The organism is Lacibacter cauensis (assembly GCF_007830055.1).
Taxonomy (GTDB): Bacteria; Bacteroidota; Bacteroidia; order Chitinophagales; family Chitinophagaceae; genus Lacibacter; species Lacibacter cauensis.
Genome location: NZ_VLLE01000005.1, coordinates 229,829 through 345,171 on the forward strand (window position 1 = coordinate 229,829; position 115,343 = coordinate 345,171).

82 protein-coding genes, 2 tRNA genes and 1 pseudogene (2 of these 85 running past the window's edge) are annotated in these 115,343 nt (G+C 41.8%); 57 read left to right on the forward strand and 28 right to left on the reverse strand.

Going from position 1 to position 115,343, the window contains the following annotated elements:
* From IQ13_RS14710 to rnhA, 24 genes are all read left to right on the forward strand, one after another.
* Positions 1–34, forward strand: the 3' end of a protein-coding gene (locus tag IQ13_RS14710; protein WP_144887151.1) for a glucoamylase family protein. Its footprint begins 1,637 nt before the window's first position; 34 of the gene's 1,671 nt are visible here — the last part of the coding sequence; its start codon lies beyond the left edge, outside the window; its stop codon occupies positions 32–34.
* Between the two features lie 3 nt (positions 35–37).
* Positions 38–1,486, forward strand: a complete 1,449-nt coding sequence (locus IQ13_RS14715; RefSeq protein WP_144887152.1) for a glucoamylase family protein — start codon at positions 38–40, stop codon at positions 1,484–1,486.
* A 71-nt stretch (positions 1,487–1,557) separates the two neighbouring features.
* Complete coding sequence (locus IQ13_RS14720; protein ID WP_144887153.1) at positions 1,558–2,730, forward strand: Gfo/Idh/MocA family protein; 1,173 nt, start codon at positions 1,558–1,560, stop codon at positions 2,728–2,730.
* A gap of 5 nt (positions 2,731–2,735) precedes the next feature.
* Entirely contained in the window at positions 2,736–3,158 is a 423-nt protein-coding gene (locus IQ13_RS14725) for a DoxX family protein (RefSeq protein WP_144887154.1), read from the forward strand.
* A gap of 53 nt (positions 3,159–3,211) precedes the next feature.
* Positions 3,212–4,939 carry a GMC oxidoreductase gene (locus IQ13_RS14730; RefSeq protein ID WP_144887155.1) on the forward strand — a complete coding sequence of 576 codons (1,728 nt, stop codon included), beginning with the start codon at positions 3,212–3,214 and terminating at the stop codon, positions 4,937–4,939.
* A 1-nt stretch (position 4,940) separates the two neighbouring features.
* A complete protein-coding gene (locus IQ13_RS14735; protein ID WP_144887156.1) occupies positions 4,941–6,704 on the forward strand; it encodes a family 43 glycosylhydrolase in 1,764 nt (587 codons plus the stop codon).
* Complete coding sequence (locus tag IQ13_RS14740; RefSeq protein ID WP_242009563.1) at positions 6,704–7,372, forward strand: GDSL-type esterase/lipase family protein; 669 nt, start codon at positions 6,704–6,706, stop codon at positions 7,370–7,372. Before IQ13_RS14735 ends, IQ13_RS14740 begins: the two co-directional genes overlap by 1 nt.
* Before the next feature lie 6 nt (positions 7,373–7,378).
* Positions 7,379–8,416, forward strand: a complete 1,038-nt coding sequence (locus tag IQ13_RS14745) for an alkaline phosphatase D family protein (RefSeq protein ID WP_144887157.1) — start codon at positions 7,379–7,381, stop codon at positions 8,414–8,416.
* A 22-nt stretch (positions 8,417–8,438) separates the two neighbouring features.
* Positions 8,439–10,727: a beta-glucosidase BglX gene (gene bglX / locus IQ13_RS14750; protein WP_144887158.1), complete on the forward strand. Its 2,289-nt coding sequence runs from the start codon at positions 8,439–8,441 to the stop codon at positions 10,725–10,727.
* A 150-nt stretch (positions 10,728–10,877) separates the two neighbouring features.
* Positions 10,878–14,981, forward strand: a complete 4,104-nt coding sequence (locus IQ13_RS14755; RefSeq protein ID WP_144887159.1) for a hybrid sensor histidine kinase/response regulator transcription factor — start codon at positions 10,878–10,880, stop codon at positions 14,979–14,981.
* A 331-nt stretch (positions 14,982–15,312) separates the two neighbouring features.
* Positions 15,313–18,090, forward strand: coding sequence for a SusC/RagA family TonB-linked outer membrane protein (locus tag IQ13_RS14760; protein WP_158637407.1), 2,778 nt, complete (start codon positions 15,313–15,315; stop codon positions 18,088–18,090).
* An 11-nt stretch (positions 18,091–18,101) separates the two neighbouring features.
* Positions 18,102–19,862: a RagB/SusD family nutrient uptake outer membrane protein gene (locus IQ13_RS14765; RefSeq protein ID WP_144887161.1), complete on the forward strand. Its 1,761-nt coding sequence runs from the start codon at positions 18,102–18,104 to the stop codon at positions 19,860–19,862.
* A 33-nt stretch (positions 19,863–19,895) separates the two neighbouring features.
* Entirely contained in the window at positions 19,896–23,021 is a 3,126-nt protein-coding gene (locus IQ13_RS14770; protein WP_144887162.1) for a SusC/RagA family TonB-linked outer membrane protein, read from the forward strand.
* A 22-nt stretch (positions 23,022–23,043) separates the two neighbouring features.
* Entirely contained in the window at positions 23,044–24,816 is a 1,773-nt protein-coding gene (locus IQ13_RS14775) for a RagB/SusD family nutrient uptake outer membrane protein (protein ID WP_144887163.1), read from the forward strand.
* Between the two features lie 11 nt (positions 24,817–24,827).
* The gene (locus IQ13_RS14780) at positions 24,828–26,150 is read left to right on the forward strand and encodes a BNR repeat-containing protein (RefSeq protein ID WP_144887164.1); all 1,323 of its coding nucleotides are present in this window, start codon (positions 24,828–24,830) and stop codon (positions 26,148–26,150) included.
* A 9-nt stretch (positions 26,151–26,159) separates the two neighbouring features.
* On the forward strand, positions 26,160–27,308 hold the full coding sequence (locus IQ13_RS14785; protein WP_199758279.1) for a glycoside hydrolase family 88/105 protein: 1,149 nt from the start codon (positions 26,160–26,162) through the stop codon (positions 27,306–27,308).
* A gap of 89 nt (positions 27,309–27,397) precedes the next feature.
* Positions 27,398–30,535, forward strand: a complete 3,138-nt coding sequence (gene lacZ, locus IQ13_RS14790; protein ID WP_144887165.1) for a beta-galactosidase, LacZ type — start codon at positions 27,398–27,400, stop codon at positions 30,533–30,535.
* A 113-nt stretch (positions 30,536–30,648) separates the two neighbouring features.
* On the forward strand, positions 30,649–31,506 hold the full coding sequence (locus IQ13_RS14795; RefSeq protein ID WP_144887166.1) for a glycoside hydrolase family 16 protein: 858 nt from the start codon (positions 30,649–30,651) through the stop codon (positions 31,504–31,506).
* A 105-nt stretch (positions 31,507–31,611) separates the two neighbouring features.
* On the forward strand, positions 31,612–33,771 hold the full coding sequence (locus tag IQ13_RS14800) for a glycoside hydrolase family 43 protein (RefSeq protein ID WP_144887167.1): 2,160 nt from the start codon (positions 31,612–31,614) through the stop codon (positions 33,769–33,771).
* Between the two features lie 26 nt (positions 33,772–33,797).
* Positions 33,798–36,152 (forward strand): glycoside hydrolase family 127 protein, encoded by a 2,355-nt coding sequence (locus IQ13_RS14805; RefSeq protein WP_144887168.1) that lies wholly within the window; start codon positions 33,798–33,800, stop codon positions 36,150–36,152.
* A gap of 22 nt (positions 36,153–36,174) precedes the next feature.
* Positions 36,175–38,568, forward strand: a complete 2,394-nt coding sequence (locus IQ13_RS14810; protein WP_144887169.1) for an alpha-L-arabinofuranosidase family protein — start codon at positions 36,175–36,177, stop codon at positions 38,566–38,568.
* Between the two features lie 96 nt (positions 38,569–38,664).
* Positions 38,665–38,738, forward strand: a tRNA-Ala gene (locus IQ13_RS14815).
* A gap of 88 nt (positions 38,739–38,826) precedes the next feature.
* Entirely contained in the window at positions 38,827–40,452 is a 1,626-nt protein-coding gene (locus IQ13_RS14820; RefSeq protein WP_144887170.1) for an acyl-CoA carboxylase subunit beta, read from the forward strand.
* A 51-nt stretch (positions 40,453–40,503) separates the two neighbouring features.
* On the forward strand, positions 40,504–41,001 hold the full coding sequence (gene rnhA, locus IQ13_RS14825) for a ribonuclease HI (protein ID WP_144887171.1): 498 nt from the start codon (positions 40,504–40,506) through the stop codon (positions 40,999–41,001).
* Between the two features lie 83 nt (positions 41,002–41,084).
* On the opposite strand, the gene IQ13_RS14830 is transcribed toward rnhA, so the two are convergent.
* Complete coding sequence (locus IQ13_RS14830; RefSeq protein ID WP_144887172.1) at positions 41,085–41,642, reverse strand: DUF6580 family putative transport protein; 558 nt, start codon at positions 41,640–41,642, stop codon at positions 41,085–41,087.
* A 108-nt stretch (positions 41,643–41,750) separates the two neighbouring features.
* Here IQ13_RS14830 and IQ13_RS14835 point away from each other — a divergent pair, with 108 nt between their 5' ends.
* Entirely contained in the window at positions 41,751–42,104 is a 354-nt protein-coding gene (locus IQ13_RS14835) for a YraN family protein (protein ID WP_144887173.1), read from the forward strand.
* 92 nt (positions 42,105–42,196) lie between these two features.
* On the opposite strand, the gene purB is transcribed toward IQ13_RS14835, so the two are convergent.
* Entirely contained in the window at positions 42,197–43,543 is a 1,347-nt protein-coding gene (purB, locus tag IQ13_RS14840) for an adenylosuccinate lyase (RefSeq protein ID WP_144887174.1), read from the reverse strand.
* 152 nt (positions 43,544–43,695) lie between these two features.
* On the opposite strand from purB, the gene IQ13_RS14845 reads away from it, so the two are divergent.
* The 4 genes from IQ13_RS14845 to IQ13_RS14860 all read left to right on the forward strand — a co-directional run bounded on the left by IQ13_RS14845 (position 43,696) and on the right by IQ13_RS14860 (position 49,417).
* Complete coding sequence (locus IQ13_RS14845; RefSeq protein WP_242009564.1) at positions 43,696–44,436, forward strand: menaquinone biosynthetic enzyme MqnA/MqnD family protein; 741 nt, start codon at positions 43,696–43,698, stop codon at positions 44,434–44,436.
* Positions 44,437–44,451: 15 nt separating this feature from the next.
* The gene (locus IQ13_RS14850) at positions 44,452–47,433 is read left to right on the forward strand and encodes a sensor histidine kinase (RefSeq protein ID WP_144887175.1); all 2,982 of its coding nucleotides are present in this window, start codon (positions 44,452–44,454) and stop codon (positions 47,431–47,433) included.
* A 67-nt stretch (positions 47,434–47,500) separates the two neighbouring features.
* A complete protein-coding gene (locus tag IQ13_RS14855) occupies positions 47,501–48,250 on the forward strand; it encodes a LytR/AlgR family response regulator transcription factor (RefSeq protein ID WP_144887176.1) in 750 nt (249 codons plus the stop codon).
* A 222-nt stretch (positions 48,251–48,472) separates the two neighbouring features.
* Positions 48,473–49,417, forward strand: a complete 945-nt coding sequence (locus IQ13_RS14860) for a glycosyltransferase family 2 protein (RefSeq protein WP_144887177.1) — start codon at positions 48,473–48,475, stop codon at positions 49,415–49,417.
* A gap of 3 nt (positions 49,418–49,420) precedes the next feature.
* Here IQ13_RS14860 and IQ13_RS14865 read toward each other — a convergent pair whose 3' ends face one another.
* Entirely contained in the window at positions 49,421–52,453 is a 3,033-nt protein-coding gene (locus IQ13_RS14865) for a T9SS type B sorting domain-containing protein (RefSeq protein WP_144887178.1), read from the reverse strand.
* 141 nt (positions 52,454–52,594) lie between these two features.
* Between IQ13_RS14865 and IQ13_RS14870 the strand changes: the two genes are divergently transcribed.
* The 5 genes from IQ13_RS14870 to IQ13_RS14890 all read left to right on the forward strand — a co-directional run bounded on the left by IQ13_RS14870 (position 52,595) and on the right by IQ13_RS14890 (position 57,070).
* Positions 52,595–53,371 carry a class I SAM-dependent methyltransferase gene (locus IQ13_RS14870; protein WP_144887179.1) on the forward strand — a complete coding sequence of 259 codons (777 nt, stop codon included), beginning with the start codon at positions 52,595–52,597 and terminating at the stop codon, positions 53,369–53,371.
* A 48-nt stretch (positions 53,372–53,419) separates the two neighbouring features.
* Positions 53,420–54,253, forward strand: coding sequence for a glycosyltransferase (locus IQ13_RS14875; protein WP_144887180.1), 834 nt, complete (start codon positions 53,420–53,422; stop codon positions 54,251–54,253).
* Positions 54,253–55,098, forward strand: a complete 846-nt coding sequence (locus IQ13_RS14880) for a glycosyltransferase family 2 protein (RefSeq protein ID WP_144887181.1) — start codon at positions 54,253–54,255, stop codon at positions 55,096–55,098. The genes IQ13_RS14875 and IQ13_RS14880 overlap by 1 nt, the downstream gene beginning before the upstream one ends.
* A gap of 63 nt (positions 55,099–55,161) precedes the next feature.
* The gene (locus tag IQ13_RS14885) at positions 55,162–55,890 is read left to right on the forward strand and encodes an FkbM family methyltransferase (RefSeq protein ID WP_144887182.1); all 729 of its coding nucleotides are present in this window, start codon (positions 55,162–55,164) and stop codon (positions 55,888–55,890) included.
* Positions 55,891–55,948: 58 nt separating this feature from the next.
* Positions 55,949–57,070, forward strand: a complete 1,122-nt coding sequence (locus tag IQ13_RS14890; protein ID WP_144887183.1) for a glycosyltransferase family 4 protein — start codon at positions 55,949–55,951, stop codon at positions 57,068–57,070.
* Here IQ13_RS14890 and IQ13_RS14895 read toward each other — a convergent pair.
* Both IQ13_RS14895 and IQ13_RS14900 read right to left on the reverse strand, forming a co-directional pair.
* The gene (locus IQ13_RS14895; RefSeq protein ID WP_144887185.1) at positions 57,065–58,168 is read right to left on the reverse strand and encodes a glycosyltransferase family 4 protein; all 1,104 of its coding nucleotides are present in this window, start codon (positions 58,166–58,168) and stop codon (positions 57,065–57,067) included. The two genes, IQ13_RS14890 and IQ13_RS14895, sit on opposite strands and share 6 nt — an antisense overlap.
* Positions 58,165–60,678 (reverse strand): YfhO family protein, encoded by a 2,514-nt coding sequence (locus tag IQ13_RS14900; protein WP_144887187.1) that lies wholly within the window; start codon positions 60,676–60,678, stop codon positions 58,165–58,167. The genes IQ13_RS14895 and IQ13_RS14900 overlap by 4 nt, the downstream gene beginning before the upstream one ends.
* 136 nt (positions 60,679–60,814) lie before the next feature.
* Here IQ13_RS14900 and IQ13_RS14905 point away from each other — a divergent pair, with 136 nt between their 5' ends.
* Both IQ13_RS14905 and IQ13_RS14910 read left to right on the forward strand, forming a co-directional pair.
* A complete protein-coding gene (locus IQ13_RS14905; protein WP_144887189.1) occupies positions 60,815–61,090 on the forward strand; it encodes a hypothetical protein in 276 nt (91 codons plus the stop codon).
* On the forward strand, positions 61,087–61,872 hold the full coding sequence (locus IQ13_RS14910) for a queuosine precursor transporter (RefSeq protein ID WP_144887191.1): 786 nt from the start codon (positions 61,087–61,089) through the stop codon (positions 61,870–61,872). The genes IQ13_RS14905 and IQ13_RS14910 overlap by 4 nt, the downstream gene beginning before the upstream one ends.
* On the opposite strand, the gene IQ13_RS14915 is transcribed toward IQ13_RS14910, so the two are convergent.
* From IQ13_RS14915 to IQ13_RS14935, 5 genes are all read right to left on the reverse strand, one after another.
* Positions 61,869–62,330: an NUDIX domain-containing protein gene (locus IQ13_RS14915; RefSeq protein ID WP_144887192.1), complete on the reverse strand. Its 462-nt coding sequence runs from the start codon at positions 62,328–62,330 to the stop codon at positions 61,869–61,871. The two genes, IQ13_RS14910 and IQ13_RS14915, sit on opposite strands and share 4 nt — an antisense overlap.
* Positions 62,331–62,333: 3 nt before the next feature.
* On the reverse strand, positions 62,334–63,272 hold the full coding sequence (locus IQ13_RS14920) for a magnesium transporter CorA family protein (RefSeq protein ID WP_144887194.1): 939 nt from the start codon (positions 63,270–63,272) through the stop codon (positions 62,334–62,336).
* 26 nt (positions 63,273–63,298) lie between these two features.
* Complete coding sequence (locus tag IQ13_RS14925; protein WP_144887196.1) at positions 63,299–63,871, reverse strand: DinB family protein; 573 nt, start codon at positions 63,869–63,871, stop codon at positions 63,299–63,301.
* Between the two features lie 30 nt (positions 63,872–63,901).
* Positions 63,902–64,681 carry a diaminopimelate epimerase gene (gene dapF / locus IQ13_RS14930; RefSeq protein ID WP_144887198.1) on the reverse strand — a complete coding sequence of 260 codons (780 nt, stop codon included), beginning with the start codon at positions 64,679–64,681 and terminating at the stop codon, positions 63,902–63,904.
* A gap of 153 nt (positions 64,682–64,834) precedes the next feature.
* Positions 64,835–65,710: a nucleoside phosphorylase gene (locus IQ13_RS14935; RefSeq protein ID WP_144887200.1), complete on the reverse strand. Its 876-nt coding sequence runs from the start codon at positions 65,708–65,710 to the stop codon at positions 64,835–64,837.
* A 51-nt stretch (positions 65,711–65,761) separates the two neighbouring features.
* On the opposite strand from IQ13_RS14935, the gene IQ13_RS14940 reads away from it, so the two are divergent.
* Positions 65,762–65,832, forward strand: a tRNA-Cys gene (locus tag IQ13_RS14940).
* Between the two features lie 52 nt (positions 65,833–65,884).
* Entirely contained in the window at positions 65,885–66,280 is a 396-nt protein-coding gene (locus IQ13_RS14945) for a hypothetical protein (RefSeq protein ID WP_144887202.1), read from the forward strand.
* A 70-nt stretch (positions 66,281–66,350) separates the two neighbouring features.
* Here the strand turns inward: IQ13_RS14945 and IQ13_RS14950 are convergent, their stop codons facing one another.
* The 9 genes from IQ13_RS14950 to IQ13_RS14990 all read right to left on the reverse strand — a co-directional run bounded on the left by IQ13_RS14950 (position 66,351) and on the right by IQ13_RS14990 (position 77,077).
* Entirely contained in the window at positions 66,351–67,241 is an 891-nt protein-coding gene (locus IQ13_RS14950) for an ABC transporter six-transmembrane domain-containing protein (protein WP_144887205.1), read from the reverse strand.
* Between the two features lie 131 nt (positions 67,242–67,372).
* Complete coding sequence (locus tag IQ13_RS14955; RefSeq protein ID WP_144887207.1) at positions 67,373–68,806, reverse strand: SET domain-containing protein-lysine N-methyltransferase; 1,434 nt, start codon at positions 68,804–68,806, stop codon at positions 67,373–67,375.
* Positions 68,807–68,820: 14 nt separating this feature from the next.
* Positions 68,821–69,957 (reverse strand): D-alanine--D-alanine ligase family protein, encoded by a 1,137-nt coding sequence (locus IQ13_RS14960; protein WP_144887209.1) that lies wholly within the window; start codon positions 69,955–69,957, stop codon positions 68,821–68,823.
* Between the two features lie 16 nt (positions 69,958–69,973).
* A complete protein-coding gene (locus tag IQ13_RS14965) occupies positions 69,974–70,468 on the reverse strand; it encodes an SET domain-containing protein-lysine N-methyltransferase (protein WP_144887211.1) in 495 nt (164 codons plus the stop codon).
* A 203-nt stretch (positions 70,469–70,671) separates the two neighbouring features.
* Complete coding sequence (trxA, locus tag IQ13_RS14970; RefSeq protein ID WP_129129582.1) at positions 70,672–70,989, reverse strand: thioredoxin; 318 nt, start codon at positions 70,987–70,989, stop codon at positions 70,672–70,674.
* 237 nt (positions 70,990–71,226) lie between these two features.
* Positions 71,227–72,435 carry a sialidase family protein gene (locus IQ13_RS14975; RefSeq protein ID WP_144887213.1) on the reverse strand — a complete coding sequence of 403 codons (1,209 nt, stop codon included), beginning with the start codon at positions 72,433–72,435 and terminating at the stop codon, positions 71,227–71,229.
* 4 nt (positions 72,436–72,439) lie between these two features.
* Positions 72,440–72,949 (reverse strand): TlpA family protein disulfide reductase, encoded by a 510-nt coding sequence (locus IQ13_RS14980; RefSeq protein WP_144887216.1) that lies wholly within the window; start codon positions 72,947–72,949, stop codon positions 72,440–72,442.
* Positions 72,950–73,094: 145 nt separating this feature from the next.
* A complete protein-coding gene (locus tag IQ13_RS14985) occupies positions 73,095–73,856 on the reverse strand; it encodes a response regulator transcription factor (protein WP_144887218.1) in 762 nt (253 codons plus the stop codon).
* 32 nt (positions 73,857–73,888) lie between these two features.
* Positions 73,889–77,077, reverse strand: coding sequence for a ligand-binding sensor domain-containing protein (locus tag IQ13_RS14990; RefSeq protein WP_144887220.1), 3,189 nt, complete (start codon positions 77,075–77,077; stop codon positions 73,889–73,891).
* A 446-nt stretch (positions 77,078–77,523) separates the two neighbouring features.
* Between IQ13_RS14990 and IQ13_RS14995 the strand changes: the two genes are divergently transcribed.
* The 6 genes from IQ13_RS14995 (at position 77,524) to IQ13_RS15020 (ending at position 88,004) form a co-directional block, all read left to right on the forward strand.
* Complete coding sequence (locus IQ13_RS14995; protein WP_144887222.1) at positions 77,524–80,715, forward strand: SusC/RagA family TonB-linked outer membrane protein; 3,192 nt, start codon at positions 77,524–77,526, stop codon at positions 80,713–80,715.
* Positions 80,716–80,738: 23 nt separating this feature from the next.
* Positions 80,739–82,712 (forward strand): RagB/SusD family nutrient uptake outer membrane protein, encoded by a 1,974-nt coding sequence (locus tag IQ13_RS15000; protein WP_144887224.1) that lies wholly within the window; start codon positions 80,739–80,741, stop codon positions 82,710–82,712.
* 30 nt (positions 82,713–82,742) lie between these two features.
* A complete protein-coding gene (locus IQ13_RS15005) occupies positions 82,743–83,945 on the forward strand; it encodes a DUF4959 domain-containing protein (RefSeq protein WP_144887226.1) in 1,203 nt (400 codons plus the stop codon).
* Between the two features lie 23 nt (positions 83,946–83,968).
* A complete protein-coding gene (locus tag IQ13_RS15010; protein ID WP_144887228.1) occupies positions 83,969–85,204 on the forward strand; it encodes a DUF4998 domain-containing protein in 1,236 nt (411 codons plus the stop codon).
* 196 nt (positions 85,205–85,400) lie between these two features.
* The gene (locus tag IQ13_RS15015) at positions 85,401–86,381 is read left to right on the forward strand and encodes a glycoside hydrolase family 43 protein (protein WP_199758280.1); all 981 of its coding nucleotides are present in this window, start codon (positions 85,401–85,403) and stop codon (positions 86,379–86,381) included.
* 66 nt (positions 86,382–86,447) lie between these two features.
* Positions 86,448–88,004 (forward strand): glycoside hydrolase, encoded by a 1,557-nt coding sequence (locus IQ13_RS15020; RefSeq protein ID WP_144887230.1) that lies wholly within the window; start codon positions 86,448–86,450, stop codon positions 88,002–88,004.
* An 8-nt stretch (positions 88,005–88,012) separates the two neighbouring features.
* Here the strand turns inward: IQ13_RS15020 and dnaE are convergent, their stop codons facing one another.
* Positions 88,013–91,645 (reverse strand): DNA polymerase III subunit alpha, encoded by a 3,633-nt coding sequence (dnaE, locus tag IQ13_RS15025; RefSeq protein WP_144887232.1) that lies wholly within the window; start codon positions 91,643–91,645, stop codon positions 88,013–88,015.
* Between the two features lie 204 nt (positions 91,646–91,849).
* Between dnaE and IQ13_RS15030 the strand changes: the two genes are divergently transcribed.
* From IQ13_RS15030 to IQ13_RS15060, 7 genes and pseudogenes are all read left to right on the forward strand, one after another.
* Positions 91,850–92,521: a C40 family peptidase gene (locus tag IQ13_RS15030; protein ID WP_144887234.1), complete on the forward strand. Its 672-nt coding sequence runs from the start codon at positions 91,850–91,852 to the stop codon at positions 92,519–92,521.
* 54 nt (positions 92,522–92,575) lie between these two features.
* Positions 92,576–93,334: an imidazole glycerol phosphate synthase subunit HisF gene (gene hisF, locus IQ13_RS15035; RefSeq protein WP_144887236.1), complete on the forward strand. Its 759-nt coding sequence runs from the start codon at positions 92,576–92,578 to the stop codon at positions 93,332–93,334.
* 39 nt (positions 93,335–93,373) lie between these two features.
* Positions 93,374–93,982, forward strand: a pseudogene (gene hisIE / locus IQ13_RS15040) (bifunctional phosphoribosyl-AMP cyclohydrolase/phosphoribosyl-ATP diphosphatase HisIE); the annotation flags it as partial.
* A 4-nt stretch (positions 93,983–93,986) separates the two neighbouring features.
* Positions 93,987–95,072: a TlpA disulfide reductase family protein gene (locus tag IQ13_RS15045; protein WP_144887242.1), complete on the forward strand. Its 1,086-nt coding sequence runs from the start codon at positions 93,987–93,989 to the stop codon at positions 95,070–95,072.
* Between the two features lie 10 nt (positions 95,073–95,082).
* Positions 95,083–96,213: a TlpA disulfide reductase family protein gene (locus IQ13_RS15050; RefSeq protein WP_158637408.1), complete on the forward strand. Its 1,131-nt coding sequence runs from the start codon at positions 95,083–95,085 to the stop codon at positions 96,211–96,213.
* A 177-nt stretch (positions 96,214–96,390) separates the two neighbouring features.
* Entirely contained in the window at positions 96,391–96,786 is a 396-nt protein-coding gene (locus tag IQ13_RS15055; RefSeq protein ID WP_144887246.1) for a hypothetical protein, read from the forward strand.
* Between the two features lie 34 nt (positions 96,787–96,820).
* The gene (locus IQ13_RS15060) at positions 96,821–97,324 is read left to right on the forward strand and encodes a hypothetical protein (protein WP_199758281.1); all 504 of its coding nucleotides are present in this window, start codon (positions 96,821–96,823) and stop codon (positions 97,322–97,324) included.
* A 129-nt stretch (positions 97,325–97,453) separates the two neighbouring features.
* Here the strand turns inward: IQ13_RS15060 and IQ13_RS15065 are convergent, their stop codons facing one another.
* From IQ13_RS15065 to pfkA, 8 genes are all read right to left on the reverse strand, one after another.
* Positions 97,454–99,130, reverse strand: coding sequence for a beta-N-acetylhexosaminidase (locus IQ13_RS15065; protein WP_144887248.1), 1,677 nt, complete (start codon positions 99,128–99,130; stop codon positions 97,454–97,456).
* 42 nt (positions 99,131–99,172) lie between these two features.
* The gene (locus IQ13_RS15070) at positions 99,173–101,065 is read right to left on the reverse strand and encodes a CocE/NonD family hydrolase (RefSeq protein WP_144887250.1); all 1,893 of its coding nucleotides are present in this window, start codon (positions 101,063–101,065) and stop codon (positions 99,173–99,175) included.
* 106 nt (positions 101,066–101,171) lie between these two features.
* A complete protein-coding gene (locus IQ13_RS15075) occupies positions 101,172–101,747 on the reverse strand; it encodes a 2'-5' RNA ligase family protein (protein ID WP_144887253.1) in 576 nt (191 codons plus the stop codon).
* A 123-nt stretch (positions 101,748–101,870) separates the two neighbouring features.
* The gene (locus IQ13_RS15080) at positions 101,871–103,067 is read right to left on the reverse strand and encodes an NRAMP family divalent metal transporter (protein WP_242009566.1); all 1,197 of its coding nucleotides are present in this window, start codon (positions 103,065–103,067) and stop codon (positions 101,871–101,873) included.
* On the reverse strand, positions 103,045–103,788 hold the full coding sequence (locus IQ13_RS15085) for a 5-oxoprolinase subunit PxpA (RefSeq protein ID WP_144887255.1): 744 nt from the start codon (positions 103,786–103,788) through the stop codon (positions 103,045–103,047). The genes IQ13_RS15080 and IQ13_RS15085 overlap by 23 nt, the downstream gene beginning before the upstream one ends.
* A 54-nt stretch (positions 103,789–103,842) precedes the next feature.
* Positions 103,843–105,591 carry a 5-oxoprolinase subunit PxpB gene (pxpB, locus tag IQ13_RS15090; RefSeq protein WP_144887257.1) on the reverse strand — a complete coding sequence of 583 codons (1,749 nt, stop codon included), beginning with the start codon at positions 105,589–105,591 and terminating at the stop codon, positions 103,843–103,845.
* Positions 105,592–105,667: 76 nt separating this feature from the next.
* Positions 105,668–107,161, reverse strand: coding sequence for a pyruvate kinase (gene pyk, locus IQ13_RS15095; RefSeq protein ID WP_144887259.1), 1,494 nt, complete (start codon positions 107,159–107,161; stop codon positions 105,668–105,670).
* 80 nt (positions 107,162–107,241) lie between these two features.
* Positions 107,242–108,225, reverse strand: coding sequence for a 6-phosphofructokinase (gene pfkA / locus IQ13_RS15100; protein ID WP_144887261.1), 984 nt, complete (start codon positions 108,223–108,225; stop codon positions 107,242–107,244).
* A 351-nt stretch (positions 108,226–108,576) separates the two neighbouring features.
* Between pfkA and IQ13_RS15105 the strand changes: the two genes are divergently transcribed.
* The 6 genes from IQ13_RS15105 to IQ13_RS15130 form a co-directional block, all read left to right on the forward strand.
* On the forward strand, positions 108,577–109,473 hold the full coding sequence (locus tag IQ13_RS15105) for an SDR family oxidoreductase (RefSeq protein ID WP_144887263.1): 897 nt from the start codon (positions 108,577–108,579) through the stop codon (positions 109,471–109,473).
* A 56-nt stretch (positions 109,474–109,529) separates the two neighbouring features.
* Positions 109,530–110,303, forward strand: a complete 774-nt coding sequence (locus IQ13_RS15110) for a CHAD domain-containing protein (RefSeq protein WP_144887265.1) — start codon at positions 109,530–109,532, stop codon at positions 110,301–110,303.
* A 94-nt stretch (positions 110,304–110,397) separates the two neighbouring features.
* Positions 110,398–110,919 carry a hypothetical protein gene (locus tag IQ13_RS15115; protein WP_144887267.1) on the forward strand — a complete coding sequence of 174 codons (522 nt, stop codon included), beginning with the start codon at positions 110,398–110,400 and terminating at the stop codon, positions 110,917–110,919.
* A 290-nt stretch (positions 110,920–111,209) separates the two neighbouring features.
* Positions 111,210–113,630, forward strand: coding sequence for a TonB-dependent receptor (locus tag IQ13_RS15120; RefSeq protein ID WP_144887269.1), 2,421 nt, complete (start codon positions 111,210–111,212; stop codon positions 113,628–113,630).
* Between the two features lie 56 nt (positions 113,631–113,686).
* Positions 113,687–114,580, forward strand: a complete 894-nt coding sequence (locus tag IQ13_RS15125) for a heme/hemin ABC transporter substrate-binding protein (RefSeq protein WP_144887271.1) — start codon at positions 113,687–113,689, stop codon at positions 114,578–114,580.
* On the forward strand, positions 114,564–115,343 hold the 5' portion of the coding sequence (locus IQ13_RS15130; RefSeq protein ID WP_144887273.1) for a FecCD family ABC transporter permease. Its footprint extends 273 nt past the window's final position; only the first 780 of its 1,053 coding nucleotides appear in the window; its start codon is at positions 114,564–114,566; its stop codon lies off the right edge, out of view. Before IQ13_RS15125 ends, IQ13_RS15130 begins: the two co-directional genes overlap by 17 nt.

The following is a 115,343-nucleotide window of genomic DNA, read 5'->3' on the forward strand; positions in this document are numbered from 1 at the left end:
GCGCTTACTTGGCTTCAGCGCACCTTACCTGTAGTGTATGAAACGATTGCCATTATTTATTCTTTGTTTGTGTATTTGTTTTGCTGCATCAGCACAGTCGTCTTTGCGATCACTTACGAAAGGAAAGTATGCCGATGGCCCCGACAGTATTACACCTGTTGGTATCATCAAAGGATTAAGTGATGAACAGTTGCTGGAAACAGTACAGAAACAAACCTTTCGTTTCTTTTGGCATGGTGCACATCCGTACAGCGGATTGGCCTTGGAAAGAAGCAACAGTGTGAAAGCCGAGCATTACTGGGATTACATCAACGAAGCATGGGATGAACCCAATTTCAGTAAAACTGAATTTGGAAAAGATGCAGGTGCAATCGGTGGTACGGGCTTTGGTATTATGAGTACCATTGTTGCAGTGGAGCGTGGATGGATCGGCAGAGATACAGCTGTGCGACGTTTGATACAGATTGCGGATTTTCTGATTAATGCCGATTGTTATCATGGTATCTATCCGCATTTCATGAATGGCCGCACAGGCAAAACAATCAAGTTCGATCGACTGGATGATGGTGCCGATATTGTGGAAACATCTTATTTGCTGATGGGCTTTCTCTGCGCAAGAGAATATTTTACCAAGGACACACCAAGAGAAATTTATTTGCGGAAACGCATTAACCAGATGTGGGGTGCTGCCAACTGGAACTGGCATACCAACGGCGAAAATAAATTGTACTGGCACTGGAGCCCGAACAATGGCTTTGATATGAACTTCCCGGTGTGGGGTTATAATGAATGTCTGATCACCTACATCATGGCAGCATCATCACCTTATAAAGGCATTAAGAAATCGGTGTACGATGGGACATGGGCGGGCAGCACAGGATTTAAAAACGGCAAAGAATATTACGGCTACATTTTGCCGTTAGGTAATTATGATAAAGACAAAGGTGGTCCGTTGTTCTTTGAACAATATACCTTCCAGGGAATTGATCCGAATGGATTAAAAGATTCGTTGGGCAACGATTATTTTCTGCAGGGCAAACATCACACACTTATTAATCGTGCATACTGTATTGAGAATCCCAAACAATTTAAAGGCTATTCTGATAAATGCTGGGGCTTAACAGCGGGCGACAGTTACAAAGGTTATGTAGCACACAGTCCGGAAAATGACCGTGGTGTTATACAGCCGACAGCTGCCATTTCATCAATGCCTTATACACCCAAAGAAAGTATGGAAGCCTTGCGGTATTTCTATTATGAACTGGGTAATAAGATCTGGAGTAACTATGGTTTTGTGGATGGCTTCAGTATTCATCACAACTGGTATGCAAAAAGTCACCTGGCAATTGATCAGGGACCAATTGTAGTGATGCTCGAAAATTACCGCACAGGTTTGTTGTGGAAATTATTTATGAAGATACCGGATGTACAGAACGGATTGAAGAAGCTGGGATTTGCATCGCCGTATATCAAAGGAAATAATTAGAAACGATGCCGGTGAGCCACCCTTGAAGAAAGCGAGTGACTCGCCGCAGCATATTTATTAAAGTGTTTGCCATGAACGATCAATTATCACGTGAACAGTTTTTAAAAACCACTGCAATGGCTGCAGCCGCATTGCTGGTTTCTTCGTTAGAAGGTTGGGCGGCTGCATTACCCGAAAAGAAATTACGTGTAGCAGTTATTGGTTGCGGCAGCGTAAGCAATCGATACATTCCTCAACTCTTATCATCAAAATTAATTGAAGTAGTAAGTCTCTGCGATATAAAGTACGAACGTGCAGTGGCGCAGAATAAGGAATACAAAGTAAATGCAGCAACCTATCGTAGCATCGATGAACAGCTGAAAGGTGTTCCGTTTGATATGCTGGTTACACTCACCGATATGCAGGTACATGGTGAACTGAATAAGAAAGCTTTGCTCGCCGGTAAGCATGTGTGGAGTGAAAAACCAATGGCGAATACATACGCCGAAGGGAAAGCATTGCTCGATTTAGCGAAAAGTAAAAAGTTGCGCATCTGGGGAGCGCCTGCTGTCGTTAACAGTCCGCAGTTTGCATTTATGAGTAAAACAATTCAGGAAGGGAAACTGGGGCGTATTGCCAGTGCGCATGGGCAGTACGGACATACAGGCCCAACCTGGAGTGCGTTCTTTTATGAAAAAGGTGGTGGCAGCATGCCCGATCTGGGTGTGTACAATATGGCAACGCTCACCGGTTTGTTAGGGCCTGCAAAAAGTGTAATGGCGATGACGAGCATTGTAAAACCGGAACGTACGGTTGATGATAAAGGAACAATTAAAGTAGAAGCAGAAGATAATGCGCATGTATTGCTGGAACATGATAAAGGAGTAATCAGTCATGTGATGTGCGGGTTTAATTATTTCGATCCACATGGACATGAAGCCGGTAATCAAACCTTACATTCGATACAGATCTATGGCGATTACGGTAATATGCGTTTGATTGGTTACGATTGGGAAACCAATGGTGTGATGCTCGATACATCGTGGGATAAACCTGCTGTGTTGATGAGTACCGATAAAGGTGGTTACGAATGGCAGGAAGGTGCAAGAGTAACCGGCGAAAGTATTGTAAACGGAACAGAGCCGTTGATTAATGTGGAGCATGCATTGCATGTGTTGGAGATTATTGAGGCGGCACGCAAATCATCTGCAAGCGGAATGAAGGTGAAGTTGAAAAGTTCATTCCCCTGGCCAATTATAAAATAAATGCCATGAAGAAATTCTTTTCAGCAGAACCCTTTGCACCAAACGTTGGTTTAACGTTGGTACGCATGATTGTTGGCTTGTTTCTCATCTATCACGGTTGGGAAGTATTTGATGCAGCGAAGATGAATGAATATCTTACCTGGGATAGTTTTAAACAAGCTGCTAATGGAAAGATGTTGGTGTATGCAGGTAAGTCTGCCGAGTTAATAGCCGGTGTATTGTTTGTGTTGGGTTTGTTTACACGTGTTGCTGCAGTACTTACAATCGGCACTCTTGGTTACATTGCATTCGGATTAGGCAACGGTGTTGTTTGGTATAACGATCAGCATCCGTTTATGTTTGTACTCATTGCATTCCTGTTTTTGTTTACTGGACCGGGAACATTCAGTCTAGATGCAAAATTGTTTAAAGAAAAACGAAGATATTAATTCATTCATCTCCCGATAGCTATCGGGACATTACTCATCACTCATCATTCTCAATGCCCGATACTTCGCAATTACATATCAACATAAACGGTAAAGAGGCAAACAGCTATGATGCTATTGTAATTGGCAGCGGCATCAGTGGCGGCTGGGCAGCAAAAGAGTTGTGCGAAAAAGGATTGAAAACATTGGTGCTCGAAAGAGGAAGAGATGTGCAGCACATCAAAGATTATCCCACTGCAACGCTTTCACGTTGGGAGTTGCCGCATCGTGGACAAATCACACAACAAACCAAAACAAATAATCCGCTTATTACAAAAGCAGCCGGCTACGATGAAAGCACGCAACATTTTTTTGTGCAGGATAAAGATCATCCTTACATACAGGAAAAACCATTCGACTGGATCCGTGGTTACCAGGTTGGTGGTAAATCATTAACATGGGGCAGGGCCTGTGCACGCTGGAGTGAGTATGATTTTACTGCGCCTGAACGCTATGGTTACGGTGAACGTTTCCCCATCGGTTACAACGACATCAAAGACTGGTACAGCCATGTTGAAAAATTTATGGGTGTATGTGGCAACAGAGACGGAATACCTTCTATGCCCGATGGAGAATTTTTAACGGCGTATGAGTTGAATGTGGTAGAGAAGCATTTGCAGAAAGTGATCAAGGAAAAATTCAATCGTCATTATGTGAGCGGACGTTGGGCGCATATCAGCGATCCGCAGCCCATTCATCTGCAGCAAGGCCGTGGACAATGCATGAACCGCAATTTGTGTATGCGTGGTTGTCCGTTGGGAGGTTACTTCAGCTCTAATTCATCTACATTGCCATGGGCAGCAAAGACGGGCAACTTAACCATCCGTCCACATTCAGTTGTGCATTCCATTATTTACGATGAGCAAAAGCAAAAAGCAATTGGTGTACGTGTAATTGATGCACAAACAAAAGAAGCAAAAGAATATTTTGCCAAGATCATTTTTGTAAATGCCTCTGCACTCAATACCAATCTTATTTTATTGAACTCAACATCGCAACGTTTTCCAAATGGTTTAGGAAACGATAGCGGATTGCTGGGTAAATACATTTGCTTCCACAATTACCGTGGAAGTATGAATGGTGAGGTGGAGGGATTTGAAGAATATTATTACAAAGTATCGAAGCCGGTGGAATGTATTGTGGCCAACTTTCGGAATGTGGAAAAACAGGAAACAGACTTTAAAGGCGGGTATGTTATTTACTCCGGTGCGTACAGAGAAAAACTCAATGATGAAAATATAAAACCATTGATCGGTGCTGAATACAAAGAAGCCATCAGCGAACCCGGCAAGTGGGGCGTGTACATGTATATGCAGGGCGAAACGATTGCAAAAGAAAGGAATCATGTGCGTTTGAGTAACGAGGAAAAAGATCAGTGGGGAATACCTTTGCTTATTACATCGGTTGATTATGATGAGAACGATGATAAGATGGTGAATGATTTTTTACAACAGGGCAAAGCAATGCTGGAAGCTGCCGGTGTAAAAAATATTGAAATGAGAGACAGTATGCAGGCGCCCGGTTTGGATATACATGAAATGGGAGGTGTGCGCATGGGTGCCGATCCGAAAACATCGTTGCTGAACGAATGGAATCAACTGCATCATTGTAAAAATGTATTTGTAACCGATGGCGCCTGTATGACGAGTACGGGCAGTCAGAGTCCATCTATTTTATACATGGCGTTTACTGCACGTGCAGTCAACCATGCTGTGGAAGAATTAAAAAAAGGAAATCTTTAGTATGAAGAAACTTGTGATGATAGCTGCAATAATAATTTCTGTGTTGCATACACATGCACAACAGAAAACCTATTGCAATCCGATTAATATCGATTATGGTTACACGCCTATTCCCAACTTCAGCGAGTGGGGCAGGCACCGTGCAACGGCCGATCCGGTGATTGTTACGTACAAGGGCGATTACTATCTCTTTAGTACCAATCAATGGGGCTATTGGTACAGCAGCGATATGTTGAACTGGAAATTTGTTTCACGGAAATTTTTACGTCCGTGGAATAAAGCATACGATGAATTGTGTGCACCTGCAGTTGGCATCATCGGCGATACCATGATTGTCTTCGGTTCAACCTATACCCGCAACTTCAGCATCTGGATGAGTACGAATCCGAAAGAAAATGAATGGAAGCCGTTGGTTGATTCGTTTGATATTGGCGGATGGGATCCTTCTTTCTTCACCGATGATGAAGGTCGCCTGTACATGTACAACGGCAGCAGTAATAAATTCCCCATGTATGGTATTGAACTCAACAGAAAAACATTGCAGCCAATTGGTACAAGAAAAGAAATGTATTTGTTGGAGCCCTGGCGTTTTGGCTGGCAGCGTTTTGGAGAACACATGGATAACACGTTTCTCGATCCGTTTATTGAAGGCAGTCACATGACCAAACACAACGGTAAATATTATTTGCAGTATGGTGCACCGGGCACTGAGTTCAGTGGATATGCGGATGGTTTGTTAGTAGGGAATGGACCATTGGATTATTTCGAAGCACAAAGTGATCCGTTAAGCATAAAGCTTGGAGGATTTGTACGTGGTGCAGGACATGGCGCAACTTTTCAGGATAAGTTTAAGCAGTACTGGCATGTATCAACAACTGTGGTGTCGGTAAAGAATACATTTGAACGGAGGCTCGGTATCTGGCCAACAGGATTTGATAAAGACGGCAACATGTTTTGCAACACAACCTTCGGCGATTATCCGCATTATATTCCTTCTGATAAAATAGATGGATCGGTTTATGGTAAAGATGGTAAGTCGCCTTATTTCACCGGCTGGATGTTGTTGAACTATAACAAACCTGTACAGGTTTCATCTACGCTTGGTAATTATGTTGCTAATCATGCTGTCGATGAATTGATCAAAACATATTGGAGTGCAGCAACAGGCAATAAAGGCGAATGGATACAAACCGATTTGGGAACTGTATCAACTGTTCATGCAGTGCAGATCAATTATGCTGACCAGGATGTGGAGCAGAACCGTTTGGGAAAATGGAACGATCAGTATCATCAATACAAAATGTATTACTCGGTTGATGGAAAGAAATGGACTGTGCTGGTTGATAAGAGTACAAACAAAACAGATATTCCGCACGAATATGTAGAACTGGAAAAGCCGGTGCAGGCACGTTATATAAAAGTGGAGAATATCCATATGCCCACCGGTAAATTTGCAGTCAGCGGTTTACGTGTATTTGGTAATGGAAATGGCGCAAAGCCGGAAGCCGTGAAAGGATTTATTGTATTGCGTACGGAAAAAGATAAACGTAGTGCGTTCATCAAGTGGAAGCCGGTTGACAATGCTTTTGCCTATAATATTTATTATGGCACCCATCCGGATAAATTGTACACCAGTATTATGGTGCATGCCAACAATGAATACTGGATGAAGGCAATGGATGCATTAAAGACCTATTATTACAGCATTGAAGCCGTTAATGAAAATGGTGTAAGCGAACGTTCACCCGTAATGAAAGTAGAATAATGATGAAGAAAGTTTTCGTTAGTATGTTGTTTCTCTTTGTTGTGCTTGTTACCAATGCACAAAGCAAAGAGCCGTTTCCATTCTGGAACGAAGTGCAAAAGTTTAAAGCAGCTGATAGTGCAGCTTTTCCTGCAGCAAACCAGGTATTATTCATCGGCAGCTCATCGTTTACGATGTGGAAAGATGTGCAGACTTATTTTCCCAATCGTAAAATACTCAATCGTGCATTTGGAGGAAGTACATTAGCTGATGTGATCCGTTACCGGTATGATGTAATCTTTCCTTATCAACCCAAACAGATTGTGATCTATTGCGGCGAAAATGATTTTGCATCGAGCGATACCGTAACAGTTGAGCTGGTGATGCAACGTTTTACTACCTTGTTCAATTACATCCGTGCAAAATATAAAAACGTACCTGTTGCTTATGTGTCGATGAAACCAAGCCCGAGTCGTGTTCACTTGCTTGATAAGTATAAAGAAGCAAACCAAAAGATTAAATCGTTTCTGGCAACAAAACCCAACACAAATTTTGTTGATGTGTACAGTGCCATGTTGAACGAAAAAGGCGAACCGATGCCGGATATTTTTTTGAAAGACAATTTGCACATGAATGCAAAAGGGTATGCCATCTGGAAAACAAAACTGGAAAAAGTATTGCTTAAATAACGAAACATGCGTTTAATCACTTGCATCATCTTAACTGCGTTGGCAATGACAGGTTGTAAAGAACAACCGCAAGTAACAAAAATTGCGTTTGGCTCTTGTGGTCATCAAGACGATCCGCAGCCGGTGCTTGCTATTGCTGCAGAACAAAAGCCCGACGCTTTTATTTTTCTCGGCGACAATATTTATGGCGATACAGATAATATGGATACGCTTCGTGCAAAGTACAATCGGTTAGGTGCAAAGCCGGAGTATCAGCAGCTGGCAGCTGCAACGAATATTTTTGCTACCTGGGACGATCATGATTTCGGCAGGAATGATGCAGGCAAACATTATCCATTTAAAAAGGAATCAAAAGAAATCTTTCTTTCCTTCTTCAAAGAACCTGCTGAAAGTGCACGCAGGAAACACGAAGGAATTTATCATGCCGAATATATTCAGCAAGGCGGTAAAACGGTACAATTGATTTTACTCGATGTGCGTACGTTCCGGAATAATCTCCTGTTGTACGACAGCAGCGTTCAACTTCCGAGAGAACATTATTTCTACAAACCCGACTATCAGCCACACATCAGCAGAGATAGTGTCTTACTTGGTGAAGAACAATGGAAGTGGCTGGAAGCCGAATTGAAAAAACCGGCCGATCTGCGTTTGATCTGCAGCGGTTCACAGTTCAGTATTGAATACAATGGTTATGAAGCATGGGTTAATTTTCCGCACGAGCAGCAACGCATGCTCGATCTCATCAAATCAACTAAAGCAAATGCGGTGATGTTCTTAACAGGTGATGTGCATTATGCAGAAATATCAAAACTGCAAACGCCGGGTTTGTATCCCATCTACGATGTAACATCGAGTGGTATTACCTCTACTTGGGATTTTGCTACACTCAATAAAAACAGGATCGAAGGTCCGGTAATGGATAATCACTTCGGGTTGCTTACAATCGAATGGGCGAGTGATCCTGTAATTAAAATGGAAATAATCGATAAACATAAAAATGGTCGTATTGAGTATACGATCAAACGAAGTGAAATCTGTTTTTAACTGCAATTAAAACGACACGAACATGAAACAATTATTGACAACGTTTGCTTTGCTGTTGGTACTATCGCATCAACAGTTGGCAGCGCAGCAGACAAATGAACAAAAGATGAAAGTCTTCATCGATGCATTGATGAAGAAGATGACCTTGGATGAAAAGATCGGGCAATTGAATTTGCCGGGCTCCGGTGATATTGTTACGGGCCAGGCAAGTAATTCTGATATTGGTAAAAAAATCAAAGAAGGAAAAGTAGGCGGATTGTTCAACATCAAATCCGTTGCAAAAATCAAAGCGGTACAAAAAGTAGCAGTGGAAGAGTCACGCTTAAAAATACCGATGCTGTTTGGTATGGATGTAATTCATGGTTATCAAACCGTGTTTCCCATTCCGCTTGGTTTAAGTGCCAGCTGGGATATGCAGTTGATTGAACAGAGTGCACGCATTGCTGCAATTGAAGCGAGTGCCGATGGTATTAACTGGACGTTTTCGCCCATGGTGGATCTTACACGTGATCCACGTTGGGGTCGTGTATCGGAAGGCAATGGAGAAGATCCTTACCTCGGCGGACAAATTGCCAAAGCAATGGTGCGTGGTTACCAGGGAAAAGATTTGTCGCTCAATAATACGATCATGAGTTGTGTAAAACACTTTGCATTGTACGGTGCTGCAGAAGCCGGTCGTGATTACAATACAACCGATATGAGCCGCTACCGCATGTTCAATGAATACCTGTATCCTTACCAGGCAGCAGTTGATGCAGGTGTAGGAAGCGTGATGGCTTCTTTTAATGAAATTGATGGTGTGCCTGCAACTGCTAACAGATGGTTACTGGATAATGTATTGCGCAAGCAATGGGGCTTTAAAGGGTTTTTGGTGACAGACTATACAGGGATCAATGAAATGGTGGATCATGGTATTGGTGATTTGAAAACTGTTTCTGCAAGAGCATTGGGTGCAGGTATTGATATGGATATGGTGGGCGAAGGGTTTTTAACCACACTCAAACAATCGTTGAAAGAAGGAAAGGTGACCATGCAGATGATTGATGCAGCCTGCAGAAGAATACTCGAAGCAAAATATAAACTGGGGTTGTTTGAAGATCCTTATCGTTACTGCAACGAAGAGCGTGCAAAAACAGAAATCTTTACTACGGCTCATCGCAAGATTGCAAGAGAAACCGCAGCACAAAGTTTTGTGTTGTTAAAAAATCAAAACAACATCTTGCCGTTGAAGAAAAGTGGCACCGTTGCGGTGATTGGTCCGTTGGCAAATGATAAACGCAATATGCCAGGCACCTGGAGTGTAGCTGCTGAGTTTGATAAAGCAACAGCTGTATTAACCGGTTTAAATGAAGTAGTGGGTAACAAAGTAAAGTTCCTGTATGCAAAAGGAAGTAATCTCGATTACGATGAAGCATTTGAAGATCGTGCAACGATGTTCGGTAAAGGAATTGGTCGTGATAAACGTTCGCCTGAAGAAATGATCAACGAAGCCGTTGCCATCGCTAATCAGAGTGATGTAGTGTTGGCAGTGCTCGGCGAAAGTGCAGAGATGAGCGGCGAATCTTCGAGCAGAAGTAATATTGAAATTCCACAGTCACAAAAAGATTTGTTGAAAGCATTATTAAAAACAGGCAAACCTGTGGTGTTGGTATTGTTCACCGGTCGTCCGTTGGCATTAACATGGGAGCATCAGAATGTACCAGCTATTTTAAATGTTTGGTTTGGCGGCAGTGAAGCTGGTTATGCTGTAGCTGATGTGTTGTTTGGCGATGTAAATCCTTCCGGTAAATTAACCATGACCTTTCCGCAAAACGTGGGTCAGGTGCCTTTGTTCTATAATCACAAGAACACCGGTCGCCCATTGCCTGATGGACAGTGGTTTCAGAAATTCCGCAGTAACTATTTAGATGTAAGCAATGATCCGTTGTATCCGTTCGGTTATGGATTGAGCTACACAACTTTTTCGTACAGCGATGTAAAGATCAGTAATGCCTCACCCAAAGGGAATCAAAACATCACTGCCAGTGTAACGCTTACCAACACCGGTGCAGTTACAGGAAAGGAAGTGGTGCAATTATACATTCGTGATGTGGTGGGTTCGGTTACACGTCCGGTAAAAGAGTTGAAAGGTTTTCAGAAAGTGGAGTTGAAAGCAGGTGAAAGCAAAACAGTTACATTCAATATTTCTCCCAACGAGCTTAAGTTTTATAACTACGAGCTGAAGCATGATTGGGAAGCGGGTGAGTTCCAGATTATGATTGGCGGTAACTCACGTGATGTGAAAATGGCCAAGGTGAACTGGAGTAAATAACGAACACCGCTAGAATCAAAAACGGGACAGCAACAGCTGCCCCGTTTTTGTTACAGCTTATACAGCTATGAACGTTCGTAAACGGTAAGGTTACTTTATTTACAGCATCATAACTTTACTATTACTTATTTTTGAAGCAATAGTTATTGTGTGAAGCGTAATATTCTTTTCTCTTTTTACTGCGTAGTGTTGAGCATATTTCTGTTAACGGGGATTACAGCAAATGCTGTTCCCCCTGTTAAACGTTTAGGCATTGAAAGCGGGCTTTCCAACAATTCGGTGCGAGTGGTTTACCAGGATAAGCGTGGTTTTATCTGGATGGGAACCTATGACGGACTAAACTATTATGATGGAAAAGAATTCAAAGTATTTCGCAATAAACTTAACGACAGTACTTCTATTCCGCACAACTACATTTATTCACTTCACGAAGATGTTAATCATAATCTCTGGGTAGGAACCGGTCAGGGTGTTGTAAAATATAACAGCACTTATGAAAATTTTTCACCATTGTACGGGTATTTGTTGCGGGCAAAACAACCGGTAAAAGTAACCATCAATGCCACAGGTATTCAGTCTTCAGTAACAGGAACATTATTTTTTGCTACAAATGGATGGGGGTTGCTTGTTAAACAACCCAATGATGAATATGCAAGAGAAGTGCCGTTGCTGTCCGGCAACAGTAAACAAGGCAGTTACAATGCAAGAGTCGTAGCTGTTGATAATACAAGTAAAAAAGTATGGGTATTTGTTGCAGGAAAAGGCTTGTGTTTGTATAACGAACAGCAGGGCAATATTACTTTGGTCAACAGCGAAGTTAAAGTAGCCAATTGTATGTTGCTGAACAAATCTGGTGAGTTATGGATAGGAGGCGAAGCTGGCTTATACTTGTACGATCCGGCTACAAATCGATACAGTAAACATTATACAGAACATGCAGGTGAGTTGAGCGGACAGGAGGTAATGACGCTTTGTTTCGACAAGCAGCAAAATCTCTGGATAGGAACCGAGGGTGGTGCAATCAGTATTCTTGACAATGCTACAGGAGCTTTTGCTTATATCAATTCCGGGCAGGAAAAAGATCAAGTATCCAGCGAAGCTGTTTATTCCATCATTCGTGATACGGAAAACAGGATGTGGATCGGAACCATCAAAGGCGGTTGTAATGTGTTTGATGAGCAGAAGAATAACTTTTTAACAGTAACAAGCGATCCTTACAAAACAAATACACTTTCAAGCAATTTCATTTATTCTTTTTTTGAAGACAAAGATGGAGATATTCTTATTGGTACAGAAGGTGGAGGGGTGAGTGTATGGAATCGCTCACTCAATACATTTAAAAATTACAGGTATCAGTCGGGCAATATATCGTCTATCAGTCACAACATTGTATCCAGTATTTTGCAGGATTATACCGGCGCTCTATGGATGGCGACTTATGGTGGAGGTATCAACCGGTTCAAAAAATCTTCAGGCAGTTTTGAACGGTTTCGCTGTATCAACGACGCAACGGGCGAAGAGAACAGAAACGCCTGGTTACTCTACGAAGACAAAGCAAAAACACTTTGGGCAACTACGTTTATCAATGGGCCACTTTATTTTTTCGACAGATCCTTGAACAAATTTGTGGTCTTCGATCAGCGTGTGAATGATCTTGTATCGCTATTGGAAGACAGCAAAGGACAATTGTGGGGCGGTAATACCATTTCGCTGATCCGCATCGACAGGAAAAATAATCAACACCAATTTTACAATTTAGGCAAACCTGTTCGTGCAATTTTCGAAGACAGTAAAAAGAATTTGTGGATTGGTCTCGAAGGTGGCGGCTTGGTTTTGTTTGATGGGCATAAAGGAAGCATCAAGAAACGTTATTCTTCGGCAGATGGTTTGTGTAACAATGCTGTACTCAATATTGAAGAAGATGCGAAAGGTTTTCTTTGGCTCAGTACGTTCAATGGTCTTTCCAGGTTTGATCAGGCAACAAGTACATTCAAGAATTTTTACGAGAGTGATGGATTACAGAGTAACCAGTTTTCCTACAACGCATCGTACAAGTTACGTTCCGGTGAATTGTTGTTTGGCGGCATCAATGGGTTTAATGTATTTGTTCCTGAAAAAATTACACAACGCACATTTACTCCGCCGCTTTACATCACCAGTATTCTCATTAATAACAAATCGGTTTCAGAAGTAAGTGATTATATCAAAGAAGCAAAAGGCTCCGGCATTTCTGAGCTGCGTGTGCCGTTTAAAGAAGCAGTGCTTTCATTTGAGTTTACAGCATTGGAATATACTTCTCCCGAAAAAATTTCGTACGCTTATTATCTCGATGGTTGGGATAAAAACTGGAACTACACTGGTAATATCCGCAATATCAACTACAATAATATTAAGGAAGGCAGTTATAAACTCCGCATCAGAAGTACGAATGCAAATGGCGATTGGAATACACAAGAAACGGTATTGGCAATTACTATTCTGCCGCCCTGGTACCGAACCATTTTTGCATACCTGCTTTATTTGGTGGCAGCAGGTTCGCTGGTGTATATGTTTTATCGTTACCGGCTCCAACAGACAAGACTAACGTACAAAGTAAAACTTGCAGAGCTGAATGCTGAAAAAGAAAAAGAGATCAACGAAAAACGGCAATCGTTCTTTACCAATATTACACATGAGTTTCGTACACCGCTTACACTCATTATTAATCCTGTAAACGATTTGTTGAAGCAGGAAGAAAAAACAGAAGCAAAAGAAGAGTTGAATGTTGTTTACCGGAATGCACGACGCCTCTTGAGTTTAGTTGATCAGTTGTTGCTGTTCCGTAAAACAGAAAGTGAAACAGGTAAGCTGCGTATATCATCGTTTAACTTTTACGATCTCAGTCATGATGTGTATTTGTATTTTAAACAACAGGCGAAAGTCAGGCATATAGATTACACATTTATTTGCTCCAATCAATCACTTGCGTTTTTTGGCGATAAAACACAGCTTGAAATTGTGTTTTATAATTTATTGTCGAATGCATTTAAGTATACACCCGATCATGGAAAGATCAGCTTTAGCATTACCGATGATGGTACAAGCATCTATACGCAGGTAACAGACAGCGGGCAAGGTGTGCCTGAACATATTGGTGACCGCATCTTCGAAAAATTTTATCAGGTAAAAGAAGAAAATGTTCCGGTAAAACCCGGCTTTGGTATCGGGCTCTATCTTGTAAAACAACTGGTGGAAGAACACAAAGGCAAGATCAGTTATAAAAGTAAGGAAGGAGGGGGCACGAGTTTTATGGTGCAATTGAAAAAGGGGAAAGCACATTTTGGCAATGTTGTTATACAGGAAGCTGCTGCAAAAAATGAGAATCTGCTGTTAACGGAAATTGATGCGGGTATTGAGCCAATTCCTGTTGCTGCTAAACAAACGACCGATGGATTAGAATCGGTCGTAAGTGAAAAGCCATCCATCCTGGTCACAGATGATAATGTGCAGCTGCGCAATTACCTTGTTCAGGTTTTCCGAACCGATTTTATTGTTCACGAAGCCGGCAGTGCTGAAGAAGGGCTGAAGCTGGCTAAAGAACTGCAGCCCGATGTGATCATTAGTGACCTGGTAATGGAAGCAATGACCGGGCTGGATTTTTGTAAAGCGGTGAAGGAATCGCAGGTGCTGGGGCATATTCCTTTTATATTAATAACCGGAACCGACTCGCCTGAATCCAAACTGAAAGGGATCGAATACGGAGCGGACGATTATATTACCAAGCCTTTTGAAAAAGACATGCTGGTGGCAAGGGTGCAAAGCTTGCTGAAAAAGCAGGAGAACCTGCAGAAGTATTTTTATAACGAGATCACCCACCAGCAAAACAGCCTCAATATTTCAGGCGAGTATAAGGAGTTCCTGGAGGCCTGTATTGCGGTGGTGGAACGTAACCTCGACCGGGACGATTTCAATATCCAGGTGCTGGCAACTGAAATGGGGATGAGCCACAGCAAACTGTATAAAAAAATCAAGACTATTTCAGGACAGAGCGCCAACGCCTTTATCCGGTTCATTCGGTTACGAAAGGCGGCCGAGTTGTTCATCAATTCCGATTATAATATTAATGAGACGGCTTTTTATGTGGGCATCAAAGACATCAAATACTTCCGGGAGCAGTTTGCCAAAACCTTCGGTATGAAGCCATCGGAGTACATTGAAAAGTACCGGAAAAACCTTGGCAAGAACTATAAACTCAACGAAAAAGTAAAGAAATAGATGCAGCTGTCAGAGCTATTAAGCAGCTTTTAGTAGATCCTCAAAAAAATCATCCGGCCCCTGAAGAGGGGCTTTTTTGTGCCATTTACCCCCGCTTTTTAGGTCAAAATCCGAATTTACCCCCTTATTGTACTGCATATCCCCCTGTTTGCCCCTCTTGCCATCTGTACTTTTAAAACCGATTTTGACACCAAACTGATTGCTGAGAAATTACTGCCGTATGAGATTATTCAATTGCAAATTCACGGAACCGCAACTGTCCGCCAAAGAACAGGAGCAGTTGACTTTGGGTTCCAATACAGCCAAAACTAAGCCCCTAAACATTCCGATTATGACTAGAACCCCCAAAAGGGCACTGCTGCTTTTTGCCTGTGCGGTAAGCATAGGAACGATTGCTACAGCCCAGAAAAAGAACGAAAAAAAGGACAGCAGCAAGCCGGTTGCTCCCCCGGTTCAGCTCATTTACACAGCTGTGCCGAAACATTTAACGGCTACTTCAACGGAGGCGCTTTACTCAAAAGACGTTTTAAAGTCGCCGGTTACCAGTGTAAAAAGTACGCTTACCGGCCGCATGGCAGGTTTGTACACTTACCAGGCTTCGGGCCAGCCGGGTGCCGATGGTGCGTCGGTTAGTCTTCGTGGCCAGGACCCGTTGGTCATTATTGATGGAGTAGTAGCCAACCTCAGCATTTTTAACCTCGAAGATGTGGAAAGTGTGACCCTGCAAAAAGACGCCCTCAGCACAGCAATGTTGGGTGTGCGTGGCAGTAATGGTGCGTTATTAATTACCACACGCAAAGGCAAACCGCAAACGCAAAGCATTTCATTTACAGCACAAACCAGCTTTCAAAGCTCCTTGGGTTTTCCGAAAGTGTTAGGCGCTTACGATTATGCTACCTTATACAACGAAGCATCGTTGAATGATGGGTTGCCGTTACGTTATACGCAGGCCGATCTGGATGCTTATAAAAACGGTACCGATCCGTTAGGTCATCCGGATGTGAACTGGCGAAATGAGGTATTGAAGAACAGCTCACGTTTCGATCGCTATACATTAAATGCTTCAGGTGGTAATGGTTTTGCACGTTACTATGTTTCGTTGGAACACGTTAACCAAACAGGGTTCTTTGTAACGTCTGACATTAATAAGTACAATACCAATAATCAATTTAAATCGTATGTTATCCGCAGCAATGTTGATATTAATGTAACAAAATCATTAAGCGGTGGTATTTATTTATTGGGTCGTATTCTTAGTGGTGCAGAACCGGGCAGTGGCACGGGAAATATTTTAAGTGCACTGGTAAACACACCCAACAATGCTTATCCTGTGTACAATCCTACAGGAACATTTGGTGGTACCAATCTTTTCCAAAACAATATTCTTGCACAAACTATTGCTTCAGGTTATCGCTTAAACTATAAGCGTGATATGTTGGCGAACTTTTATCTCAAGCAAAAGCTCGATGGCATTACTCCCGGCTTATGGGCACAGGTTAAAACAGCTTTCAATGCTACATTATCTGAAGATAATAACCGCAGTAAATCCTTCGCAGTATTCCAGGCTATTACAACAACAACTCCTGTTACGTATAACCAGTACGGAGTAAACGGTACGCAGGCTAACGGTAACGGTATAGCATACCAGGGACGTAGTAACTACACTGAGATATCTGTTGGTTACGATCGTGCATTTGGTAAACATGGTGTAAACGCACTGGTGCTTGCCAACAGCGATAACACAGTTAATGGCGGCGACTTACCATATACTGTTAGTGGTATTTCGGGCAGAGCTGCGTACAACTTTAATGAGAAGTATGTTGCAGAAGCTGCTTTTGGTTACAATGGCTCTAACCGTTATCCTCCTCAAGGCGATTTCAAACGTGCATTTTTCCCTGCTGCAGGTTTAGCATGGAATGTAGATAAAGAACAATTTTTAGCACAGCAAAAGTTCATCAGCCGTTTAAAAGTATATGGTTCGTTCGGTAAAACAGGTTGGGACGATCCCGGCTACTTTAGTTACTACCAAAGGTTCTTTGATGCAAGCAGTGTTTACTTTGGTACTTCTGCAGGTACACAAACTGCTATTACCGAGCAACCGCTTGCAAATCCCAAGATCGATTTTGAAAAGGCTAATAAATTCAATGCAGGTGTTGATGCGGCTTTCTTAAATAACCGCTTAACTTTTTCGGTAGAATATTTTAATAACAAGTATTTCGATCTGTTGCAGATTCGTGGACGCAGTTCGTCGATCATCGGTAACAGTTATCCCCGTGAAAATATTGGTATAAACCGTTACACCGGTTCGGAATTTAAACTGGGCTGGCAGGAAAAAACAGCGAAAGGTTTTCAATTCTTCGCTTTGTTTAATGCAAGTGTGCTGCGCACCAAAGTAATTTATATGGATGAAGTATTTCGTCCGCATTACTGGATGCAGCGTACCGGTTGGGCTGTTGGCCAAACCTTTGGTTATGTAGCTGAGGGTTTGTTCCAATCGCAGGACGAAATTAACCGCAGTGCAACCACTGTTGGCTACACACCGCAACCCGGCGATATCAAATACAAGGATCTCAACAAAGATGGTGTTATCGATCAATTAGATGAAAAAGCAATCGGTCGTAAATACCAGCCGCTTATTTTCTTTGGTTTGTCTTTGGGTGCAGAGTATAAGGGTTTCGACTTCAGTGCACTTATCCAGGGTGTAACCAATCGTGATGTATATGTAGGTGGTTCAAGTATCTGGGCTTTCCAGAACAATGGTTTCGGACAGGCTTACGAAAACAACCTCAACCGCTGGACACCGGCTACTGCTGCCACAGCAACTTATCCCCGTTTAAACATTGGCTCTAACGGTAACAACCATGCGCAATCTTCCTTCTGGCTGCGTAACGGCGATTATGTACGCTTAAAGCAGATTGAACTGGGGTACAGTGTACCACAAAAATGGTTAGCACGCATCAAGCTCGATAATATCCGGTTGTTTGCAAGAGGATATAATCTCTTCACTATTGCATCGAAAGAATTAGACGATCGTGATCCGGAAGTAATCAGTGCATTCAGTTACCCCATGCAACGATTAATCAATTTTGGCTTAAACATTAAACTGTAAAACGCTGCTATATGAAACGAAGAATAATTTTAAAAGCTGCTCTTTGCAGTCTGCTGCTGGCAATGTTGTTTACCAACAGTTGTAAAAAAGTAGAAACAGTGCCGAAAGATTGGTTCGGTTCTGATCTTGTGTTTGATACATTAGATCGTTTGGGAACTGTGGCTGCGTTTAACTTAAACGATCTTTATAACTATATCCCCAACGGCTTTAACCGCATTGGCGGCGATTTCTTGGATGCTGCAAGCGGCGATGCAATCCCAAGCCGTAACAATACATTGGTGGAGTATTATACCAACCGCCGTGTAAGTGTGGTGAGTAACCCCGATCCGTATTGGGGCAACAGTTATGCAGGCATCCGCAGAACAAATATTTTTATGCAGAACATCAACAAAGTACCCATTGTTGAAACCGATGCTGCAACCATTGCGCAGGCAAAACTTACCCGGCAGTACTGGCGTGCAGAAGCGAGATTTATCCGTTCGTTGATGTATTTCGAATTGCTGAAACGTTATGGTGGCGTACCGCTTATTGGTGATAAAATTTTTACGCTGGACGATAATTTACAGATACCACGCAACACGTTTGCAGAATGTGTAAACTACATTGTAAGCGAGTGTGATATTGTAAAAGACAGTTTGCGTAAAGAAGCGATTGCAGATGGCGACTGGGGACGTATACCGCGTGGTGCTGCTATTGCATTAAAATGTCGTGTGTTGTTGTATGCTGCAAGTCCGCTGTTTAACGGTGGAGGTTTTGAAACCGATCCTGTTAAGCGTGCATTAACCGGTTATCCTTCGTTTGATGCAAGCCGCTGGAATGCTGTGATTGCAGCAGCGGAAGAATTGCGTAACCTGGGTTATTATAAATTGAACGATGCTGGTACGCCTAATTTCTTTGCTGCAACATTTACCACAAAGAAAAATGCAGAGATCATTCTTGCAAAACAAAGTTCAAACAATACAAGTTTGGAAAATACACAGGCTCCTGTAGGTTATGCAGGTGTTGCTGCTAGCCAGGGATTCACCAGTCCTACACAAAATTTTGTAGATGCATTTCCGATGTTGAATGGACTGCAGCCCTTTAATGCAGATGGGTCTATTAATACAGCATCGGGCTATAGCGCAACTAATCCCTACGCAAATCGTGATCCCCGTTTAGATGTTACCGTTTTCCGCAATGGTTATACATGGCTAGGCCGTACAGTAGAAACTTTTGAAGGTGGTCGTGATAAACCTAATACTTCTTCAACTGCAGTGCAAACAAAAACGGGTTATTACCTGCGTAAGTTCCTCGGCAATTTTCCTACAGGTTCAACTTACTCTAATCAAAGTCACAACTTCCCCATTTTCCGTTATGCAGAAACATTGCTGAACTATGCAGAAGCATTAAACGAAGTAGGCAGAGTGGAAGAAGCTGTCATACAAATCGGTTTGATTCGCAAACGTGCAGGTATTACTGCAGGAAGTAATAATCGTTACGGTATAAAGGTGGGTATTACACAAGCCGAAATGCGTGATGTGGTGCGTAATGAACGCCGTATTGAACTGGCGTTTGAAGAGCATCGTTTCTGGGATCTGCGTCGCTGGAAAACAGCTGCAGCGGAGTTAACTGCTCCGGTATACGGTATGCGTATCACGTCATCAGGAAGCACGCTTACTTATCAAAAAGTACAGGTGGGCACACTTCAGTTTGATCAGAAACTATATCACATGCCGATACCTTACGATGAGATGGTGAAGAATCTTGCACTCATTCAAAACGAAGGATGGTAATCACAATCAAACTAACAGCTTAAAATAACGATAATGAAAAAAATAATTTATATACTGTTTATACAACTGCTTGCAATGGCGCAGTTGCAGGCACAGAACAGAGTTGTTACCGGTGTGGTTACAGATTCTGCAGGTCCTGTAGTGGGCGCAAGTGTAGTTGAAAAAGGACTGCTGAGTAATGGTACAGTAACCAATGCCGATGGACTCTTTACAATTACGTTAAAAGGAAAAAGTAATACGCTTGTTGTTACGGGAGTTGGCTACCAGGAACTGCAGGTAAGTGTTGCCGGTCGTTCTGATGTTCGTATTACACTTACACAAGATGCAGGCGGCTTGGAAGATGTGGTAATTGTTGGTTACGCCAAACAAAAGAAAGTAACATCAACAGGTTCGGTAAGTAGCGTAGCTGGTAAAGAATTGCGTGATAATCCTTCGGCGAGTTTGCAAAACACATTGGCTGGTCGTTTACCGGGTTTCTTTTCGGTACAGCCTTCGGGCCGCCCAGGTGCAGATGGTGCACAGTTTTTTGTACGTGGTATCAGCACTTACAATGGTTCTACTGCACCACTGATCATTGTGGATGATATTGAATTCAGTTACGATCAGTTTGCACGTCTTGATCCCAATGAAATTGAATCGCTGAGCATTTTAAAAGATGCATCTACAACGGCGGTATATGGTGTAAAGGGTGCAAATGGTGTGGTGATTATTACAACACGCCGTGGTAAAATTGGTGCGCCAAAAATTTCTGCCCGCATTGAAACAAGTATGCAGCAGCCAACAAAAATTCCCCGTTACCTCGATGCCTACGAATCGGCATTGCTGTATAACCAGGCGCAGATCAACGATAACAAGATCAATCCTGTTACCGGATTTACACCCCGCTTTTCGCAAACCGATCTTGATCATTATAAAAACGGAACCGATCCTTACGGTCATCCGAATGTTGATTGGTACAGTACTTTGTTCAAACAGTTCAGCAAACAATACCGGGCCAATTTTGATATCAGCGGAGGTACGGAACGTGTAAAATACTTTGTATCACTCGGCGGCTTGTTCCAGGATGGTATGGTGAAAAATTTCAGTAAGGCGCAGGATGTAAACAGCAACTACTATCACATGCGTTACAACTACCGCAGCAACCTCGATATTAAAGTAACCAATACAACTGATCTGCGTCTCGATTTGTATGGTAACATCGGCGAGATCAACACCCCAAATGTGGGCAGCCCGTTTGGTTATAACGATGTGTTTTACGAGTACAGCAGTTTTTATTCGTTAGCGCCATTTGCTTACCCGGTGTATAACCCAAATGGTACTTATGGTTATAGTACCTGGCAGGTAAACGGTGGGTACAACAATGCTTCGTACAACACCAACAATATCGTTGGCCGTTTAACGATGTATGGTTACAACCGTAACTACGAAAACAACATGAACCTGATTACTACTGCAACGCAAAAGCTCGACTTTATTACAAAAGGGCTTTCGTTAAAAGGTACGTTGGCGTATGCAAGCAGTTATGGTTATTCAAGAAGTATGACAAGGGATCAGTTTCCTTCTTTTATTCCAACGTATGATGCGGCTACTTCAACTTACAGCTACACACCAAGGGATCCGAACGTTTACCGTGTACGTCGTTTCTTCAGCGGATACAGTGCAGGTTCAACTATCCGTACATTAACAGCACAGGTGTTTCTGAACTACGACCGTACTTTCGGTAAACATCATGTGTATGGTTTGGCATTGGTGAGCCAGGGAACTGATTTGCGTGCAAGTTCAAATGCTATTTACAATTTCATTCCAAATAATTACCGTGGCTTTACCGGACGTGTCGGTTACAACTTCAAAGAAAAATATCTTGTTGAATTTAATACGGCTTACAACGGATCGGATCGTTTTGCAAAAGCAAACCGTTATGGTTTATTCCCTGCAGCATCTGCCGGTTGGAATATTGCTAAAGAAAATTTTGCGAAGAAAGTACTCCGCAACTTTAACAACTTAAAAATTCGTGCATCGTACGGGTTGGTTGGTAACGATAAATTCGGCAGCGGATTTTCGTATTACTATTTACCAACGTGGAGCAACTCCGGCTCTATCAACTTTGGTACTACCAGTAACGGCTTTACCGGTATTCGTGAAGGTGCATTGGGTAACGACCAGGTTACCTGGGAAAAAGAAAAGAAGTTTGATCTTGGTTTAGACTTTGGTTTGTCTGGTAATAAGTTTTCGGGAACAATTGAATATTTCAAAAACCAACGTTACGATATCCTTACAGCAAGAGGAACGGTATCGGCAGTATTTGGGCAAAGTCTTCCGCCGGTAAACCTTGGTATTGTAAATAACGAAGGTTATGAAGTTGAATTGAATTACAACGGCAAGATCGGTCGTGAATTTCAGTATCGTTTAAAAGCAACCTACTCGTTTGCGAAGAACAAGATTGTATTTATGGACGAGCCGAACTATACAAATAAATACCAGGCTTTAACAGGCAACAGCATTGGTGTGCAACGTGTGTACCGCTGGATTGGTTTTTACACAGACAGTGCAGATATTGCCAACAGTGCAAGGCCCGGCCAAACACCTTATCCCGGCGATTTAAAATATGCTGATCTGAATAAGGATGGAAAGATTGATGGTTTCGACCAGGAAGTAACAGGTTATCCAAACATTCCGAATACAACGTTTGGTTTCCAGATTGGGTTCAGCTACAAAGGTTTTTCGGTAAATACATTCTTTCAGGGATCAATGAACTTTAACGTACGTGCTGTGGCAGAAGCAATCCGTCCGTTTGCTTCGAACCTGCAGGACATTCACAGATATGCCTGGACACCCGAGTTAGGAAATAATGCACGTTTCCCACGTCTTTCATTGGTTGCAGGTCCAAGTGATGCGTTGTCTTTCCCTTCAACCTTCTATTTCATTTCAGGAAACTTCCTGCGCTTAAAAACTGCAGAGATCGGTTACACCATTCCGCAGAAATGGATCAAGCGGTTGAAGGTAGATAATATCCGCATTTACTCAAACGGGTACAATCTATTAACCTGGACAAAGCTCAGCAAGTTGTATGAATTCGATCCGGAAATTTCAACCAACACCGATCGTACCATTTATCCTCCGCAACGGAGCGTAAACTTTGGTGTAAACGTTACTTTTTAATTCATTCCGAAATTATTGAGATATGAAGAAGATTATTTTTTTACTCGCTTTACTTACAGGTTTACAGGCCTGCAAAAAGCAAAACTCTTTCCTCGATGGCCAGGCGATTACGTTGGATGAAAACATGGTGTTTTCTGACAGTATCCGCACCATGGCTTTCTTAACCGGCATCTATTCCGATATTGCTTTCAGTTTTAATAAAGGCCGTTGGGATTCGCATGGTAATACCGAGCAAGCCACCGACGATGCAGAGTACACACTTTCAGGTGTTGCACAAATTGCAGTAATCTTATACAACGGTTCTATTTCCCCAACAACTTACGATTCGAGAAGTATTGTGGGCGATTTCTGGAACACACCTTATACCAATATCCGCAGGGTAAACCTGTTACTCTCTAAACTTCCAAGTACTCCGCTTTCTGCAAGTTTGCAGGAGCGTGTAAAAGGAGAGGCGTTGTTTTTACGTGCTTGGTATTACACGCAATTGTTAATTGCTTATGGTGGTGTGCCTGTTGTGGGCGATAAAGTATTTGGTAAGGATGATTTGATTAACCTGCCAAGAGAAACATTTGCAAACACAGTTAAATCTATTGTGGACGATCTTGACAAGGCAGCAGCTTTGTTGCCTGTAACCTACCCGAACGACATTGATTATGGACGGGTAACAAAAGGGGCTTGCCAGGCATTGAAGTCGAGAGCATTGCTTTATGCTGCAAGCCCTTTATTTAATGGCGGATGTATTATTCCCGGTCACCCGGCAGAAGCATTGGTGAGCTATCCTACAGCAAGTGCAAGTTACTGGCAGGCTGCAGCCGATGCGGCGAATGCCGTGATCAGCAGCGGTACGTATTCGTTAATGGTAGATAACACAACAAAGCCAGGCTATGGTTTTTACAATGTGTTTTTGCAGCGTGTAAATCCTGAATACATTTTTGGCTACTACCGTGCACCCAACCGGGATTTTGAAGGTTATTACAATCCACGCACAAGAGGCGGTAGCTCTAACCGTTCGTTGCCAACGCAGGATCTTGTTGACTGTTTCCCTATGAAAAATGGGTTGCAACCATTGAATGCCGATGGCTCAATTAATGCCGCATCGGGCTATAGTGCAACCAATCCTTATTCGAACCGTGACCCCCGTTTTAATTATTCCATTATCTATAACGGATCGAGTTACTTTAATGCAACAGGTGGTCTTTCTCCTGTGTACACATTTGTAAACGGTACGGGAACTATTCCTGCACCTACAGCAACGCAGGATGCATTTGATGTGGGTACAACTACCGGTTACTTCAGCCGTAAAATGTGCGATTCGATGATCAGTGCCAACAGCAGTGCAAACACAAACCGTGCATGGCCGTTGATCCGTTATGCAGAAATTTTGCTGAACTATGCTGAAGCAATTAATGAAGCCGGACAAACTGCATTGGCATATCCCAAGCTTATTGAATTGCGCCAGCGTGCAGGTATTGATCCCGGCGCCAACAACATGTATGGCTTAAAAGAAAATATGACAAAGGAAGAAATGCGGGCTGTGGTACGTAACGAGCGCCGTATTGAACTGGCATTTGAAGATCATCGCTGGCACGATATCCGTCGCTGGAAAATTGCTATGGTAACAAATAACCAGTACAACAAGGTGATGAAGATTACCAAAAATTCGAACAGTACGTATACATATGAGCGGAGAGAATCGATCCGTCGTCATAACTTCCGTCCTGAAATGTACCTGATGCCGATACCAAGTACAGAGATTAATAAGATGCCTGCCTTGGTACAAAACCCAGGCTGGTAAAAAACAGAAAGATGAAGTTTTCAAATTACCTGCTCTTGTTGTTTGCTTTTCAACTGCAAAGCTTTTCTGTAGTTGCACAGGCCACTGTGCAGCATGCAAAGCTGGTGAATGTGGGCGAAGGCTGGGCAGGTAATTCTGTTAATACCGTGGTGTTTCGTAAAAACTCGTTGGTAACACACAACGATGTTCAGTTCATTAGTTACTACGATGCAGATGGGTTTGTGGTGTTGGGTAAACGAAAGTTGAATGAACAAAATTGGCAATTGAAACGCACTGCTTACAAAGGCAATATCAAAGATGCGCACAACAGCATCAGTATTGCAGTTGATGGCAAAGGTTATTTACACATGGCGTGGGATCATCACAATCATCCGTTACGTTATGTAAAAAGTAAAGAGCCCTTATCGTTGGAATTAACCGATAAGATGCCGATGATTGGCAAGGATGAAAGCAAGCTGAGTTATCCTGAGTTTTATCATTTGCCCAATGGCGATCTGTTATTCTTTTATCGTGATGGCGGATCGGGCAATGGTAATTTGGTGATGAACAGATATGACGTTGCTACACAACAATGGAGTCGCATGCAGACAAACTTAATTGATGGCGAAGGTAAACGCAATGCATACTGGCAGGCTTGTGTTGATGCAAGAGGAATCATTCATGTGTCGTGGGTGTGGAGAGAAAGTCCGGATGTAGCCAGCAATCATGATATGAGTTATGCGCTGTCGAAAGATGGTGGACGCAGCTGGCAAAAATCTACAGGCGAAGTGTATCAATTGCCGATACGCATGGCTACAGCAGAAGTTGTTTGTACTATTCTGCAAAGCAGCGAACTCATCAATCAAACATCCATGACAACCGATGCAGATGGTAATGCGGTAATTGCGAGCTACTGGAAAGGAAAGAACAATGTACCGCAGTATAAAATCATCAGCAGAACAACGAAAGGTTGGAACGTAACTGATCTTGGTTTTCGTACAACCAATTTTAGTTTAAGTGGAGCAGGTACCAAACAAATACCTATATCAAGGCCGCAGGTATTATGTACCAGCAGCGGAAAGAAAAAACAGATCATGCTGGTTTTTCGTGATGCGGAAAGAGGCAATAAGGTTTCCATTGCGTGCGGAACAGTACAGCAAAAAACAAACTGGAATATTATCGATCTCACAACAGATGGAGTGGGAGCATGGGAGCCAACGTACGATACCGAGTTGTGGAAAGCAAAGCAACAACTGCATTTGTTTGTACAAAACGTTACACAGGCCGATGCTGAAGGCGTGGTAAATACAAAGCCTCAAATGGTACAGGTGTTGGAATGGCGTTTTAAAAAGTAAATCAACTGAATGTACAAAGCATTTCATAAATGGAACTGGATGGTTGTTGCTTTAGCGTTGCTGATCAGCTCCTGCAGTTCATCAAAGCAAACAGCAAAAACTGTTTCGAAAGAAGCCGTTTTAAACATCATTGATCAAGCCAATACCTATTGGCAAACAACCAATCCCGTACATGGTCGTGCGTTTTGGGATAATGCTGCTTACCATACCGGTAATATGGAAGCGTATGCATTAACAAGGAAAGAATCCTACAAAAATTATTCAGAAGCATGGGCCATCCGAAACGAATGGAAAGGTGCGAAAAGTAATAATAAAGCCGAATGGAAATTTAACTACGGCGAGAAAGATGAGTATGTGTTGTTTGGCGATTGGCAAATTTGTTTTCAAACCTATATCGATTTGTACAACCTGCAACCAAACGAACAAAAAATTGCACGAGCAAAAGAAGTGATGGGTTACCAGGTAAATACAACTGAAAATAAATACTGGTGGTGGGCCGATGGTTTGTACATGGTAATGCCGGTAATGACGAAGATGTATAAACTTACCGGTGATAAAATTTATCTCGACAAACTTTACGAATACTATACCTACGCCAACAGCATTATGTACGATGCAGAAGAAAAGATCTATTACCGTGATGCGAAATATGTTTATCCCAAACATAAAACTGCCAGTGGTAAAAAAGATTTCTGGGCACGTGGCAACGGTTGGGTATTTGCAGGTTTAGCGAAAGTATTGCAGGACTTGCCAAAAGATGATGCGCATTACAAGGAATACGTTGAGAAATTCAAAGGCATGGCTGCGACTTTAAAAAAATACCAGCAGGCAGAAGGCCATTGGACAAGAAGCCTGCTGGATACAGCACAGTCGCCGGGTTACGAAACAAGCGGCACTGCATTTTTTACCTATGCGTATTTATGGGGCATCAACAATGGTTATTTAGAGAAAGCAACGTGTCAAACAACCGCATTAAAAGGCTGGAACTATTTGCAGACAATTGCACTGCAGCCCGATGGTAAAATTGGTTATGTACAACCGATAGGTGAGCGTGCAATTCCAGGGCAGGTAGTGGATAAAAATTCTACAGCAAATTTTGGTGTAGGTGCATTTCTGTTGGCCGCCTGCGAAATGGTTCGCTTCATTGAAACAAAATAAGAAAAAGGCAATTCCATATCAGCAGTTATAAAATAACCGGCTGTTTCTACAGCCGGTTTCTAAAACAAAAAAAGTATTAAATCGAAAATATGTTCAGCAAAGTAGTTCGTCTATGTACCGCAGCATTGCTGCTTGTAAACTATACAGCTTTTTCGCAGGTTAAAAACGATTGGGAAAATCCGCAGTTGATTGATGTAAATAAAGAAGCTCCGCATGCGTCGTTTATGTTATTCGATGCACAGAAAGATGTTATTGCAGATGATTACAGTAAGTCGTCATTTTATCAATCGCTCAACGGCACATGGAAGTTTACTTATGTAGATAAGCAAGCCGACCGCATCAAAGATTTTTACCGTACCGATCTCAATATAGCAGCATGGAAAGATATTGCTGTTCCTTCTAACTGGGAGTTGCAGGGTTTTGGCACACCCATCTATACCAATATTACTTATCCCTATCCGAAAAATCCTCCATTTGTTGGCGATAATAATCCGGTGGGTACTTACCGAAAAGAGTTTACTGTTACAGATAACTGGAGCGATAAAGAAGTGATCCTGCATTTCGGTTCAATTACAGGTTGTGCGTTTGTATATGTGAACGGACAAAAAGTAGGTATGACCAAAGCATCGAAAACTGCTGCAGAATTTAATATCACAAGGTACTTACAGAAAGGAAAAAATCTTCTGGCAGTACAGGTGTTTCGCTGGCATGACGGCAGTTATCTGGAAGACCAGGATTTCTGGCGTTTAAGTGGTATTGAACGGGATGTGTTTTTGTTTGCAATGCCCAAAGCAACGGTATGGGATTTTTTCCTGAAGGCAGATCTTGATACACAATACAAAAACGGTTTGTTTGCAGCAGATGTAAATGTTCGCCAGTTTGCGGGGAACAATCAAAATAATGGAACGCTCACGGTAGAGTTGTTTGATGCAGCAGGTAAGAAAGTGTTTTCACAAAAGAAAGACTATGTGCTGGGTAAAGACAGTGTGCAGAACGTTTCGTTTGCTGGAACAGTTAAGAATGTATTGAAATGGAGTGGCGAAACGCCGAATCTTTATAATTGTGTTATTACCAATGTTACAGGTAAAGGCATTGTAACAGTAACGCATACAGGTTCCAGAGTTGGTTTTCGTAAAGTGGAAATCAAAAACGCACAACTGATGGTGAATGGTGTTGCTATTGAAGTACATGGTGTAAACAGGCACGAGCATGATGATGTTACAGGTCATACAACTTCAAAGGAACTGATGCTGAAAGATATTCAGCTGATGAAACAGTTTAATGTGAATGCTGTTCGTTTGTCGCATTATCCAAATGATCCGCTTTGGTATAAGTTGTGCGATGAGTATGGTTTGTATTTAGTAGACGAAGCAAATATTGAAACACACGGTATGGGTGCAGAATGGCAAGGTGGTTTCGATAAATCAAAACATCCTGCGTATTTACCCGAATGGGCTGCAGCACATTTAGATCGTATGAAGCGTATGGTAGAGCGTGATAAGAACCACGCATCCATCATTATCTGGAGTTTGGGTAATGAGTGTGGTAACGGGCAAGTGTTTCATGACGGTTATAAATGGATCAAGGAAAGAGATAAGAGCCGTCCTGTACAATTTGAGCAGGCAGGCGAAGATTGGAATACAGATATTGTTTGCCCCATGTATCCGAGAGTAAACGACATGAAACGCTATGCGGAAAACAAAACAAAAACCCGCCCATACATCATGTGCGAATATTCGCATGCAATGGGCAACAGCAATGGCAACTTCCAGGAGTATTTTGATATTATTCGCAACAGTCCGCATATGCAGGGAGGTTTTATCTGGGATTGGGTAGACCAAGGTTTTAAACAAACAGATAAAAGCGGCAATGTGTTTTGGGGTTATGGAGGTGATCTCGGCAGTTACAATTGGCTGAACGATGAGAACTTCTGCTCCAATGGTTTAATTGCTGCAAATCGTACACCTCATCCCGGTTTGTACGAAGTGAAAAAAGTTTACCAGGATATTTTGTTTAGTGCAAAAGATATAAAAACCGGCATTGTAACAATCTATAATGGATTCAACTTTACCAATCTCAATCAATATAATTTCAATTGGACCTTACTTAAAAATGGCGAAGTAATACATACCGGTGAGTTTACAACCAATGCAGCACCAAAAACAAAAGTTGATGTGCAGTTGCAGTTGCCGCAGGATAAAATGAAAGACCAAGCAGAGTATTTTGTCAATGTTTTTGCAACAATTGCTAAAGCAAGCGAAACAGTGATGTTGCCGCTTGGTCATGAAATTGCACGTGAGCAGTTTAAGCTCAACGGCGATTATTTTACAAACAGGAAAGCTGTAACCGGCGACTTGCAAATTAAAAAAGATGAAGGAAAATTGTCGTTTACATCGGGTGCAGTTAGTGGTGAAGTTGATTTGAAAACCGGTGTGGTAAAAAATTATCGGATGAAAGATGGTATGCAGTTAAACCGCTTTCCAGAGCCTTATTTCTGGCGTGCGCCAACCGATAATGATTTCGGCAATGGTATGCCGGCCAATCTGGGTATCTGGCGTTCTGCCCATCAAACAAAGAAAATAAAATCAATTGTTGCAGGTGAACAAACAGCCGACGGCATTGCTGTAAAAGTGGAGTATGAGTTAACGGGTATTGCCGTGCCGTACAGCGTGGAATATTTTATACAAAACGATGGCAGCATTAAAGTAACAGCCAGTATGGATATGACCGGCAGAGATTTGCCTGAACTGCCACGCTTTGGTATGCGTACGCAACTGCCGCCTGTTTATGATCAAGTGCAGTATTACGGACGTGGGCCATGGGAAAATTACAGCGATCGTAAAACATCTTCTTTCATTGGGAATTATAGTAGTGATGTGAAAAGTCAATTCACCGCAAACTACATCCGACCGCAGGAGAATGGGTATAAGACAGATGTACGTTGGGTATCGCTTACCAATACAAATGGAAAAGGATTGCAGATTGAAGGTTTGCAGCCGATCTGTTTCAGTGCGTTGCCTTATGCAACTGAGAGTATGGATCCCGGTATGACGAAAAAACAACAGCATCCAAGTGATCTGCGTCCCGACAGAAATGTTTACCTCAATATCGATCTGAATCAACGTGGTGTTGGTGGCGATGACAGCTGGGGAGCTTTGCCACACAATCAATATCGTTTACTCGATAAGAAATACAGCTATAGTTATATCATTCGTTTGTTGAATTAGTTTTAGTACATCTATGCGGAATTTGTGTCCTTTATGTATGCTCTGTGTGTTCAAATTGCAGGGATGCATAAAGGACATGAAGTTAAAAGCAACTTATCAATCTTTTTTCCATCATGAGTATTCGTTATTGCATCTACACTTGTTTTATGCTTTTTGTTGCTGCATGCAACAGGCATAAGCCGGTAAAAACAAAACAAACAACCGTTACGCCAGATGGTTATACATTAGTGTGGGCCGATGAGTTTAATAACAAGGGTAAACCTGATACGACCAACTGGAAATATGAATATGGATTTGTACGTAATGAAGAGTTACAATGGTATCAGCCGGAAAATGCGTTTTGTGAAAATGGTTTGCTGGTGATTGAAGCAAGAAAAGAAAACAAACCGAATCCACGTTACCAGGAAGGTTCAAACGACTGGAGAAGAAAACGGAAAACGATCGATTATACTTCTTCCTGTTTGATTACCGCAGGTAAGCAGCAGTGGTTATATGGTCGTTTCGAACTACGTGCACGAATTGATATACGGAGCGGTTTATGGCCGGCCTGGTGGACACTGGGCGTAAGCAAGCCATGGCCGGGCAATGGGGAAATTGATATTATGGAATACTATCGTGGAAAATTATTGGCCAATATTGCCTGCCTTGGCAGTAACCGCAAAGTGGAGTGGTACAGCAATACATTCAATACCGATTCGTTGGGCGGAAAGAAATGGGCCGATGCATTTCATGTGTGGCGCATGGATTGGACGGAGGATTACATTGCTTTGTTTTGCGATGAGCAGTTGTTGAATAAAGTAAATGTTGATGCATTGGTAAATAAAGACGGCAGTAATTTTAATCCCTTCAGGCAACCACATTACATGCTGCTCAATCTTGCTTTGGGAGGAATGAATGGCGGCGATCCTTCATCAACGCCATTTCCTAACAGGTTTGAAGTAGATTATGTAAGGGTGTATCAGAAAAAATAGAATTTAATAAATCATCTTCCACCTCCGTTTGTTTCATCACGAATTGGGAAAGGAAGATGGTTCGTGATGAAACGAACCATGAAAAAGAAAAAATAGTAAACAACGATGACTGTTAACCATAAGCAAGGATTATTCTTACTCTTTATTGCAGTAAGTTCATTTGTAACCGCACAAACAAAAAAGGCGACTTTCAAAGAAAATTATACAGCCTACCTGTTTGCCTATTTTACAGGCAATGCAAAAGCCGAAGAGCAGATCTGTTTTGCCATCAGCAAAGATGGTTACAACTATCGAGCATTGAACAGTGGTAAACCCGTTGTTCAATCAGCCGCCATCAGCGAAACAGGTGGCGTACGTGATCCGCACATATTGCGTGGTGCCGATGGTAAAACATTTTACATGGTGGTAACCGACATGGTTTCTGCCAATGGCTGGAGTTCGAACCGTGCAATGGTATTACTTAAATCAACTGATCTCATCAACTGGACTTCTTCGGTTGTCAATATTCAAAAGCGATTTGCTGGACAGGATAGTTTACTGCGTGTATGGGCGCCGCAAACCATTTATGATGCGGCTGCAAAAAAATACATGATCTATTTTTCGATGAAGCATGGCAACCAGCCCGATAAAATTTATTACGCTTATGCCAATAAAGATTTTACAGATCTGGAGGCAGAACCGAAACAACTGTTTTACAGTCCGGATAATGCAGCCTGCATTGATGGCGATATTGCAGAGAAGGATGGCAAGTATTATTTGTTCTTTAAAACAGAAGACCGTCACCCGGGAATTAAAATTGCAATATCGGATAAACTTACCGGCGGCTATCAGATGCAAAGCCATGATTATGTGCAGCAAACCAAAAGTCCGGTTGAAGGTGCAGGCACATTTAAATTGAATGATGGCAGTGGTTATATTCTGATGTATGATATGTATACCAGCGGCAAGTATCAGTTCACTAAAACAAAAGATTTAAAAACATTTACAGTCGTTGATGAAGAAGTGTCGATGAATTTTCATCCACGTCATGGAACGGTGATGCCCATTACTGCAGCAGAAGCTGAACGTTTGATGAAAAAATGGGGAGCTGCAGAAGATGTGTTGGGCAATGCAACATCCAAACAGATTAAAAAGATCAACACAAGAATTGATACGCTGAATAAAACAGTTTATCTCTCAGTAAAACCAGGTACAAACCTAAAAGCATTCAATCCTGCTTTTCGTTTATTACCTGCAACAACAGTATTGCCTGTAACGCCGCAGAATTTTACAAGAGCAGCTGTGAAGTATGTCGTAAACATAAAAGGGCAACAACCGCAAACATGGAATGTGATTGCAAAAGAAAATCATAACCCTGTGTTGGAAGGTTACTTTGCCGATCCGGATGTGTTGTATTCAGAAAAAACGAAGAAGTATTACGTCTATCCAACCAGCGATGGATTCAATGGATGGTCGGGTACATACTTCAAAGCATTTTCTTCTGCTGATTTGGTTGACTGGAAAGACGAAGGCGTAATTATTGATTTGCTTAAAGATGTAAGCTGGGCAAAACGCAATGCATGGGCGCCCTGCATTATTGAAAAGAAAGTAAACGGTCAGTACAAATACTTTTATTATTTCACCGCAGCACAAAAGATCGGCGTAGCGGTTGCTGATGATCCTGCAGGTCCGTTTACAGATATGGGCAAAGCATTGATCGATAAAAAACCGGAAGGCGTAAGAGGCGGACAGGAAATTGATCCCGAAGTATTCACTGATCCGCAAACAGGAAAAAGTTATTTGTACTGGGGTAATGGCTACATGGCTGTTGCGGAGTTGAATGAGGATATGATTTCACTGAAGCAGGAAACACTTTCAACCATCAAAGTAGACAGAACCTTCCGTGAAGGAACAACGGTTTTTTTTCGTAATGGTATTTATTATTTTTTATGGAGTGAAGATGATACACGCAGCGAAAATTACCGTGTGCGTTACGGCACATCTAATTCGCCAACCGGTCCGATTACTATTGCTGAAAATAACCTAGTGATCGCCAAAGATCCGGCAGCCGGCATCTACGGCACAGGACATAATTCCGTTTTGCAAATTCCCGGTACAGACGAATGGTATATTGTGTATCACCGTTTCAATTACCCGAAAGGAATTACAATGGGTGATGCAGCTGGCTTTAACCGTGAAGTGTGTATTGATAAAATGGAATTCAACCCCGACGGAAGTATTAAACGTGTGATACCTACACATAAAGGGGTGCAGCCTATTAAGTAATTTCAACGTATAAATACAATTGCGCCATGTTCAGATTACTTGCCGGTACATTTTTTTTGCTTTCGCTTCATGGAAATTGTTTTGCGCAGCAGAACAGTTTGCATACATTTTCGCTGCATGATGTGCGTTTGCTCAACAGTCCGTTTAAACAGGCACAGGAAACAGACAAGAAATATATTCTGTCGATGGATGTGGATCGTTTGCTGGCTCCGTTTTTAAAAGAAGCGGGCATTGAAACCAAAGCGATCAGTTATCCTAACTGGGAGAACAGCGGATTGGATGGACATATCGGCGGGCATTATCTTTCTGCTTTGGCCAACATGTATGCCGCAACAGGCGATGCTGAGATCTTACGTCGTTTGAATTACATGATTGATCAGCTGGAGAAATGCCAGCAAAAAGATGCTGATGGTTATGTAGGCGGCATCCCCGGCGGTAAGAAGATGTGGCAGGATGTGGCTGCAGGGAAAATCAACGCAGGTGGTTTTTCGTTGAATGATAAATGGGTGCCGCTGTATAATATTCACAAGCTGTATGCAGGTTTAATTGATGCATACACGATTGCCGGCAATCAAAAAGCAAAAACAATACTGGTTAAATTATCCGATTGGTTTTATACCATTACTTCAAAGCTGAGCGATGAACAACTGCAAACGATTTTACGTAGTGAGCATGGCGGTATGAACGAAGCCTTTGCCGATGTGGCTGCTGTTACCGGCGATAAAAAATATTTAGAGCTGGCAAAGCGTCTTTCACACAAAATTATTTTAAATCCATTGCTGCAACAGAAAGATGCACTCAATGGTTTGCATGCCAATACACAAATACCAAAGGTGATCGGCTTTGTGCGTATTGCATCACTCGGTGGCGACAGCAGCTGGGCCAACGCAGCAGACTTTTTCTGGAATACAGTAACGAAGCACAGGACAATTTCAATCGGTGGTAACAGTGTGCGGGAACATTTTCATCCGGCCAATGATTTCTCTTCGATGATTGATACAAAGGAAGGTCCTGAAACCTGTAACAGTTACAACATGCTTAAATTATCGAAGCAATTGTTTTTGGCACATCCCTCAGCTGCCTACATGGATTATTACGAACGTACCCTGTACAATCATATTCTTTCGTCGCAACATCCGGATGGTGGCTTTGTTTATTTTACACCCATCCGTCCACGGCATTACCGTGTGTATTCGCAATCGCAGATGGGTATGTGGTGTTGTGTGGGTACAGGCATGGAAAATCATGGCAAGTATGGCGAGTTGATTTATGCACATACTGCAAATGATCTGTATGTCAACTTTTTTATTCCGTCCACACTTAACTGGAAAGAAAAAGGATTGCAGGTTGAACAACAAACCACTTTTCCAAATACTGAAACAACAACATTAAAGATTACGATAAAGAAACCGCAGCAGTTTGCAATTCTGTTCCGCTATCCTTCGTGGGTAAAGGATGGTGCGTTGAAAGCGTATGTAAATAAACAAGCCGTGCAGTTGAAGCGCAATGAAAATTCGTATGCATCTGTTACACGTGTTTGGAAAACAGGCGATGTGCTGACGATGCAATTGCCCATGGAAATTAAAGCAGAGTTTTTGCCCGACAGTTCATCGTGGGTATCGTTTGTTCGTGGACCAATTGTATTGGCTGCTGCAACGGATACAACCGGATTAAAGGGATTGAAAGCGGATGACAGTCGCATGGGGCATGTTGCAAACGGCCCATCTTATCCGATAGATGAAGCGCCCATGATTGTAACAGCTGATAAGAAAAACATGACAGCGCTGCAACCTGTAAAGGGGAAAGCATTTACCTACACCGCCGCTTCATTGGTTTATCCGGCGAAGTATAAAGATCTGCAGTTGGTTCCTTTTTATACGATTCACGACAGTCGATATATGTTATACTGGCGTTATGCTACTCCTGCACAATTGGAAACAGTTAAAGAAGAAATACGCAAGAAGGAAGAAGTACGACTGGCATTAGAAAAGATAACGGTTGACCAGGTAGCACCGGGTGAACAGCAACCGGAATCGGATCATAATTTTAAAGGAGAGCAGACAGAAGCCGGTGTACATAAAGACCGTCACTGGCGTACAGCAAGAAAATGGTTCAGCTATGAGTTGAAAAATACCGATGCTGCTGCACGCACATTGCGTATTACTTATTTCGGGCAGGATCGTAACCGGTTGTTTGATATTTATGTGAATGATGTGTTATTGCAAACAGTTGAGCTGAACGGATCAAAAGGCGATCAGTTTTTTGATGTGGATTATCCATTGCCTGCAGAATTGACAAAAGAAAAATTACTTACGGTAAAATTTGCTGCAAAAGAAAAATCAACAGCCGGTGGTATCTATTATGTACGGTTGCTGAAATAAAAAATCATTTAAAAACAGGCAGATGAAAAAGGGATTACTGGCTTTGTTGTTTGTTGTTTCGGTGATGAGTGCGTTTGCACAGCAGCCCGATTCGGTTTTTGTAAAAGGATATACCACCGGCAAGAATGAGAATAAAAACGGACTGCACATTGCTTATAGTTTTGATGGCAAGAACTGGATCAGCATCGGCAATGAATTTTCTTTCTTAAGAAGTGATTATGGTCGATGGGGTTCAAGTAAGAAAATGTTCGATCCCGTGTTGGTAAAGAATAGCACGACTGAGTGGGCCTGTTACTTTTTTACGGAAGCTGAACATAAGGTAGTTGGCATTGCTTATTCAAATGATCTTGTTTTGTGGAAGCCCCAGGATTATTTTTTATATGAAGAAGTAAAGACAAGATTTCCTGTAATTAATAAAGCTTTAAACAGTGCTGCTGTCGTTCATAAACAACCGTGGAGTTTTATACAGGCATTGATCAATCATACCGACCTGGAAGCGTATCGCAATATGCAATACAGTGTAAATGCACAAAGTTTTGCAGAAAAGAATGCTACGCTGAAACCTGTAAATGTTTCATTGTCCGTTAATATGGGCAATAAGAAAAAGATCAGCGATAAACTGGTGGGTGTTTTTTTTGAAGACCTGAATTATGCTGCCGATGGCGGTTTGTATGCCGAGCTGATACAGAACAGGGATTTTGAATATACTTCGAATGACAGAAGAGAATGGAACAGCACCAGCTATTGGAAAAGCAGCAATGGGAATCTAAAGATTGAAAGTACACAGCCTGTTCATAAAAATAATCCACATTATGCAGTACTGCAAAAAGATGAGCAGTTGCAGAATGAAGGGTTTGATGGCATTGCTGTTGCAGCAGGGGAGAAATACAATCTTTCTTTATTTGTACGTTCAGCAAACAAGGGTAGTTTATCGATTGTGTTAATTGACAGTAATGGAACGAAGGTTTCAAACGAAATAACAATTGCTGCGAATACTTCAAACTGGAAACAGTATCTAGCAGTGTTCACAGCAAATACTACGGTTAAACATGCAAGGCTTTCAATCACTGCAAAAAAACAAGAGACTGCTGTTGATGTTGTTTCGCTCTTTCCGCAAAAAACATTCAGGAACAGAAAGAATGGTTTAAGAGCCGATCTGGCACAAGCTATTGCCGATATCAAGCCACGCTTTATGCGTTTCCCCGGTGGTTGCCTGGCGCATGGAAATGGCATTGATAATATTTATCGCTGGAAAAATTCAATTGGCAAACTCGAAGAACGGAAGCCCGATTTTAATTTATGGGGCTATCACCAAACAATGGGACTTGGCTATTACGAATACTTCCAGTTTTGTGAAGATATCGGTGCTGAGCCTTTGCCCGTGCTTGCAGCAGGTGTTCCCTGTCAGAACTCCAGTCATCATCATCAAACAGGCATTGCAGGACAGCAAGGTGGTATTCCGCTCAATGAAATGGATGCGTATATCCAGGATATTCTCGATTTGATCGAATGGGCCAATGCAGATAAAAATACAACATGGGGCAAACTCCGTGCAGCAGCAGGGCATCCGGCACCGTTCAATTTAAAATACATTGGTATCGGTAACGAAGATCTGATATCGGAAGTGTTTAAAGAACGCTTTGCAATGATTTATAAAGCCATCAAAGCAAAATATCCTGCCATAACAGTTATTGGAACAGTAGGGCCTTTTTACGAAGGAAGCGATTACAGTTTTGGCTGGGACTTCGCATCAAAGCTGGAAGTTCCAATGGTGGATGAGCATTATTATGTGCCGCCGGCATGGTTAATCAACAACCAGGATTTCTATGATAAGTATGATCGCAAGAAATCAAAAGTGTATCTCGGTGAATATGCAGCACATGTAAGAGGACGGCCAAACAATATGGAAACTGCATTGGCAGAGGCCTTGTATTTATGCAGTGTGGAGCGTAATGGTGATGTGGTGGAGATGACATCTTATGCACCATTGCTGGCAAAAGAAGGTCATACGCAATGGAATCCGGATATGATCTACTTCAACAACAGTGAAATAAAACTTACGCCGGGTTATGAAGTACAAAAGATGTTTGGCAACAATGCAGGTGAAGAATATATTGAAAGCAGTGTTACTGTTGATCATGGAAATGCAGATGTTCAAAAGCGGATTGCAACATCGGTTGTAAAAGATGCAAAAACAGGTGATTTGATTATTAAACTCGTTAATCTTTTGCCGGTTGAAACAACTGTTGATGTGAAAGATCTGAATCTTAGTAATTACAACATAGCGAAAACAGTCTTACAGGGAAATCCAGATGAGAAGAATGTAAAACCTGTAACCACAACAGATGTTGTGCTCAACAATAAACTGGTTTTGCCAAAATACTCTTTTACTGTTTTAAGAATAAAAGCGAATTGAGCAAACCTAGAAATGTGGGCAGATAGCGAGCTCTGTTTTTACGATCCATCAATTTTTTTGTTGTAATGGAGTGTACTGTTATCTTTGCCTCCCCTTGGGGAATTAGCTCAGTTGGCTAGAGCGCTTGCATGGCATGCAAGAGGCCACCGGTTCGAATCCGGTATTCTCCACAAGCTTTAAGGTTCGCAGTAATGCGGGCCTTTTTCATTTTCTGCCCTTATCTTGCGCTAACGATTGTAATTATTAAATTTTAGCTGTATGGATATTCAGTTCAACAGGAACGAAGACGCAATGAAACTGTCGCTCACCGAAATGCGGAAACGTCTGCATAAGATTTACGAGGGAGGCGGCAAAAAATCCATCGAAAAACAACGGGAACGTAACAAGCTTACAGCACGGGAACGTATCGACTATCTCAGAGATGCCGATAAGCCCTTTATTGAACTGGGTGCTTTTGCCGGGTATGATATGTATGCAGAGCAAGGCGGTTGTCCGGCAGGTGGTACGGTAGCGGGCATCGGTTATGTGAGCGGCCGCCAGTGCATTATTGTTGCCAACGATCAAACGGTAAAAGCAGGCGCCTGGTTTCCCATCAGCGGTAAAAAAAACCTGCGCATGCAGGAAATAGCAATGGAAAATCGTTTGCCGGTGATTTATTTGGTTGACAGTGCCGGCGTATTTCTTCCCATGCAGGATGAAATTTTTCCCGATAAAGAACATTTCGGCCGCATCTTCCGTAACAATGCACGCATGAGTGCCATGGGCATTACACAAATTGCAGCGGTGATGGGGGCTTGTGTTGCAGGAGGTGCTTATCTGCCCATCATGAGCGATGAAACATTGATGGTTGAAGGAAATGGTTCCATCTTTTTAGCTGGGCCTTATTTGGTAAAAGCAGCGATTGGTGAAGATATTGATGCCGAAACATTGGGCGGAGCCGTTACACATACCGAGTTAAGTGGCATTGCCGATTATAAATTCAAAACCGAACAGGAGTGCCTGGATGAAGTAAAGAAGTTGATGAGCAAACTCGGGGAGAAAAAGAAAGCCGGGTTCGATCGTGTGGCACCTAAACCGCCAAAGAAAAATCCGGAAGAGTTGTATGGTTTATTTCCTGCCGATGGGAAGCCATACGATATGCTGGAGATTATTGAACGCATTGTGGATGACAGCGACTTCGATCAGTTCAAGCAAGACTATGGTAAAACCATCCTCTGCGGTTATGCCCGCATTGATGGTTGGGCGGTGGGCATTGTTGCCAATCAACGTACTATTGTAAAGAATAAGAAAAATGAAATGCAGTTGGGCGGTGTAATTTATAACGACAGTGCCGATAAAGCTGCACGTTTTATTCTCAACTGCAATCAAAAGAAAATACCATTGGTGTTTTTGCAGGATGTAACCGGTTTTATGGTGGGCAGTCGCAGCGAACACAGCGGCATTATTAAAGATGGAGCAAAGATGGTGAATGCGGTGGCCAACAGTGTTGTGCCGAAGATTACGATTGTAGTTGGCAATTCGTATGGAGCAGGTAACTATGCGATGTGTGGTAAAGCTTACGATCCACGGTTTATTTACGCATGGCCTACCGCCAAAATTGCGGTGATGGGTGGAGACCAGGCAGCGAAAACATTATTGCAGATACAGGTGGCGGCAATGAAAGCAAAAGGCAAGGAAGTAAGTGCGGAAGAAGAAAAGAAATTGCTGGATGAAATCAAGGGCCGTTACGATGCACAAACAACGCCTTACTACGCTGCTGCACGTTTATGGGTAGACGAAATTATTGATCCCATCGAAACAAGGAAAGTGATTAGTGAAGGTATTGCTGCTGCTAACAATAATCCTGACATGGACGATTTGAGAGTGGGGGTGTTTCAGGTGTAGTTTTTTGTTTTATTTTGTTCATTGAAAAAGTTTTTTTGTAACATCACACCTATGATATCCGATGAAATAATTATTTACACTGATGGGTCAGCACTGGGTAACCCAGGTCGTGGAGGGTATGGTGCAATTTTGATGTTTGGTGAACATAAAAAAGAAATATCAGGTGGATTTCAGCATACCACAAATAATAGGATGGAGTTGATTTCCGTAATCGAGGCGCTCAAGATTTTGAAAAAAGATGGATTGCAAATAACTGTTTACTCAGATAGCCAGTATCTAGTTAAAGCTGTTGAGCAGGGCTGGTTGAATAAATGGATGAAAACAAATTTTAAAGGAGGAAAGAAGAACTCAGATTTGTGGCGTCAGTATTATTCTCTATCAAAAAAACATAACATTAGATTTGTATGGGTTAAGGGACACGCTGAAAATCCCTATAACAATAGATGTGATGAACTTGCTAACCAAGCAGCTAGATTAAAAGATTTGCCTATTGATGAAGGTTATGTTGGAACTGACGAAGATGGCGCATTAAGCGGAACTCTGTTTTGACGTAAAACAAAAGCCCCGAACATTTCGGGGCTTTTTATATTTTTCAGCTTTACGTTAATCGCATCTCGACTGCGCTCAGGACATTATTGTGCTGTTTTCAATTCTTTTGAACTTAACAATGCATGTGCGCCAAAGAACATGGTGCAGAAAAGTATAGTTGCTGCTACACTTCCTCCATAGAACGGAATACCATCAACATAAGTAGTCATTAAACCAGCAAATGTTTTTGGATGGCCATAACCACCGCCGCCAATCCAGACTAAAAAATTGCTGATTAAAAAATATGCAGTTGGTCCGGCTAGTGCACCTGCAAAAATCTGTAACACTTTCTTTTGGTTAATGAAGAAACCAATAAAAGTTAAACCGGCAAATAAAATATAGTTGGTCAGCTGTCCGCCATAAAAACCTTTTATTGAAGATAAGCCTGCACTGTATAAAACCTGGTACAACGCATCGCTGATGAACATGCTGAGGATGGGTAATGCAAATGCATATTTCTTATCCTTGATAACAGAACCTGCAAATAATGCAATGGCAATTTGTGGCGCAAACCCAAACGGGCGGTTAGGGATAATGCGGTACAAGGCAGCAACAACAACAAGAGCTACTAATGAATAAACGAATGTTTTGTTCAACTTCATAAATCGTGATTGAGCGACAAAAATAGCTAAAAACAACTCCCGACCGTTCATTTTTTCAGCGGCTTTTCCCCGATATGTGGATAAGGGGGAAACGATTATTTTAGCACTATGGCCAAACACATCAAAACCGGCGAAGAAGGAGAGGAACTGGCAACAGCCTGGTTGCAGGCACAGGGTTTTGCTATCCTGCATCGGAACTGGAAGCATTCCTATTTTGAACTGGATGTGGTGGCATCAAAAGACGGCGTACTGCATTTTGTGGAAGTAAAAACAAGAACAACCGATACGTTTGGTCACCCGGAAGAAGGAGTAACCGCTAAAAAATTAGAACGGTTAATGCTTGCAGGAGAAGAGTACCTGCAGCAATATCCCAACTGGAAACGGATTCAATACGACATCCTCAGCATTCGCCTGCACAAGTACAAAGCACCGGAGTATTTTTTCCTGGAAGACGTCTCGTAGGGTAGAAGGCTGAAGGTATAAGGTTTAAGGAAGAGCACACACGTGTTGTTTTCATGTATTCCTTCTGCCTTAAACCCTTTACCTTTTCCCTTTTAGTATTTCGGATTAACGCCTGTATAATTGTAAGGCGTAATAGCAGCCAGTTCTTTCTTCACATCTGCACTTACTTTTAAACCTTTAATAAATGCCTGCATGGTTTTTTGGGTGATGGCTGCATTGCCTCTGGTTAATTCTTTTAATGCTTCGTAAGGATTGGGGTAGTTTTCCCGGCGCAGAATGGTTTGAATGGCCTCTGCCACAACTGCCCAGTTGTTTTCCAGATCCTGTTTAATCTTTTCTTCGTTTAACAGTAATTTATTTAATCCTTTGTTGATTGACTTTAATGAAAGTACTGTATGAGCAAACGGTACGCCGAGGTTACGCAATACCGTTGAATCGGTAAGGTCTCGCTGCAAACGTGAAACAGGAAGTTTTGCTGAGAGATGTTCCCACAGTGCATTGGCAATACCCAGATTACCTTCCGCATTTTCAAAATCGATCGGGTTTACTTTGTGCGGCATGGCACTGCTGCCCACTTCGCCCTTTTTAATTTTTTGTTTGAAGTAGTCCATCGATACATAGGTCCAGATATCCCGGCACAAATCAACCAAAATCGTATTGATGCGTTTGATGCTGTCCATTTGTGCAGCAAGGTTATCGTAATGTTCAATTTGTGTAGTGTATTGCTGGCGTTGCAGGCCCAGCTTTGTATCAACAAACTCATTGCCGAATTTTACCCAATCTTTTTTAGGGAAAGCAATATAATGCGCATTGAAATTACCGGTAGCTCCACCAAATTTTGCAGCAGTAGGTAAAGCCGATAATTGCTGCAGCTGATTTTCCAAACGCTCAACAAATACCATGATCTCCTTACCCAGTTTGGTAGGCGATGCTGCTTGTCCGTGTGTACGTGCCAGCAATGGAATATTTTTCCAGTCTTTGGCAAAACCTTTCAGCTTTAAAATAAGGGTAGAAATGCCGGGCAGTAATTCATTCTCCAGGGCTTCTTTCCACGAAAGTGGAATAGCGGTATTGTTAATGTCTTGCGATGTAAGACCAAAATGGATCCACTCTTTCAGGTGGTCTAACTTCAAAGCTTCCAGCTCACGCTTTAAAAAATATTCTACTGCTTTTACATCGTGGTTGGTAACGCTTTCAAGGTTTTTAATTTCCTGTGCCTGTGCTACAGAAAAATTGGTTACCACATCTTTCAGTGCCTGCTGTTGTTGTGCAGACAGCTTAAAGAATTTCTTTTCGCCCAGGAATAAAAAGTATTCAACTTCTACCAGCACACGGTAACGGATCAACGCAAATTCGGAGAAATAAGCATCGAGTTGCTGTAATTGGTTACGGTAACGTCCGTCGACCGGAGAAATAGCTGTGAGGTTTTGAAGTTCCATGGAATAATTTACAGTTTGTAGTTAATCAGTTGACTAAAGGATTGCTGCATATCGTTGTTGCAGCACAAGCGTGCGACGCAACAGGAGCTCAATAGCAGCAAATAGCCTGCCCACCAAAAAATCCTTTTCTTTGCAGCGCAAAAGTAAATGAATTGAAGAAGATTAAAGTTGGTGCAGTCAGTTATTTAAACACAAAGCCCATGATGTATGGCATGCAGAACGATGCGTTTCTGCAGGAGCATGAGCTGGTACCCGATTACCCTTCGAAAGTGGCTGAAATGCTGAAAACCGGAGCGGTTGATGTGGCACTGGTGCCCGTGGCTTTATTAAAAGAGCTGCCCGAATATTTTATTGTAAGCGATTATTGCATTGGAGCAGAGCATGAAGTGGCATCGGTTTGTTTATTCAGCGAAGTGCCCGTGAACCAACTAACGGCAGTGTATCTCGATTACCAAAGCCGCACATCGGTTGCATTAGCAAAAATATTAATGAAAGAATTTTGGGGCATCAATCCCGAAATCATCAATGCACAGGATGAAAGCTACCGTACAAAAATTGCCGGCACAACCGGTGCAGTGGTTATTGGCGACCGGGCATTGGAGCAACGCCGGTTATCAACTTACATCTACGATTTGGCAAGCGAATGGCAGGCCATGACGCATTTGCCGTTCGTTTTTGCTGTATGGGTGAGCATTAAGCCGATGAGTAATGAATGGATCAGCCGGTTTAATGCAGCCAACGCCGAAGGTTTTTTGCATATTGATGAAATAGCAGAAGCGCAGAAGTATCCGGTATACGACTTAAAAAAATATTATACGCATAACATCAGCTATTTACTTAACGATGAGAAGCGAAAAGGAATGGAGAAGTTCCTGGCTTTTTTGAACGCATAATTTGTATTTTTAATTATGCAGCTATCCGGAAGACATTGTTTTTTACTGCTGGTTTTTTTTACAAGCTTTCTCGTACATACAGGTACTGCACAGCAGTTGCGTTACGCCTTTAAAAATTATACACCCAACGACGGGTTACCCAGTTCTGAAGTACACAAAGTACTGCAGGATGCACAGCATTACATGTGGTTTGCAACCGATCATGGTGTATGCAGGTATAACGGCTATGAATTTAAAACGTTTAACCTGGCCGATAATTCCATCCTTGGGTTGTACGAAGATTATAAAAAACGTATCTGGGCCTGGTCGTTTTCGGGCCGGCTGTTTGTGTTTGAAGATGGAAAGTTTGAGGAATATAAGTGGAGTGCAAAGGTTTCGAATGCCATTCGGCCCGGCGTAATTAATGCGCTGTTTTTGGATAGTACTAATTCGCTTTACATTTCCTCAACGGGTCCTAATGCTTATGTGGTTACTGAAAAAGGAGATATGAAGGATTTAATTTCGATTCAGAATCGAATACAGTACAATTCTTTCTCTACCAACCCGGGTAGTTTTTTTTCATATGTTCGGTTCTATCCACGGAAATTTAATTCCGGGCCACTCCCAAACCTTAATACAAACATAGAAATTAGTGTTGGAAATAAAGAAATTAAGATATCAATTCCTCATCATTATAAACCGGAGCTGTTTCGTGCGAAGCAATTTTCAAATGGAACGATCTTATTTGTGTCTGATGAATTTAGTACATGGATTTATAAAGACGGCAGTTATGATTTTCAAAAAAATCAATATCGAATTTATGATGTTGAAGAAATAGACGATGTGTTCTATTTCGCTACAGAAAAAGGGTTGATGATAAAAGATAAATCGGGGAACAGCATTGGAGAATATTTTAGAGATAAGCATATCACATCTGTTTCTAAGGATTACGAAAATGGTTTGTGGTTCACGAGTCTTTTAGATGGTGTTTTTTATTTGAACAGTGTACATGTAAAACATTTGGCCAGAAATGGCGATATTCTTAACAGGCGAATTAATGCTTTACACACGCTTTCTGATTCAAGTTTGCTAGCCGGAACTTTCGATGGGTATGTTATACGTGCTTTGCCCGATAAATTTATTGAAGAGACAAAAATGCTTACTAAACCTGTGTATTCATTATATGTTCGTGGAACTGAGACTTCGAGTGTGTTTGTGGGAGGACCATTGTATAAAAATGAAAACTGGCTGGAAAAAAAAGCAGGGAGAGGGATTTCTTATATTCAATTATCTGGGTTGTCCAACATAATTGAAATGGATAACGTCCTTTATTTAGGAGCAAATGATAATGTGTCGAGAATTGTATTAAAGGATACAGCCTCTTTCAGAAAAGCGCTAAGCAATAATGCGAGCGATTTGCGAATAAGTAATGAAAAGTTTCGTGCAGCAAAAATTTTCTTTACGCATAAGAAAGAATTTTTAATTGGCAATCTTTTGGGTTTATGGAAATTCGCTAACGGGAAATTGAGTCTTTATGATAGTACTAAAGTGCTTCTGAAATCCAGAATTACAGATATAGCTGAGTATAAGAATCAGGCACTAGTTTTAGGTACAAGGGGTAAAGGTCTTGTTTTGCAAAGCGTTGACACCTTCGTTCAATTAACAGAAGACCAAGGACTGGTAAGTAATAATATCAGGAGAATATTTATTGATGGCAACACAATATGGTTGGCAACAAATAAGGGGATATCCATCCTTAATCTGCTGTCGCTTAAACCATTTAAGTATACGGTTCGAAATGTCAACGTTCAGGATGGCTTGCTTTCTAATGAAGTTAATGACATTGTGAGAAATGGAGGTAAAATTATTGTAGCAACCAATGCCGGAATTTCCTATCTGGATATTGGTTATTTCAATACAAGAAAAAGTAAAAGTCTGCCATTTTATCTAACAGGAATAAAGTTAAATGGATTGGATGTTGATTTAGATGGGTTGAAAAATATGGGATTCAGGAAGCGTAACCTTTCTGTTAATTATGAAGCATTGAAATATACAAGTTCGGGAAAATTAAGTTATCGATATCGGCTGGATGGATACGATTCAACCTGGTTTTATACGAATGATTTGCAACTTCAGTTTAACCCCATGCCTTATGGCAAATATGAGTTGCAAATACAGGCTAAGGATGAGCTGGAAGAATGGACTAATTCATTAAGCATAATTCGCATTCCTGTTATTTGCAGATCACCTTTTTGGGCAACAGCATGGTTTTGGGTAACGGCATTTGCATTCATATTAGCATTACTGATTCTTGCTTTTCGTAAAAGGATACAAGTAATCAGAAAGCGACAAAATGAAGATAAAGAACTGCAAAAACGCATTGCCGAATCGGAGCAACTTGCGCTTAAATCGCAAATGAATCCGCATTTTATTTTCAATAGTCTTAATTCTATTCAACAATATGTGATCGATCGTGATGTGAAAGGTGCAAATAGTTTTATTTCCGGCTTCTCTAAATTAATGCGGCAAACACTCGATTTTTCATCAAAAGACAAAATAACAGTAGCTGAAGAAATTGCATACCTGAAAAATTACCTTGAACTGGAGCGTATGCGGATGGAAAGTAAGTTCGATTTTACAATAACCGTTGATACTATATTGCCAGCCAGTGAACTTTATTTGCCTCCTTTGATGTTGCAGCCATATGTGGAAAATGCTTTACGCCATGGTGTACGCTATTTAAGGGATAAAAGCGGGCATATCCATCTCTCTTTTATTGAGCGTGATGAAATACTGGAATGTATAATCGAGGATAATGGTATTGGAAGAGATAAAGCAGCTAAACTAAAGGCAGTAAACCCAATCGAATATCAATCCAGAGGAATGTCATTAACAGCAGAAAGAGTGGAGCTGTTAAATCGTAGTGCCAGCAGACTAATTACCATTACTGTTAAAGACCTTACGAACGAAGCAGGAGAACCATGTGGTACAAGCGTTTCTGTAAAGTTTCCCGTTTAAAGATACTGTTGCATTCAAATGCTGCTTACTTTTATTGCTACATTGGAATAGTTTAAAACTGTTTTTTATGCTTAAAGTGTTAACCGTTGACGACGAGCCGAAGAATTTACGAATCATAAAGGAGTTGCTGAAGGAGTATTGTCCGCAGGTGGCCCATGTTGGCGAAGCAGACAATATTGACACCGCTTATGACCTCATTAAAGAACTGCAACCTGATCTTGTGTTGTTGGACATTGAAATGCCGCATGGTAATGCTTTTGATTTACTTGATAAAATTATGCCGGTTAATTTCGAGATTGTTTTTGTTACAGCATTCGACTCTTACTCTTTAAAGGCATTTAAATATTCGGCGTTAGACTATTTATTAAAACCGGTTGATATTGCCGAGCTGAAGGCAGTTGTGGCACGTGCAGAATTACGAGCAGGGCAAAAGAACATGAATGAGCAGCTAAAGTTCTTAATGCAGAACATTAAACAACCTGCAGGTGGATTGCAAAAAATTGCAGTGCCAACATTTAAGGATCAGCTCGATTTTATCGACTTTCAGTCAATTTTATATTGCGAGGCAAGTGGAGCCTATACTTATATTTTCACTGTTGACGGGCAGAAACTAATTTCTTCCAAAAGCTTGAAGGAGTATGAAGAAATTTTGCCTGAACATACTTTTTTCCGCTTACATCATTCATACCTTATCAATCTTAATAAAGTAAAAAAATACCACAAAGGAAGGGGAGGAGAGGTAGAAATGGAAAATGGCACTTTTCTTGAGGTTGCTACCCGGCGAAAGGACGATTTTATGAGGCGGATAGGGTATTAAATGACCTCTTTACACAGTTATAAATTTTTGCTGCACGCTTATAAGATTTGTGTTTGACCGATTAAAGTATTGTATTTATTTCGAATCCTGAGGCCGTTGCGAAAGCCGTTATGATTCCATCTATAAGCAAATGAACCCCTGTTGCAGTGAATTAATGGTACTGTCCGAGGGTTCTTTTTTCATGTTTAGCCGTGGTTTGTATATTTGCCGCATAAGGCAATAATGAGTTCCTCTCCTTTAATATCTGTCTGTATACCTGCCTACAAAAATGTAGTTTACCTGGAAAGATTGTTTCAATCAATCCAGTCGCAAACTTTTCAAGACTATGAGATAATTGTAACCGACGACAGCCCCGATGCGGCTGTGGGTAATTTGGTTGAGCAGTATCAAATATCTCTGCCTATTTCTTATTACAGAAATGAAAAGCCTCTTGGTTCGCCTGCAAACTGGAATGCAGCCATTGTACATGCAAAAGGCAGCTGGATAAAAATTATGCACGACGACGATTGGTTTGCAGATGAGCATAGCCTTGCAGTATTTGCCGATGCAACAACACAAACAAAAGCAGCATTTATTTTTAGCGGGTTTGTAAATGTGCAACTTGAATCTGGAGCTGAGCAATCGTTTGTAATCAATAAAAGGCATGAGCAGATGTTAAGGCAAAATCCATTGTACCTGTTTCGTGAAAATTATATCGGTCACCCGAGTACAACACTTATCAAAAATGAATTAAAGCAGTGGTTTGATGAATCTGTTAAATGGGTAGTTGATTTCGAATTTTACATTCGAAATCTTCAGACTCATGATTTTTACGCTATTAAACAGCCATTGATAAAAATTGGTATCGGGTCTGAGCAGATAACAACAGCTTCATTTCGGAAAAGGGAAGTTGAGTTGCCTGAAAATATATACCTGCTCAACAAACTGGGTACGCATTGCCTCAACAATATTTTTGTTTATGATTATTACTGGCGCTTAATGCGCAATCTATATATTAACGATGTTGAAGAGCTGAAGGAATATGTGGCTTTAGAACAAGTGCCTTTTGTTTTAAAAAGTATGATCGGGTGGCAGCACAAACTTGGTATTAAGGCATTAAAAAAATACGGTGCATACTCAAAAATAAGTATGACTATGCATTACATGTTGTTTAGATTCAGAAGCTAGTAACTATCTGATAAGATTAATAAAACCTTTTCTGTTTATTTCTCCGCAGCCGTTTATTGCACGTATCTGGTAAATATAAACACCTGGTGGTTGCTGTAATCCGTTAAATGTTCCATCCCAGCATTTTTGGCTGTTATTTGAAGAAAAAATCTTTTGCCCCCAGCGATTGTAAATTGAAAATTCGGTTAACTCCACAAACCCCCAATGACTAATTCCAAAACAATCATTCACACCATCGCTATTCGGAGTAAATGAGTTTGCAATAAATAACTTTTGTGCAATGTTATCGGAAATAATAACTTTCATAGTGTCAGTTGAATAACAACCAATGTTATCGGTTCCTTTTACAATAAAGTCGGTTGTTAATGAAACAGTTGCCACTGGGTTCGCAATGAATGCATTATCCAAAAAAGAGCCGGGGCTCCAGATATAGTTATTTGCTCCGGTTGCTTTTAATTGAATGGTAGATATGCCACATCGCTCAATATCTTCTCCGGCATTAATTACCGGCAATGCATTAACTGTTATTGCCTCAGAATCAAGACTGCGGCAACCTTTGTCTGTAATATATTCATATTTTATAAAATGCTTACCTGCTCCGGCAAGTGTGGGGTTAAAGAGGTTAGGTGTTATCACTCCTGTGCCCCAATAGAAACCTGCGCCTGCCAAACCATTTGCTTCAGTTGCCTGATTAATAGTAATGGTTGTATCAATTAGACAAGTTGGAGTATAAGGTATAAAAAACGATTTCGGTTTTTTGTTAACGGTAAGAGTAGCAGATGGGTTTGTGAAGCCAGAAATCCGGGTGCAATTGTTGCCGTTGTTTTCTTTTAGCTCTGTAATGAAGTATGTTTTAGTAATGGTATTTGTGGTATTTGGAATAGCAAATTTATCGTTGTTGTTTAAATTGCTGATTGTATAAGTTGTTGTTCCGTCTGTAATTTTTATTGCAAAAGGTGCGGATCCTGCCGTTGCAGTAAATCGAAGAAAAGATGAGTCTCCTTCACATCCTTCTGCATCTGTTATTCCTCCCTGCGGTAGTGCTTTAAAAGTTATGGAAGCATTGTTGTTTATTGTGTTTAAACAGTTTCTGTTGTCTGTTATGCTAACCAAAGTAATGGAAGAGTTGTTGTTAATCGCTTCAGCACAGAGGAAGCCAGTATTATTCGAAAGGTTCGATTGGGTATAATTCTTTCCATTAACATTATAAACAATGCTAAAAGGGCTGCTTGCTGAAGTTGATGTAAATGTAATATTAGGCTTTTGACCCGGGCACACAGTTTCCACTGCTAAATTGCCCGTTGGCAAAGCAGTTGATGTTACAGTGAGAAGGTTTGTTATTACACGACATGAAGGAGAATTGATATTGGATCCATTGGCATAGAGAAGCCTGAACTTGTAAGTTTTATTTATGCCAGCTATCGGCATTGTATAATTAATTTGTATTGCATTGCTGTTAGGAATAGTTGTCCATGTAACAGCGTTGTCGGTACTAACCTGCCATAAATACGACGGAGAATTGTAGCCTGTACTCAGCAAACTCCCGTATAGAGTTACAGCAGATCCTTCACAAACAGAAACAGAATCAATTTGAGCTGAAGCATTTAATGAGCTTTTTATTGTTGGTCCACATGGGCGAAAGCTAATGTCGTCTAAAGCAAGATCGTTTCCAGGTTGTGCATTTCCTCCAACACTGTTATTAATGATTTTTACAACAACTGTTGTTTCGCTAATACCAGTGGTGAAAAATAAACCGAATCTGTTCCAGGTGAAAGTCGCAGTTTCTGCAATGGGGCCGGTATTATAAAGAGCGAGCAAAGTGCCATCTGTTTTTTCAATTCTGAACGTAAGATCAGGATCAACTCCGTTTAGTACAGCCGGGTTTAAACAGTTTGCTACCCATGCAGAAAATTCATAGGTTGTTTCTCCACAAAGATTTGTGATTACTTGTTTGTAAAATTCCTGCCCAGCTGTTTGTTGCGAATTGTAGAAAGCCATATAGCCATTTGTATCTCCACTGGTATGATCAGACAGGCCTGAAAACCATGCACTGTTGTTTGGGATGTTATTGGTTATTGTATACTCTCCATCAATAGGCGTTGGAGTTGCAGGGTTGCCTGTTACCGATACATAGGTATGCGTAGTTGAAGCTCCGCTAACAATGGAAGAAAGAGGCGCTGCCGGGTTGCTGCCGCTTCCAAAGTCAACTTGTACTACTGGTGCACCTAAGCTTCCTGTACAAAACTGAGGCGGTGTTGTTACACAATTAACTAACGGGAAGTTATTACAAGCGGTATTAGTTGCATTAATTGTTGCATTTCCTTTTATAATTCCGTTCCATGCCGGATTACCTTGTTTGTTTAATAAATTATCAAAAACATAATAAGCTAATAATCCTGTTTGAGTAGTTGGAGAGGGCAGTGAAGTGTTAACATAAGTTTGAAGTTGAGTCTGTGTTCTTGCTACATTCCATATGCGCACTTCGTTGATATATCCTGTTAAATTCTCTGGTAATCCTGGAAGAAAAGGAGCAAAATCACCAATAGTTGTAATATGATTATTTTGAATGAGATTACCAGTTGCTGCAACTTGCGTAACAAGAAATCCATTTCTATAGAATTTCAGAGTGGTGCCATCGTATACCATTGCAACATGGTATGTTTTGTTTAGTTCTAAAGCACAGGGAGGCAGCGGGGTAATGAAATATCCGTTGGTTGTGGTTATTTCTGCACTAAGGGGACGTAACAAATAGTTACAGTCTGTAGGGTCTTGATGTTTTGAAACAATATCGCCTGCGTACACATAAGCACCCGAGTATGGGGCCGTACGATTAAAGACAGCTTCAACCGTAAGTTTGTTGCCGGTAATATCCAAATCGCCTATCTGGACAGCATCAAATTGTGCATTTGTTTTGAGCCAGTTATCACAAGCTAATGTTTGTGCTGAAGTAGTTGTTTGCTTTTTGCTATTTGATTGGGCTAGTGAGGAAAGGCTCAAAGCGAATAACAAAAGGATGACTAACGTATTTTTTTTCATAAGTAGAACAGCTCAGGAATGGTATTAAAATCAGCCGATTTACCACTGAATTTGCTACAAAATAAATAAGAAAAGCCTGTAATTGATTTAATTGCGCAACATATTTCAGAATTTCTGACCTTAGCTGCCAAATATTTACAAATGAACGATTTGGAACAGTATTTCCGGCAAAACGACAAGCGGTTGATTATGAAATGGCCTCATTATTTCGAGATTTATGAGCGTTATTTCAGCCGTTACCGGAATAAAGAAATTGTGATATTGGAAATTGGTGTTGCAAACGGTGGTAGTTTACAAATGTGGCGATCGTATTTTGGGCCGAAGGCAAAAATTTATGGCGTAGACATTGATCCAAGGTGCAAGGAACTGGAAGAAGAGAATATTGAAATTTTTATTGGTTCACAATCTGATCGAAAATTCCTTCGTGATCTGAAAAGTAAACTTCCACAGGTTGATATTCTGATTGACGACGGTGGACATTCTATGCAGCAGCAGATTGTTACATTTGAAGAGTTGTTTGATATTGTTAAACCTGACGGTGTTTATCTTTGCGAAGATCTTCATACATCCTACTGGTTAACTTATGGCGGTGGGTATAACCGGAGAGGTACTTACATCGAATATTCCAAAAAGTTTATTGATTGGTTAAATGCCTGGCATTCTGAACAAAATGGGTTGCAAGTGAATGAGTTTACGCAAACAGTCAATGCAATTCACTACTACGACAGCATGATTATTATTGAGAAACGACTACGCAGCAAACCATTCGCTGAAAAGACAGGACATTTATTTTTGGTTGACGAACCAAGGCCGGTTTCTCCATTTAAAAAATTTTGGGGAACTGTTAAATTTACAGGGCTTTCAGTAATTAATAAATGTTTGCGATACTTTAATCTTGCAAGTTTTCATTGGAAGTAAATGTGCGGTAGAGATTGACTGGATCTACTTATTAATCAGAAATAGGATATGAGATTAGCAGCAGCTGTGGTATTGTTTCACCCCGACGAAACTGTTGTTTCCAATATTCAATCATACAATGCATTTGTAGATGTTGTGATAGCTGTAGATAACTCCGTTACTAAAAATAATGAAGTTGTTAAGTCATTACAGGGAATAGAGAATCTTGTGTACTTACCTAACGAAAAGAATCTCGGGATTGCTGCTGCTCTTAACCTAGCAGCAAAGCATAGCTCTGAACAAGGATTTACCTGGTTGTTAACTATGGATCAGGATTCATCGTTTGATAGTAAAGAATTTAAGTTATATAAACAGCAAGTATTAGATATTATCATAAACGAGTCGAAAATTGGATTAATCTGTCCTTCTGAAGTAAAAAAAAGTGAGAGTTTGCAAATAACGGAACCTGCCTTTCGTATTACTTCCGGTACGTGGATTAATCTTCATGTGTGGCAGCAGGTTCATGGTTTTGATGAACAATTGTTTATAGATGAAGTAGATAAAGATTTGTCATGTAAAGTTTTTCTGGCAGGCTTCAGGCTTATTGGTTTCGACAATGTTTTGATGAAGCACAAACTTGGTACAAAAAAAAATACAGGATTTTTGAAATTGTTTTTTGTAAAAGAACGTACAGTGCATAGCCCGTTCCGGCTTTACTATATGGTGCGAAATTACCTTGTTGTACGAAAACGATACGGAAAGTACTTTCCAGATATTTTTAAAAAAAGGGATCATGATTTTATGATTATGCTAAAGAATAATATATTTTTTTGTGGTAATTTTTTTTCTGCAGTTTTCCAGGCTGCAAAAGGTTTTGTTCATTATAAACGCAATAAGTTCTAGTGAGTAACAACTACGATCTGGCAGTAGCATGGCGCATATATCCCGGTGTTTCTAAAACCCCGATTATTTTCCCGAATAGCAAATTTCAGCTGGTGAAAACCTGTCTGCAGTCCTTTCTTTTATCAGCAGAAGGATTGCTTGTTCGGTACTTTTTTATTCTGGACGGATGCCCGCCTTCGTACAACGAACTTATTCAATCAATGTTTCCTGCAGCTGATACAACCATTATTGAAACGCAATCGATCGGTAACTGGGCAACTTTCAACAAACAAATTGAAATACTGTTGCAACAAACAGATGCCGAGGCGGTATATTTTGCAGAAGATGATTATTTATACAGACCCGGGAAGTTTAAGAAAATGCTTGGTATGTTGCACAATGGAACAGATGTTGATTTTTTAAGTTGCTATGTGCACATGGATACCTTTACGCATCCTATTCATCGTCATAAGAAGGAAGAGCGAATGCTTGATGACCAACTTTGGAAAACAGATAGCTCAACTTGTTTAACCTTTCTCACCACCAAACAAACACTGTTTGAGACTCAAAATGTGTTGCTTACTTATGCAAAGGGGAATAATGATTGTGCTGTTTGGCTGGTATTAACCAAAACATTTGTTTTAAATCCTTTCGCCTATGTCCGCTTCTTTTTTATGAGCAAAGAGAGTTTTAATATTCTGAAAATGGCGGTGAAATACAGTTTCCGTCATTTTTTTTCACGCAAGAAATACAAACTCTGGATTCCGTACCCTGCTATCGGAACACATTTAGAAAAGGATCTTGTGAGTCCGGAAGTTGATTGGGTCGAATTGAGTAAATGTATAAATGAAAATTGGGAAAACTAATTTTATAGCAACTAGCCGTTCCTGTTATATTTGTCAATAATCCTAACGTAATACTATTTTGAAATGATGCTTTTCAAACTTATATGGAGAAGATTTTTAAAGGGTTACCAAAACTCCAGACTTCATTATTTAGTAAGCAAATGTTTGCATGCTTTACAGTTTGAGGGTTTCATTATCACATATTCTCAGTTTGGTGAAGATATGATACTGGAAAATTATTTTCGTGGACGGAAAAATGGCTTCTATGTTGACATAGGAGCAAACAGGCCAATACAAGGAAGCAATACTTTTAAGTTATATCTTAATGGCTGGAAAGGGATTAATGTGGATGGTAATAAAAAACTTATTGATCAGTTTAAAAAGGTAAGGAAAAGAGATGTGAGTCTATGTGAGATTGTTTCGAATAATAAAGAACAGGTTAAATTTTTTGTTTCTGATGATGATCGTGTATCAACTGTGTCGAGAGAGTTTAAAGAATGGATCAAAGAACACAGGTCATATGATCATGAAGTAGTAATGCTGCCAATGTCGCTTGAAGAAATACTTGACGAACATCTTCCTGTATCTCAGAAAATTGATTTTCTTTCAATAGACGTTGAAGGACATGATTACGAGGTTTTAATATCAAATAATTTTGAGAAGTATAAACCCGAAGTTATTTGTATAGAAGACCATAGTTTTTCGTTTTCTGATATAACTTCAAGCGCAATTTGTCGCTATTTGATGCAAAAGCAATACGAGTTGCAGGGGTATGCTTATCCTAATCTTTTTTTTAAAAGAAATGGAAATTGAGTTGATTGCTTATTTTTTTAGTTGGTAATATTTTAAAGCGAATTAATTAATCTCTTATTTGAAAATAGCTGTAAATACAAGACTGCTGCGTAAGAACCGGATGGATGGCATCGGTTGGTTTACGTTCAATACATTGCGGTATATTGTTCAGAAGAACCCGCAGATTGAATTTCATTTTCTGTTTGATGCTGCGCCCGATTCTTCTTTTATTTTCGGGCCGAATGTAACAGTTCATTTGCTGTTTCCACCGGCCAAGCATGCCGTATTAAATGTGCTTTGGTTCGAGTGGAGTGCAAAGCGATTGCTCAATCAACTAAAGCCCGATCTGTTTATATCGCCGGATGGAATACTTTCATTGGGTTACAAGGGCAAGCAATTTGCTGTAATACACGATATCAACTTCTTTCACAATCCGGCCGATCTGAAGTTCAGCAACCGCAAATACTACAACTATTTTTTTCCAAAGTTTGCCGACAGAGCTGCTCAAATCGCAACTGTATCGGAATATAGTAAACAAGACATTTGTACCAACTATCACATCAGTCCGCAAAAAATAGATGTGGTGTATTGCGGTATCAATGCATTTTATCAGCCGGTCGATGCAGCAACTATCACCAGTACAAGAAATAAATATAGTAAAGGAGAGCCTTACTTTATTTTTATTGGCACACTAAGCCCACGTAAAAATATTAAGCGGTTGATGGAGGCATTTGATCTGTACAAAAGTGAAACCGGCACAGAAATCAAACTGTTAATTGTTGGTGCGAGCATGTACAAAACAGATGAGCTGTTTGCTACACAGCGGGCATTAAAATACGGTGCTGATATTGTTTTCACAGGACGCTTAGATGATGAAGAATTGAATCGTGTATTAGCATCGGCACTGACTTTGACTTTTGTCCCATTGTTTGAAGGATTTGGTATACCCATAATTGAGGCAATGATATGCAGAGTGCCGGTAATTGCTTCCAACGTAACCTCTGTACCCGAAGTAGCAGGTGACGCAGCGCTGATCGTTGATCCAACCGATACAGATGCTATAAAAAATGCGATGAAACAAATAGCAGCAGATGAATCGTTACGACAACGCTTAATTAGAAAAGGAGAGGAGAGAAGTAAACAGTTTACATGGGAGAAAACAGCTGAGCTGTTGTGGCAAAGCATTCTCAAATGCTTATAAATCTGCAACCCGCCGTGTAATATTTTTCCACGAGTAAATATTGTAGAAAGCATCAGGGGTAACATGTTCCTGCCTGGATGCAGAAACGACTGCTTCAACAAACAACGGCCAGTTATCATCGGGCACAATTACTAACTTATCGCCGCATAACTCTTTCTTCACACCACTTGCACCGGTTGCGGTAGCAACAACAGTTGTGTTCATGCCAAGCGCTTCAATCATTTTTGTTTTTACACCGCCGCCACTTACTACCGGATTAAGCAATACGTCGGCAGCCTTGGTATAGAAATCAATATCATCCACAAAGCCGGCGTAGCTGATGTTTACATTGTTCCATGGTTTCAGTTCGTTCAACGATTCGGGCAATCGTTTGCCTGCAATCAGAATATGATATGCAAGGTTTGAATCAAGAAGAAGCGGGTTTATTTTTTCGATGATCGTTTTGACTGCATCGGAATTGGGTTTATAATCGAGCAGCCCGTTAAAGAAGAGGATTTTTTTTGATGGATCAATATGCTGTTGTGCACAAACCTGTTTTTTACACAAAGCTTTGTTTGTAGGTACAGCCTCGGCTGTAATACCGTAAGGAACAAGTACACATTTTTCTTCATCCACCTGCATTTTGTCAATCATCCACTGCCGGTCTTCATCCGAAATACAGAATACCATGTTTGCAGAGCGGAGTACAGCTGTTTCGTACCACTGCAGTATTCGCCACCAGGGTTTGCCTACTGTGCGGAAGCGTTCATATTCGATGTTGTGTGTATGAACAATCAAACGGGCGCTGGTTGTTTTTTTCAACATCCATCCCAACCATCCGAGATAGGGGTGTTCAATAATGATGGTGTCAATATTTTTTGAAACAATCAGTTTCTTTAAACGGAAAAAAGCCGTTACGTCGAAAAAACGTAAGCGGCTTTTTTGTAAATACGGATAGAAGGAATAATGTTTTGCAAGTTGAGAATCGTTGTTGGCAGTGCCCGCAACATGCAGCTCGCACTGTTCGCCAAGATGCATGTTGAACTGTGCAATCAGTTTTTGACCTCCGGAGAAGTACGGTAGAAAAGGATAAGGAACAATATTTAAAACCTTCCTCATGCAACGGCTTTATTGCTGCTTCTCCATGCCATAAACAAACTGCCAAACACCACAAGATAAACCAGTATCGATGCAATCAGCGTAATCTTGTCGCCAAGAATAAATGCTTTTGGTGCAAACTTGAATTCAATTTTATGTTTACCGGCAGGTAACGCTAATCCACGTAATGCATAGTTTACTTTAATAATCTCTGCTTCTTTGCCATCAATGTATGCATACCAACCTCTTGGATAATACACTTCGCTGAACACAGCAAACTGATTGGTTGCAGAAGATGATTCGTACTGAATATAGTCGTTCTTGTTTTCAATAAAGCGAATGCTTGCAGTTGAATCGGCACCTGGCTGCACACCAACAGCTGTTTTGAATTTCGTTTGTACAACAGCTGTGTCACGAAGGTTGATGCTGTCGAGCGCTTTCATTTCTTCTCTGCCATCAGCAACAAAATGTACATGCTTTACCAACCAGGCCGGTCCGTAAGCCGCAGGATTCATTTGCGCCATTGGAGCACCAGTTTGCGGATTTTGTACAATAAAATATTTCGTGTTCAGCATGTTCAACACCTGCATGTTGTTCTTTACAATCTGGTTTTCAATGAGGTCTTGATAGATCTGCAGTTTAGCAGGGTGGTAGCCACCGATTGAATTATGATAGTAGGAAGTATTTGATTCGTTGGTAAAATCGGTCGTCGTATTCAACACACGATAGTATCCTGCATCCTGCTTAATCTGTTTGTCAGCTTCAGTCATGGTAAAGGCGTTGTCAAAATCGCCTTGCTCAACAAACTTTGTATCGTTGAGGTAGCGTTTGTCAACCAACAGCACATCAAACGAGCCGATTACCAATAATGCAATCAACGCAGGCAATGCTTTCAGCTTATTGGTTGCAAAAGCCCAGATAATACCAATGCCTAATAAAAGTAAAATGGTTGTACGTAAAAGGTCACTACCAAATAATCCTTTTCTGTCGGCTTGGATGGCTGTCAAAAATCCTTTACCAAACGTTTCGGCCTGTTGCTGCATCTCTGCAGTTGGCTGTTTGCCTTGCTGCGCAAATTGCTGCATCATTGCACCGGCCATATTTTGTTTGATGCCGTTATCGTTTGGCGAAACATAATCAAAACTGAAATAAAGGAAAGCGGCAACAGCAATAATCGCTGCAGTTGCAATGGCTGTATTTTTCCATGCTTTCTTGATTGTGTCTGCAGTGTTGTTACCAAACAAGAGATTGTTTATTGCAACAGCGCCTAAAATAACAAAACAGATCTGTGGCATAACCAAACCCATCGATGGTGCACGGAACTTTTTGTACAGCGGCATGTAATCGAACAGGAAGTAGTTGATGGCCTCTGCATGTTTACCCCATGCCAGCACTATACCGAATACACCGGCTGCAAGTAAGCTCCATTTTAACCAACCCTTTTCAAAGAACAGGGCAAACACAAACAGCAACATAAAAATGGCACCGAAGTAAACAGGTCCTGATGTTGGCTGCTGACCACCCCAATAGGAAACACCATTTGCAAACTGCAAAGCCTGGTCTTCAGGGTAACCAACTTCCATCAGTTTATCTGCAAACTGCGATTTCTTGTATTCATCACCACCGTTACTGCCACCATAAATTCCAGGAATCAGCAAGGTGTATGTTTCTGCAATACCTACACTGTACTTAAATGCATAGTCTTTGTCTAAGCCACCGCTGGTTGTATTCTTATCGCCGGTTTGTTTTAATTCACTCACACCACCACGCATACTTTCTTTTGCATAATCCCAGTTGGTGAGGGTGTGAATAGCATTACTGCTGAAAGCGAGTATGCCAAGAAGTAAAGCAAACGAAAGACTTTTAATGGCATGTGCCAGTTCTTTCTTTTTAAAACTGTCAATTAAAAAGCCAATGCTCAGTGCACCTAAAATGAGCAGGGTGTAATAAACAATTTGCAGATGACTGGTACTTATTTGTAAAGTAGCACCTGCAGCCAGGGCTGCTGTTCCAACCCACCATTTCTTTTGAAACAGCAAAAGCAAACCTGCAATTACAAGTGGAGCATAAGCAATAGCCAGCATTTTGGTGTCGTGTCCTGCTCCAATAATAACAGGATCGTAAGTAGAATATGCATAACCCAATGCGCCCAAAACGGCAACCCATGGGTTTAAACGTAATGCCAAACCAAGTATGTAAAAACAAATACACGCAAGAAAAAAGAAGTTGGCCGGTTTTGGTAAGCCAAGCGAAAGCACTTTTTCAACATGACCAAACAGTACGCTGTGTGTTGCTTCCATCGCAATCTGGTAACCGGGCATACCACCAAACATGCTGTTGGTCCAGTTAGGTATATGTCCATACTTTTCTTTTGCTTCAATTGACTGCTGTGCCATTCCCTTCCAACCAATATTGTCGTGCGCATTCAATACCATGCCTTGAAAAGCAGGCTTACAATAAATTAATGCCACAACAACAAAAATCACAACAGCAACAGCGTGTGGTAAAAGTTTCTTGAAATCAAACTTCATATACTGGGGTTTAAACTATGATTTGTAACGATGTGCCAAACGCTATGTTTTGCGTGGAGGCAACTGCTGATAAAATTTTCAGTTTCAGTGAGGCAAAATAATGGTATTTTGGGGTATTGAGCGCATTTTTAACGGTATGAAAGGATTTTTGTTTCTAAGCAAGCTTGTGTTTGTTCTAAACCTGTTGTTTGTACTGTGTGTAGTACTTCGGCTGGTTGCTGTAGAGTGGTCGGGGACCATTGCTTCTATATTAATTATTGGCGGCTGGATGTTGGCGTTCCCGTTAAACGCTGTTGCTGCAGTATGGGGTATTGTGGCCCTGCTACGAAAAGAAATGGAATTTCAACTAAAGAGCATTCCGTTTGTTAATGCTGTACTGCTCATTTTTCAATTATTCTTTTTTCTCTTATGATCAAACAGATACTTTCCAATAAATCAACCCGTTTGTTTTTGGTGCTGTCGGGCTTTTTTATTGCCAATGCAATGATCGCCGAGTTTATTGGTGTGAAAATTTTTTCGCTGGAAGATACAGTAGGGATAGAGCGTTTAAACCTGCCGTTGTTTGGCAGTAATTTCAGTTTTCATCTTACTGCAGGTGTGTTGCTTTGGCCGGTGGTGTTTATTATGACGGATATCATCAACGAGTATTACGGTACAAGAGGGGTGAAGTTTCTTTCGTACTTAACTGTATTGCTGATTACCTATGCTTTTATGATGTTTTCTGGTGCAATTCATTTAAAGCCTTCGGAGTATTTTACCATTGGTAATGGAATAGATAATGCCAACAATGCATTTAAAGGCATCTTTGGTCAAGGTTTATGGATCATTATTGGTTCGATGGTCGCATTTTTAATCGGGCAGATATTGGATGTGCTGGTATTTCATCGTATCAAAAAAGTAACAGGCGAGAAACGTATCTGGCTGCGTGCAACGGGCTCAACATTAATATCGCAATTGGTAGATAGTTTTGTAGTGCTTTTTATTGCTTTTTATATCGGTCGCAGAATACAGGAAGGGCAGGGCGATGCATGGACCTTAAAGCAGATACTGGTTACCGGTACCGGCAATTATATCTATAAGTTTATTGTTGCAGTAGTGCTTACTCCTGTTATTTATTTCATCCACGGTATCATTGAACGATACCTCGGTCATGATCTTGCAAAAGAAATGAAAGACGCTGCTATGAAAGATTAGAAGACATGCTTCTCTTTCAGCATGTCAGCAACAATCTTATCAATCGGCAGTGTTACTGCATCCGCATTAAACTTATCCCAATCAATTAAACGGATCACTTCTGCTTCTCCTTTCGGATCGGCCACCTGGTGCGGTTGAAAGTCGAACGGTACAGTTTTATAAGGAAGGGTTATCGGCTCCAGTGGTTTTACGTAATAATAGATTGAAATAATCTGGTAAGCCAGGTTAAATGCGCTTTGTTGGTAGAAATCGGTGGTGTAAATATGGTCACCAATTTCAGCATCAATCAATAACTCTTCTTTCATTTCACGCTTCAGGCAATCTCTTGTGCCTTCACCTACTTCCAGTCCGCCACCGGGAAATTTGGTAATATAAGCTCCACGGATAAATTCATCGCTCACCAATACCTGCTTTTGCTCGTTAATGATGATGCCGTATACACGTACGTTAACCGTCATAGTTTAAAACAATTTCTTTCTTAAAAAATAAATACCCAACAACAGCGACAGCCCGAGTGAAATAAGAATAGGGAAATAAAATGCAAAGCTCGAGTGCGCCCCCGGAATCGGTACATTCATGCCATAAATACTGGCTACTAAAGTTGGCAATTGCAGCATTACGGTTACAGAAGTTAAGCGCTTCATTACCTGGTTCTGGTTATTGCTGATGATGCTGGCAAACGCATCCATGGTAGAGCTGAGGATGTTGGTATAAATGTTCGCCATCTCCAAAGCCTGGCTGGTATCTACAATTAAATCCTGCAAAAACTCATCTTCTTCTTCGTTGAGTGCAAGGAAATTGGTGCGTTGCAGTTTCATTAACAGCATTTCGTTGCTGCGCAAAGTTGTAACAAAATATACCAGGCTTTTTTGAATACGCATCAGATCCAGCAACTCTTCGTTACGGTTGGCGTCGTATAGTTTTTGTTCGAGTAAGTTGCGGCGATGGTTGATCTCTTTCAGAAATTCCATGTACGCCTGAACCACTTTCTCAAATATTTTCAACACCATCATATTCCGTTTATCGGGATGACGGTTTTGAAACGTGTTCAGAAATTTTTTGATGGCACCATTATCGAACGAATTAACCGTTACAATCTGGTTATGTGTAAGAATAATACAAATAGGAATGGTGATGTAGAATGCATCACTGTCGTTAAAAGAATTGTTTTCGGCCGGTGTCTTCAGTACAATGAGTTTTACATTGTCTTCCAGCTCGTAACGGGAGCGTTCATCAATATCCAGCGAATCGGTTAAGAAGTCGAGCGGAATATCCAGTGCCTCTGCAATTTCTGTAAACTCTTCCTGCTTCAGCGGCGGAACAATATTGATCCACGCACCCGATTCAGGTTTTTCGATGGCAAGTGTTTTGCCGTTCTCGTTTTTAAAAAATTGCAGCATAGCGGCGCAAAGGTAAGCGCCACGGTCTAATCGACCGTTGAAAATTCGATGGCTTCGTTTTTACGGTTACGGATGGTTTTGTAGTGGTGCGTGTTGTGGAACAGGTTAAAATAAAGTAGTTCTCTTATAGTAATAAACCCAAAAAGGGAATTCGGTACCTGGTATTGGTCCATTGTATCATCTTCCCAGTAATATCTTACCTGGTCGAGATACTTATTGGCTATTTGTTCAAAGCGTGCGATTAAGCGCTGCTTTGCGTCTTTATCTTCTACAACTGTTGGTATAAAACGTTTCTCTGTTTCGTAACCGGCATCGAGTTTTTGGTAATATAACTGTACCAGTTCTTCGTAAGAGTAGGAAGGCCGGTTGGGTTTACCAAACTTCCATTTTAAAATAATTTTCGGCGTAAACAAATTAAGCCAGCCTTTATTCATGGTGAGCGATAAATGCTCAAGATTTTCTGCTACCGACCATTGTTCGGATTTGTAGAAGAAAAGATGATCATCCATCGACCTGCATTGCTTAAGAATATCCTCGAGGGTATTCTCAGCATGGCTGATGATTTGAAATTTGTTTAAATGATAGCGTTTTGCAATCATTGGGTGCAGGGTTAGGGTTTAGGATATGGATTAAAGGGTGATCGTACCGGAGAAAACTAATTTGGCAGGTCCACAAAGCCAAATGTTTTCAAAGGACGAATCGGATTTTTTTTCAAACTTCACTTTCAACTCTCCGCCCGGCGTAAGAATTTTTCGTTCCTGGAAACCGATGCTGTCGTTGCTGGCAGCTATTGCCGCCGCTGTTACACCGGTACCACACGAAAGGGTTTCGTTTTCAACACCCCGCTCGTATGTTCTTACGTTTAGCGTATCGTTGTGAAGCTGAACAAAATTAACATTGATCCCTTCTTTTGAAAAAGGGGGTGAATAGCGAATGCGTTTTCCCTCATCAAAAACTGCGGTTTTTGCGATGTCGGTTTCCCACTTGATGTAGTGGGGCGATCCGGTGTTTAAAATCGAATGATCGGCATGTTTTTCAATGCTGTCAACATCTTTCATTTTTAATTCGATCCATCCGTTTTCAAGCACCTTCGCTTCGTGAAACCCGTCTGTAGCAAGGAATGCAGCGGTTTTGTCTATTACACCCATTTGCTTTGCAAAGGCTACCAAACAGCGTCCGCCGTTACCACACATGCTGCCTTCTTTACCATCGGCATTGTAGTAAACCATCTCAAAATCGTAGCCCTCTTTCAGCTGTAAAAGCATTAAACCATCGGCGCCGATGCCAAATCTCCTATCGCATAAAAAGGCTATTTCTACGGTAGAGAGTTGCGTAAAATTACCGTTCCTGTTATCGATGATAACGAAGTCGTTCCCTGTACCCTGGTATTTATAAAATGGAATTGTCATGAAATATAGTTAGTGGAGAGTGGTAAATGGCTGGTGGGGATTACCGCTCTCCGAGTTTTAAGTGATACTTTTCGTACCTGCTAAATTACGACAAAGCTGCATCTCAGCCTGTATGTACTGTGATGCAGCTTTTAGTCTGTAGAATACTGCGGCTTAGATGCCGGCAATGATCTCCAGTGATTTTTTGATGAGATTTTCAACTGCCAATCCGCCATCTTTACTAAACTCTTTTTTTACCCGGTTGGCAACAATGGCACTGATGGAAAGGCATTGGTGCCCCATCATCTTACCCAATCCGTAAATGGCAGAGGTTTCCATTTCGAAATTGGTGATGCGGTGCTGCCCGAACTGAAACTGGGTTAACCTGTCTACAAACGTGGGGTTAGAAAGGCCTAAACGCAATACACGACCCTGCGGCCCATAAAAGCCGGGGCAGGTAATGGTAATGCCGTGCTGATAGCCTTGTACAAAATGTTTTAATAGTTGCGACCCCGCACTGGCGATATAAGGATAAGAAAGACTATCCTGCACCTGTGTATGGGTTACAAATGCATGCACCAGTTGTTTTTCTTCTTCGTTATTATCGTGGCGATAGAAATGCAACAGGTTGTCGATGCCTAAACCATGTGTTGAAACTACAAAGGCATCTACCGGAATATCGGCCTGCAATGCACCTGATGTGCCGAGCCGGATGATGTGCAGGGGAGTAAGCTGTTGTTTAATGGTGCGGCTTTCAAAATCAATATTCACCAATGCGTCGAGCTCGTTCACTACAATATCAATATTATCCGGACCAATACCTGTAGAAACAACCGATATCCGTTTATTGCCGATGTAACCTGTGTGAGTTATAAATTCACGGTGTTGTAACCGGTGTTCAACCTTATCGAAATGTTTGGATACTTCTTTTACACGATCGGGGTCGCCAACAGTAATAACAGTATTGGCCAGCTCATCGGGACGCACATTTAAATGGTAAACAGCCCCTCTGTTGTTAATAATCAATTCGCTTTCTGCAATTCTTTGCATAGTTCTTTGGGAGTATTTGTTCGAATATACTACATTTGCACCTCACAAATTGGTCCTGTGGCCGAGTGGCTAGGCAGAGCTCTGCAAAAGCTCCTACAGCGGTTCGAATCCGCTCGGGACCTCAAAAAAAGAAAAGCGTTGGAAACCTTCCTGCGCTTTTTCTGTTTAAAGCTTATGCGTTATTCAAACTACATTGGTATTGCGGCCGGTTTGCTGATGATTTTTGCAGCAACATTTACATGGATTTACATTCCTTCTATTAATGCTACTGTTTCGGGATTTGGATCGGAAACGGTAAGCAAATTTGGCAAACCCGTGCTCATGAATATCATTATGCTGGTGCTGAATATTGCATTCTTTCTCATTCCCAAGCTGTGGGCGAAGCGTGCCAATCCTTTTGTAGGTGCTATCAATTTTGCGTGGGCGTTGCGCAATCTTTTATTACTCTCTACCTGCCGTAATGGTGAATGTCCGCAAACGACTTCCTGGCTGTATGTTTATTTTGCAGCTTCATTGGTTGTACTTGTTATGACTGTATTGCCCGATATGAAAGTAATTGAGAAAAAGTAGCAGCAGGCACAAGGTCGCAAAATCCAAAAATCAAATTCCAAGGTGCAAGACTTGTTTGCCATAATTTTTATTAAGCTGCGGTAACAGCCATTGGATTTTTTTCTTCTTCTTCCGGTTCTGCTTCTATTCGATGCAGAATGTCTTTCAGTGTAGCTGTTCGTTGAATCATATACGGAACAGTATCAAGTCCATTAACAAACTTCAGAATATAAGTATAGATACCAATAAGATCACCCGCCTGCAGTGTTTTGCCATTCAATGAGGATACCGTAAGCAGCGATGCAGTTATAATCACCATCACCAATAATTCCATTACACCAAAGTTCCATGCTTCCTGGTCGCTGATTTTTATTTGCCACTTGCGCAACTGGTTATAATGTTCGCTGATGCGTAATGGATTTTTTGTAGCAAGAATATTTACTTGTTCTTCCAGCTCATCGTTCTTTAATTGGTTTAAACGGCGCATACGTTTGCCATAAATATAACTGGTGATGCTTACCGGAATCAACATCAGCAAACAAAGCAGCACAACCTGTGTATCGTAAAAAAACAAGAGCACCATTGACCCAACAATGTTGTAGGCAGCTTCAATAATATAATTGAGATCGAACTCAAGGAAATCGATGAACTCACGTGAAAGCGTTGAATGTGCACTCAGCTTCGATAGTTCCTTGTTGCGGTTACGGCTCATCAGTTTTACAACCAATGTTGTGTAAATATCGGAGTAGGTACGGGAGTCGTACCGGTGACGGATGGTACCAACAACGAGCCAAAGCAAATGGGCACCTGCCAGGTAGAACAAACCATTGTACGATCCTTTGATTAGCCCGTTAACCGCTTCGCCCAGAAAATAAGGCCGCAGCAAAAGTCCCAGCATTTCTATGCCGAAAAGCGAATAGGTAAGCGCCAGTTTATATTTATATCTGCTGATAATTGTTTGAATAATCCATTTTCCGGGCATAACGATTCCTTCCTTTTTGATGTGTACGCATGAATAGACTGTGCAGAATCACCGGCGTTTACTGAAGGTTCAACTTCTTTGATGGCCGGCAAATGGATTAGTTGGAAGGGCAAAGTTAGGCCGATGCCTTGTCAGTGTTGCCTGTTAATTTGTTCCTTCTGTGTGACAGAATTGCCTTTGCTGCCGGAAATGATTTTACGGCAGTCGGGGGTATCGCACTGGCATTCAAAGGTTTCGGCGCTTTCGTTGAGGAGTTCGGCATAGTCTAAAGTGAGTTCCTGGCCGGGTAAAATGGGGTGTAAGGCCACCAGGTTCAGTCCGCTGTAGGCAGTGTTCGGTCGGCAGGAGTGGTTTTGTGGCGCCCATTCCGATGGATTATTGTCCCATAACACATACACTTCTGTACTTAATGGAACGGCATAATGCCGGAACAGCAGCTTTTCTTCGGGCAGCCAGTTTTCCTCCACCCAACGTTTGGTCACAATCCGCTGCGGGCGTTCTTCGCCTTTGAAAATAATTTCACCTTCAGCTATATGGGTATTGGCATAAATGCCGAAACCTGCGATGGAGTTGCCCTTCATCACATATTTCTTTTGCCTGCGTTTATGCCGTGCAATACCTTCTTCAATAATATGTTTCAGAAAACCAGCCTGACCAATACCGTCGGCTTTGATGATGTAATCGGCGCTGCCTTCGTATCCATCCGTATAAAAAACAGAGCAGGTAAAATTTACTTCCAGGAAAAACAGTTTACCTGCATCGTTCATACGAAAATCCATGCGTGCATAACCAACGCCGCCAAAGCTGCGGAAAATGCGCTGGGCCGCCTCCGTTAGTTGTTGTTTGATGGATGCATCGGTAACAGGTATATTACTTTCGGGATGTAGTTCTGATGTTTTGAGTGCATAAGTTTTAAACGTTCTTCCTTCCGGGAAAATAAATTCGATGGGTTGAAATACTCTGCACTTTTTTTCATCATTGGCATCGGCAGCAACAAGCACGGTGAACTCTCTGCCGGCAATATATTCTTCAATTAAAAGCTGCGGATATTCAGTGAGCAGTTGTTTTACTTTCTGCTGTAATGCTGCCAAATCATCTACACGTGATGTGTCATCAATACCCAAACTGTCGCCTGCTTTTGCCGGTTTTACAAACAAAGGAAAGTTAAGTTGTTTGATCTGCTCTTCAAGATTGTCAACTGTATCAATCAATGCATAATTGGCTGTGGCAACGCCTTCGGTGTACGCCACATACTTCATCAATTCTTTTGGCGGATCGTACAACAAACTGTTAGGCCCGGTAAACGGCAGATTCAATAATTCCAATGTATAAATCACATCAATGGATGGCACTTCCCATTCGAGATAACCTTCGCATAAATTCACAAAACAATCGAAGCCTTGTTTGCTTAATGCCAGTAATTGTTTGTACGTAGTGAGTTTGTTGAGCAGTACATGTTCAAACTCCACATCGGGCAACAGCGTCGATAAGTTTCTTGCAGGATCGTAATATTGGTAATCAACAGCAGAAGTAGAATAGTCGGGTTGCAATACACAGATCTTCATAACACGTCATGCTGTTAACGTACAGCCACTTTCTTTTTTTGTTTTTGGTGATGACGCTGCATGGCATCCTGCAGTATATGAAGGATCAAACCTGCATACGATTGATTGCTTAAACGTACAATCGCACCGATGGACGTATAATTTTCATCTTCACTTAAGCCGCATTGCGCATTAACTTCCAGTACATACAGTTTGCCGGTTGCTTTATCCATACGGATGTCAATACGGCCATAGCCTGTACCTTCCACCGCACAATATGCTTTCCAGCTCAGGTCCATAATTTTTTTATGCAGTGCAATAGGAGGTAAGTGGTATTGGTAAAAATCTTCATAATCGCCGAGTGGTTTTTCTTTTTCATAGGTCTCCCACAAACGATCGAAGGATAAAAATTTTTCTGTATCGGGAAGGTCTTTATGAAAAATACGTTCAACAGGCGGATACACTTTCCGGCTGCGGGGTGTATGGTATGAACCCGAAAGAAATACGGTGTATTCAGGTCCGTTTATAAACTGCTCTGCCACCAAGCCGCCGAACGAAAAATCCCAGCCACGATAGCCTTCAAACAACTCTTTCACCAATGTTCTTAATTCAGTCTCATTGTGCACTACATTCTTTACACCGAGACCCATACTGCCGCCGCTCACTGCCGGTTTTACAATCATGGGCGTGCCCACATATTCGCAAATGCCATCCAGGTTTTGATCGGGTTTACGTATGGCAGCCCATTTTGCATGCGGAACGCCTGCTTGATCAAACAACTCCTTCATGACAATTTTGGAAGTAGTATAATCGTAAAACGGAGCATCGGCACCTGTATAAATAAGTTGCTTCTCTTTTAAGTAATGAATAACCGAAACGCCCGGTGTGCCATTCACTTCATCGCCATCACACAAATTCAAAACAATGGGTGTTTGAAACGAAGTGGTGGCGGCGATTGTATCAATGATTGATTTGTAATCATCCTGCGTTACCGGCTGCCATTTCCAATTGAGGTTAAGCTCGGTAAAAACCTTTGTGTATTCATCAATACTTTGCGAGAAATCGTAATAGTAATCAATGTTTGCATCGCTGGTTTGCAAGTACGGCGCCAATACCCAAATAAACAGCGGATGCTGTGTAACAGGAAGAGAAGATGATGGGCTTGCGTGCATACGTAAATGTAAAGGTTTAATCGTTTCGTTCGTTCAGTTTACGTTGTATAAAATCGGTTAAACGGTATCGGTTTAAAACATCGGTTGCTAATTCCTTTGCTCCTTTAATAATACCAACACAACCGTGGTCGCCACAGTTACATGCGAATGTTTCAGCCATGAACCATTCGGTACTTGGATAAAAGAATGTAAACTCATCGCCCGGCGCAATTGCACGCAATGCAATTAATTCCATGGTAGTGGTATTAAAGAATGTATTGGGATTGCAGCTGTGATTGATGTATTGCAGAAATTCGGGCAGCAGAATAATGTGTTGTGTTTCGTTAACCTGTACGGTATAACGTGATGGAAGAGGATGAATTTCTTTTGCGCTGAAGGTGCAGATAGTTGCTTCCGGATTAAAACTTTTTGTGGAAACAAGCAGGTGATGATTTACATCGGGCAACTTGTGAATTTCGGCAAAGCCATAATGGCCCGAAAGTACGGTTGCAGAAGACGTGGTAACTGACATGGGTGATTTTGTGTTAATACCTGAAATTAACCATTAGAACGTAGAAGGAGGTAAGGGTTTAATAAATGTTGAAGGAATGTGTATAAGGGTGATGGATGATTTTGAATGTATAAGTCACTGTTAGGGATGTCTGTGAAGTATCACAAAAAAGAAAAGCCCCGTTTCGCAAATGAAACGGGGCTTTTATAGTTGTGTAACAATGATTACATGTGTTGCTCAATCTTCTTAACAAAGTTGCCTTTTGGTTGGGCACCTACAAGTTTGTCAACCACCTGGCCGTTCTTCACAAAAAGAATAGCAGGGATAGAAGTGATACCGTAGTTCATGCTCACCTGTGGGTTTTCGTCTACGTTTACCTTACCTACCTTCACTTTACCATCGTATTCTTTTGATAATTCTTCGATAACCGGACCGATTGCACGGCAAGGTCCGCACCATTCTGCCCAAAAATCGATTACGCTTAATTTATCTGAGCTGAGGACTTCGCTCTGGAAGTTTGCATCTGTAAATTGGAGTGCCATAATGTATATCCTTTTAATTTTTATGTGAAATGAAGGGACAAATTTAAGTCCATTCCGCCGAAACTGATGAACTGTCATTATCCACAACTGTTCACAAATAAAAAATGAATGGATGTTCTACAAAATTGACAGTTAAAACGGCTTTAACTGTTGTTTCAGCAGCTGGCATGCCAGCTTTTTTTACCCACAAAAGCCGAATTGCCGCATAGCTACGACTTGTTAGTGCCGGAAACTGGATCAATTCAACTGCAGTGCTGCCAGCTTAATCGTTTTTGCTTTGCTGTCGGTCCAGGCAAAGATCAGTTGATCACCTGCCTTGGTCATTTGCGGAAAGCTACTCGACCGTGCATCCGACGATTCTGCTACAACAACCGGCTTTTCTTTCGTTCCATCCTTATGCACTTTCATTGCTTTAATGGTTGCGCCTTCCATCCAGCTAACCATTGCCGTTTGCTCATCGAGCAATACCAGGTCAACACGACCAATAGTTTTGCCCTCATCAATGCGGATAGGTTGTTGAAAGGTTGCACCGCCATCAGCAGAAAAAATCACTTTCACTTCGCTTTGCTTGTCTTTCATCGAAAACCAGGCAATGGCTAAGTTGTTGCCAATGGCATCGGCTCTTGGTCCGTTTACCGGACAGCCTGCAATTTTCCATGCATCAGCAAAAATGGTTTTCGGTTGTGTCCATTCACCATTCACTAAACGTACGATCGACATATCCCTGATCTCTTCATCCGAACGATCTCTGTACACCACAACAGGTCCGTTGGTAGTAACAGCAATTGTTGTCTGACAGCAATCACAAATTCTTCCATCGAGTTCCCATTCCTTTGTTTTCTTTCCTGCTTTATCAAGCAGTGCTCCACGCAAGGTCATTTCGCCATGATGTCCTTCGTGCCCGCTATGCTCACCTTCCATAGCTGTTTTTCTTCCATCGAGCCAGGATACCATAAACTGTTCGTTGTAAGGAATGATGGAGACAAAACCGTGTTCTGCTTTCTTGCCATCATCGTGCAATGTTGTTGGTTGGCTCCATGTTTTACCATGATCTGAAGAAGCCGTTACTTTCACATCGTACGTAAATTTTGCCGTATCACTTTTCTCTAAAAAATGAGCAAGCATGTTGCCGTTGGCATCAGAAGAAATAACCGGGTAGTCGGCCCAGTTCACGAACCAGTTGTTGCCGCTGCTGATTGCAATTGGTTTTGACCATTTTTCATTTTGTAAAGAAGAGAAAAGCAGGGTAGATGTTTTTCCTTTCTTCTCCACCCACGATAAATGCACCATGCCTTTTGCATCGGTAAAGAGATAAGGCTCTGCACAGGAATCGCCTGCAGGAGAAGCAAGCATTGTTATGGAAGCAGCCTCTTCGGTTTTTTTCTGTTGACTCTTGCAGGCGAACAATGCTGTGCAGAGTAGTGAAACGATCAATAGTTTTTGCATGCAGTTATTTGCTGTTGGTGATGATGTGTATGTTTTCAGGACTGTCCCATTTGCGATAGCCCATTTCGTTAAACACCCGCTCACCTTTGGTATTAAAGATGAACGTTGTGGGAATGGTCATAATATCTAATGTTTCAAAGTTCTCCACTTTTACATATTGAAACGGGAAAGGCTTCCGCTGCTGAAATGCTCTGATCTCTTCTGCTTCTTCTGCAGATGCAAACAAAAAAACAACCTCGTCTTTATTTACTTTCTTCATGGCATTGGCAATAGAAGGCATTTCTTCGATGCATGGTTTGCACCATGTTGCCCAGAAGTTCAGAAAAATTGTTTTGCCTTTGTACTGCGATAAATCGATGGGCTTGCCATCTAGCGAAGTAAGTTTTATTTTCTCGATATCCGCTGGTGCCTGCGATACGGTTGTGGATTTGTTTTGTTGGTCATTCTTTGTTTTTTCTTTACAACCGATGAATACAGCAAAAAAGAATATCGCCAGTTGGAGGGTTACTTTCATATGCATTGTTGATAATACGCTACAATGTTACTTTTTTTCTTGTAATGCGTGAATTTGCGCAGGCTTATAGTTCAGGCCGCTTTGGCTTTATGATCATCGATTCCAAAGGGAACGATAGCAGAAGTAATTCTACAGGCTTCCGGTTTTAACCTTGTTTATTTTTCTGAAACTCGGTCGGTGTCATACCAAACTGTTTTAAAAAATTACGGCCAAAGTTTGTTTGCGATCCAAAGCCAACCATATCCGACACTTCGTAAATTTTATAATCACCTGTAGACAGCAGTTCGGCCGCTTTTTTTAAACGGGTGATGTTGATGAGTTCGTTTGGCGTAAGATCGGTAACCGATTTAATTTTACGGAACAGGCTTGTGCGGCCCATGTTCAATAATTTTGCAAGTTTGTCTATATCCAGTGCATGATCGTCAATATTCTCCCGGATATGGTGGTTGAGTTTTTCGAGAAACAGTTCGTCGGGTTTGTTATGCGCCACCGATTTCAAATGTACAAACGGTGTATTTACAAAATACTCCCTGATCTTTTTCCGGTTGTTGAGCAGACTGGCAATATGTGCCAGCAGGTATTCTGTTTCAAACGGTTTTTCTATGTATGCGTCGGCACCAATACTCAATCCTTCAATTTTTGACTGCATTGTATTTTTTGCAGTAAGTAAAATAACAGGGATGTGGCTGTATTCGAAATTCGATTTAATTTCTTTACATAATTCAAAGCCATCCATTACCGGCATCATTACATCACTGATTACTAAGTCTACAGGTTCTGCCGTAAGCGTTTTCAAAGCTTGTGCACCGTCAGTTGCTTTTAGTACGTCATACTTTTCCAGCAGTTCATCTGCAATTACTTCCAGCAGTTCTTCGTTGTCTTCCACTAAAAGTATTGTAGGTTTCATTGGTTGAGGTTTATTGACAAATGTATACAATGTTACTGTGCTGAAGTTGTTTCGTTATGCAGGGGTAAGGTTAGGCAGAAGCAGTTCATGTTTTCTGTTGTTGATTCAAGAACAAGCGTGCCTTTATGCAATTGTGTAAGCGATAAGGCTAATGCCAAGCCAATACCTGAACCGGTTTGTGTTTCGGTTTCCCGTATACGATAGAACGGTTCAAATATTTTTTCTTTCAATTCTTCTGGAATAAGATAGCCATCATTTTTAACCAAGATCGTAAATGAGTCGTTGCTCTTAAAAGAAGGAGCTAAGGTTACCTGCACATGCTTACCTGCAAACTTCACTGCATTACCAATAAGGTTGTACAAAATTTTATTAAAGGCATCTATATCAATCATTGCAAAAACAGGTTCCTCCGGAATGTTACTCACAAAGCTGAGCTTGTTTTCTTCTGCAAGGTCTGTAAAGTCGTTGCATGCTTCTTCTGTAAGTTGTGTAATATTCGCCTGTACAAGTGTAAGATGAAACTTGTCGATTTCCGTTTGCCTGAAATCCAGCAACTGATTCGTAAGCTCAATTAAGCGATTGGTGTTGCGGTTCATGATCTTCAGGCTTCGTTCAAGTTCTGGAAGTGCTTCTGTTTTCTTGGTGATTTTTGTCAGCGGTACTTTAATCAGCGTCAGTGGTGTTTTAATTTCATGCGCCACATTGGTAAAGAATTCAATTTTTGCGTCCAGCAATTCTTTGTTTTTTGCCAGCCGCATTTCCAGCATTTCTTTTTCCTGCGCTGCTTCCATTTGCTCCAGTTGACGCCTGTTTTTTTCTTTCATCCGCAAATGATAATAGCGGATGATGAGTCCGGAAATCAACAGTAACAGGAGAGCGTATATTGTAGAAGCTGTTGTGCTTTTCCACCAGGGGGGTAAAATGCGAATAATCAATAACCGTTCATTCGGGCTCCAGATGCCATAACTGTTCATTGCTTTTAAACGAAAATGATATGTGCCTGCGGGCAGCTCTGCAAAATCAACACGCCTGTTTTTTTTCAGGTTCACCCAATTGCCCGAAAGCTCTTTCATCTGATAGGCATATTGAAGCGTTTCTGTAGCTGTGTATTCAAGCGCAGCAAAATCTATACTGAACGTTGATTGATTATGCGTAAGCACAATGGAATCTGTAAATGAAATGGAAGCTTTCAGCGGCGATCCCTTTTTGCCGATCCCTGTTTCCTGGTTGGCAATTTCAAAGTTGGTGATGTAGATAGGTGGAGTGAATATTGTTTGCCTGAATTGTTTCGGATGGAAACTCACCATTCCTTTCATGCTTCCAAAATACATGCGGCCATCTTCATTTTTAAATGCAGAGCTGTAGTTAAACTGATCGCTGATCAATCCGTTTGCAGTGGTAAATACATCGGCTTTTTCTGTATCGGGATTAAACCGAACAAGCCCTTTGGTTGTGCTGATCCATAGTTCATCAGCTTTTGCTTCCAGTATCGAGAACATAAAGTTGCTGGGAAAACCATTCGCTTTGCCATAGCGTGTAAAGTTGTGCGTTGGTTCGTTCCATTTACACAAACCGTCTTCTGTTGTAAACCAGATGTTATTGCGACTGTCTTTAAACACTGCATTTACCCTGTTACTGCTTAGGCTCGTTATATCCTGTTCTTTATAATCGTAGGTTTCGGTTGTTCCCGTAGCAGGATTGTAACAATGAATGCCCCGGCCGAAGGTTGTTGCCCAAAGTCGGCCTTTGGCATCTCTTATAATTCCTGTGTACCAATCCCATTCAGGAAAGCCCGTAAGCCGTTTCAATTGATCCTGTTTACGATCGTAGTAATAAATACCAAGCGTTGTTCCTATTAAAACAGTATCGTGGTGCAGTGCATGAATACAATAAATAAAGTTGCTGGCTAAAATACTGCCGGGACTGTTCTGGTAATGTTTAATAACTTTTCCTGTTTGAATGTTCATCACATCGAGGCCATGTTCAAATGTGCCAATCCAAGCTTCGTTACCGGTTACTTCCAGTCCATGTATATTAAAAAACGATAAGCCGCCGGGTTTACCTGTTGCTTGGTAATGTGTAAATGTGCCGGTAGCAGGATTGTACCGGTTAAGACCCGCATCTTCTGTTCCGATCCAGAGATTACCGGTGTGGTCTTTTTTTATTTCTCTTACCACATTGCCGGTGATTGCATTTTCGTTCCTTGCTGGAAAAAATTTTGTAAAGGCAGTAACTTGTTTCGGATAGTAATTAACGCCGCCAAAATAAGTGCCAACCCAAACGCCGCCTTCTCTATCGGTACATATCGTTTCTACTGCATTGTCAGAAAGCGAGAAGGGGTTGCTATAATTCTTTTCAAGGCGAGCGCTTTTCCCGGTTTCAAGATGATACACCAGTATGCCCGATGCTGTACCAAGCCAAAAAATACCGGGTGAAACCTGCACAATGCGTTTTACATAAAAATCTTTCTCACGTTTTAACGGAACAATAAGATCGGTATGGGTTCCTGTTGATGTATTGATGCGTTTTACCGTTGCGTTGTTGGTACCTGCTAATAAATCGCCAGCTGGTGTAACGGCTAAGGTTTCAATATACCGGAACTTGGCCGGCGATGATTTGGGAAAGAGTGGAATGGTTGTAAACGATCTTTTGCCCGGAATATATTTTTTCAATTCGCCATCGGCAGTGCCTGCCCATACAGAACCATCGCTTGTTGTGCAGATAGCACTTGCAATAAAAAAATCTACATGGTTAAAATAGTCAAGTTGATTTGTTACAGGCGAATAGCTGCAAAGTGCAAAGCCGGAAATAAACCACAGGTTACCTTTTGCATCGCCTGTAAGTTTAAAGATGCTTTGTTCTTTAGTTGAAGGCATCAAACGGAAACCTTCTGTTTTTTCATTGTACTGAAACAGCCCTTTATCGGTGCCTACATATAATATGCCTTGTTTGTCTTCGTAAAGCGATTGTACAAAGTTGTTGCCGATGCTGGTACTGTCAGTTGAATTTTTGCGAAACGTTTTAAAGGAGTATCCATCAAAACGGTTGAGGCCATCTTTTGTTCCAAACCACATAAAGCCTCTTTTATCCTGCAGTGCACAAATAACACTGTTGTGCGAAAGTCCGTTCTCAACCTGGTAACGCCTGAAATAATACGGTTGTGCCGGTAATACGCAGGGCAGTGCTAGCAGTAAAAAGTATATGGCAATTAGTAAACGCAATGATTGATGTGTTACACTTTTACGGTGAAATACGTTTTGCAGGCAGTTCGTTCAAGGCAGCATTTAAAAATGGTACTTTTTGTTGAAATATTGGCACGTTTCTTCGAACTAAGTACATTAATATTTGTCAAATTTACACTTATTATTCTAAACTCCTAAAACGAACTTGCTATGATTTTTTCAACACACTCCGTTGGGCCAACCTGATATTTTCTGCCTGCCTGAATAGTTTGCTTACTGAAGATTTTACAGTAAAATATTTTCAGGATTTCTCTCAAACTGTTTCGCTGTAATTGCTGTGTCCGATACAAACGTTTCGTTTACCAACGATAAACGCATGTATGCTGATGCTGATGGAAGAATTATGTGTGCAGGTCAACAAAAAGTTCTTTAGCCAAAACATACACCGTTCATTTATTTACTAATTAAACAAGTATTGATTGCTTATGAAAGAAATGGTAACCATTAAAGCAGGGATGAAGTCGCTTGCTTTATTCGTGCTGTTGCTATGCATTTCTGTTACATTGCCCGCACAGGATAATGAAATTACTGTACGTGGTGTTGTACGTTCCGATTCTGCGGTATTGCAGAGTGCTACTGTTCAGCTGAAAACAGATGCAAAAAAGGCTACACAAACCGACGACAAAGGAAACTTTGTGCTGCGTGTGCCATCTAAGGGAATCCTGGTTATTTCCATCATTGGTTATGAAACGCAGGAAGTTCCCGTAAATGGTAAAACAACCATTGATGTGCTGATGAAATCAACAAGCGGCAATTTGGGCGATGTTGTGATCATTGGTTTTGGTGGTACCAAAAAGAAAGAGAGCATGGTAAGCTCTATTACTACGGTTAACGTAAAAGAGTTAAAAGGACCAACAGGTAACCTTACCAATGCTATCGCCGGTCGTATACCCGGTGTAATTTCTTTCCAGCGTAGCGGCGAGCCCGGACTTGGTACCGATAACTCCGCCTTTTACATCAGGGGGCTTTCAACATTCGGTACAGGTAAACAGGATCCGTTGATCCTGATTGATGGTGTTGAATCTTCTCCAACTGATCTTGCACGTTTGCAGCCCGATGATATCTCCGATTTCTCGGTATTGAAAGATGCTGCAGCGGCTTCGGTGTACGGGGCACGTGGTGCAAACGGGGTAGTGCTGGTAAACACACGTACAGGTAAAGAAGGTGTTGCAAAGTTTTCGTTCCGTGCAGAGAACCGTGTTTCATCGAACACCAAAAACTTTAAGCTGGCCGATAATATTACTTACATGGAATTGGCGAATGAAGCAGCACTTACACGTTCGCCACTTGCTGTACAGCCCTACACGCAAAATAAAATTGAACATACGAAAGCAGGTGATGATCCTTATCTCTATCCGAACAACAACTGGATCGAGCAGCTGATAAAAAAATATACTGTTAACCAAAGTTATAACCTCAACATCAGTGGTGGTACCAACAGAACACGTTACTATGTTGCAGGTACGTATAATCAGGATAACGGTTTGTTGAAACTTGATCCGATCAACAACTTCAACAGCAATATCAAACTCAAGAACTATTCTATCCGTTCAAATGTAAATCTCAACCTGTCGAACAATACCGAATTGATTATTCGCATGTACGGTCAGTTCGATGATTATAACGGACCGATTGGCGGTGGTTCTGCAACTTTCAACAATGCACTGTGGTCGAACCAGGTAATGTTTCCTGCAGTTTATCCGCAATCGAAATTGCCCTATATCACACATCCGTTGTTTGGTTCTGCCCGTACGGTTGATGCCAATGGGTTAACTTCTACCTTGTATGTTAATCCGTATGCGCAAATGGTGCGTGGTTATTCGGTTTACAAAACATCGAACCTGCAACCACAGGTTGAATTAAAACAGAGCCTGAATTTTATTACACCGGGTTTAAGCTTCCGTACAATGGGTTACCTGAGAAGGTATTCTTATTACTCGGTTGACAGAAGTTATAATCCGTTTTACTATTCAGCTATTGTTGATCCTACCACACAGGATTATAACCTGGTGGTGTTGAACGATGGTAGTGCAACATCTATTGGTACAGTTGGTACAGAATATTTAGGTTACAATGAAGGAAACAAAGTGGTTGACTCCCGTTTCTGGCTGGAAGCTTCGGTTAACTATAACCGCACGTTTAAAGATAAACATGCAGTGGGCAGCACAATCATTGCTGTTGCATCGAACTACGAAACAGGAAATGCAGGAAGTGTAACTGCTTCTTTGCCGCAACGTAACCAAACGCTCTCCGGTCGTTTTACCTATGGTTTTGATAACCGTTACCTGGCCGAGTTCAACTTTGGTTACAACGGTTCGGAGCGTTTTGCCAAGAACAACCGTTTTGGTTTCTTCCCGTCTGCAGGTGTAGCTTACCGTATTTCGAACGAGCAATTTTTTGAGCGTTTGAAAAATGTAATTACCGATCTTAAGTTCCGTGCAACCTATGGTTTGGTGGGTAACGATCAGATCGGTAACATCAACGATCGTTTCTTCTACTTATCTAATGTAAATCTGAACGATGGTGGTTTTGGTGCATCGTTTGGCCGTAACGATGGTGCAGGTACGTACTACCGCAATGGTGTATCTATTTCACGTTATGCAAACGAAGGTATTACCTGGGAAAAATCTCGTTCGATGAACCTTGGTATGGATATGAAATTGTTTGGCGATCTCAATATTACTGTTGATGTGTACAAACAATGGCGTTCACAAATTTTACAGGCAAAATCAACTGTTGAATCTGCTGCAGGCTTTTCTGCCATTCCTTCTTCCAACTATGGAAAAGCAGAAACGCAGGGTATCGATGTTGCCATGAACTATCAACGTTCTATTGCTAAAAATGCATGGATGAACATCAGAGGTACGTTTACGTATGCTACCAGCAAAGTAAAAGTAACAGACGAAATTGTTTATCCTTCAGACATCGCTTATCTGTCGAGAGTAAATCATTCCATCAGCCAAACATGGGGATTGATTGCTGAGCGTTTATTTATCGATCAGAAAGAAGTAGCCAACTCGCCTGTACAGTTTGGCGATAATGGTTTATTGGCTGGCGATATCAAATACAAAGATGTAAATGGCGATGGCCTCATCAACAACGATGATATGGTGCCGCTTGGTTATCCGCAACAGCCGGAAATCATTTATGGCTTTGGTGCATCGTTTGGTATCAAGCGTTTCGACTTCAGTTTCTATTTCCAGGGGGCAGCACGCAGTTCGTTCTTCATCAATCCATGGAATATTCAACCGTTTTATCTGAATGGCGGTTATCAAAACAACCTGTTGCAGGTTATTGCTGATAATCACTGGTCAGAAAACAATCAGAATCCTTATGCTTTCTGGCCACGCCTCAGCACATGGAGGGTGAACTCAAACAATCAAACCTCTACCTGGTGGATGCGTAACGGTTCGTTCTTACGCTTGAAGAGTGTAGATATGGGTTATACAATGCCCGACTGGAAAGCCCTGAAATTAAAAGGTACACGTGTTTATTTCTCAGCAACCAATCTCTTTATCCTTAGTGGTTTTAAACTGTGGGATGTGGAAATGGGAGGCAACGGATTAAACTATCCTATTCAATCTGTTTACAGCATGGGTGTACAACTCAACTTTTAATTTAAAACATTCAATTTTTTAAAATGAAGACAAGCATTAATTATAAAGTTGTAAACAGGGGTTTGCTCTTTGCTGCAATCTTTGCACTTACAACCACACTGCATTCCTGCCGCAAGTACCTGGATGTAGTGCCGGATAATATCTCTACCATCGACAACGCCTTTAAGCTGCGTGTGGAAGCCGAAAAGTTTTTATTTACCTGTTATTCGTATTTGCCTAAGAACGGCGATGGTTGGTACAATGCCGGTATGGCTTCTGCAGATGAAATATGGTTGCCGCAGGATGATCAAACACACTGGCATGCTGCTTTCCGTATTGCACAGGGGCAACAGAATGTAGCCGATCCTTATTTTAACGAGTGGGCTGGCTGGCGCAAAGGTGGTACAGGTAATACCCGTTACGATAACCAGAAAATTTGGAATGCCATCCGCAACTGTAATATCTTTTTAGAGAACATGGCCGATATGACGAAGGTGCCGGATATTAATCCTGCAGAACGTTCACGTTGGATTGGTGAAGTGTTGTTCTTGAAAGCGTTTTATCATTATTACATGTTACGCATGTATGGTCCTATTCCGTTGATTACAAAAAATGTTCCTGTTGAAGCAGATCCTGCAAGCTCTTATGTGAAGCGTGCGCCCGTTGACGAGTGTGTAAGCACCATTACTACATGGCTCGATAGTTCGATTAAGTTATTACCCGAGCGTATTCAAAACGAAAATACAGAGTTGGGCAGAGTAACACAGCCCATTGCATTGGCAGTAAAAGCAAAATTGCTGGTAATGGCTGCGAGTCCGCTGTTTAACGGTAATCCTGATTTTGTAAACTTCAAGGATAAAGATGGTGTGTCTTTGTTTAACCCAACATTTGATCCGGATAAGTGGGTGGAAGCAAGAGATGCTGCCAAAGCAGCGGTTGAAGCGGCAGAAGCAAATGGCTTTACGCTTTATTATTACAAGAACGATATTTATAACCTCAGTACTGCTACCAAAACACAACTCAACATCCGCAATGCGGTAACACAGCGTTGGGGTTCGGAAACAGTGTGGGGTAATTCGCAAATGTATTTCCCGAACGAAGCGTTGTGTATGCCACCTATGACAAGAGGCAGCAATACCAACCGCTTTCAGTTGCAAGGTGTGTGGGCTCCGCCTATTAAAATTGCAAAATTGTTCTACACGTCCAATGGTGTACCTATTGAAGAAGATAAAACGCTCAACTTTGCCAATTACGATCAATTGCGCACTGCAACCGCTGCAGAGAAATATTACATTGAACCCGGTGTTGCAACTGCACGTTTAAACTTCGACAGAGAACCTCGTTTCTATGCCAACTTAGGTTTTGATGGTGGCATCTGGTACATGAAAGATGGTAATGCAACAGGTAGTGATATTGGTACGTACTATGTAAAAGCGAAGAATGTAGAAAGCGCAGGCTTCGGGCATTTTACCAACTGGAGCGAAACAGGCTACTTCGTTAAAAAATTAGTAAGCTGGGAATCTACCACCGCTGGTACAGCTGCTCCTGTATGGCGCTCTTACCCATGGCCCGAAGTGCGTCTTGCTGATTTGTATTTGTTGTATGCAGAAGCAGAGAACGAAGTGAATCCTGCATCCGGTATCGCCATTCAGTATGTAGATAAAGTGCGTGAGCGTGCAGGTTTGAAAGGTGTTGTAGAATCGTGGAGCAATTATTCAAGCAATCCTTCGAAATACAGTTCGCAGGCAGGTTTGCGTTCAATCATTCACCGTGAACGTACGCTTGAGTTAATGTTTGAAGGACAACGTTTCTGGGATTTACGCAGATGGAAAGAAGCACCTGATGAATTGAATAAAGACATTACAGGTTGGAGTGTACAGGGTAAAACAGAAAGCACTTACTATAAAGAGAAATTTATTTTCAGTCAACGTTTTGTTGCACCACGTGATTATTTCTGGCCAATCGGCAATTATGATACACGTCGTAATCCTAACCTGGTAGAAAATCCGGGTTGGTAATCTGATTTAAAAATCCTGAAAAAAAGTACAATGAAACTTATTCAAACGATTATACCATCTTTATTGCTTTCGGCATTTATTGCAGCATCGTGCAATAAAGAATTAGAAACACATTCCCCCATCAGCAACGATCCTACCGTTCCTGCACAAATAACCGATGTAACTGTTTTGAACGGAAGTGGTAAGGCAACCATTTCTTACAAGTTGCCGAACGATCCGCATTTGCTGTATGTAAAAGCGGTGTATACCATTACAACAGGTAAACAGTACGAAACGAAAGCATCGTATTATAACAACTCATTGGTAGTAGAAGGTTTTGCAGATACACTGGAACATGAAGTGAAGTTGTATTCGGTAAGCCGTTCCGAAATACAATCGCAGCCTGTTACGGTAAAAATAAAACCGTTAACAGCACCAATCTGGGAAGTGTTCCGCAGTATTCAGATAACAGATGCGTTTGGCGGTTATAATCTTACAGCAGTTAATGCATCAAAGGCAAACATCTCCATTATTGTTACCAAGCCGAATGTGTTTAAAGAATATGAAATTGATAACAACAAAAGTGTATACACCAATGTAGACAGTGTGCTCTCAAAAGTTCGTGGATTAGATACCGGTCTTTATCGGTTTGGATTTTTAGTAGTAGACAGATGGGGCAATAAAACCGATACCATGTACAAGGTTATCAATCCTATTTTTGAAACACAGCTCGATCCTGCTAAATTTTCAAGCTTGGTATTGCCGGGCGATGCGCCGCAGGTAACCAATGGTGCTGCGTTGCAATATGCGTGGGATGGTAAGTTGGGTTGGCCTTACACAAGTTTCACCAACCAGGTGCCCGGTGGCAGTGGTCCGCACATGATTACGTTCAATACAGGAGCCTTGGCTAAACTCAGCCGTATCTGGATTCGTCCGTATCCGGAAGGGTCACGCTATTATTATCTCACAACCATGAAGCGTTTTGAAATTTATGGTTCAGATAATCCAAACCTCAATGGTGCATTGGATGCATCGTGGAAGCTACTCGGCTCGTACACGGTAAAGAAACCATCGGGCTTGCCTTATGGTACAGATGATGCCAACGATCAGGCAACTGCTGCTGCAGGTTTTAACTGGGAAATTGATTTGGCTGCACCGAAAGTAAAATACATCCGTATCCGTTGCCTCGAAAATTTTGCAGGCGGTACGGCACAAAGTATTAATGAGTTGAAGGTATATGGCGATACACGTTAACCACTTACTAAAAATTAAAACACATGCAAAAACAATATAAAAAGCTTTCTTTCATTGCCCTGCTGATGATGGCATTAGCCGCCTGTTCAAAGTGGGATGAATATAAAAAGTATACGCAAGCAGGAGAGGTGATCTACACAGGGAAAATGGATTCGGTAAAAACATATCCCGGTAAGAACCGTATAAAAATTACTGGCTTACTACCTGCCGATCCGAAAATTGCAAAATGCAAGATCAAATGGAACGACGGAAAGGATTCTGTTCTGTATGATATCACAAAAGGAACAGGCATCGACAGCTTCACTAAAATTGTTGCAATACCTGAAGGTATTTACAACTTTACCATTCAAACGTTCGATGCTGTTGGTAACAGCTCGATGAAGGTAAATGCAGCCGGTACTGCGTACGGATCAAAATATGAAAGTGGATTATCGAACAGGGTTGTAACCCGTGCAGAATTAATGCCTGGTGGTAAAGCCGAGTTGGCTTGGGATAACCTTGATGCAGCTTCGGGCGCATTAGGTACATGGGTGCGTTATACCAAAGTGGGAGATGTGGTTGATTCATTGTTTGTACCATTAACACAAAGCTTAACATCACTCGATAATTTCAAACCTGGTACTCCGGTCGTATTGCGTACACTGTTTTTGCCCAAGCCGAATTGTATTGATACGTTCAGCAGTGCTTCACTGAATGTAGGTGTGAAATACGAAATTACCAGTCAGTATTTATCGAACACAGGACCAGGTTTCCAACGTGCAACATTTGATGGCAGATGGGGAACACTCGCAGCGCCATGGATTACAAATGCAGCAGCTAAAAATAAAGGTGGCCTCTACGGTGGTTATTCTTCTGATGCCGGTGGAGTAATTAACTGGGAAACATGGAATAATACACCTGTTACCAATGGTATTGTGTACCAGACAACATCATCGCCGCTGCCTGCAGGAAAATATATTGTTTCGTTTGATGAGTACTCAGAGATACAGGCTAACTCAACTGTATACTGTGTAGCAGCAGCTGGCGACACTGGTATTCCTGTATTGGCGAATTTGTCTACTGCATTAGGTTATGTAGGAGCGTATAATGGAGCAAATATTGGCGCAACATCACCGAGCGCAACAGATACAAGAAGCTTTTCATTTACACTTACTGCGCCAACAGTCGTGTCTATTGGCTTCCTGGCAAATATTGTCGGCAATGGTAACCCGGGCAGTTATATCCAGATAAAACGAATTCAGTTATTCAGCACCAATTAAACGGTGCGTGTTTTAAAGATGTTGTTTAACAAGTAATAGCGATCTCCTGAATAGTTGTCTTTCAGAATATAAAAGGGAATAGATAAAAATTGAATCCGTCAACTATTGTTAGGGTCATAATCGACAGAAAGGCTCCATTGTTTCCACAAGGGGCCTTCTTTATTCAAAACATAATTTTAATAAACCAAAAGTGAAGTTGAAGAAAGTAGTTTGTTTGGCAGCAATGTTTTTTGTTGCAGCAATAAGTGAAGAATTGTATGCGCAAAAAAATAAACCGCAGTACAGCGATTCTGTTCCGTTCAATCCCATCATCCGTAATAAGTTTACGGCCGATCCTGCAGCACTAGTCTATAACGATACGGTGTATTTGTATACCGGTCATGATGAAGCACCGAAGGGTGAAGCACGTTATGTAATGCAGGAGTGGTTGTGTTATTCTTCAACCGATATGCTCAACTGGAAAGAACATCCATCGCCTTTGAACGTAAAAGCATTTGCGTGGGCAAAAGGCGATGCATGGGCTTCGCAGGTAATTGAACGCAACGGCAAATTTTATTGGTATGCAGCTGTTGAACATAAAACGATCGGAGGCAAAGCAATCGGTGTAGCCGTTGCAGATAAACCAACCGGACCATTTACTGATGCGTTGGGCAAAGCACTTGTTACAAACGATATGACGAAAGCCACATCAATCTGGTGGGATGATATTGATCCGACAGTGTATATTGATGATGACGGGCAGGCTTATTTATTTTGGGGTAATACAAAATGTTATTATGCGAAGCTCAAAGAAAATATGCTTGAGCTGGATGGTCCGATCCAGGTAGTAGAAGGCTTACAGAAATTCACCGAAGCGCCCTGGATTCATAAACGCAACGGCTGGTATTATCTTTCGTACGCTTACCAGTTTCCTGAAAAGATCGCTTATGCAATGAGCCGAAACATCAACGGACCGTGGGAGTACAAAGGCATTTTAAACGAAGTGGCAGCAAACAGCAATACCAATCACCAGTCCATTATTGAGTTTAAAAGCAAGTGGTATTTTATTTACCACAATGGTGTGCTGGCCGATCATGGCGGCTTTCACCGTTCTGTTTGTATCGATCGTTTGTACTACAATAAAGACGGAACGATGAAGCGTGTTGTAATGACGAGTGAAGGGTTGTTAAAAAGGTAGAACAATCAGCATTGCATACAATGTATGGTTACTTTTATTCAGCATTAGTAGTTATAAAATTTTAGATTGAAGAATTTATTATTAGCCGCTTGTTGTTTTTTGCTTTGCTCATTTTTTGCAGACGCACAAACCATCAGCTTCACGATTGATCTGAAACATACAGCACAAACCATCGAGAACATCGGTGCATCGGGTGCATGGTACAGCGAAGGCATCGGTAAGTACTGGCCTGCAGAAAAGAAAGAACGTATGGCTGAGCTGCTGTTCAGCAAAGGATTTGATGCAGCAGGTAATCCGTTGGGTATTGGTCTTTCTGCCTGGCGATTTAATATTGGAGGCGGAACGTTTGAGCAGGGCGACAGCAGCGGTATTCGTAATACATTCCGCAGAGTCGAAAGCTTTCTTTCACCTGATGGTACGTATGATTTTACAAAACAGCAAGGTTATATTTGGTTTACAAAAAAAGCTGTTGCTTACGGCGTGCAGGATCTGATTGCGTTCTCCAATACGCCTCCTGTACAATTCACAAAAAACGGTTTGGGCTTTCGCACACAAAAAGATTTTGTAACCAATTTAAGAGAGGATAAGTATAACGCCTATGCAGGCTTTTTAACAACCGTGCTGAAACATTTTGATGCAGAGGGAATTCATTTCAACTACATCAGCCCGGTGAACGAACCGCAGTGGGACTGGTCGGCTAAGTTTGGACAGATGAACCAGGAGGGATCGCCCTGGCATAATAAAGACATTTACAACATAGCTGTAAAACTCGATAGTGCATTAACAGCGCAACAACTCTCCACGAAAATTCTTGTTACAGAAGCTGCTGATTTATCGTTTTTGTACAGCGGTACCAATCATGCATCCAAACAGCTGCAACAGTTTTATGCCAAGGAAAGCAAATTGTACTTAGGTAACTTGCAGCATCTGCACAAAGTAATCGAGGGACATAGTTACTTTACCGATCATGGTGATGAAAACATCATCAACATAAGAAGAAAGTTAAACGATACTGCAACAAAATACAATGTTCCCTTCTGGCAATCGGAGTACAGTATGCTGGGCGATGGTTATAAAGAAGGATCGAAGGAACGCCGCTCAGCAATGGACTGTGCATTGTTTTTGGCAAAGATGATTCATCATGATTTTACAGTAGCTAATGCTACAGCATGGCATTTCTGGAATGCATGGGAGCCGGGCAGGAGTGATGCTGAGAGTCGTTACAACTTAATTGCTTTGAAGAATATTGCGGATCCGGCTATTGCCGATTATACCGTAACAAAAAATTTATGGGCCTTGGGGCATTACAGCCGTTTTGTACGGCCGGGTATGCAACGCATTGTTGCCGAACGAAACGATGGGTTAAGCCTTGTACAGCAGGCGCAGGATATGATGCTGAGTGCATTTGCAAATAAAAATACAGTAACGGTGGTGGTAATAAACTACAAAACTTCTGCTGCAAAAATTGATCTGTTGATTCCTGCTGTTAAAGAAGCAAAGCAGATCAAACGCTATACTACATCGGCAGAAAAAGGAGAGGAGATGAAGTATGCTTCGCAGCAATCGCTGTCGGGTATTGAACTAAGTCCCAGATCAATCACCACGCTGGTGATTGATCTGTAGACCTTCGTTTATGCAGTAACAACTGTTACATTCATTTCAGGCCGTTCCAGTAAAAAGGCACTCATGTCATCGTTCATGTCAAATCCTTTTTCTAATGTGCGGATGCTGATTCTCCAGTTGTCTTTTGGTTCGTATAAATTAAACTTGAGGTTGATCTTGCCCGGATTCTTCTTGATATTTTTTTCAAAGAAATCAACAATTTCTTCGGTAAGGAAACGTGGTTCAATATCAACAATCAACTGTTTGGTCATGGTGCGTTTTACTGTTTCCAGCAACAGCACCTGGTTGATCTTGAATTCGAAATCATCACTCTTGTTCCATCGTGTTTTAAATACACCCGTAATAAAAACCACAGCGCCCGGTGTAAAGTGATCTTTGAATTTTACAAAGTCTTCGCCAAACAATGCAAACTCGGTGTTGCCGGTATAATCTTCAATCATGGCAATGCCAAACTGCTTTCCTGTTTTGGTTACACGTTGCTGATGGCTGGTTACTAAGCCTGCTAATCGGAATGTCTGGAACGGATTTGCATGCAGCAGAATCGCTTCTTTAAACTCATTAAAGTCGGCAATGCTGGTGATTTTATAATGCTGTAATTCAAATTTAAAATGATCGAGCGGGTGACCACTGATGAAGATACCGGTGATCTCTTTTTCATGATCGAGCTTTTCGGTTAAAGTCCATTCTTCACAGTTTACAATCTTCGGCGTGGGAATTTCCATCATCATACTTTCGCCAAACAACGTGTTGGTATTGCTTTGCACATTGGCCTGGAAACGGTTGCCGAATGCAACAATGCGTTCCAGCGTATTCACCGTATCGCCCGGCATTACATGAAAATATTGTGCACGATGATATTCTTTAAAACAATCAAACGCACCGCCGTACACCAAACACTCCAGCGATTTTTTATTCACCGTACGTTGGTTTACACGCTTGATAAAATCAAACACGTCTTTATAGGGTCCTTTCTTTTCACGTTCTTCAATAATGCTTTCAATCGCCGCTTCGCCTACACCTTTTAATCCACCTAAACCAAAACGAATTTCACCGGCTTTATTTACTGCAAAACCATTTTTCGATTCGTTGATATCAGGCCCCAGTACTTTAATGCCCATGCGTTTACACTCTTCCATAAAGAAGGTGATTTTTTCAATAGCACCGGCGTTGTTTAACACCGCACTCATATATTCTCCCGGGTAGTGTGCTTTTAAATAGGCTGTTTGATACGCCACAAACGCATAACAGGTAGAGTGCGATTTGTTGAAGGCGTATTGTGCAAACGCTTCCCAGTCGGTCCATATTTTTTCAAGTTTGTCTGCAGGATGTCCTTTAGCTGAAGCACCTTCCACAAACTGTTTTTTCATTTTATCCAGTACGGCCTTTTGCTTTTTACCCATTGCCTTCCGCAATACGTCGGCATCACCTTTACTAAAGCCACCAATCTTCTGCGAAAGCAGCATCACCTGTTCTTGGTAAACAGTAATCCCATAGGTATCGGCTAGATATTCTTCCATCTCCGGCAAATCGTAACTGATGGCTTCTTTCCCATGCTTCCGGTCGATAAAGTTGGGGATGTAGGCAATAGGACCGGGGCGGTACAAGGCGTTCATCGCAATGAGATCGCTGAACTGATCGGGTTTCAGTTCACGCAAATATTTCTGCATACCCGGACTTTCAAACTGGAACGTACCAATGGTTGAACCTTGTTGATAGAGATGAAATGTTTTTTCATCGTCCAATGGTATATTATCAATTTCAATTTCTACACCATGATTTTCTTTGATCATCTGCAGCGCATTCTTGATGATGCTGAGGGTTTTTAAACCCAGGAAGTCCATCTTAATTACACCTGCTTCTTCAATAACACTTCCTTCAATTTGTGTTAACCACAACTCCGATTCTTTTGATGTACAAACCGGAATCAGATCGGTAAGATCTCTTGGTGCAATGATAATGCCTGCTGCATGGATACCGGTGTTACGAACAGAACCTTCAAGTATCTCTGCTTCATGTAAAATTTTTGCAGGTAAATCATCGCCATCATACACCTGTCGTATCTTCTTTACTAATTCTAACTCATCAGGACCTAATGCTTCTTTTTCCGTTAAACTTTTTTCGCCGGTCAATGGTGCATGCAATACACGCTTTAACGAAACACCCGGACGTTCAGGCACCAGCTTCGATAATGCTCGGCTTTCTGCCAATGGCAAATCCATTACACGGGCCACATCGGCAATACTACTCTTGGCGGCCATTGTGCCATAGGTGATGATCTGTGCCACCTGCGCCTTACCGTATTTATCCACTACATAGTCAATTACTTTTTGCCGGCCTTCATCATCAAAGTCGGTATCAATATCCGGCATCGATTTACGATCGGGGTTAAGGAAACGCTCAAACAGTAAATTGTATTTAATGGGATCGATGTTGGTAATACCTATACAATAGGCCACCACACTACCAGCTGCTGAACCACGACCGGGCCCAACGAATACACCCATATCTCTGCCCGCTTTAATAAAGTCGCTTACAATTAAGAAGTAACCTGCAAAACCCATTGTTTTAATGGTGAACAATTCAAAGTCGATGCGTTCACGGGTGGTTTCTTCAATTTCGCTGTAACGTTCTTTTGCGCCAATGTAAGTAAGATGTTTTAAAAATTCCCATTGGTTGAGGTTGGCATCGTCGTGTATCTGGAATTCTTTCGGAATGGGAAACGCAGGCAGCAGAATATCTTTCTTCAGGTTCAGTACTTCAATCTTGTCAACAATTTCATTGGTATTATCGATGGCTTCCGGCACATCGGCAAATACCTTTTTCATTTCAGCCGTACTCTTAAAATAAAACTGATCGTTCGGAAATGCAAAACGTTTGTTCTTCACATTCACATCATCATCACTAAACTCACGCAGGGCAGGGGTGCTTTGTTTTTCGCCGGTGTTGATGCAGAGTAAAATATCATGCGCATTAAAATCGGTTTGATCCACATAGTGCGAATCGTTACTGGCAATTACTTTTACATTGTACTTCTTTGCAAACTTCAGCAACACTGCATTTACTTTATCCTGCTCGGCCATGCCATGCCGTTGAATCTCCACATAATAATCCTGCTGAAAAATATTCAACCACCATTTGAACTCGTTCTCGGCATCTTCTTCACTTTTATTCAGGATCATTTGCGGTACCATGGCACCAAGACAGCAGGTAGTGGCAATCAATCCTTCATGATATTTATGAATGAGCTCTTTATCAATACGGGGATATTTGCTGTACATCCCTTCAATAAAACCAAGCGATGTCAGCTTTACTAAGTTTTTGTAACCCTGCTCGTTTTTTGCCAGCAATACCTGGTGAAAACGGTTATCCCGTTGTTCTTTACTGAACTGTTTTACATGCCTGTTTTCTACCAGGTAAAATTCGCAGCCAACAACAGGCTTCACCTTTAGTGAGCCATCTTCGTTTTTGTGCTTATAAGCTTCGGCTACAAACTGAAACGCACCAAACATGTTTCCATGGTCGGTAATGGCGAGGGCCGGCATTTCGTCTTTAATGGCCTTGTTGTATAAAGAACCGATGGAGGCAGCACCATCGAGCAGCGAATATTGTGTGTGTACGTGTAAATGGGAAAATTTGCTCATAGTCAGGCGTCAAATTTCGTTGTTCTCATTTGAAAAAACGCAGATAAGAAATCCACAAAATGAACGTTTTAGAAAAAGCAGGGGTGAAAATTTGTCAGCATTTCAGCAGTAACTTATCTTTAGACGATTGACGATTTGGCCTGTTTCTTGCTGAAAAAGGGCTGCATCGCTACTTTTGCGACCGTTGAAAGATTCAATACCACAATGAAACATTTGCTTACATATCTCTCAGCCATTATTCTGCTCAGCAGTTGCAGTATGGTGAAAAGTGTGCTTCAGCCAAAGCAGGCGGCTGTTTCGCAAGCGGCCAATCCGGAGCCTATGCCTGAAGTAAAGCCCGAAAATAAACGGGTAAAAGTGGGTGGTTCTTCTACAGTGAATAACAACAACGTTTTTCAAACCAAAGAAATCAGCAGCTACAGCAGTTCGCTTGAGCTGTTCTCCTTGCAACAATTTAAATATGCCATCCGCTTAGATGTGCCGGTGGAGGCATTGCAGAATAAATCGCTGTACAATCTTATCGACGAATGGTGGGGTACGCCTTACCGTTTGGGCGGCACTACACAACGAGGCATCGATTGTTCGGCATTTGTACAAACACTTATGTTTGGTGTGTTTTCGCTGCAGTTGCCCCGTACAGCAAGGGAACAAAAGGATATGACCACCTGGATACCTATGAGCGATTTGCGGGAAGGCGACCTGGTGTTTTTTAATACAAGAGGCAGCGTATCGCATGTAGGCGTATACCTGCACAATAATAAGTTTGTGCATGCATCCACTTCCGGTGGAGTCATGATCAGCGATTTAAACGAAACGTATTGGAGCCGCAAATTAATTGGAGCAGGACGGCTTGCAGGCACCACGCCACTTCCATAATCGTTATCTTTGCAAAGAGCTTGGCTTCAATTAAGTTGAAGCCTTTTTTATTTTATGTTGACAAAACGCATTATTCCCTGTTTAGATATTAAAGATGGCCGCACTGTAAAGGGCACCAACTTTGTTGATTTGCGTGATGCAGGCGACCCCGTGGAGCTGGGTGCTTTGTATGCACAGCAAGGTGCCGATGAACTGGTGTTCCTCGATATTACAGCCACTGTTGAAAAACGCAAAACCTTAAGCGAACTGGTAAAACGCATTGCCCGCCACGTCAACATTCCGTTTACAGTAGGCGGTGGCATCAGCACAGTAGAAGATATGAGTGTGTTGCTCAATTCCGGTGCCGATAAAGTAAGTGTGAACACCGCAGCGTTTAAAAATCCGCAACTCATCAACGATATTGCATTGGCTGCAGGCAGCCAGTGTTGCGTATTAGCGATTGATACCAAGAAAGAAGAAGACGGCGAATGGTATGTGTACCTCAATGGCGGCCGTACCAAAACCGATATAAAATGTTTCGATTGGGCCAAACAGGGTGTTGAATTGGGTGCCGGTGAAATATTGCTCACCAGTATGAACAACGATGGTACCAAGGCAGGATTTGCATTGGATATTACCAAACGGTTGTCGCAGGAGTTGCCGATACCTGTAATTGCCAGCGGTGGTGCAGGTGCCATGCAGCATTTTGCCGATGTGTTTGAACTGGCTTATGCCGATGCAGGCCTGGCAGCCAGTATTTTTCATTTCAAGGAAATCGAAATTTCAGATTTGAAGGCCTACCTGCAGCAACGGGGAGTTGCTGTAAGGGTTTAACTTTGCAACCAACAACGAACTTTTAACGTAACTAAACAACATACTTTGAAACCTCAATTCAGCAAATATCAGGACGGACTGATGCCCGCCATCATCCAGGATTATAAAACCAGCAAAGTGTTAATGCTGGGTTTTATGAACGAAGAAGCATTTAAGAAAACCGAAGAAGAAGGAAAGGTGACGTTTTACAGCCGCAGCAAACAACGTTTGTGGACGAAAGGTGAAGAGAGCGGTAACTTTTTAACCGTAAAACAGGTATTGCTCGATTGCGATCAGGATACATTGTTGATTAAAGCAGAACCGATGGGACCAACCTGTCATACAGGTGCCGATACTTGTTGGAGCGAAAAAAATCACAGTGATGACTTTTTATCGTATTTAGAAGAGATCATCGAATTACGCCGTAAAAGCACCGATGGAAAAAGTTATGTAAAAAGTTTATTCGATAAAGGCATTAATAAAATTGCACAGAAAGTAGGCGAGGAAGCAACGGAAATTATTATTGAAGCAAAAGATAATAATGAAGAGTTATTCTTAAACGAAGGTGCCGATCTGCTGTTTCACTTTATCGTTTTATTAAGGGCAAAGAATGTTTCTTTGCAGGATGTGATTTACGTGCTGAAACAGCGTCATTCACACGCAGGATAATTATATGAAAGCGATTGTAACAATATGTTTTTTAATGTGTGCTGTGCTGCAACTGCAGGCACAACAGTCTTTTGAAATAAAAGGAACCATCAGAGGTGCGCAGGAGAATGCGAAAGTAACTATACGTTTAGACAGCCCCGAAAGCAGGGCCTTGGCCGAATCAGTCATAAAGAAAGGAAAGTTTGAGCTGAAGGGCATTGTACCTGAAGCTGCTATTTATGTAGTAGCTGTTGATGGTGCTTCACAAAATCTTGGATTGTTTCTTGAAGGCGGTACGGTACAGGTAAACGGACATATTGATACGCTGGCAAGAGCCATCATCAAAGGCTCTGCTGTACACGATGAGTTTGTGCAGTTTCGTGCCGGCTTCGATCCTTATTTTATGAAGCTGGATCAGTTGGGCAGAGAACTGTCGAACCCGGCCATGCAATCGAAACAGGATTCGTTGTATAATCTCATCCGTAATCTTGCAACAGAAATCAATACACAGGCCGATGCCTATGTTGCTTCACACAATAATTCGGCAGTAACACCTTTGTTGCTTTATTTTACCTATAGCTTTTTTCAACAGGCTGAAGTGCTGGACACACGTTTTTCTCAACTTACAGCTGCTGCACAGCAAAGTTATTTTGGTCGCCTTGTTGGTGGCATTGTCAAAGAAAACCGAATTGGTGCAGTTGGTTACGAAGCGGTTGATTTTATACAAGCCGATACATCAGGCAATCCAGTTTCATTACAATCGTTCCGTGGCAAATATGTGTTGGTCGATTTTTGGGCAAGCTGGTGTGGTCCCTGCCGAATGGAAAATCCCAATCTTGTAGCAGCGTACAATAAATACAAAGCCAAAAACTTTACAGTATTGGGCGTATCGCTCGACAAGGATCGTGGCAAGTGGCTTGAAGCAATTGCAAAGGATGGATTAACATGGACACATGTGAGCGATCTTAAATTCTGGAACAACGAAGCTGCACGTATTTACAAGATCAGTTCCATTCCGCAGAATTTATTGATTGGTCCGGATGGCGTCATCATTGCCAAAAACCTCAGAGGCGAAGAACTGCAAATTCGCCTCGAAGAATTATTCAAATAATATTTCATACATGATAAAACAACTCTTGTTTGTTTGCAGCCTGTTTACAGTTGTTGCTGTAATGGCGCAGGATAAAAAAGTTATTGTAAACGGTAACCTGCCTTCTTACACCAAAAAGTATAATGTATTGCTCAGCTGGAATAACGGCAACGGTGCAGAAGAAGCAAAACTGGTGAATGGCAAGTTCACTGTTACGGCAGAAGTAAGCGGACCGATGCTCGCAACCATCAGCATTGAAGAAGCGAATCCTGTTCCCGGTAAAAAGTTTGACATGGCGGAGTACCGCAAAAACAATCTCACACTTTTTTTAGATGAAGGAACCATCACCATCACTTCAAAAACAGGATTGAATGATGCGGAAGTAAAAGGCTCTGCTGTCGTGAATGATTATTACAAATACCAGCAACAGACAAAAAGCTTAACCGAACTGGAAAACAAGATCGGCGATCTGTATTACGGTTACGGTCAGGCGAAGAACATGCAGGCAACGAATACGCTGATGGAAATGTTTAACCTGCATCAGCAATTGGTAAATGCCGAGCAATTAAAGTTTGTAAAGAATAATCCTTCATCGCCTATTGCCTTGTATATGGTTGAACAGGCGTTGGGCATGGATATGGATGCAGCGAAAGCTGAGCCGATGTTTTTATTATTGAGTGAACAGTTGCGTACCTCAGCTAAAGGAAAAGAACTGCAGGAAATGATTGAAGTAGGGAAGAAGTCGATGGTAGGTGTGACTGCTCCCGATTTTTCGCAACCCGATGCTGATGGAAAGATGATCAGTCTGTCTTCGTTTAAAGGCAAATATGTATTGATTGATTTTTGGGCAAGCTGGTGTGGACCCTGCCGTGCAGAAAGTCCGAACCTGGTAAAAGCGTATGAGCGTTTCAAGAATAAGAATTTTGAGATCTTCGGTGTGTCGCTCGATGAGAATAAAGATAAATGGCTGAAGGCGGTGAAAGATGATAAATACAGCTGGCCGCAGGCTGGTGATTTAAAAGGATGGGAAAATGCAGCAGCACGGCAGTTTGGTGTAATGGGCATTCCGTTTAACATGATCGTTGATCCGAATGGCGTAGTTGTAGCTAGAAACTTAAGAGGTGAAGCGTTGGAGAAGAAGCTGGAAGAAATTTTGAAGTAATAAGGTGCAAGGGACAAGGTTCAAGGAAGAAAATCTAAGACTAAGAATAACAGACCTGACAGGTTAAGCCATATTGTGTAGTGAGCCTTTAATTGGTTTTGCTGTATATGTTAACACAACCTGTCAGGTCGAGTGAACACTGTCAGGTTGAGTAAACAGAACTAAGAGGTAATTGCTATGCGAATTTTCTATTCAATCTTCATTTTGCTTTTTTGGATAACGTCCTGCAATCAACGAATAGAAATTGCAGGTCATTGGCGACCTGCAGATGCATTTCAAGAAACTCGTCATTTAAACATAGACACTCCACTTCCCAGAGATTTAGTACTCAATAGTGATTCAACTTTTATTTCCATAGGGCTGGATCGACAACCGAAGAAAACAGTAGGCTGGAGTAATGATGCTACACAAAAAGGTAAATGGAGTTTTGCTGGAGGTATTCTTTCCTTAACCTTTCAGGATGTTTCTTATCCCGTAAAGTTTAAAGTTTTAAAAATAACTAAAGAAGAGTTGATTATGGAAAGTGAGATGATGAAGGCTGTTGAACTGAGATTAATGCGAATAAGAAATTAGTTAACTGATCTGATAGATTAAACCTGACACAAAAATGAAGATCAACCTGAAATCAATATTTGGAAATAAAAGGACTTCGCCAGACAAGTCATCGGCTGAAAAGGTAGAAATTGTGCATGATAAGCATGTTGACTTTTACTACACTAACATTATCAATTCAATTATCCTCTACACTTTCGATGCAACTAAGTTAGAAGAAATGGCTCCGATTTTGATTGAACCTTTAACTGAGTTGTATGAAGAACTTGAATATGCATTTACGCCTGTCTGTTTTGAAACGGTTTTTAGACTTGGAGTAATTGATAGTACGTTTAAAAATGAATTATTAGAATTTAAAAAAGAGGTAGATAATATTCCAGCAGAAATTTGGGATTGGGAATTTATTGACAGCCACGAAACCTGGATAACTATACGAAACAAGGCTTATTTACTTCTAGAAAAACTCGGAGTAGCAAATCGGACTTACAATGACGACTTTACTACCATTTATGATAATGAAGGAAATATTATCAGAAAGGGAAAAAACTTTGGCAAATAACTTTTTTGCATAAGTAAGGAGCGTACTTCTCAGAATGTAAGTCTTGTTTATCAAATTAATTAAAAAGCCGATGTTCGTTTACGAACACCGGCTTTTCTTGTGCCTTGATTTTTCTTGAATCTTGTGTCTTTATTTCTTTACTTCGACGGTTGACTTCGGATCGAAGAACGCCTTGCTGTAGTTTACGCCCCACATATCATAACGCTTGAACTGAACGAGCAAACGTTTTTCAAAATCAGCTGCATTGCGTTTGTCTTTCGCTGTCCACAATACTTCGCTTAAAGCGGCAATACGTGGAAAGATCATGTACTCCACTTTGCTGGTATTGTTCATGTATTCGGTCCAAACGTTGGCCTGTGCACCACGCACATACTTCCACTGGCTTTCCGGTAACTCTTTCGGTATAGGTTCGTAGGTATATACTTTTTGTACCGTTGTAAAACCACCGATGGTTACTGAATCTTCATTCGCTGTTTGCTTATGATCGAAATACATGTGGCTGCCCGGTGTCATAATCACATAATGATTTTCTTTTGCTGCAGCAATACCACCTGCTTCACCACGCCAGCTCATCACCTGTGCATTCGGTGCTAAACCACCTTCCAGAATTTCATCCCAACCAATAATGGTTCTGCCTTTTGCATTCAGGTACTTTTCAATCCGCTGAATAAAATAGCTCTGCAGTTCATGCTCATCTTTCAGCTTCAGTTCTTTCATGCGCTTCTGGCAATTGGGGCATTGCTTCCAATGTGTTTTGGGGCATTCGTCGCCACCAATATGCACATATTTCGATGGGAAGAGTGCAATCGTTTCATCCAATACATTTTCCAGGAACTTGAATGTTTCTTCTTTACCTGCACAGAACACATCATCAAACACGCCCCATGTTTCCTGTACAAATTTTACACGGCCCTGTTGTGCTTCCTGCACCGTTTTCAACGAAACCATGTTTAACGGAATCGCTGTTGTTCTGTTGGGGAAACAGCTCAACCATGGATAGGCAGCAATCGCCGCACTGCTGTGACCGGGCAACTCAATTTCCGGAACTACTTCTACAAAACGGCTTTTTGCATAAGCTACTACTTCTTTAATTTCTTCCTGTGTATAATATCCTTCGTGTGGTTTGTTGTCGTTGCCTTTACTGCCCGGATAACGACCAATGAGCGTACCATTGCGTTTGCTGCCAATGCTTGTTAACTCCGGATATTTTTTGATCTCAATACGCCAGCCCTGGTCTTCGGTTAAATGCCAATGAAACACATTGAGTTTATGCAAGGCTAAATAATCAATATACTTTTTAATAAATGCAACAGGCTCGTAGTGGCGACCAACGTCGAGGTGCATACCACGGTATTCGAAACGGGCTTTGTCAAAAATTTCTACATACGGAATTGCAGCTGCATCTGTTTGTGCAACAGGCAACAACTGAATTAATGATTGCATGGCATGAAAAGCCGACTCGTTAAAATTGGCTTCAATACGCACACCGCTCTTTGTAACGTTTAAACGATAAGCTAAACCTCCGCCGGTAGGCATACGGGTAGAAACAAGGTTAATATCAGCCTTGCCTTTTGTTACCACAACTTCGGTGTTGTAATACTTTTTCATGTAATCGGCAAAGTAGTTGAACACAGCATCTGCTTCTTCGCTTTTCGGGAAGTTGCTGCTCCACGTGATTTTCTTTTTCAAGGCATAGGTGCCGGTTTGTGTTTGCTTCACTTCGAGCGGCTGCGGAATAATGTTGATGTTCTGTGCCGAAACTCCAAGTGTGCAACACGCAAGCATGATCGATAAAAACCTTTTCATCTGCTGGTTTGTTTTTTGTTTATAAGAGTAAATAGTTGACGTTTATTTCAAAACAGGCAGCACAATACTCGAACTGTTTTTTGCATCGTGCCAGATACTGATTTTGCTTTTGATATAATCTTTTGCATCGGCTTCATAAATATTTACAAACTGCTGCGGGTTACGATCCACCAACGGGAACCAGCTGCTTTGTATCTGTATCATAATGCGATGACCTTTTTGGAAAGTATGTGCCACATCAGGCAACTCAAATTTCACCTTCTCTACTTTGTTGGGTGTAAACGCCTGTGGCTTTTCAAAACTGTTGCGGAAACGTCCACGCATTACTTCGCCACGTACCAGCATTTGATAATCGCCCATGGGGTAAGAACCGCCGCCAAGTCTTCCTGCTGCTGTTGTTGTGCCGGGATAAGTAAAGTCGCTGGGGAATACGTCAATCAGCTTCACCACAAAATCGGCATCGGTTGTAGAAATGCTCGTGAGCAGATCGGCAATCACTGTTCCTGCAAGTGTAACATCATCTGTTAATACATCGGTTTGAAAACTCAATACATCTGTACGGCGGTTGGCAAAACGTTGGTCATCGGTCATGTATGCAATGGTTCTGCTGAAGTGTACATCTTCGGTATAAGGAACCGGCTTTGCAGGATCGCTGATATACTCTGTTGCACTTTTTGCAACCGTTGGTTTGTTCCAGCTCAATGCACCGTTTGGTTGCAGATACATCGGCGTCATTTGTACATTGGCTGCGGGCCATTGTGCAAAGTTGCGCCACTTGTTTTCGCCGGTGAAGAAGATCGTTGCTTCGGCTAATGATTCAACACTTGCTTTGCCTTCTAAATGATGCATAAAGAACGGCAGTTCTATTTCGTTTTGATAATAGGTTGACGTATTGCTGCCGAATTTCACATTGCCTAAACTGCTGCCATCGCCACGGCTCCATTGTCCGTGATACCAGGGCCCCATTACAATACGGTTGTTGTTCTTTGCTTTCTTTTCAATGGCTTCGTAAGTGCGCCAAGCACCAAAACAATCTTCTGCATCAAACAAGCCTCCAACAACCAATGTTGCCGTATGTGTCGGCACATGATCAACAAAGTTGCGGATGTTGCGGGCCTTCCACCAATCATCGTAGTTGGGATGTTTGTACATCTCCTGCCAGAATGCAATACTGTCGCCTAATAATTTTGCCAGTTGCTTGGTACTTCCTGCTTCTAAATAAAACTTGTACGCATCACGTGTTGGGAAATTAAAACCGGGCGAACCAACTGTTGTAGGCTTGGGGCGTGGTTTACCAAACGAAGAATAGAATGCAAAACCATCCATTTGAAAAAAGGCACCGTTGTGATGGAAATCATCGCCCATGAACCAATCGGTAACAGGCGCCTGCGGACTAACGGCCACGAGTGAGGGATGATTACTCAACGCTGCAATGGTAGAGTAGAAGCCGGGATAAGAAATACCGAAGATGCCGACCTTCTTATTGTTGTTGGGAATATTTTTTACGAGCCAGTCGATGGCATCGTACGTATCACTTGCTTCATCAAATTCAATTCCTTTTTTGTTGGGATTGAAAGGACGAACATCCACAAACTCTCCTTCACTCATCCAGCGGCCACGTACATCCTGCAGTACAATGATGTAATTGCGGCGCATGTAATAGCGCCAATGGTTATCCCAAAATGCACGGAAATTATTTTCGCCGTAAGGTGCACAGGAATACGGTGTGCGGTTCATTAAGATGGGATGTTGTTCGCTGTTATTTTTTGGAATGTACACAGCGGTAAACAACTTGATGCCGTCACGCATCGGGATCATGATTTCTTTTTTGATGTAGTTATCCCTGATCCACGCCGAATCCTGTTGATTGAGCGTTTGTGCAAAAACGGATGCTAAAAAAAATAAAAGTAAAATGGTTGAAAAGAGCTTTCTCATGCCGGAAACATTTAGGAGCGAAAGTTATTGATTTTGGGCGAAAGCAGTTTAGCCGTTGCTGTATTGTGCACAAACGGTTGCATGCAGTATTTAATCTGGCTGCGCTTTAATTGAGCGAAGCTGTTCCGGCACTGAAAGGTTGATCGGCAATCATATTCCACTTGCCCGGACTTAATTTGAGCAGTGAGATTTTTGAAGCAGTAAATGCTTCGTCAAAGTGCAGTTTTGCGAAATGCGCCCATGCTTTGTTGAAGTCGCCGGGTTTAATATCACGGTTGGCAATGGTTACATGCGGATGAAACGGACGATCGTCGGGTTGAATGCTGTTGTGAAACGGAATAATAAAATGATCTTCTGTAGCCTTGCGCAAACTGCCCAGCAAATGATTTTCTTCAACCGATGCAAAAATGACTTTGTTGCCAAAGTGCCCAAAGTGTTTCAAGTGAACAGTGAAAGGTTGAATGGATGTGACAAATGTATGCAAGGTTTCTATGAGCAATTGTTCCTGTCCATTTGCTAACCAAAACGGTGGAATGAGTGTGATGTGTGCTGCTGATTTTAAGGCAACGGTACAGCCAAACCGTTCACGCATCCATACTTTGTGTGCCTGTATTTTGCTGTCAATTTCAGGTGAACAAAGTACAGCGATGTAAAACATGCTATGTGTTGTTGCTTGGTTCATGTTTTAATGCAGTAGCCGCAAAGGCACAAAGGCTCAAGGGAGCACGAAGAAAAAAATAGTGGCTTTTTCCTTTGTTTCTTCTTTGTGTTTCTTCCTGTCTTTGTGTCTTAGTGGCAAAATTATTTAAAACAACTTTGGTATTTCGTTGATGCAGGTAACAATGCTCATCCACAACATCACCGCTACTACCAGCCATCCGCTCCACAACAACCATTGCGGATGTTTATAGCCGGGTAATTCTTTTTTCATCATAATCCATAACATTAAACCCAGCGAGAACGGCAGAATAAAACCATTGAGTGTGCCTACAATTACGAGAATGAGAACAGGCTTGCCCCATGCTAAGAAAATACAAGTGGATAACAGGATAAAGCTGATGATAACAATACGTTGCTGTTTTTCAAAAAAAGGATGCAGGGTTTTTAAAAAGCTCACCGATGTAAAGGCCGAGCCAACAACAGATGTAATGGCTGCACTCCATAGTACAATACCAAACAGTTTATAACCGATCGTACCCAATGCCGATTGAAAGACAGAAGCAGCAGGATTAGCTGCATCAAGTTGTGCGCCATGTTGCAATACACCCAACACTGCAAGAAATAATAAAATGCGCATACAGGCTGTAAGGATAATGCCTGTTACTGCACTGCGTTTCACTTCGGGTAAAGAAGGAATACCTGCTTTGTTTTCGAGTAAACGATGGGCGCCTGCAAACGTAATATAGCCACCCACCGTGCCGCCTACCAATGTAACAATGGAGGTGAAGTTGATGGTTGAAGGGATTATTGTACGATGCACCACTTCTCCCATGGCAGGCTGTGCAAAAAATACAACGTAGAGCATTAAACCCAGCATCACAAAGCCCAGCACTTTTACAAACAGGTCCATGGCTTTGGCAATATCTTTCGACAGGAATAGTACAACTGCAATGACCGCACTGATGATGCTGCCTGTATCCACACTTATCGGGAAAAGAATATTCAGTCCAAGCCCAGCACCGGAGATGTTGCCGATGTTAAACGCCAATCCGCCTAAACAAATAAGCACTGTTAACACATGACCGCTGCCGGGTAACACTTCATTGGCCAGTTCACTTCCACGTTTGTTGTTAGCCGTTAGTATTTGCCAGATGTTGAGTTGTGCAACAATATCGATAAGTACAGAAACGAGAATCACAAAACCCATGCTGGCCATCAGCTGTTGGGTAAACACCGTGGTTTGTGTAAGAAAGCCGGGGCCAATGGCAGAAGTTGCCATGAGGAATGCAGCACCAATGCCGGCACTGTTTACAATTCTTTTATGCGACGGGTTTGATGTCAACCTGGTTTTGTTTTAAGTTTTCAACAATGGCTTTGCAAAAGTCCACTGCATGTTTGCCGTCGCCATGCAAACAAATCGTATCGGCAACAACAGGAATCGTTTTACCGGAAGTACTCATTACTGTCTGTTGTCGTATCATCCGCAACGCCTGTTCAACAGCTGCATCAATTGATTCGATCAATGCATCGGGTTGGGAGCGGGGCGTTAAGCTGCCCTCATCGGTATACGTACGATCGGCAAATACTTCGTTGGCTGTTTGCAAACCTTTTTGTTTGGCGATGCTGATGGATAAACTGCCGCTTAAACCAAACAGTACAAGTGATGGATTAAACAGCGACACAGCTTCTGCAACAGCTGCAGCAACAGTACTGACTTTTGCCGCTTGATTGTACAGTGCTCCGTGTGGCTTTACATGTTTCAGTACAGCACCCATTTGCTTTGCCGTATCATCGATCAGCTGCAGTTGTGTTGTAACAAGCGCTATGATTTCTGCTGTTGATTTGTGCATTTCTGTTCTGCCGAAATTTTCTTTGTCGGGCCACGATGGGTGTGCACCGATATTGACATTGTGTTGCAGACATAATGCAATCGTCCGCTTCATCGTGTCCATATCGCCTGCATGATAACCACAGGCAATGTTGGCACTGCTGATGAGCGGAATGATCTGTGCATCAGTTGCAAGACCTTCGCCTAAATCGCAATTCAGATCAATTGATTTCATATTGCACATTGGTCGGCACGGTCGCAGTCCGTCAGACCCTTTTTTAATGATGATTTATTTAACCAGTGAAGCTAATGCATCCTGCACCCGTTTCAATTCTTCTGCACGTTTCATGTACAATGCTTCCGCTTCCTGTAAACTTACAATTTGAAATTGAATTGCATCACCCGGTTTCTTTTGCGCCAGTAACGAAAGATCGGCAGCGCACACCTGTGCAATGCGTGGATAGCCGCCTACGGTTTGTGCATCGGCCATGAGTATGATCATTTCTCCAGACGATGTTAGCTGTACGGTTCCCTGCGTTACAGGTGATGAAACAATATCGCAGGACTGGTTGGTTTGAAGTGTTTCCGTTTTCAAACGATAGCCCATGCGGTTACTTTGCTGTGTAACAGTAAATGCTTGTTGCGTAAAGTTGGATGAAGATGCATCGGTGAGATAATTCCATTCAGCGCCTTTCAATACACGGATTGTAGTGCCCCTCATCGACTCATTTGATTGAAATAATTCAATTGTTGCACCTGCTTTTAACACCTGCAGTAACTGCTGTTGCAATTTGCTGTGTTTGTTTTTTTGAGCGAGAATATCTGCTTTCTTCAAAGGCCGGCCATCAAAGCCGCCTGCTTTTATCAACAGATCGGTTGAACTGCTTTGCAGAAATTCATCGGCAGCAAAACCACCGGCAACGGCCATGTATAAACGAAAGCCGGGTAATTGTTGCCTGCAGTGTACAACCGTTCCTGCAGCAATAAATAATGGTTTGTGCAACGGCAATAGCTGTTGCTCTGTTTCGGGTTGTAAACCGCCTCCTGTAAAAGCAATGACTGTATCAGCAGTAAATACAAAGCGATGCGGTGATTGTGTTAACTCCAATACTGTTTCATCTGCATCGTTCCCAACCAATACGTTTGCCAACTGTGCTGCAGAACTATCCATGGCGCCGCCTTTACTTACGCCGTATTGCAGGTAGCCGGTGCGTCCGGTATCCTGCAGTGTGGTTAAGAAACCGCATTGTTCAACCTGTATGCTTGGTTTGTTGTCATCTGAAGTCTTTGTTAGATGAGTGATGTTGTTTTTTAATTCCCGTCCGACGGGGGCGTCTGACGTACTGTATTGTTCAAACTCATCTGGAGTAATAGGTTTGAATTGTACTTCATCACCTGCTTTCAACAAAAATGGATTTGTTCTGTGGCGATCAAATAACTGCAAGGGTGTACGGCCAATAATATTCCAGCCGCCGGGTGTTGCAAAAGGATAGATGCCTGTTTGTTCGCCTGCAATGGCAACAGAGCCGGGTGCAACTGCAAGCCGTGGTTGCTGTTTACGCTTTGTAACAATACGCTCATCTGTTTTACCCATGTACGGAAAACCGGGTGTAAAACCAAGCATGTACACATGATAAGTTTTGCTGCAATGCAGTTGAATCAACGCTTCTGTACTTAACCGTAAGTTGCCTGCCGTTTCTGCAAGATCGGGTGCAAAGTCCTCATTGTAACAAACAGGAATTTCTATTAGTTGCGTTGTTGTTGATGCGGTTGGGCTCTTTGCATTTGCAATAATATTCCTTACAGATTCTTCTACCGATGCTGCAATGCTTGCAGCTGTTTGTTCCACTTCAACAGGATTGAAGTAAACAGCAAGTGTATTGTATGCAGGAACGGTTTCAACAAAGCCGAGAAAGGGATTTTGTTCAATGCAATGCTTCGCCTGCATCAGTTGTTGATGCGTATGCACATCAATACTGTTACCAAACCTGAGCAGAATGGAAGATTCATTAACCGGATGAACAGAGAAAAGTTGCATACCTGCTCAAAATACAAACTAAACAAAAACGCTCCTTTGCAGGAGCGTTTCTTTATTTTTTGCTGTTGAAATGAAATTAATCAACAACGCTGATCTTGATGAGGTTGGTTGGCAGATGCAGATGAACAGGTGTACTACCGGTGTTCACCACAATATCGCCTGTTTGTACAAAACCACGCTGACGCAAAATATCAATCTGGTCTGCAATGATATCATCTACGCTGATCTCTTCTGAATAGTAGAAGGCACGAACACCCCAGCTTAAACTCAGTTGGTTTACCAGGCTGCGTTCTTTGGTGAAGATGAACAGTGGCGCTTTCGGACGGAAACTGCTCAACATGAAACCGGTGTAACCGCTCTGCGTCATACCAATCAATGCTTTTGCATGAACGTCTTTTGCAATTTCGCAGGCATTGTAACAGATCGCATCACTCAGGAAAGAAGGAGAGTGCGGCTGTGGCTTCAGATCTTCTTCACGATCGTAACGGTAGTAAGAGCTTGTTTCAACTTCTTCAATGATCTTGCACATGGTTTCTACCACCAATGCAGGATGATTACCGGTAGCTGTTTCTCCACTCAACATCACCGCATCAGTACCTTCCATTACGGCATTCGCAACGTCGGTAATTTCGCTACGGTTTGGCTTCACACGGTCAATCATACTTTCCATCATCTGGGTAGCAACGATTACCGGCTTTGCACGGTGAATACATTTGCGGATGATGTCTTTCTGAATCAACGGAACCTTTTCAACCGGCATTTCTACACCCAAGTCACCACGTGCAACCATGATGGCATCACTTTCAATAATGATGTCACGGATGTTGGCAACAGCTTCTGGTTTTTCAATCTTCGCAATAATCTTGGTTTTGCTCTTGCGCTCATCCAGTTTATTACGGAGAATGATAATGTCTTTTACATTACGCACAAATGAAAGTGCTACCCAATCCAATTGCTGGTCGATGATGAATTCCAGATCGGCCAGATCTTTATCGGTTAATGCAGGTAACGAAATTTTTGTATCGGGGAGGTTAATGCCTTTCTTCGACGAAAGACGGCCACCCAATGTAACCTGTACCTGTACGTCGTTTGCTTTTGTAATGCCTACCACTTTTACTTCCAGCTTACCATCATCAATTAAGATAATGTTGCCTGGCTTTACATCTTTATGCAGGTTGGGGTAAGAAACATAAATGCGTTCTTTGGTACCTACCAGTTTTTCGTTGGTGAAGGTGAGGATGTCGCCTTCTGCCACATCAATACCACCATTCTCCATTTCACCCACACGCAACTTAGGTCCCTGCAAATCGCCAAGGATGGCAATATTGTACGGTTCGTTTTTATTGATGTTGCGGATATGTTCAATAATCTGTGCTTTGTCTTCGTGTGCGCCATGCGAAAAGTTAAGGCGAAACACATTTACACCTGCTCTTACCAGCTCTAATAATTTATCGTAAGTATCGCAGGCCGGACCAACAGTCGCAACAATTTTTGTACGATGACTCATGTGCTTTTTACCTGCTTCTTTGTCCATTTCCTTGTGCAAATATTTTTCAACGTTTTTTGACATAACAGCCAGTTTGGATGATTATTTTTTATAAAGCCCGCTACGGGAATTGAATTTCAAGAATGAACAAACAGGGCAGCAGCTTAGCTGGCCAGGATCTTCACAATCTTCATCCATTCTTCACTGATCTTCTGTTTGGCTTTTACAGCTTTATCCAGCGCAGTGAAATGAAGTTTGTTGTTCATAATACCAATCATGATATTGTGTTTGCCTTCGATTAAACAATCAACCGCTGCATAACCTAAGCGGCTGGCGATTAAACGATCAAGACAGGATGGTGAACCACCACGCTGAATATGACCGAGAATACAAACACGGGTATCCAAATGCGGTAAACGCTTTTTAATGATCGTTAATACTTCGTTGGCGCCGCCGGTTTCATCGCCTTCGGCTACAACAATCATATTTACGAGTTTTTTGCGGCGTTCTTTTTCTTCCAACGAATCAACTACAGCTTCAATGTCTGTTTTTGTTTCGGGAATAAGAATGTGCTCAGCGCCTGTGGCAATACCACTGTGCAAAGCAATATAACCTGCATCACGTCCCATTACTTCAATAATAAAAAGACGGTCGTGTGCATCGGCTGTGTCACGAATCTTATCAATTGCTTCAATGGCTGTATTTACTGCAGTGTCGAAACCAATGGTAAAATCGCTGCCCGCAATATCTTTATCAATTGTACCGGGTAAACCAATACAGGGAATATCGAATTCGTTCGAGAATTTCTGTGCGCCACGGAAACTGCCATCGCCACCAATCACAACCAATCCGTCAATACCGTGTTTCTTTAAGTTGTCGTAGGCTTTTTTGCGTCCTTCGGGTGTGTAGAAATCTTTACTTCTTGCTGTCTTAAGAATGGTACCGCCTCGTTGAATGATGTTGGCTACGCTGCGGCTGTGCATGGGAACAATGTCGTCGTCAATCATACCCTGGTATCCACGCATGATACCAAACACTTCCATATTGTGATAGAGACCGGTTCGAACAACGGCTCTGATGGCCGCATTCATGCCGGGTGAGTCGCCACCCGATGTTAATACGCCGATCTTTGTTACTTTTTTGCTCATTAGATAGTTGAATTAGATCGTACCAATGCAAGAGGCTGCAACGATTTGCAGAATTGCCTTGCTTTTGGCGGGGCAAAAATAAGGAAATGCTATGATAACGCTTGTTCGTCGTTTGTTTCAAACGTTTGCAAATCATTCATTCGTTCATACTTTATGTGTCAAGTTAAATGCAGGCTTCATTTACAGCTAATTCGTACTGTTTTACCCGTTTAAATCGCATTTCTTATATTCAATGCATGAAATAACCATTCTAACGTAAATTTTGAAGCAGCAGGAGGCCTTCTTTCCACAGACGAAGTTGTAGCTGGTTTGGTTATCCATGTGTTCAAAGAAATAATAATAACTACACACATGAAAGTGCTTGTAACAGGCGCAAATGGCTTTTTAGGGCAGCATCTGGTCCGGCAGCTGGTTGATGAAGGCAAATTCGTTATTCATGCCTGCGGAAAAGGAGCCAGCCGGTTAGCATATGGCGAACAAAATGCCGTGCATTACCACAGCTTCGACTTAACTGATTACAGGCAAACGCAACTGCTGGTAGAAAAAGTTTCTCCCCACATCATTATTCATACCGCAGCAATTACCCAGCCCAACGATTGTGCAACCGATAAAACGGCTTGCTGGAAAACCAATGTTGCGGCTACCCGTGTGTTGCTGCGTGCTGCGCAAAAAACAAGATCGTACTTTATTTATCTCAGCACCGATTTTGTGTTTGACGGGAAAGAAGGACCTTACGATGAAACAGCTAAACCAAATCCAATTAATGATTACGGCGAAAGCAAACGGCTTGCAGAAGAAATGGTAACCATGAGTTCGCTGCATTGGGCAATCGTAAGAACGGTGCTGGTGTACGGTGGCAAAGTGCCCGGCGGCAGAGGAAATTTTGTGCAATGGGTAAAAGAGAAGTTGAGCGCCGGTGAGCGAATCAACGTAGTAGATGATCAGTTTCGCACACCAACGTATGTAGAAGATTTAGCGAAAGGAATTTTATTGGTTGTGATGAAGCATGCCAAAGGCGTGTATCATATTTCGGGTAAAGAAATGTGTACGCCTTACCAGTTAGCAGTAATGGTGGCTAATACATTGCAACTCGATGCTTCGTTGATTGAAAAAGTAACAGCCGATACGTTTACGGAGCCAGCAAAACGTCCGCCCAAAACGGGCTTTATTATTACAAAAGCTGTAAAGGAATTGGGTTTTGTGCCAATTCGGTTGGAAGAAGGATTGCGAAAATCGTTTGGTTTGTAAACCTGCTGCCGGTTGGCTGCAATAGCCTTCGCTAAAAAGTATGTAATACGATTTTTATGAACCTGCCTGGCGAATACGTAGTAAAGCAGATTGCTGCTGCACAACAGCTGCTCGACGATTATACCCCATCTGTCGACAAAGAACTGCTACACCAGTTGCGTGTGGCGCTTAAGAAGGTAAAAGCGGTCATTGAATTACTGCAGGCGGTCCATCCGGGAAAACATAAAAAGCTCAAACATTTACTGAAGCAACTCTTTAGCAATGCAGGTGTCATCAGAGAAATGCAGTTGCGTGTAAGCTGGTTGCAAAAACATCGCTGCGCCGCTATTATTGAAGCTACATTGTTGCAGATAAAGCTGACAGAAGAGGAGGAATTATTTGCAGCACAAAAAAGTGATTGGCAGAAGAGCTTGGGAAAGCTGAAAACAAAACTGAAAAAACAAACTGCGTCAATCGATCAGCAACAAATACTAAACTATACTTCGGCATTAAAGGAAACAATAGTTAAAGAACGCTCATCTGTTACAACTGCAGACTGGCATTTATACCGTAAACAGCTAAAACAATTACTGTATACCCAGCATTGGTTAAAGGAAGGAGACAGGTTGAAACTGCTGCCTGTACAAACCTGTAAACGGCTGGATCGGTTGCAGGATACAATTGGCCTTTGGCACGATGCGGAAGAACGTTTACAAAAAATGGAACATGAATTATTATACCTGCACCCCGATGAAAAAGTACGCCGGCAATTTGCACGATGCCGTTTGCAATTGCAACAGGAAATCATCCAACACGAAAAGGCGGCCAAGCAATTGATGATTCGCAGCTGATGTTACCGCTTATCATTTAAAAAGTATGCGCAATCGGGTGCAGCGATAACTGAAAAGCAAAAACTGCTAACTTAGTTTTATCTAAAGAAACTGCTTGAGAAAACTGGTTGCTATATTCTTTCTTGTTCCCGTATTTTTTACGCAGATGGGTTATTACTTTCTGTACACTTTTCAGCAAAAACAACTGAAAAGAGAAATGAAGAAAGAAATGCTGGCAGGTATTTCTTTTTCAGAACTTGAAGTGATCGATCCTTCTGCAGCCGGTACTTCTTTTCGTTGGGAAGAAGAAAACAAAGAGTTTTACCTGCACGATGAGTTGTATGATATTGTTGAGGTTAGAAAAGAGGGGACAAAAACACTCTACTATTGCATTAACGATAAAAAAGAAAAGCAGCTGTTGAAGAAACTGGCAGATGCTGTACGTGGCGGTCAACAAGGCAGGCACGGCAGTAAGCATGGCAAGCAGCTCGTCAAATTTCAATTGCCGGTATTTGTATTGTCAAAGTTAACAGTTGAATTTACAGGATTGGTTGTGGAACGTCCGTCTTTCGGAATGTTAGAACAGCATCTTGTTTCTGTAAGCAAAGAAATCAAAGATCCTCCACCCAAAGCCTGACAGGCTATTACTTCACATTTGCCGGAATAATCTTTACGGCATGTTTTATTATTCTTTAAAAGTAGCAAGTGTTTGCTGCAAAACATGCAGCAGCTCCAACTGTGTCTTTTAACTGCAGCAAATGTGTTTGCCTTTTTATTCAGGCTTGCATTTGCAGCAGGTGCTGTGCGCATGCATAGCGCAATCCATTCGGTTACGGGTACAGGCGTCCATCAGTCAATCGTTTCAGTTGAAATGTTTTGCTGATCAGCGATTGCTGTTCCAGCAACTAAAACTAAATTCTATTTGTGATGAAACAATTTTCGTTCTTACTATTCGCTGTTCTTTTCTCAGTTACTTTATTTGCACAATCTTCTCTTAAAGGAAAGGTCGTTGACGTTATAAGCGGCAAGCCACTTGCTGGTGCTTCCGTTTCGTTTGTTGGTGCTGTTGTTACGGCTGATAAGGATGGCCGCTTCCAGGTTAATTGCAGCAAAACATCAAGGATCACTATTTCGTTTGTGGGTTATGAAAGCTTTCATCAACTCATTAAAAATTGCGATGCTGAACTGGTTGTTGAATTAAAACCTGCAGGCATTGCGTTGCAGGAAGTAGAGATTTCTGCAGCGTCCGGTAATAAATCTATTCTGTATCAGCCGGCATCTATTGCCAAGTTAACAGCGGTTGAGTTGAAACGTGGTACAGGTTTATTTTTAGATGATGCTATTCAAACCAATGTGCCGGGTGTAACCATGAACCGTCGTACAGTGGGTGGTGGTCAGCAGCTCAATATTCGTGGCTATGGCAATGGTTCACGTGGTACAAGAGGTATCAGTAGTAATTTTGATGGACAAGGTTATAAAGTGTACCTCAATGGTATTCCTGTTACAGATGCGGAGGGCATTACTACATTCGATGATATTGATTTTGGTTCGGTAGGTAATGTGGAGATTGTAAAAGGATCAGCCGGTTCGTTGTATGGTTTGGCCATTGCAGGTGCAGTAAACCTGCGTACAACAAAAGCCGAAAAAAATAAAACATCGCTGAGCCAGGAAGTAATGATCGGCAACTATGGCCTGCAGCGTTACACTACACAGCTGCAGGTGGGCAAAGAAAAAACTTCTTTGCTGGTGAATTATGGCAAACAGAAATCAGATGGTTTTTCTATTCACAACAAATCGAAGAAAGACTTTGCCAATGTGATCGGCGATTTTCAGTTGAATGAGAAACAAAGCCTCAGCACTTATGTTGGTTACAGCAACAGCTACGACGAACGTTTAGGCGAATTAACATTAACACAATGGCAGAACAACGATTATTCAGGCAATCCTGAATACATCAAACGCAATGCCCACAGCAATGTGGTTACGTTCCGTTCGGGTGTAGCACATACCTATAACTTCAACTCAAACATCAGTAACAGTACTGCTGTATTTGGAACAGGCTTCTCCAGCAATGTAAGCAGTGCCGGTGGCTGGACGGATAAGAATACCATCAACTACGGTTTACGTTCGGTGTTTGATACACGTTTTCCATTGGCAAATGGTGTAGCGTTAAATGGTGTGACAGGTGTTGAGTTGCAGCGCCAGGACGGACAAACAGTTGGTTATAATATGAAAGCCGATCCCAACGATCCGAACCCCGGTACATGGACGTATGGAGTAAGTCGATACTGGGTTGTAAATGCCAATACTTCTAATGCCTTTGTAATGAGCAAAACAGGATCGTTGTTTACGCAGTGGACATTCGTGTTGCCAAAAGATTTTTCAGTAACAGCGGGCATTGGTGTAAGCGATATGAAAATAAGACTGGATGACCGTTTTAATCCGGCTCTTGCAACACGTCCTGCACGTTACGAAAAAGCATACACAGGAATGGCATCACCACAGGTGTCGATCAATAAAGTGTTCAATAAAGAATTGTCGGTTTATGCAACGTACAGCAAAGCGTACAAGGCGCCGGTTAGTTCTTATTTCTACATCACCACTCCTGCAGTTACAACACCCGCAACGCCTGCAACCGGTCGTGTAAATGAAACTCTGAAACCGGAGATCGGTTCGCAATACGAAGTGGGCAGTAAAGGGCAAACACTACACGGTCGTTTAGTGTACGAACTGGCACTGTTCTATGCAACATTCGCTAACAAGATGACTGCTGTTGCTGTACAATCGCCTGCAAATGCAAATACTACTTTGTATTCGTACATGGTCAATGGTGGCAAACAATTACACAAAGGATTGGAAGCATTGGTGAAGTACACGGTTGTACAATCGAACACCGGATTCTTCAACATTGTAAGGCCGTTTGCTAACCTTGCTTATTCTGATTTTACGTATGCAAAAGGATTTACCATTCAAAAGTCGGTGACACAAACAGAAGATTACAGTGGTAAAGCCGTAGGCGGTGTGGCAAAGATTACTGCCAATATTGGTGTGGATGTGCAAATGAAATATGGTTTGTATGCAAATGTTACTTACAACTACAAAGACAAAATGCCGATCACTTCACTTAACGATTATTATGCGCCTGCATATAATCTGCTGAATGGTAAAATTGGTGTTCGGCAGAATCTCGGTAATCACTTTGAAGTGGAAGCGTATGCCGGTGCTACCAACTTAACCAACACCAAGTATTACCTGATGGTGTTTGTTAACCAGTTGCCAGATGCGTACATCCCTGCACCAAAGACAACCAACTTCTTTGGCGGCATTAATCTGAAATATAATTTCTAAACCCCGTTGCGGGCAGCGAAGCTGCCCGCAACATTTTTCTAAAGAAGTGTACAGCTATGAATAGAATAATCTTAGTAAGCTTAACAGCAATGCTGTTTTTTTCCTGCGGCCGTTTTGGCAACAAAGAAACGGAAGGCAAGAAACAGCAACGCATTGTTTGTTTATCCAAGCATCTTACCGAAATGTTATTTGCATTGGGGAAAGGCAACCAGATTGTTGCGGTTGATTTAAGCAGTACTTATCCCGACAGTGCAAAGTTGTTAAAGACAGTTGGCTATCACCGTGCATTGAGTGCAGAAGCAATTATTGCAATGACTCCCGATTTAGTGATACACAGCAATGATATTGGTCCGGAGAATGTATTGCCCCAGATAACAGCTGCAGGATTAAATGTAAAAGCATTTGGCGGCGCTAATACAGCCGACAGTGCAAAACTGTTGCTGAAAGAGCTGGGTATTTATTTTGGTGCAGAAGCAAAAGCAGATTCTATTATCAATGCAATGAATCTGTCGATGCAACGTGCAGCCGATTCATTAAAAGCAATGAACATAAAAGATACACCCAATGTAATGGTCATCCATTTCGGCCGTGCCAACAATATTTATTTTGTAATGAGCGGACGTAAAGCTGTACCTGATAAAATGATTGCAGCAGCGGGAGGCAAGGTGACCCATTACGATGCAAAAGGTGCAAGGCAGATCAGTGCAGAAGCTGTGGCAGAAGCGAACCCCGATATCATCATTGCTACCGATTATGGTTTTGACAAAATGGGCAGCATGGAAAAATTTATTACTGATGTGCCGGGTGTAGCATTGACCAATGCGGGAAGAAACAAACGCATCGTCCGTTTCGAAGAACATGATTTGATCTATTTCGGCCCACGTTCCGGCGATAATATTATTCAACTAATGCACTTGTTGCACAGCAAACCAAATGTTCAAGCAAAATAACTACATCTTTCCATTGCTGATTTTGTTGCTTGTAGTGGTGCTTATTTGTTCCATTGCATTCGGAGCTGTAAGTATTCTGCCTTCAGAAATGGCCTCAGCTATTCAGCATTTTTTAAACGGTAAAGGTCCGCAGGGAATTTATGAATCGGTATTTCTGCAATTGCGTTTGCCACGTGTGTTACTCTGTGCTATTACCGGTGCGGTGCTTGCTGTGAGTGGTGTACTCATGCAGGGTTTGTTTCGCAATCCAATTGTAGAACCGGGGCTCGTTGGCACAAGTGCAGGTGCTGCCTTTGGGGCTTCGCTTGTTTTTGTGTTAGGAGTAAATATGAGTCCTGCAATAAAAGCAATGACCGGACCTTTGCTTGTTCCCTTGTTTGCTTTTGCCGGCGCATTACTTGCTACATGGATTGTGTATGCACTTTCAAAACATACAAAACATGTATCGATTGTTTCGTTGTTGCTGGTTGGTATTGCCGTTAATGCGATTGGATTAAGCGGTACCGGTTTCATGAGTTACATCGCAAGAGATCCACAGGCGAGAAGTATTACCTTCTGGAACCTGGGAACATTTTCCGGTGCATCGTGGTTGCAGGTAGTGATTGTTGCAACAGTTGCAGCCATCATCTTTTTTATTGCCTTGCGTTACACCAAAGAGTTGAACGCTTTATTGCTTGGTGAAGAGGAGGCGGGGTATCTTGGTGTGGATGCAGATAAATTAAAACGCAGGATCATGTTGCTCAATACAGCAATGGTGGCTGTT

Bases quoted from the DNA above. Each gene is read 5' to 3' on its own strand.
- IQ13_RS15005 (WP_144887226.1), top strand. From the start codon at position 82,743: ATGAAACTTATTCAAACGATTATACCATCTTTATTGCTTTCGGCATTT.
- IQ13_RS15060 (WP_199758281.1), top strand. From the start codon at position 96,821: ATGAAGATCAACCTGAAATCAATATTTGGAAATAAAAGGACTTCGCCA.
- trxA (WP_129129582.1), bottom strand. From the start codon at position 70,989: ATGGCACTCCAATTTACAGATGCAAACTTCCAGAGCGAAGTCCTCAGC.
- IQ13_RS14950 (WP_144887205.1), bottom strand. From the start codon at position 67,241: ATGCCCGGAAAATGGATTATTCAAACAATTATCAGCAGATATAAATAT.
- IQ13_RS14770 (WP_144887162.1), top strand. From the start codon at position 19,896: ATGAAAAAAATAATTTATATACTGTTTATACAACTGCTTGCAATGGCG.
- IQ13_RS15065 (WP_144887248.1), bottom strand. From the start codon at position 99,130: ATGAAAAGGTTTTTATCGATCATGCTTGCGTGTTGCACACTTGGAGTT.
- IQ13_RS15045 (WP_144887242.1), top strand. From the start codon at position 93,987: ATGAAAGCGATTGTAACAATATGTTTTTTAATGTGTGCTGTGCTGCAA.
- IQ13_RS14835 (WP_144887173.1), top strand. From the start codon at position 41,751: ATGGCCAAACACATCAAAACCGGCGAAGAAGGAGAGGAACTGGCAACA.
- rnhA (WP_144887171.1), top strand. From the start codon at position 40,504: ATGATATCCGATGAAATAATTATTTACACTGATGGGTCAGCACTGGGT.
- IQ13_RS14905 (WP_144887189.1), top strand. From the start codon at position 60,815: ATGAAAGGATTTTTGTTTCTAAGCAAGCTTGTGTTTGTTCTAAACCTG.
- IQ13_RS14760 (WP_158637407.1), top strand. From the start codon at position 15,313: ATGACTAGAACCCCCAAAAGGGCACTGCTGCTTTTTGCCTGTGCGGTA.
- pyk (WP_144887259.1), bottom strand. From the start codon at position 107,161: ATGTCAAAAAACGTTGAAAAATATTTGCACAAGGAAATGGACAAAGAA.
- IQ13_RS15125 (WP_144887271.1), top strand. From the start codon at position 113,687: ATGAATAGAATAATCTTAGTAAGCTTAACAGCAATGCTGTTTTTTTCC.
- IQ13_RS14860 (WP_144887177.1), top strand. From the start codon at position 48,473: ATGAGTTCCTCTCCTTTAATATCTGTCTGTATACCTGCCTACAAAAAT.
- IQ13_RS14805 (WP_144887168.1), top strand. From the start codon at position 33,798: ATGTTCAGATTACTTGCCGGTACATTTTTTTTGCTTTCGCTTCATGGA.
- IQ13_RS15075 (WP_144887253.1), bottom strand. From the start codon at position 101,747: ATGAACCAAGCAACAACACATAGCATGTTTTACATCGCTGTACTTTGT.
- IQ13_RS14975 (WP_144887213.1), bottom strand. From the start codon at position 72,435: ATGCAAAAACTATTGATCGTTTCACTACTCTGCACAGCATTGTTCGCC.
- IQ13_RS14900 (WP_144887187.1), bottom strand. From the start codon at position 60,678: ATGAAGTTTGATTTCAAGAAACTTTTACCACACGCTGTTGCTGTTGTG.
- IQ13_RS14910 (WP_144887191.1), top strand. From the start codon at position 61,087: ATGATCAAACAGATACTTTCCAATAAATCAACCCGTTTGTTTTTGGTG.
- IQ13_RS14715 (WP_144887152.1), top strand. From the start codon at position 38: ATGAAACGATTGCCATTATTTATTCTTTGTTTGTGTATTTGTTTTGCT.
- lacZ (WP_144887165.1), top strand. From the start codon at position 27,398: ATGTTCAGCAAAGTAGTTCGTCTATGTACCGCAGCATTGCTGCTTGTA.
- IQ13_RS14925 (WP_144887196.1), bottom strand. From the start codon at position 63,871: ATGATTGCAAAACGCTATCATTTAAACAAATTTCAAATCATCAGCCAT.
- IQ13_RS15070 (WP_144887250.1), bottom strand. From the start codon at position 101,065: ATGAGAAAGCTCTTTTCAACCATTTTACTTTTATTTTTTTTAGCATCC.
- hisF (WP_144887236.1), top strand. From the start codon at position 92,576: ATGTTGACAAAACGCATTATTCCCTGTTTAGATATTAAAGATGGCCGC.
- IQ13_RS14780 (WP_144887164.1), top strand. From the start codon at position 24,828: ATGAAGTTTTCAAATTACCTGCTCTTGTTGTTTGCTTTTCAACTGCAA.
- IQ13_RS14920 (WP_144887194.1), bottom strand. From the start codon at position 63,272: ATGCTGCAATTTTTTAAAAACGAGAACGGCAAAACACTTGCCATCGAA.
- IQ13_RS15050 (WP_158637408.1), top strand. From the start codon at position 95,083: ATGATAAAACAACTCTTGTTTGTTTGCAGCCTGTTTACAGTTGTTGCT.
- IQ13_RS14855 (WP_144887176.1), top strand. From the start codon at position 47,501: ATGCTTAAAGTGTTAACCGTTGACGACGAGCCGAAGAATTTACGAATC.
- dapF (WP_144887198.1), bottom strand. From the start codon at position 64,681: ATGACAATTCCATTTTATAAATACCAGGGTACAGGGAACGACTTCGTT.
- IQ13_RS15105 (WP_144887263.1), top strand. From the start codon at position 108,577: ATGAAAGTGCTTGTAACAGGCGCAAATGGCTTTTTAGGGCAGCATCTG.
- IQ13_RS14945 (WP_144887202.1), top strand. From the start codon at position 65,885: ATGCGTTATTCAAACTACATTGGTATTGCGGCCGGTTTGCTGATGATT.
- IQ13_RS14870 (WP_144887179.1), top strand. From the start codon at position 52,595: ATGAACGATTTGGAACAGTATTTCCGGCAAAACGACAAGCGGTTGATT.
- IQ13_RS14935 (WP_144887200.1), bottom strand. From the start codon at position 65,710: ATGCAAAGAATTGCAGAAAGCGAATTGATTATTAACAACAGAGGGGCT.
- IQ13_RS14810 (WP_144887169.1), top strand. From the start codon at position 36,175: ATGAAAAAGGGATTACTGGCTTTGTTGTTTGTTGTTTCGGTGATGAGT.
- IQ13_RS14915 (WP_144887192.1), bottom strand. From the start codon at position 62,330: ATGACGGTTAACGTACGTGTATACGGCATCATCATTAACGAGCAAAAG.
- IQ13_RS14995 (WP_144887222.1), top strand. From the start codon at position 77,524: ATGAAAGAAATGGTAACCATTAAAGCAGGGATGAAGTCGCTTGCTTTA.
- IQ13_RS14795 (WP_144887166.1), top strand. From the start codon at position 30,649: ATGAGTATTCGTTATTGCATCTACACTTGTTTTATGCTTTTTGTTGCT.
- IQ13_RS15110 (WP_144887265.1), top strand. From the start codon at position 109,530: ATGAACCTGCCTGGCGAATACGTAGTAAAGCAGATTGCTGCTGCACAA.
- IQ13_RS14765 (WP_144887161.1), top strand. From the start codon at position 18,102: ATGAAACGAAGAATAATTTTAAAAGCTGCTCTTTGCAGTCTGCTGCTG.
- IQ13_RS14775 (WP_144887163.1), top strand. From the start codon at position 23,044: ATGAAGAAGATTATTTTTTTACTCGCTTTACTTACAGGTTTACAGGCC.
- IQ13_RS14720 (WP_144887153.1), top strand. From the start codon at position 1,558: ATGAACGATCAATTATCACGTGAACAGTTTTTAAAAACCACTGCAATG.
- IQ13_RS14740 (WP_242009563.1), top strand. From the start codon at position 6,704: ATGATGAAGAAAGTTTTCGTTAGTATGTTGTTTCTCTTTGTTGTGCTT.
- IQ13_RS14965 (WP_144887211.1), bottom strand. From the start codon at position 70,468: ATGTCAGTTACCACGTCTTCTGCAACCGTACTTTCGGGCCATTATGGC.
- dnaE (WP_144887232.1), bottom strand. From the start codon at position 91,645: ATGAGCAAATTTTCCCATTTACACGTACACACACAATATTCGCTGCTC.
- IQ13_RS14850 (WP_144887175.1), top strand. From the start codon at position 44,452: ATGCAGCTATCCGGAAGACATTGTTTTTTACTGCTGGTTTTTTTTACA.
- IQ13_RS15000 (WP_144887224.1), top strand. From the start codon at position 80,739: ATGAAGACAAGCATTAATTATAAAGTTGTAAACAGGGGTTTGCTCTTT.
- IQ13_RS14875 (WP_144887180.1), top strand. From the start codon at position 53,420: ATGAGATTAGCAGCAGCTGTGGTATTGTTTCACCCCGACGAAACTGTT.
- IQ13_RS14820 (WP_144887170.1), top strand. From the start codon at position 38,827: ATGGATATTCAGTTCAACAGGAACGAAGACGCAATGAAACTGTCGCTC.
- IQ13_RS14985 (WP_144887218.1), bottom strand. From the start codon at position 73,856: ATGAAACCTACAATACTTTTAGTGGAAGACAACGAAGAACTGCTGGAA.
- IQ13_RS14830 (WP_144887172.1), bottom strand. From the start codon at position 41,642: ATGAAGTTGAACAAAACATTCGTTTATTCATTAGTAGCTCTTGTTGTT.
- IQ13_RS14785 (WP_199758279.1), top strand. From the start codon at position 26,160: ATGTACAAAGCATTTCATAAATGGAACTGGATGGTTGTTGCTTTAGCG.
- IQ13_RS14735 (WP_144887156.1), top strand. From the start codon at position 4,941: ATGAAGAAACTTGTGATGATAGCTGCAATAATAATTTCTGTGTTGCAT.
- IQ13_RS14885 (WP_144887182.1), top strand. From the start codon at position 55,162: ATGATGCTTTTCAAACTTATATGGAGAAGATTTTTAAAGGGTTACCAA.
- IQ13_RS15120 (WP_144887269.1), top strand. From the start codon at position 111,210: ATGAAACAATTTTCGTTCTTACTATTCGCTGTTCTTTTCTCAGTTACT.
- IQ13_RS14745 (WP_144887157.1), top strand. From the start codon at position 7,379: ATGCGTTTAATCACTTGCATCATCTTAACTGCGTTGGCAATGACAGGT.
- bglX (WP_144887158.1), top strand. From the start codon at position 8,439: ATGAAACAATTATTGACAACGTTTGCTTTGCTGTTGGTACTATCGCAT.
- purB (WP_144887174.1), bottom strand. From the start codon at position 43,543: ATGGAACTTCAAAACCTCACAGCTATTTCTCCGGTCGACGGACGTTAC.
- IQ13_RS14960 (WP_144887209.1), bottom strand. From the start codon at position 69,957: ATGCACGCAAGCCCATCATCTTCTCTTCCTGTTACACAGCATCCGCTG.
- IQ13_RS14895 (WP_144887185.1), bottom strand. From the start codon at position 58,168: ATGAGGAAGGTTTTAAATATTGTTCCTTATCCTTTTCTACCGTACTTC.
- IQ13_RS14800 (WP_144887167.1), top strand. From the start codon at position 31,612: ATGACTGTTAACCATAAGCAAGGATTATTCTTACTCTTTATTGCAGTA.
- IQ13_RS14730 (WP_144887155.1), top strand. From the start codon at position 3,212: ATGCCCGATACTTCGCAATTACATATCAACATAAACGGTAAAGAGGCA.
- IQ13_RS14955 (WP_144887207.1), bottom strand. From the start codon at position 68,806: ATGAAGATCTGTGTATTGCAACCCGACTATTCTACTTCTGCTGTTGAT.
- IQ13_RS14725 (WP_144887154.1), top strand. From the start codon at position 2,736: ATGAAGAAATTCTTTTCAGCAGAACCCTTTGCACCAAACGTTGGTTTA.
- pfkA (WP_144887261.1), bottom strand. From the start codon at position 108,225: ATGAGCAAAAAAGTAACAAAGATCGGCGTATTAACATCGGGTGGCGAC.
- IQ13_RS14980 (WP_144887216.1), bottom strand. From the start codon at position 72,949: ATGAAAGTAACCCTCCAACTGGCGATATTCTTTTTTGCTGTATTCATC.
- IQ13_RS15030 (WP_144887234.1), top strand. From the start codon at position 91,850: ATGAAACATTTGCTTACATATCTCTCAGCCATTATTCTGCTCAGCAGT.
- IQ13_RS15055 (WP_144887246.1), top strand. From the start codon at position 96,391: ATGCGAATTTTCTATTCAATCTTCATTTTGCTTTTTTGGATAACGTCC.
- IQ13_RS15010 (WP_144887228.1), top strand. From the start codon at position 83,969: ATGCAAAAACAATATAAAAAGCTTTCTTTCATTGCCCTGCTGATGATG.
- pxpB (WP_144887257.1), bottom strand. From the start codon at position 105,591: ATGCAACTTTTCTCTGTTCATCCGGTTAATGAATCTTCCATTCTGCTC.
- IQ13_RS14865 (WP_144887178.1), bottom strand. From the start codon at position 52,453: ATGAAAAAAAATACGTTAGTCATCCTTTTGTTATTCGCTTTGAGCCTT.
- IQ13_RS15085 (WP_144887255.1), bottom strand. From the start codon at position 103,788: ATGAAATCAATTGATCTGAATTGCGATTTAGGCGAAGGTCTTGCAACT.